General features: G+C 61.7%; 119 protein-coding genes (2 of these 119 cut by a window edge). 63 read left to right on the plus strand and 56 right to left on the minus strand.

The window, feature by feature from the left end:
* Positions 1-132 carry the 5' end (the start) of a scavenger receptor class F, member 2 gene (locus tag ACR0JN_RS13015; protein WP_480886123.1) on the minus strand. The gene continues 501 nt to the left of window position 1, outside the view, so only the first 132 of its 633 coding nucleotides appear in the window; the start codon lies at positions 130-132; its stop codon lies off the left edge, out of view.
* Between the two features lie 73 nt (positions 133-205).
* On the opposite strand from ACR0JN_RS13015, the gene ACR0JN_RS13020 reads away from it, so the two are divergent.
* From ACR0JN_RS13020 to ACR0JN_RS13045, 6 genes are all read left to right on the plus strand, one after another.
* Positions 206-973: a uracil-DNA glycosylase gene (locus ACR0JN_RS13020; protein ID WP_480886440.1), complete on the plus strand. Its 768-nt coding sequence runs from the start codon at positions 206-208 to the stop codon at positions 971-973.
* Positions 970-1,569, plus strand: coding sequence for a metallophosphoesterase family protein (locus tag ACR0JN_RS13025; protein WP_480886125.1), 600 nt, complete (start codon positions 970-972; stop codon positions 1,567-1,569). The genes ACR0JN_RS13020 and ACR0JN_RS13025 overlap by 4 nt, the downstream gene beginning before the upstream one ends.
* Positions 1,566-2,186 (plus strand): LysE family translocator, encoded by a 621-nt coding sequence (locus tag ACR0JN_RS13030; RefSeq protein WP_480886127.1) that lies wholly within the window; start codon positions 1,566-1,568, stop codon positions 2,184-2,186. The genes ACR0JN_RS13025 and ACR0JN_RS13030 overlap by 4 nt, the downstream gene beginning before the upstream one ends.
* Positions 2,187-2,192: 6 nt before the next feature.
* A complete protein-coding gene (gene moaB, locus ACR0JN_RS13035; protein WP_480817701.1) occupies positions 2,193-2,735 on the plus strand; it encodes a molybdenum cofactor biosynthesis protein B in 543 nt (180 codons plus the stop codon).
* Between the two features lie 106 nt (positions 2,736-2,841).
* Positions 2,842-4,296 carry an efflux RND transporter periplasmic adaptor subunit gene (locus ACR0JN_RS13040; protein ID WP_480886128.1) on the plus strand — a complete coding sequence of 485 codons (1,455 nt, stop codon included), beginning with the start codon at positions 2,842-2,844 and terminating at the stop codon, positions 4,294-4,296.
* A gap of 5 nt (positions 4,297-4,301) precedes the next feature.
* Positions 4,302-7,703, plus strand: coding sequence for an efflux RND transporter permease subunit (locus ACR0JN_RS13045; RefSeq protein ID WP_480886129.1), 3,402 nt, complete (start codon positions 4,302-4,304; stop codon positions 7,701-7,703).
* On the opposite strand, the gene ACR0JN_RS13050 is transcribed toward ACR0JN_RS13045, so the two are convergent.
* Both ACR0JN_RS13050 and ACR0JN_RS13055 read right to left on the minus strand, forming a co-directional pair.
* Positions 7,700-8,116, minus strand: coding sequence for an NUDIX hydrolase (locus ACR0JN_RS13050; protein WP_480886130.1), 417 nt, complete (start codon positions 8,114-8,116; stop codon positions 7,700-7,702). The two genes, ACR0JN_RS13045 and ACR0JN_RS13050, sit on opposite strands and share 4 nt — an antisense overlap.
* Positions 8,117-8,120: 4 nt before the next feature.
* Positions 8,121-8,933, minus strand: a complete 813-nt coding sequence (locus ACR0JN_RS13055; protein WP_480886132.1) for a protein-disulfide reductase DsbD domain-containing protein — start codon at positions 8,931-8,933, stop codon at positions 8,121-8,123.
* Between the two features lie 145 nt (positions 8,934-9,078).
* Here ACR0JN_RS13055 and ACR0JN_RS13060 point away from each other — a divergent pair, with 145 nt between their 5' ends.
* Entirely contained in the window at positions 9,079-9,633 is a 555-nt protein-coding gene (locus ACR0JN_RS13060) for a YqgE/AlgH family protein (protein ID WP_480886133.1), read from the plus strand.
* Here ACR0JN_RS13060 and ACR0JN_RS13065 read toward each other — a convergent pair whose 3' ends face one another.
* Complete coding sequence (locus ACR0JN_RS13065; protein WP_480886135.1) at positions 9,634-10,584, minus strand: L-threonylcarbamoyladenylate synthase; 951 nt, start codon at positions 10,582-10,584, stop codon at positions 9,634-9,636.
* A 139-nt stretch (positions 10,585-10,723) separates the two neighbouring features.
* Here ACR0JN_RS13065 and ACR0JN_RS13070 point away from each other — a divergent pair, with 139 nt between their 5' ends.
* The 7 genes from ACR0JN_RS13070 (at position 10,724) to ACR0JN_RS13100 (ending at position 17,224) form a co-directional block, all read left to right on the plus strand.
* Positions 10,724-12,427 (plus strand): acyl-CoA dehydrogenase, encoded by a 1,704-nt coding sequence (locus tag ACR0JN_RS13070; RefSeq protein ID WP_480886137.1) that lies wholly within the window; start codon positions 10,724-10,726, stop codon positions 12,425-12,427.
* Complete coding sequence (locus ACR0JN_RS13075; protein ID WP_480886443.1) at positions 12,427-13,473, plus strand: MBL fold metallo-hydrolase; 1,047 nt, start codon at positions 12,427-12,429, stop codon at positions 13,471-13,473. The genes ACR0JN_RS13070 and ACR0JN_RS13075 overlap by 1 nt, the downstream gene beginning before the upstream one ends.
* Before the next feature lie 4 nt (positions 13,474-13,477).
* Entirely contained in the window at positions 13,478-13,930 is a 453-nt protein-coding gene (locus ACR0JN_RS13080; RefSeq protein WP_480886138.1) for a DUF6173 family protein, read from the plus strand.
* Positions 13,931-13,987: 57 nt separating this feature from the next.
* On the plus strand, positions 13,988-15,826 hold the full coding sequence (locus tag ACR0JN_RS13085; protein WP_480886140.1) for a glycerophosphodiester phosphodiesterase family protein: 1,839 nt from the start codon (positions 13,988-13,990) through the stop codon (positions 15,824-15,826).
* Entirely contained in the window at positions 15,813-16,373 is a 561-nt protein-coding gene (locus ACR0JN_RS13090; RefSeq protein WP_480886141.1) for a hypothetical protein, read from the plus strand. Before ACR0JN_RS13085 ends, ACR0JN_RS13090 begins: the two co-directional genes overlap by 14 nt.
* A gap of 68 nt (positions 16,374-16,441) precedes the next feature.
* A complete protein-coding gene (locus ACR0JN_RS13095; protein WP_480817690.1) occupies positions 16,442-16,576 on the plus strand; it encodes an aa3-type cytochrome c oxidase subunit IV in 135 nt (44 codons plus the stop codon).
* A gap of 18 nt (positions 16,577-16,594) precedes the next feature.
* Positions 16,595-17,224 carry a hypothetical protein gene (locus tag ACR0JN_RS13100; protein WP_480886143.1) on the plus strand — a complete coding sequence of 210 codons (630 nt, stop codon included), beginning with the start codon at positions 16,595-16,597 and terminating at the stop codon, positions 17,222-17,224.
* Here ACR0JN_RS13100 and ACR0JN_RS13105 read toward each other — a convergent pair.
* Positions 17,213-17,545 carry an AzlD domain-containing protein gene (locus ACR0JN_RS13105; protein ID WP_480817688.1) on the minus strand — a complete coding sequence of 111 codons (333 nt, stop codon included), beginning with the start codon at positions 17,543-17,545 and terminating at the stop codon, positions 17,213-17,215. The genes ACR0JN_RS13100 and ACR0JN_RS13105 overlap by 12 nt on opposite strands.
* Positions 17,542-18,252, minus strand: a complete 711-nt coding sequence (locus tag ACR0JN_RS13110; protein ID WP_480886144.1) for an AzlC family ABC transporter permease — start codon at positions 18,250-18,252, stop codon at positions 17,542-17,544. Before ACR0JN_RS13110 ends, ACR0JN_RS13105 begins: the two co-directional genes overlap by 4 nt.
* A gap of 49 nt (positions 18,253-18,301) precedes the next feature.
* Between ACR0JN_RS13110 and ACR0JN_RS13115 the strand changes: the two genes are divergently transcribed.
* From ACR0JN_RS13115 to ACR0JN_RS13140, 6 genes are read left to right on the plus strand one after another with little or no spacing between them, the layout of a single operon-like run.
* Positions 18,302-19,189, plus strand: a complete 888-nt coding sequence (locus tag ACR0JN_RS13115) for a formate dehydrogenase accessory sulfurtransferase FdhD (protein ID WP_480886445.1) — start codon at positions 18,302-18,304, stop codon at positions 19,187-19,189.
* Positions 19,186-19,713, plus strand: coding sequence for a hypothetical protein (locus ACR0JN_RS13120; RefSeq protein ID WP_480886146.1), 528 nt, complete (start codon positions 19,186-19,188; stop codon positions 19,711-19,713). Before ACR0JN_RS13115 ends, ACR0JN_RS13120 begins: the two co-directional genes overlap by 4 nt.
* A 2-nt stretch (positions 19,714-19,715) precedes the next feature.
* Positions 19,716-20,360 carry a molybdenum cofactor guanylyltransferase MobA gene (gene mobA, locus ACR0JN_RS13125; protein ID WP_480886148.1) on the plus strand — a complete coding sequence of 215 codons (645 nt, stop codon included), beginning with the start codon at positions 19,716-19,718 and terminating at the stop codon, positions 20,358-20,360.
* On the plus strand, positions 20,357-20,848 hold the full coding sequence (gene mobB, locus ACR0JN_RS13130; RefSeq protein WP_480886150.1) for a molybdopterin-guanine dinucleotide biosynthesis protein B: 492 nt from the start codon (positions 20,357-20,359) through the stop codon (positions 20,846-20,848). Before mobA ends, mobB begins: the two co-directional genes overlap by 4 nt.
* Positions 20,845-22,110 (plus strand): molybdopterin-binding protein, encoded by a 1,266-nt coding sequence (locus ACR0JN_RS13135; RefSeq protein ID WP_480886152.1) that lies wholly within the window; start codon positions 20,845-20,847, stop codon positions 22,108-22,110. The genes mobB and ACR0JN_RS13135 overlap by 4 nt, the downstream gene beginning before the upstream one ends.
* 8 nt (positions 22,111-22,118) lie before the next feature.
* A complete protein-coding gene (locus ACR0JN_RS13140; RefSeq protein ID WP_480886154.1) occupies positions 22,119-22,700 on the plus strand; it encodes a GNAT family N-acetyltransferase in 582 nt (193 codons plus the stop codon).
* Here ACR0JN_RS13140 and ACR0JN_RS13145 read toward each other — a convergent pair.
* The 3 genes from ACR0JN_RS13145 to ACR0JN_RS13155 all read right to left on the minus strand — a co-directional run bounded on the left by ACR0JN_RS13145 (position 22,697) and on the right by ACR0JN_RS13155 (position 24,791).
* Positions 22,697-23,689: a hypothetical protein gene (locus ACR0JN_RS13145; RefSeq protein ID WP_480886156.1), complete on the minus strand. Its 993-nt coding sequence runs from the start codon at positions 23,687-23,689 to the stop codon at positions 22,697-22,699. The two genes, ACR0JN_RS13140 and ACR0JN_RS13145, sit on opposite strands and share 4 nt — an antisense overlap.
* A gap of 15 nt (positions 23,690-23,704) precedes the next feature.
* The gene (gene greA / locus ACR0JN_RS13150; protein WP_480886158.1) at positions 23,705-24,175 is read right to left on the minus strand and encodes a transcription elongation factor GreA; all 471 of its coding nucleotides are present in this window, start codon (positions 24,173-24,175) and stop codon (positions 23,705-23,707) included.
* 235 nt (positions 24,176-24,410) lie between these two features.
* On the minus strand, positions 24,411-24,791 hold the full coding sequence (locus tag ACR0JN_RS13155; protein WP_480886159.1) for a VOC family protein: 381 nt from the start codon (positions 24,789-24,791) through the stop codon (positions 24,411-24,413).
* Between the two features lie 87 nt (positions 24,792-24,878).
* On the opposite strand from ACR0JN_RS13155, the gene soxR reads away from it, so the two are divergent.
* The 4 genes from soxR (at position 24,879) to ACR0JN_RS13175 (ending at position 29,745) form a co-directional block, all read left to right on the plus strand.
* Positions 24,879-25,334, plus strand: coding sequence for a redox-sensitive transcriptional activator SoxR (gene soxR / locus ACR0JN_RS13160; RefSeq protein ID WP_480886160.1), 456 nt, complete (start codon positions 24,879-24,881; stop codon positions 25,332-25,334).
* Between the two features lie 136 nt (positions 25,335-25,470).
* Positions 25,471-27,117, plus strand: coding sequence for an electron transfer flavoprotein-ubiquinone oxidoreductase (locus ACR0JN_RS13165; protein WP_480886162.1), 1,647 nt, complete (start codon positions 25,471-25,473; stop codon positions 27,115-27,117).
* 104 nt (positions 27,118-27,221) lie between these two features.
* The gene (locus ACR0JN_RS13170; RefSeq protein ID WP_480886163.1) at positions 27,222-28,934 is read left to right on the plus strand and encodes a tetratricopeptide repeat protein; all 1,713 of its coding nucleotides are present in this window, start codon (positions 27,222-27,224) and stop codon (positions 28,932-28,934) included.
* The gene (locus ACR0JN_RS13175; RefSeq protein WP_480817676.1) at positions 28,924-29,745 is read left to right on the plus strand and encodes a 4-(cytidine 5'-diphospho)-2-C-methyl-D-erythritol kinase; all 822 of its coding nucleotides are present in this window, start codon (positions 28,924-28,926) and stop codon (positions 29,743-29,745) included. Before ACR0JN_RS13170 ends, ACR0JN_RS13175 begins: the two co-directional genes overlap by 11 nt.
* On the opposite strand, the gene ACR0JN_RS13180 is transcribed toward ACR0JN_RS13175, so the two are convergent.
* A complete protein-coding gene (locus tag ACR0JN_RS13180; protein WP_480886165.1) occupies positions 29,738-30,736 on the minus strand; it encodes a polyprenyl synthetase family protein in 999 nt (332 codons plus the stop codon). The two genes, ACR0JN_RS13175 and ACR0JN_RS13180, sit on opposite strands and share 8 nt — an antisense overlap.
* A 56-nt stretch (positions 30,737-30,792) precedes the next feature.
* On the opposite strand from ACR0JN_RS13180, the gene ACR0JN_RS13185 reads away from it, so the two are divergent.
* The 3 genes from ACR0JN_RS13185 to ACR0JN_RS13195 all read left to right on the plus strand — a co-directional run bounded on the left by ACR0JN_RS13185 (position 30,793) and on the right by ACR0JN_RS13195 (position 32,064).
* Positions 30,793-31,008 (plus strand): putative signal transducing protein, encoded by a 216-nt coding sequence (locus ACR0JN_RS13185; protein ID WP_037316655.1) that lies wholly within the window; start codon positions 30,793-30,795, stop codon positions 31,006-31,008.
* Positions 31,005-31,769, plus strand: coding sequence for a tRNA1(Val) (adenine(37)-N6)-methyltransferase (locus ACR0JN_RS13190; protein WP_480886166.1), 765 nt, complete (start codon positions 31,005-31,007; stop codon positions 31,767-31,769). The genes ACR0JN_RS13185 and ACR0JN_RS13190 overlap by 4 nt, the downstream gene beginning before the upstream one ends.
* 130 nt (positions 31,770-31,899) lie before the next feature.
* Complete coding sequence (locus ACR0JN_RS13195; protein WP_480614149.1) at positions 31,900-32,064, plus strand: YdcH family protein; 165 nt, start codon at positions 31,900-31,902, stop codon at positions 32,062-32,064.
* Here the strand turns inward: ACR0JN_RS13195 and yddG are convergent.
* The 9 genes from yddG to ACR0JN_RS13240 form a co-directional block, all read right to left on the minus strand.
* Positions 32,061-32,927, minus strand: coding sequence for an aromatic amino acid exporter YddG (gene yddG / locus ACR0JN_RS13200; protein ID WP_480886168.1), 867 nt, complete (start codon positions 32,925-32,927; stop codon positions 32,061-32,063). The genes ACR0JN_RS13195 and yddG overlap by 4 nt on opposite strands.
* Positions 32,928-33,071: 144 nt before the next feature.
* Positions 33,072-33,794, minus strand: a complete 723-nt coding sequence (gene phbB, locus ACR0JN_RS13205) for an acetoacetyl-CoA reductase (RefSeq protein ID WP_480886169.1) — start codon at positions 33,792-33,794, stop codon at positions 33,072-33,074.
* 187 nt (positions 33,795-33,981) lie between these two features.
* On the minus strand, positions 33,982-35,157 hold the full coding sequence (locus ACR0JN_RS13210; protein ID WP_480817672.1) for an acetyl-CoA C-acetyltransferase: 1,176 nt from the start codon (positions 35,155-35,157) through the stop codon (positions 33,982-33,984).
* Between the two features lie 195 nt (positions 35,158-35,352).
* Positions 35,353-36,186: an EAL domain-containing protein gene (locus tag ACR0JN_RS13215; protein WP_480886171.1), complete on the minus strand. Its 834-nt coding sequence runs from the start codon at positions 36,184-36,186 to the stop codon at positions 35,353-35,355.
* Between the two features lie 118 nt (positions 36,187-36,304).
* Positions 36,305-36,481, minus strand: a complete 177-nt coding sequence (locus ACR0JN_RS13220) for a hypothetical protein (RefSeq protein WP_480817670.1) — start codon at positions 36,479-36,481, stop codon at positions 36,305-36,307.
* Positions 36,482-36,573: 92 nt separating this feature from the next.
* A complete protein-coding gene (locus ACR0JN_RS13225; RefSeq protein WP_480886173.1) occupies positions 36,574-37,545 on the minus strand; it encodes a sterol desaturase family protein in 972 nt (323 codons plus the stop codon).
* Positions 37,542-37,928 (minus strand): hypothetical protein, encoded by a 387-nt coding sequence (locus ACR0JN_RS13230; RefSeq protein WP_480886174.1) that lies wholly within the window; start codon positions 37,926-37,928, stop codon positions 37,542-37,544. Before ACR0JN_RS13230 ends, ACR0JN_RS13225 begins: the two co-directional genes overlap by 4 nt.
* Positions 37,929-37,987: 59 nt before the next feature.
* A complete protein-coding gene (locus ACR0JN_RS13235; RefSeq protein WP_480817667.1) occupies positions 37,988-38,317 on the minus strand; it encodes a hypothetical protein in 330 nt (109 codons plus the stop codon).
* Between the two features lie 92 nt (positions 38,318-38,409).
* Complete coding sequence (locus ACR0JN_RS13240) at positions 38,410-38,976, minus strand: TlpA disulfide reductase family protein (RefSeq protein ID WP_480886177.1); 567 nt, start codon at positions 38,974-38,976, stop codon at positions 38,410-38,412.
* Between the two features lie 21 nt (positions 38,977-38,997).
* On the opposite strand from ACR0JN_RS13240, the gene argH reads away from it, so the two are divergent.
* The 5 genes from argH to ACR0JN_RS13265 all read left to right on the plus strand — a co-directional run bounded on the left by argH (position 38,998) and on the right by ACR0JN_RS13265 (position 44,704).
* Positions 38,998-40,386, plus strand: coding sequence for an argininosuccinate lyase (argH, locus tag ACR0JN_RS13245; RefSeq protein ID WP_480886179.1), 1,389 nt, complete (start codon positions 38,998-39,000; stop codon positions 40,384-40,386).
* Positions 40,383-40,568 (plus strand): argininosuccinate lyase, encoded by a 186-nt coding sequence (locus ACR0JN_RS13250; protein WP_480886181.1) that lies wholly within the window; start codon positions 40,383-40,385, stop codon positions 40,566-40,568. Before argH ends, ACR0JN_RS13250 begins: the two co-directional genes overlap by 4 nt.
* A gap of 83 nt (positions 40,569-40,651) precedes the next feature.
* Complete coding sequence (locus tag ACR0JN_RS13255; RefSeq protein WP_480817663.1) at positions 40,652-40,801, plus strand: hypothetical protein; 150 nt, start codon at positions 40,652-40,654, stop codon at positions 40,799-40,801.
* A gap of 65 nt (positions 40,802-40,866) precedes the next feature.
* Positions 40,867-42,132 carry a diaminopimelate decarboxylase gene (gene lysA, locus ACR0JN_RS13260; RefSeq protein ID WP_480886183.1) on the plus strand — a complete coding sequence of 422 codons (1,266 nt, stop codon included), beginning with the start codon at positions 40,867-40,869 and terminating at the stop codon, positions 42,130-42,132.
* Between the two features lie 97 nt (positions 42,133-42,229).
* Positions 42,230-44,704, plus strand: coding sequence for a TIGR02302 family protein (locus ACR0JN_RS13265; RefSeq protein WP_480886447.1), 2,475 nt, complete (start codon positions 42,230-42,232; stop codon positions 44,702-44,704).
* A gap of 15 nt (positions 44,705-44,719) precedes the next feature.
* Here the strand turns inward: ACR0JN_RS13265 and ACR0JN_RS13270 are convergent, their stop codons facing one another.
* The gene (locus ACR0JN_RS13270; RefSeq protein WP_480886185.1) at positions 44,720-45,412 is read right to left on the minus strand and encodes a zinc-ribbon domain-containing protein; all 693 of its coding nucleotides are present in this window, start codon (positions 45,410-45,412) and stop codon (positions 44,720-44,722) included.
* A gap of 190 nt (positions 45,413-45,602) precedes the next feature.
* Between ACR0JN_RS13270 and ACR0JN_RS13275 the strand changes: the two genes are divergently transcribed.
* Genes ACR0JN_RS13275 through ACR0JN_RS13290 form a run of 4 tightly spaced genes read left to right on the plus strand, consistent with a single transcriptional unit; the run spans position 45,603 to position 48,508 of the window.
* Positions 45,603-46,280, plus strand: a complete 678-nt coding sequence (locus ACR0JN_RS13275) for a cell division ATP-binding protein FtsE (RefSeq protein ID WP_480886187.1) — start codon at positions 45,603-45,605, stop codon at positions 46,278-46,280.
* Positions 46,277-47,176: a cell division protein FtsX gene (locus tag ACR0JN_RS13280; protein WP_480886189.1), complete on the plus strand. Its 900-nt coding sequence runs from the start codon at positions 46,277-46,279 to the stop codon at positions 47,174-47,176. The genes ACR0JN_RS13275 and ACR0JN_RS13280 overlap by 4 nt, the downstream gene beginning before the upstream one ends.
* Positions 47,176-47,916 carry a lysophospholipid acyltransferase family protein gene (locus tag ACR0JN_RS13285; protein WP_480886191.1) on the plus strand — a complete coding sequence of 247 codons (741 nt, stop codon included), beginning with the start codon at positions 47,176-47,178 and terminating at the stop codon, positions 47,914-47,916. Before ACR0JN_RS13280 ends, ACR0JN_RS13285 begins: the two co-directional genes overlap by 1 nt.
* On the plus strand, positions 47,903-48,508 hold the full coding sequence (locus ACR0JN_RS13290; protein ID WP_480886193.1) for a pyridoxamine 5'-phosphate oxidase family protein: 606 nt from the start codon (positions 47,903-47,905) through the stop codon (positions 48,506-48,508). Before ACR0JN_RS13285 ends, ACR0JN_RS13290 begins: the two co-directional genes overlap by 14 nt.
* A 150-nt stretch (positions 48,509-48,658) precedes the next feature.
* Here the strand turns inward: ACR0JN_RS13290 and lpdA are convergent, their stop codons facing one another.
* The 11 genes from lpdA to mdh form a co-directional block, all read right to left on the minus strand.
* A complete protein-coding gene (gene lpdA, locus ACR0JN_RS13295) occupies positions 48,659-50,047 on the minus strand; it encodes a dihydrolipoyl dehydrogenase (protein WP_480817656.1) in 1,389 nt (462 codons plus the stop codon).
* Between the two features lie 143 nt (positions 50,048-50,190).
* The gene (locus ACR0JN_RS13300; protein WP_480817655.1) at positions 50,191-50,472 is read right to left on the minus strand and encodes a hypothetical protein; all 282 of its coding nucleotides are present in this window, start codon (positions 50,470-50,472) and stop codon (positions 50,191-50,193) included.
* Between the two features lie 99 nt (positions 50,473-50,571).
* Positions 50,572-50,841 carry a hypothetical protein gene (locus ACR0JN_RS13305; RefSeq protein WP_480817654.1) on the minus strand — a complete coding sequence of 90 codons (270 nt, stop codon included), beginning with the start codon at positions 50,839-50,841 and terminating at the stop codon, positions 50,572-50,574.
* 2 nt (positions 50,842-50,843) lie between these two features.
* The gene (gene odhB, locus ACR0JN_RS13310) at positions 50,844-52,355 is read right to left on the minus strand and encodes a 2-oxoglutarate dehydrogenase complex dihydrolipoyllysine-residue succinyltransferase (RefSeq protein ID WP_480886195.1); all 1,512 of its coding nucleotides are present in this window, start codon (positions 52,353-52,355) and stop codon (positions 50,844-50,846) included.
* Positions 52,356-52,357: 2 nt separating this feature from the next.
* Positions 52,358-55,315: a 2-oxoglutarate dehydrogenase E1 component gene (locus tag ACR0JN_RS13315; protein ID WP_480886197.1), complete on the minus strand. Its 2,958-nt coding sequence runs from the start codon at positions 55,313-55,315 to the stop codon at positions 52,358-52,360.
* A complete protein-coding gene (locus ACR0JN_RS13320) occupies positions 55,312-55,854 on the minus strand; it encodes a DUF805 domain-containing protein (protein WP_480817651.1) in 543 nt (180 codons plus the stop codon). The genes ACR0JN_RS13315 and ACR0JN_RS13320 overlap by 4 nt, the downstream gene beginning before the upstream one ends.
* Positions 55,855-55,863: 9 nt before the next feature.
* A complete protein-coding gene (locus ACR0JN_RS13325) occupies positions 55,864-56,676 on the minus strand; it encodes a hypothetical protein (RefSeq protein ID WP_480886199.1) in 813 nt (270 codons plus the stop codon).
* Positions 56,676-57,557: a succinate--CoA ligase subunit alpha gene (gene sucD, locus ACR0JN_RS13330; RefSeq protein WP_480886201.1), complete on the minus strand. Its 882-nt coding sequence runs from the start codon at positions 57,555-57,557 to the stop codon at positions 56,676-56,678. Before sucD ends, ACR0JN_RS13325 begins: the two co-directional genes overlap by 1 nt.
* A 31-nt stretch (positions 57,558-57,588) precedes the next feature.
* Positions 57,589-58,107 carry a hypothetical protein gene (locus ACR0JN_RS13335; RefSeq protein WP_480886203.1) on the minus strand — a complete coding sequence of 173 codons (519 nt, stop codon included), beginning with the start codon at positions 58,105-58,107 and terminating at the stop codon, positions 57,589-57,591.
* Positions 58,107-59,300 (minus strand): ADP-forming succinate--CoA ligase subunit beta, encoded by a 1,194-nt coding sequence (sucC, locus tag ACR0JN_RS13340; protein WP_480886205.1) that lies wholly within the window; start codon positions 59,298-59,300, stop codon positions 58,107-58,109. Before sucC ends, ACR0JN_RS13335 begins: the two co-directional genes overlap by 1 nt.
* 308 nt (positions 59,301-59,608) lie before the next feature.
* Positions 59,609-60,571, minus strand: coding sequence for a malate dehydrogenase (gene mdh, locus ACR0JN_RS13345; RefSeq protein ID WP_480886206.1), 963 nt, complete (start codon positions 60,569-60,571; stop codon positions 59,609-59,611).
* A gap of 161 nt (positions 60,572-60,732) precedes the next feature.
* Between mdh and ACR0JN_RS13350 the strand changes: the two genes are divergently transcribed.
* Positions 60,733-61,488 carry a sulfite exporter TauE/SafE family protein gene (locus tag ACR0JN_RS13350; RefSeq protein WP_480886209.1) on the plus strand — a complete coding sequence of 252 codons (756 nt, stop codon included), beginning with the start codon at positions 60,733-60,735 and terminating at the stop codon, positions 61,486-61,488.
* Here the strand turns inward: ACR0JN_RS13350 and ACR0JN_RS13355 are convergent.
* Positions 61,485-61,781, minus strand: a complete 297-nt coding sequence (locus ACR0JN_RS13355) for a hypothetical protein (RefSeq protein WP_480886212.1) — start codon at positions 61,779-61,781, stop codon at positions 61,485-61,487. The genes ACR0JN_RS13350 and ACR0JN_RS13355 overlap by 4 nt on opposite strands.
* Positions 61,782-61,951: 170 nt before the next feature.
* Between ACR0JN_RS13355 and ACR0JN_RS13360 the strand changes: the two genes are divergently transcribed.
* The 12 genes from ACR0JN_RS13360 (at position 61,952) to ACR0JN_RS13415 (ending at position 71,210) form a co-directional block, all read left to right on the plus strand.
* Positions 61,952-62,809, plus strand: a complete 858-nt coding sequence (locus tag ACR0JN_RS13360) for an HpcH/HpaI aldolase/citrate lyase family protein (protein ID WP_480886214.1) — start codon at positions 61,952-61,954, stop codon at positions 62,807-62,809.
* Positions 62,810-62,816: 7 nt separating this feature from the next.
* The gene (locus ACR0JN_RS13365; protein ID WP_480886216.1) at positions 62,817-63,371 is read left to right on the plus strand and encodes an NnrU family protein; all 555 of its coding nucleotides are present in this window, start codon (positions 62,817-62,819) and stop codon (positions 63,369-63,371) included.
* Positions 63,372-63,383: 12 nt separating this feature from the next.
* On the plus strand, positions 63,384-63,590 hold the full coding sequence (locus tag ACR0JN_RS13370) for a DUF1737 domain-containing protein (RefSeq protein WP_480886217.1): 207 nt from the start codon (positions 63,384-63,386) through the stop codon (positions 63,588-63,590).
* Positions 63,587-64,615: a MaoC family dehydratase gene (locus ACR0JN_RS13375; RefSeq protein WP_480886448.1), complete on the plus strand. Its 1,029-nt coding sequence runs from the start codon at positions 63,587-63,589 to the stop codon at positions 64,613-64,615. The genes ACR0JN_RS13370 and ACR0JN_RS13375 overlap by 4 nt, the downstream gene beginning before the upstream one ends.
* Before the next feature lie 65 nt (positions 64,616-64,680).
* Complete coding sequence (locus ACR0JN_RS13380) at positions 64,681-65,343, plus strand: DUF1194 domain-containing protein (RefSeq protein ID WP_480886219.1); 663 nt, start codon at positions 64,681-64,683, stop codon at positions 65,341-65,343.
* Positions 65,344-65,557: 214 nt separating this feature from the next.
* A complete protein-coding gene (gene sdhC, locus ACR0JN_RS13385) occupies positions 65,558-65,944 on the plus strand; it encodes a succinate dehydrogenase, cytochrome b556 subunit (RefSeq protein ID WP_480817640.1) in 387 nt (128 codons plus the stop codon).
* Between the two features lie 12 nt (positions 65,945-65,956).
* On the plus strand, positions 65,957-66,328 hold the full coding sequence (gene sdhD / locus ACR0JN_RS13390; protein ID WP_480614225.1) for a succinate dehydrogenase, hydrophobic membrane anchor protein: 372 nt from the start codon (positions 65,957-65,959) through the stop codon (positions 66,326-66,328).
* 18 nt (positions 66,329-66,346) lie between these two features.
* The gene (sdhA, locus tag ACR0JN_RS13395; protein WP_480886221.1) at positions 66,347-68,152 is read left to right on the plus strand and encodes a succinate dehydrogenase flavoprotein subunit; all 1,806 of its coding nucleotides are present in this window, start codon (positions 66,347-66,349) and stop codon (positions 68,150-68,152) included.
* Positions 68,153-68,237: 85 nt separating this feature from the next.
* A complete protein-coding gene (locus ACR0JN_RS13400; protein ID WP_480886223.1) occupies positions 68,238-68,864 on the plus strand; it encodes a sulfotransferase in 627 nt (208 codons plus the stop codon).
* A gap of 13 nt (positions 68,865-68,877) precedes the next feature.
* Positions 68,878-69,657, plus strand: a complete 780-nt coding sequence (locus ACR0JN_RS13405; RefSeq protein WP_480886225.1) for a succinate dehydrogenase iron-sulfur subunit — start codon at positions 68,878-68,880, stop codon at positions 69,655-69,657.
* A gap of 87 nt (positions 69,658-69,744) precedes the next feature.
* The gene (locus ACR0JN_RS13410) at positions 69,745-69,993 is read left to right on the plus strand and encodes a hypothetical protein (RefSeq protein ID WP_480886227.1); all 249 of its coding nucleotides are present in this window, start codon (positions 69,745-69,747) and stop codon (positions 69,991-69,993) included.
* A 353-nt stretch (positions 69,994-70,346) separates the two neighbouring features.
* Complete coding sequence (locus tag ACR0JN_RS13415; protein WP_480886229.1) at positions 70,347-71,210, plus strand: urea carboxylase-associated family protein; 864 nt, start codon at positions 70,347-70,349, stop codon at positions 71,208-71,210.
* Here the strand turns inward: ACR0JN_RS13415 and deoD are convergent, their stop codons facing one another.
* From deoD to ACR0JN_RS13430, 3 genes are all read right to left on the minus strand, one after another.
* A complete protein-coding gene (gene deoD, locus ACR0JN_RS13420) occupies positions 71,211-71,921 on the minus strand; it encodes a purine-nucleoside phosphorylase (RefSeq protein ID WP_480817634.1) in 711 nt (236 codons plus the stop codon).
* A gap of 18 nt (positions 71,922-71,939) precedes the next feature.
* Complete coding sequence (locus ACR0JN_RS13425; RefSeq protein ID WP_480817633.1) at positions 71,940-72,257, minus strand: H-NS histone family protein; 318 nt, start codon at positions 72,255-72,257, stop codon at positions 71,940-71,942.
* A gap of 125 nt (positions 72,258-72,382) precedes the next feature.
* A complete protein-coding gene (locus ACR0JN_RS13430) occupies positions 72,383-74,350 on the minus strand; it encodes a protein meaA (protein WP_480886231.1) in 1,968 nt (655 codons plus the stop codon).
* A gap of 144 nt (positions 74,351-74,494) precedes the next feature.
* Between ACR0JN_RS13430 and ACR0JN_RS13435 the strand changes: the two genes are divergently transcribed.
* The 6 genes from ACR0JN_RS13435 (at position 74,495) to ACR0JN_RS13460 (ending at position 81,411) form a co-directional block, all read left to right on the plus strand.
* Positions 74,495-75,883 (plus strand): 1-acyl-sn-glycerol-3-phosphate acyltransferase, encoded by a 1,389-nt coding sequence (locus ACR0JN_RS13435; protein WP_480886233.1) that lies wholly within the window; start codon positions 74,495-74,497, stop codon positions 75,881-75,883.
* A gap of 117 nt (positions 75,884-76,000) precedes the next feature.
* On the plus strand, positions 76,001-77,284 hold the full coding sequence (gene ccrA / locus ACR0JN_RS13440) for a crotonyl-CoA carboxylase/reductase (protein WP_480817630.1): 1,284 nt from the start codon (positions 76,001-76,003) through the stop codon (positions 77,282-77,284).
* Between the two features lie 366 nt (positions 77,285-77,650).
* Positions 77,651-78,370, plus strand: coding sequence for a helix-turn-helix transcriptional regulator (locus ACR0JN_RS13445; protein WP_480817629.1), 720 nt, complete (start codon positions 77,651-77,653; stop codon positions 78,368-78,370).
* Between the two features lie 83 nt (positions 78,371-78,453).
* Entirely contained in the window at positions 78,454-79,092 is a 639-nt protein-coding gene (locus ACR0JN_RS13450) for an acyl-homoserine-lactone synthase (protein ID WP_480817628.1), read from the plus strand.
* A 61-nt stretch (positions 79,093-79,153) separates the two neighbouring features.
* On the plus strand, positions 79,154-80,686 hold the full coding sequence (locus ACR0JN_RS13455) for an ATP-dependent DNA helicase (protein ID WP_480886235.1): 1,533 nt from the start codon (positions 79,154-79,156) through the stop codon (positions 80,684-80,686).
* Complete coding sequence (locus ACR0JN_RS13460; protein WP_480886237.1) at positions 80,683-81,411, plus strand: SDR family oxidoreductase; 729 nt, start codon at positions 80,683-80,685, stop codon at positions 81,409-81,411. The genes ACR0JN_RS13455 and ACR0JN_RS13460 overlap by 4 nt, the downstream gene beginning before the upstream one ends.
* Before the next feature lie 2 nt (positions 81,412-81,413).
* Here the strand turns inward: ACR0JN_RS13460 and ACR0JN_RS13465 are convergent, their stop codons facing one another.
* The 13 genes from ACR0JN_RS13465 to ACR0JN_RS13525 all read right to left on the minus strand — a co-directional run bounded on the left by ACR0JN_RS13465 (position 81,414) and on the right by ACR0JN_RS13525 (position 92,376).
* On the minus strand, positions 81,414-82,181 hold the full coding sequence (locus tag ACR0JN_RS13465) for a TIGR02186 family protein (protein ID WP_480886239.1): 768 nt from the start codon (positions 82,179-82,181) through the stop codon (positions 81,414-81,416).
* Between the two features lie 2 nt (positions 82,182-82,183).
* A complete protein-coding gene (locus ACR0JN_RS13470; protein WP_480886240.1) occupies positions 82,184-83,104 on the minus strand; it encodes a sulfite exporter TauE/SafE family protein in 921 nt (306 codons plus the stop codon).
* Between the two features lie 248 nt (positions 83,105-83,352).
* Positions 83,353-84,363 (minus strand): ABC transporter permease, encoded by a 1,011-nt coding sequence (locus tag ACR0JN_RS13475; protein WP_480817623.1) that lies wholly within the window; start codon positions 84,361-84,363, stop codon positions 83,353-83,355.
* Positions 84,363-85,457, minus strand: a complete 1,095-nt coding sequence (locus tag ACR0JN_RS13480; protein ID WP_480886241.1) for an ABC transporter permease — start codon at positions 85,455-85,457, stop codon at positions 84,363-84,365. The genes ACR0JN_RS13475 and ACR0JN_RS13480 overlap by 1 nt, the downstream gene beginning before the upstream one ends.
* A 3-nt stretch (positions 85,458-85,460) precedes the next feature.
* Positions 85,461-86,990 (minus strand): ABC transporter ATP-binding protein, encoded by a 1,530-nt coding sequence (locus tag ACR0JN_RS13485; RefSeq protein ID WP_480886244.1) that lies wholly within the window; start codon positions 86,988-86,990, stop codon positions 85,461-85,463.
* Between the two features lie 87 nt (positions 86,991-87,077).
* Positions 87,078-88,076: a BMP family lipoprotein gene (locus tag ACR0JN_RS13490; RefSeq protein WP_480817620.1), complete on the minus strand. Its 999-nt coding sequence runs from the start codon at positions 88,074-88,076 to the stop codon at positions 87,078-87,080.
* A gap of 158 nt (positions 88,077-88,234) precedes the next feature.
* Positions 88,235-88,648: a GNAT family N-acetyltransferase gene (locus ACR0JN_RS13495; RefSeq protein WP_480886245.1), complete on the minus strand. Its 414-nt coding sequence runs from the start codon at positions 88,646-88,648 to the stop codon at positions 88,235-88,237.
* The gene (gene tsaB, locus ACR0JN_RS13500; protein WP_480886247.1) at positions 88,645-89,235 is read right to left on the minus strand and encodes a tRNA (adenosine(37)-N6)-threonylcarbamoyltransferase complex dimerization subunit type 1 TsaB; all 591 of its coding nucleotides are present in this window, start codon (positions 89,233-89,235) and stop codon (positions 88,645-88,647) included. The genes ACR0JN_RS13495 and tsaB overlap by 4 nt, the downstream gene beginning before the upstream one ends.
* Positions 89,225-89,788, minus strand: coding sequence for a NifU family protein (locus tag ACR0JN_RS13505; RefSeq protein WP_480817617.1), 564 nt, complete (start codon positions 89,786-89,788; stop codon positions 89,225-89,227). Before ACR0JN_RS13505 ends, tsaB begins: the two co-directional genes overlap by 11 nt.
* Positions 89,789-89,858: 70 nt before the next feature.
* On the minus strand, positions 89,859-90,452 hold the full coding sequence (locus tag ACR0JN_RS13510; protein WP_480886250.1) for a DsbA family protein: 594 nt from the start codon (positions 90,450-90,452) through the stop codon (positions 89,859-89,861).
* A 9-nt stretch (positions 90,453-90,461) separates the two neighbouring features.
* Positions 90,462-90,917: a universal stress protein gene (locus ACR0JN_RS13515; protein WP_480886252.1), complete on the minus strand. Its 456-nt coding sequence runs from the start codon at positions 90,915-90,917 to the stop codon at positions 90,462-90,464.
* A 75-nt stretch (positions 90,918-90,992) separates the two neighbouring features.
* Positions 90,993-91,856: a branched-chain amino acid aminotransferase gene (locus tag ACR0JN_RS13520; protein ID WP_480886253.1), complete on the minus strand. Its 864-nt coding sequence runs from the start codon at positions 91,854-91,856 to the stop codon at positions 90,993-90,995.
* A 58-nt stretch (positions 91,857-91,914) separates the two neighbouring features.
* On the minus strand, positions 91,915-92,376 hold the full coding sequence (locus tag ACR0JN_RS13525; RefSeq protein ID WP_480817613.1) for an Lrp/AsnC family transcriptional regulator: 462 nt from the start codon (positions 92,374-92,376) through the stop codon (positions 91,915-91,917).
* A 129-nt stretch (positions 92,377-92,505) separates the two neighbouring features.
* Between ACR0JN_RS13525 and ACR0JN_RS13530 the strand changes: the two genes are divergently transcribed.
* Entirely contained in the window at positions 92,506-93,555 is a 1,050-nt protein-coding gene (locus tag ACR0JN_RS13530) for a Glu/Leu/Phe/Val family dehydrogenase (protein ID WP_480886255.1), read from the plus strand.
* 42 nt (positions 93,556-93,597) lie between these two features.
* On the opposite strand, the gene trpS is transcribed toward ACR0JN_RS13530, so the two are convergent.
* Complete coding sequence (trpS, locus tag ACR0JN_RS13535) at positions 93,598-94,626, minus strand: tryptophan--tRNA ligase (protein WP_480886257.1); 1,029 nt, start codon at positions 94,624-94,626, stop codon at positions 93,598-93,600.
* Between the two features lie 86 nt (positions 94,627-94,712).
* Here trpS and ACR0JN_RS13540 point away from each other — a divergent pair, with 86 nt between their 5' ends.
* Positions 94,713-95,399: a rhomboid family intramembrane serine protease gene (locus ACR0JN_RS13540; protein WP_480886259.1), complete on the plus strand. Its 687-nt coding sequence runs from the start codon at positions 94,713-94,715 to the stop codon at positions 95,397-95,399.
* Here ACR0JN_RS13540 and murJ read toward each other — a convergent pair whose 3' ends face one another.
* From murJ to ACR0JN_RS13555, 3 genes are read right to left on the minus strand one after another with little or no spacing between them, the layout of a single operon-like run.
* Positions 95,400-96,941 carry a murein biosynthesis integral membrane protein MurJ gene (murJ, locus tag ACR0JN_RS13545; RefSeq protein WP_480886260.1) on the minus strand — a complete coding sequence of 514 codons (1,542 nt, stop codon included), beginning with the start codon at positions 96,939-96,941 and terminating at the stop codon, positions 95,400-95,402. It lies immediately after the preceding gene.
* Entirely contained in the window at positions 96,938-99,757 is a 2,820-nt protein-coding gene (locus tag ACR0JN_RS13550; RefSeq protein ID WP_480886263.1) for a [protein-PII] uridylyltransferase, read from the minus strand. Before ACR0JN_RS13550 ends, murJ begins: the two co-directional genes overlap by 4 nt.
* Complete coding sequence (locus tag ACR0JN_RS13555) at positions 99,717-100,877, minus strand: penicillin-binding protein activator (protein ID WP_480886264.1); 1,161 nt, start codon at positions 100,875-100,877, stop codon at positions 99,717-99,719. Before ACR0JN_RS13555 ends, ACR0JN_RS13550 begins: the two co-directional genes overlap by 41 nt.
* A gap of 88 nt (positions 100,878-100,965) precedes the next feature.
* Here ACR0JN_RS13555 and rsmI point away from each other — a divergent pair, with 88 nt between their 5' ends.
* Genes rsmI through gshB form a run of 3 tightly spaced genes read left to right on the plus strand, consistent with a single transcriptional unit; the run spans position 100,966 to position 103,189 of the window.
* The gene (gene rsmI / locus ACR0JN_RS13560; protein WP_480886266.1) at positions 100,966-101,823 is read left to right on the plus strand and encodes a 16S rRNA (cytidine(1402)-2'-O)-methyltransferase; all 858 of its coding nucleotides are present in this window, start codon (positions 100,966-100,968) and stop codon (positions 101,821-101,823) included.
* A 1-nt stretch (position 101,824) separates the two neighbouring features.
* Positions 101,825-102,196, plus strand: a complete 372-nt coding sequence (locus ACR0JN_RS13565; protein WP_480886268.1) for a YraN family protein — start codon at positions 101,825-101,827, stop codon at positions 102,194-102,196.
* Between the two features lie 60 nt (positions 102,197-102,256).
* Positions 102,257-103,189 (plus strand): glutathione synthase, encoded by a 933-nt coding sequence (gene gshB, locus ACR0JN_RS13570; protein WP_480886270.1) that lies wholly within the window; start codon positions 102,257-102,259, stop codon positions 103,187-103,189.
* On the opposite strand, the gene ACR0JN_RS13575 is transcribed toward gshB, so the two are convergent.
* Genes ACR0JN_RS13575 through cobU form a run of 4 tightly spaced genes read right to left on the minus strand, consistent with a single transcriptional unit; the run spans position 103,186 to position 106,787 of the window.
* The gene (locus ACR0JN_RS13575; RefSeq protein WP_480886271.1) at positions 103,186-104,700 is read right to left on the minus strand and encodes a YifB family Mg chelatase-like AAA ATPase; all 1,515 of its coding nucleotides are present in this window, start codon (positions 104,698-104,700) and stop codon (positions 103,186-103,188) included. The genes gshB and ACR0JN_RS13575 overlap by 4 nt on opposite strands.
* 47 nt (positions 104,701-104,747) lie before the next feature.
* Positions 104,748-105,632 carry a glutathione S-transferase N-terminal domain-containing protein gene (locus ACR0JN_RS13580; protein WP_480886273.1) on the minus strand — a complete coding sequence of 295 codons (885 nt, stop codon included), beginning with the start codon at positions 105,630-105,632 and terminating at the stop codon, positions 104,748-104,750.
* Positions 105,633-105,690: 58 nt separating this feature from the next.
* Positions 105,691-106,269, minus strand: coding sequence for a histidine phosphatase family protein (locus ACR0JN_RS13585; RefSeq protein WP_480886275.1), 579 nt, complete (start codon positions 106,267-106,269; stop codon positions 105,691-105,693).
* Positions 106,266-106,787: a bifunctional adenosylcobinamide kinase/adenosylcobinamide-phosphate guanylyltransferase gene (gene cobU / locus ACR0JN_RS13590; RefSeq protein WP_480886277.1), complete on the minus strand. Its 522-nt coding sequence runs from the start codon at positions 106,785-106,787 to the stop codon at positions 106,266-106,268. Before cobU ends, ACR0JN_RS13585 begins: the two co-directional genes overlap by 4 nt.
* 101 nt (positions 106,788-106,888) lie before the next feature.
* Between cobU and ACR0JN_RS13595 the strand changes: the two genes are divergently transcribed.
* From ACR0JN_RS13595 to coaBC, 3 genes are all read left to right on the plus strand, one after another.
* Positions 106,889-107,767: an RNA polymerase factor sigma-32 gene (locus ACR0JN_RS13595; protein ID WP_480817599.1), complete on the plus strand. Its 879-nt coding sequence runs from the start codon at positions 106,889-106,891 to the stop codon at positions 107,765-107,767.
* A gap of 65 nt (positions 107,768-107,832) precedes the next feature.
* The gene (locus ACR0JN_RS13600) at positions 107,833-108,582 is read left to right on the plus strand and encodes a ChaN family lipoprotein (RefSeq protein WP_480886278.1); all 750 of its coding nucleotides are present in this window, start codon (positions 107,833-107,835) and stop codon (positions 108,580-108,582) included.
* Between the two features lie 63 nt (positions 108,583-108,645).
* Positions 108,646-108,975, plus strand: the beginning of a protein-coding gene (gene coaBC / locus ACR0JN_RS13605; protein WP_480886280.1) for a bifunctional phosphopantothenoylcysteine decarboxylase/phosphopantothenate--cysteine ligase CoaBC. 867 nt of this gene lie beyond the right edge of the window; the window shows 330 of its 1,197 coding nt (coding positions 1-330); the start codon lies at positions 108,646-108,648; its stop codon lies beyond the right edge, outside the window.

A 108,975-nucleotide genomic window follows, 5' to 3' on the forward strand; every position in this document is an offset into this window, starting at 1 on the left:
GCAGGCGAACTGACCGCCGCGGCACTGGTCGCGTTGGTTGTTAAACTGGGCAAACCCGGGTTGGCCGCTGGTGACGGCAAATAGCAGTCCGATCAGAAGGAATCGCAAGCCTGACAACATGAATGTGCCCATGGTCGGTGCGACCCGGTGCCATGGCAAGGTCTATTCGCTTTCCCTCGGTCAAAAGGTGGTTAGATTGAACGGCATGGAATCGGCTTTGGATTATCATACTGCGCGGGCGCTGCTGGAGTGGCAGATCGAACTGGGCGTCACCGATGCCATCGGCGATGTGCCGGTGGACCGTTACGCGCTGCCCGACACGTCGCCAAAGCCCAAGAAACCGCAGCCTGCGCAGGCGGCGCCGGTGAAGCCGCAGCAGGTCGATCCGGTTGCGGTGGCGCAGCAGGCGGCGCGCGGGGCGGGCTCGCTGGATCAGTTGCGCGCGGCGATGGATGCGTTCGCGCATTGCGAGTTGAAAAAGGGCGCGCGGCAGTTGGTCTTTGCCGACGGCACGCCCGGCGCGCGGGTGATGATCATAGGCGAGGCTCCGGGCCGGGATGAGGACCGCGAGGGCAAGCCCTTTGTGGGCCGTGCCGGGCAGTTGCTGGACCGGATGTTGGCGGCGATTGATCTGGATCGGAGCGAAAACGTGTATATAGCCAATGTTCTGCCGTGGCGGCCACCGCAGAACCGCGACCCCAAACCAGAAGAGATCGGCATGATGAAGCCGTTTCTGGACCGTCATGTGGCGCTGGCCAAGCCCGAGGTTCTGGTGGTGATGGGAAATATCTCGTGCCAGGCGGTGCTGGGCAAACGTGGCATCACGCGGTTGCGCGGGCAGTGGGATCAGGCGCTGGACCTGCCAGTGATCCCGATGTTCCATCCCGCGTACTTGTTGCGCCAACCTCAGATGAAACGACAAGCCTGGGCCGATCTGCTTGAACTGCGGGCACGTCTGGGGGCAAAGGGGTGAAGATTCTGGCCTTCTCCGACCTTCACATGGCGCGCAATCGGGCTGCTGATCTGGTTGCCGCCAGTGCCGAGGCTGATCTGGTGATCGGGGCCGGGGATTACTGCAACATGCGGCAGGGGCTGGACGAAGCGATGGCGATGCTGTCCGGCATCTCGGCCCCGCTGGTGCTGGTGCCGGGCAACGCCGAAAGCGCCGGGGAGCTGGCCGACGCCGCGCCCGAAGGCGTGCATGTGCTGCACGGCACCGGGATGGCCATCGGTGATCTGCGCCTGTTCGGTCTGGGATATGGTGTGCCCGTCACGCCCTTCGGCGATTGGTCCTGTGACCTGACCGAGGCCGAGGCCACCGAAATGCTGGATCGCTGCGACGGTGCCGATATCCTGATCGTTCACTCCCCGCCCAAAGGGCATGGCGATAGCACCTCGCAGGGTCAGTCCGTTGGCTCGGTCGCCGTGCGCGACGCGGTGGAACGGATACAACCTGCGTTCGTGTTTTGCGGCCATATTCATGACAGTTGGGGCTATCGCGGCACGCTGGGGCGCACACAAATTGCCAATCTTGGCCCCAAGGTCCAGTGGTTCGAGGTCCCCTCATGATCGAAACGGTAACGCTGCTGGCCTTTGTGCCAGCCGCAATGGCGCTGAATTTCACCCCCGGCGCGGATATGATGTTCTGTTTCGGGCAAGGCCTGCGGTCCGGCGCGAAACCGGCGCTGGTGGCCAGCGCAGGAGTCTCGGCGGGGTTGATGATCCACGTTCTGCTGGCCGGATTGGGGCTGGGCGCGGCGGTATCCGCGCTGCCATGGCTGTTCGATGTGATCCGTTGGATGGGCGTGGCTTACCTGCTGTATCTGGCCTGGGGCGCGATCCGGAACGGGGCCATGCCCGGCGACGCGCCTGCGAAACCGGCGCGCTTTGCCTTCCGCGACGGGCTGGTGGTCAATCTGACCAACCCCAAGGTGATCCTGTTCGTACTTGCCTTCATCCCGCAATTCGTCGACCCATCCATCGGGCCGATCCTGCCGCAGTTTCTGATCTTCGGCGTGATGATTGCACTGGGCGGGTTTGTCGTGAACGGATTGGTCGGAATATTTGCAGGCGGGGCCGGGCGGGTGCTGATTTCGAACCCCCGCGCCTCGCGGATCATGGGCTGGGTCACGGGGGGCATCTTTGCTGCCCTTGCGATCCGGCTGGCCATTATGGAAAGGGCCTGACGAAAGATGTCGCGCATTGACGAAAACACTGACTTCATTCCGGTTCGGATCGCCGTTCTGACCGTGTCCGACACCCGCTCGCTGGACGAAGACCGCTCGGGCCAGACGCTGGTGGACCGGATCGAACGCGCGGGGCATTCCGTGGCCGACCGCAAGATCATCCGGGACGAACGCGATCAGATCGCAGATCAGCTAAGGGCCTGGATCGCGGACCCCGACATTGACGTGGTAATCTCGACCGGCGGGACCGGGCTGACCGGGCGCGACGTGACGGTCGAGGCCCATCGCGACGTCTATGAAAAGGAAATCGAGGCGTTCGGAACTGTGTTCACCATCCTCTCGATGGAGAAAATCGGCACGTCCGCCGTGCAGTCCCGCGCCACCGGTGGCGTGGCAGGCGGCACCTATCTGTTCGCCCTGCCCGGCAGCCCCGGTGCCTGCAAGGACGCCTGGGACGGGATTTTGGAGAAACAATTCGATTACCGCCACCGTCCCTGCAATTTCGTGGAAATAATGCCCAGATTGGACGAACACCTGCGACGGAAGTAGACTGGTCCTACGTTCAACATCTTATAACCGCTTTGTGGCTTGGCATATTTCACGGTCCGGCTACATTTTGTGGAAGGCAGCCTGTTGCAACCGGGGTTAATGGTTTATGCGATTCTTGCGGCAAAGTCTTGTCGGTGTGTTTCTGGCGTCTCTGACGCTGGCGCTGCTATTTGTTGCGGCGCAGATGATCCTTGGGGCCGTGCAGGATGTGCTGACCCGCGAGGATAAGCCGCCCGCGGCGCGGGAACGGGTTTTTGCCGTCACCGTCAAAGCCGCCGAGTTGGAAACCGTCACCCCCCATCTTGAAGCCTTTGGCGAGGTGCAAAGCCGCCGCCGTTTGGAACTGCGCGCGGCGCTGGGGGGCCGTGTGGTCGCGCTGGCCGATGATTTCGAGGATGGCGGCACGGTCACGGCGGGCGAGGTTCTGGTCGAGCTTGATCCGGCAGACGCGCAATCCGCGTTGGATCGGGCAAAATCCGATCTTCTGGACGCGCAGTTTGAAGAACGCGACGCCGAACGGTCGCTGTTGCTGGCACAGGACGAATTGAAATCCGCCGAGGCGCAGGCCGAACTGCGCCAGCGCGCCCTGCAGCGGCAACGTGATCTGGAATCGCGTGGGGTTGGGGCAACGGCCAGCGTGGAAGAGGCCGAACTGGCCGTTGCGGTCGCCGAACAATCGGTGCTGGCCCGCAGGATTTCTCTGGCGCAGGCGGAATCCCGTGTCGATCAGGCGACGACCCTGTTGGCCCGCGCACGGATTGCACTTGAAGCCGCCGAACGGGACCTTGGGGACATGACCATCATGGCGGGGTTCGGCGGCACGCTGACCGATGTGACTCTGGTCGAAGGGCGGCTGGTTTCGGCGAATGAAAAACTGGCAGAACTGGTGGACCCGGACGCGCTCGAGGTCGCCTTTCGAGTGTCGACCGCGCAGTTCGTGCGGCTTCTGGACTCGGACGGCGCGCTGATCAACGCGCCCGTCACCATCTCGCTCGAGGTCACCGGCACCGACCTGACCGCCACCGGGCGTATCAGCCGCGACAGCGGCTCGGCAGGTGAGGGGCAGACCGGGCGGTTGGTCTATGCCCGTCTCGACAGCGCGCCGGGATTCAAGCCGGGGGATTTCGTGACGGTTACCGTGGAAGAGCAACCTTTGGACGCGGTAGTGCGCCTGCCATCCTCGGTGCTGGATGCCTCGGGCACGGTTCTGGTGCTGGGCGCGGACGACCGGCTTGAGGTTCTGCCCGTGACCCTGATCCGCAGGCAGGGTGACGAGGTTCTGTTGCGCGGCGAAGGGCTGGAAGGGCGCGAGGTCGTGATCGGTCGCACGCCGCTGTTGGGAACAGGCATCCGCGTGCGTCCGCTGCGGACCGAGGCCAATGCCGGTGCTGACCCGGATATGGTCGAACTGTCAGACGAACGCCGCGCCGCGCTGGTGGCGCAGGTCGAGGCCAGCGAGCGGATGCCGCAGGACGTCAAAGCGCGGATGCTGGGACAGTTGGAGGAGGCCAAGGTGCCCGCATCTCTGGTCCGCACCATTGAAAACCGGGCCGGGGGCTAGGCGCCATGATGCGCGAAATCCCCGGCGCGGCGGGCGGCATCCTCAGCTACTTCACCCGGCACCGCACCGTCGCCAACCTGTTGTTGCTGGTAATGCTGGTGCTGGGGGCCGCGGCCATCCCCAACATGCGGGCGCAGTTCTTTCCCGATGTCATTCTGGAAGAGGTCAACATCAACGTTGAATGGGACGGCGCGGGCCCCGAGGATGTCGATAGTGGTGTCGTCCAGTTGCTGGAACCTGCCCTGCTGGCGGTCGAAGGCGTGGCCTATTCCTATGCGACCTCGCGAGAAGGCTCGGCCGAGATCAGCCTGGAATTCGAACCCAACTGGGACATGTCTCGCGCGGTGGAAGACATCCGCACCGCGGTCGATGGCATAACCGACCTTCCCGATGACGTGGAAGAACCGACCATCCGCCGCCGCGCATGGCGCGATCGCGTGACGGATGTGGTGATCGCGGGGCCAGTCGCACCGGACCAGTTGGCCAAGTACACGGACGAGTTGATAAACCGCCTGTTTGACGCCGGCGTCACCCGCACCACGATCCGGGGCGTGGCCGCGCCGCGCGTTGTGGTCGAAGTGCCGACCGCGCAATTGATCGCCAACGATATTGCGCTGTCCGAGATCGCCTCGGCCATTGCTGCCGAAGTGAATGCCAGCCCGGCGGGGGATGTCTCAGGTGCCAATGCCCGCATCCGGACCGGCGCGGAAAAGCGCACCCCGGAAGAGATCGAAGGCATTGCCCTGCGCAACTTTGCCGATGGCTCGAAGCTGTTCATCCGGGATGTCGCGCAGATTCATGTCGAAGGGGTGACCCGCAACCGCAGCTATTTTGTCGGCGACAACCCGGCCATGTCGATCCGGGTTGACCGCTCGAACGGGGGGGATGCCATCGCGATTCAGCGGGCGGTCGAGGATGTGGTGGTCGACATGCAGGCCAGCCTGCCCGAAGGGGTGACGCTGGAACTCATCCGCACCCGTGCGCAGGCAATCACCGACCGACTTAACATCCTGATCGACAACGGGCTGATGGGGCTGGGTCTGGTTGTTTGCCTGCTGTTCCTGTTCCTGAATGCGCGCATCGCGTTCTGGGTGGCCGCCGGGATTCCCGTGGCTATGTCAGCGGCAATTGCCTTCATGTATATTGGCGGATTGTCGATCAACATGGTGTCGCTGTTCGGGCTGATCATCACCCTTGGCATCGTTGTCGATGATGCGATTGTGGTGGGCGAACACGCGGATTTCCGGGCGCGTCGATTGGGCGAACCGCCGGTGGTCGCCGCCGAACGCGCCGCCCGTCGCATGGCGATGCCGGTCTTTGCCGCGACGATCACGACGGTGATCGCCTTCTTTGGCCTGACGCTGGTCGGCGGCCGGTTTGGTGAGTTGATCCGCGACATCCCCTATACCGTGATCGCGGTGCTGATCGCCTCGCTGATCGAGTGTTTCCTGATCCTGCCCAACCACATGGCCCATGCCATCGCGCATTCCGCGAAAGAGCATTGGTATGACTGGCCCAACCGGGTGGTGAACCGGGGCTTCCGTTGGGTGCGCGATCACCTGTTCCGCCCACTCATCGGTTGGGTTGTCTGGGCGCGGTATGTCGTGGTGGCGATGATGGTGGTCATACTGGCCAGTCAGGTCGCGCTGTTTATCCGGGGCGACGTGAACTGGCGGTTCTTCAACGCGCCCGAGCGCGGCTCGGTCACCGGCAATTTCATCATGGTCGAGGGCTCGACCCGCGCCGACACGCTGGACATGATGCGGCAATTGCAGCGCGCGACCGAAGAGCTGGGGCAGATCTACGAAGAGCGCCATGGCCGCAATCCTATCGACTATGTGCTGGCCGAGGTCGGCGGCAGCGCCGGGTTTGGCCTGTCGGCGGCCGATGGCAAGGATTCCGACCTTCTGGGCGGCATTTCCATCGAACTGATCGACGCCGATCTGCGCCCCTATTCCAGTTTCGAATTTGTGGCCGAACTGCAGGAATTCGTGCCGCGCCATCCCAAGGTCGAACTGCTCAGCTTCCGGGGCTGGCGCTCTGGTCCGGGGGGCGACGCCATTGATGTCGAATTTTCCGGCGCGGATGTGAACACGCTGAAAGCCGCGTCCGAGGACCTGCAGGCCGAGTTGCTGAAATACCCCGAGGTGTCGGCGCTGGAAGACAATCTGGCCTATGACAAGGAAGAGTTTACCCTGGACCTGACCGCGCAGGGCGAGGCGCTTGGGTTCCGCATCGAAACGCTGGGCCGGGTGTTGCGCGACCGCCTGAACGGGATTGAGGCCGCAACCTTCCCCGATGGTCCGCGCAGCGCCGAGATTCGCGTGGAACTGCCCGAGGGCGAATTGACCGCCGACTTCCTTGAGCGGACCCTGATGCGCTCACCCGACGGGGTCTATGTGCCATTGGCCGATCTGGTCTCGGTCGAGCGCGAGGCAGGCTTTTCCACCGTTCGCCGCGAAAACGGTCTGCGGGTGATTTCGGTGAATGGCGATATCTCCGAGGACAACCCCGCCCGCGCCGCAGAAATCGAACGCGCCCTGAACGAGGTGATCCTGCCCAACATCGCCGCCGAACGTCAGGTCGAATGGCGCATGTCCGGCCTGAGCGAGCAGGAGGACGAGTTCCTGTCCGAGGCCCGCACCGGCCTGATCCTGTGCCTGACCGGCATCTATCTGGTGCTGGCCTGGGTCTTCGCCAGTTGGAGCCGGCCGCTGGTTGTCATGGCGATCATCCCGTTCGGGCTGGTCGGGGCCATCTGGGGCCACTACATCTGGGAGGTGCCGCTGAGCATGTTCACGGTCGTGGGCCTGTTGGGCATGAGCGGGATCATCATCAACGACTCGATCGTTCTGGTGACAACAATTGACGCCTATCAGAAAGAGCGCGGCCTTGTGCCCTCGATTGTTGAAGGCACCGCGGACAGGTTGCGGCCCGTGATGCTGACCACGCTGACCACGGTGCTGGGCCTGACGCCGCTGCTCTATGAAGGCTCACAGCAGGCGCAGTTCCTGAAACCGACCGTGATCACGCTGGTCTATGGTCTGGGCTTCGGGATGTTGCTGGTCCTGATCCTCGTGCCCGCGCTTCTGGCCATACTCAACGATGTCTCGCGCCCGATGACCGCCATGCGCCGCGCAATGCGGGCGCCGGACCGGGTGGTGCAGGGATCGCTGGCCGCGACGGCGCTGGCGTTGCTGCTGTGGTTCGGGGTGACGATGCTGTGGCCACTGATCACCGGAGCACCGGTTGACGTTCTGTCGGGGTTCTATGCCGAGGAAGACGGTATGGCCGTTTTGCAAATGGGACTGGGTGCGTTCCTTGCGGGCGCGATCCCGATTGTGATTGTCAGCGTGTTTGCATCAGGTCTGCTCTATACCCGCCTTCGGGGCCGCGCGGGGGCTTAATCCGCCAGGGCCCGTTCCAGCAGGTCAGGGACCCGCGCGCTCATCGGCAGGTCCCAGCGCCGGATTTGGTCGATGGGAAACCAGCGGGCATCCAATGCATCATCGCCGGCAACAGGCGCGCCACTTTCATATCGGCAGGCGACCCCCACCAGCAGATAGTGGGAGGTGACCTGACCCGCATCGTCAGATCGCAGCAAATCCAGATTGTCGAGGTAATGCGTGGCAGTCGCCGTGACCGAGGTTTCCTCAAGCAACTCCCGCTGCGCGGCCTGCAGGACAGTCTCGCCCCATTCCACATGGCCACCGGGAAAGCCCCATAGCCCGGCATCGGGCTGTTTGCTGCGCTGCACCAGCAATACCTGACCCCGGTGCAGAACAACGGCCAGGGCGCCAATCTTGGGGGTTTGGCTCATACAGTCAGCCTGCTGTGCAGCCCCGAATATCCACCGCGTGTTCCGATCCCAGCACGGTGATGCGAATCTCGGACCGGTCCAGCGCGAAGGGCGCGCCCGAAGCGCTGATGATCTCGGACCGCGCGATCAGCGTATCGCCGCGCCGTTCCGTTTCAGGTTGCGAGGCCCAGAGCACCGGGTTGCCCGGTTCGATCACCGCAACCTCACGCCCGCCTGCGGATGGCATGGTCACGCGGGCCTCGATCTGCATGCCGTCCTGCGTTGCACTCAGATGGCAACTGGCCTGCCTCACCTGCGCCTCGCGGGCTGAGAAGGGGCGTTGCGCCAGGGCTGCGGCAATGGCCGGGTTGCGTCCGGCCTCGGCGTCCAGCGTGTGATCGAAACCCAGACGCTCGGGAATGCAGACATCCTTGCAGACACCCAGATCCATCTCGCCGCGCAAGCGCACGGGTTTGGCCGGGTTCCTGGGTGTGATCTCGACCGGCAGCACCAGTTGATCCTCGTACCCGATCGATTGCAGGCCGTTCTGGTTGAAGATATCCGGGGCAGGCCAGGTGATCGACACGTCGCCAACATTGCCCGACCCGCTCCAGTCGAATTCGGGCGGGATACCGGCGTCGCCGGGCGCGCGCCAATAGGTTTTCCAGCCGTCTTTCAGGGTCAGCCGAAGCGCCCCCAGATAGGTGCCGTTTGCGGTGCGGCCGCCATCCAGAATGTCCAGTTGCACAACGCCGTCCAGCCCCTGCGCCGACGCGGGTGCGGCAAAAGCGAAACAGGCCGTCAGCGCGGCGGCGGTGGTGTGCAGCAATGTTTTCATATCCCATAAATGCGCGGTCCGGCCCCGGATTCCAAGTCACGTTCCGGTCACTTGAATGAAATCTGCCGAAATATCCGCTGCTCCCTTGCCAATTCCGGTGCCGCAGGGTCATTGTTGAGGGGAGTCTAAGAATGAGATGCCCCCAATGGACCTGACCGGAAAACTGTTGATTGCGATGCCCGGCATGGGCGATCCGCGATTCGATCACTCGGTCGTCTATATCTGCAGCCATGGCGATGACGGGGCGATGGGGCTGATTATCAACAAACCCTCGGATTTGCGGATCAAAACCCTGTTGGGGCAGTTGAACATCGCCTGCCGGATTCCGGTGGTGGGCGAGCGGCTTGTGCATTTCGGCGGCCCGGTCGAGATGTCGCGTGGCTTTGTCCTGCACAGCGCGGATTATGAGGCGAACCTGCATTCGATGCAGATTTCCGACGATTTCAGCATGACCGCTACGCTGGACGTGTTGGAGGATCTGGCTGCAGGGCGCGGGCCGCTGAACTCGATGCTGACGCTGGGCTATTCCGGCTGGGGGCCCGGCCAGTTAGAGGATGAGATCGCGATGAACGGCTGGCTGACCGCCGAGGCAAGCTCGAAGCTGGTGTTCGACGTCCCCGACGATGACAAGTGGGAGGCCGCTTTGGCCACGCTTGGCGTCGATCCCCTGACCCTGTCCGCCAGCGCAGGGCGCGCCTGATCAGCCGTCGCGCGGCGCGGCGGCGCGGCGCAGACGGTCATTGATCGCGGCACCCAAACCATGATCGGGGATCGGTGCCACCGCAATCGGGCGACCCGTTGCGTTCAGGCTGTGCAGGGCCGCGAACAGGTTTGCCGCCGCCTCGGGCAGATCGCCTTCTACTGACAGGTTGAGGTCGCAATCGACCGGGCCAAAGCCCAGCAGAACCTCATCCCCCTGCCGGGTTTCCGCGTTCAGCCGGACGGGCGCGTCGGGGGCGTAATGCGATTGCAACTGCCCCGGTGCCGTCAGCAGGTCCCCCGGCTGATGCGCATGCAGGCGCGCGCCCAGAACGTCTTCGATCTGCTCCAGCGCCACGCCGCCGGGGCGCAGCAAGGCGGGCTCTCCGGCCAATCCGACGATGGTGGATTCCAGCCCGACGCCACAGGGTCCGTCATCCAGAATGGCGGCGATCCGCCCGCCCAACCCAGCGCGGACATGATCAGCTGTGGTGGGGCTGATCTGGCCCGACGGGTTGGCGGAGGGGGCGGCCACCGGGCCGTCAAAATCCGCCAACAGCGCGCGGGCCGTGGGGTGAGCAGGCACCCGAACCGCCAGCGTCTCGAGCCCCGCTGTCACCAGCGAGGACACGCCATGCCCGTCGCGCAAGGGAAGAACCAGCGTCAGGGGGCCGGGCCAGAAGGCCGCCGCCAGCGCCTCGGCTTGATCCGACCATTGCACGAAGCGTTGTGCCGCCTGAACCGAGGCCACATGGGCGATCAGCGGGTTGAAACTGGGCCGCCCCTTGGCCGCGTAAATCCCGGCCACGGCCTGCCCGTTGCGGGCATCGCCGCCCAGCCCGTAGACCGTCTCGGTCGGGAAGGCGACCAGCAGGCCCTGCCGCAGCAGATCGGCCGCGCGGGCAATACCGCCCGGATCGGCAGAGAGGTCGAGAGTACCGGTCAGGTTCATGGATCGTGACGCCGCGTTTTGGTTGCCTGCACCTTGGGGAAGGGTAGGTAATGGTTCCAAGCCCAAGTGCATACCGGTGCTGGCCGACGATTCCAAGCCCGTCTGCGCGACCCAATCAGACCGTCTTTTGAGGGAAGTCATGCCATACCGCGCCCCAATCTCAGACTATGAATTCCTGTTCCGCAACGTGGTGGGCTTCGATCAGATCGCCGCCACCGACAAGTTCGCCGATGCCACCCCGGACGTGGTCAGCGCGATCCTGACCGAGGCTGGAAAGCTGTCGGAAGAGGTTCTGGCCCCCCTGCAGCGCCCCGGCGATCTGGAACCGGCGCGGCTGGAAAACGGTATCTTGCGCACCTCTCCCGGCTATGCCGAGGGGTGGAAGGCCATCGCCGAAGGCGGCTGGATCGGGATCAATGGCGATCCGCAATATGGCGGTATGGGGTTGCCCGTCTCGGTCACGACGGCGGTCAATGAGATGTTTGCCGGTGCCTGCCTGTCGCTGCAACTGGCCCCGTTGATGACCCAAGGGCAGATCGAGGCGCTGGAACATCATGCCAGCGACGCGCTGAAAGAGCTGTATATCCCCAAGATGATGGCGGGCGACTGGTCCGGCACCATGAACCTGACCGAGGCGCAGGCGGGCTCGGATGTCGGCGCGCTGGCCTCGCGGGCCGAACCCAACGGGGATGGCACTTACGCGGTGACGGGGCAGAAGATATTCATTTCGTGGGGCGATAACGATTTCGCCGAAAATGTCTGCCATCTGGTGCTGGCGCGCCTGCCGGATGGCGTGCCGGGAACCAAGGGGATTTCGTTGTTTCTGGTGCCCAAGTTCATCCCGGATGAAAACGGCAATCCCGGTGGTGCAAATGACCTGAAGGTTGTCTCGCTGGAACACAAGATGGGCCTGCACGGCTCTCCGACCTGTGTAATGCAGTATGACGGGGCCAAAGGCTGGCTTGTCGGCGAGGAACATGGCGGCATGGCAGCGATGTTCACGATGATGAACAACGCCCGTCTTGGGGTCGGCGGTCAGGGGGTTGGCGTGGCCGAAGGGGCCTATCAGCACGCGCTGGCCTATGCGACCGAGCGCAAGCAGGGCAAGACCGCATCGGGCACGATCATCGACCATGCGGATGTGCGCCGGATGGTGCTTGAGATGCGCGCCGATACATTTGCGGCCCGCGCGATCCTGATGGCCAACGCGGTGGCCATCGACATGGCACAGGCCACCGGCGATGCCGATTGGGTGGCGCGCGCGGCGCTTCTAACGCCGATCGGAAAGACCTTCGGGTCCGAGACCGGCATTCGTGTCTCCGAGACCGGGATGCAGGTGCATGGCGGCATGGGCTATGTCGAGGAAACCGGGGCCGCGCAATTCTGCCGCGACGTTCGCGTCACTGCGATTTACGAGGGCACCACCGGCATTCAGGCGATGGACCTTGTGGGTCGCAAGATGATGGACGGGGGCGAGGCGGCCTCGCGCCTGTTGGACGAGATCGAAGATCATGCCGAGCAGGCCCGTGCCACCATGCCCGACCTCGCCGGTCCGGTTTGGGAAGCGACCGAGTCGCTGCGCGAGGCGACCGAATGGCTGGTTGCCCGGGACGATCTGAACGACCGCTTTGCCGGTGCGGCGGCCTATCTTCGCGCCTTTGCTCGGGTGTTGGGCGGGCATTACCATCTGGTCTCGGCGCTGGCCGACCCGGACGGTCCGCGCGCAAAACTGGCGCGGTTCTATATCAACGCCCTGCTGCCCGAATATTCCGGTCTGCTGGCACAGGCGCAGACCGGGGCGGGGGACCTTTTTGCACTCAGCCCCGATGAGCTAGTCGCGTGATGGACGGCGTGGAGCCCGCAACGATCCGATATCCGTGGCCCGAAGCACCCTCGGGCGCCGAGGCGGTTGAGGTTGCCAAGGGCGTGCTGTGGATGCGGCTGCCTTTGCCAATGGCGCTGGATCACGTGAACATCTATGCGCTGGATGATGGCGATGGTTGGACGGTGATTGATACCGGCATTTCGACCAAAAAGACCCGAGGTTTGTGGGAACAACTGCTCTCTGGCCCGCTGGCTGGCAAACCGGTGAACCGCGTGGTGATTACCCATCACCATCCGGATCACGTGGGCAATGCCGGGTGGTTTCAGTCCGAACATGGGGCCGAACTGGTGGCTAGCCGCACCGCCTGGCTGTTTGCGCGAATGCTGACGCTGGATGTGCAGGAAAGCTGGCCGCAGGAGACGCTGGATTTCTATTGCGGTGCGGGCATGGACGTTGAGATTCTGGCCAAACGGATGGCCGACCGGCCCTTCAATTTTGCCGATACCGTCTATCCGATGCCGCTGGGCTTTACCCGGATCAAACAGGGTGATGTGATCCGCATGGGCGGGCGTGACTGGGATGTCCATATGGGCAACGGCCACGCGCCCGAACACGCGACCTTCTGGAGCCGCGACGACCATCTGGTGTTGACCGGCGACCAGATCCTCAGCTCAATCAGCCCCAATCTGGGTGTTTATGCGACCGAGCCGCTGGCCGATCCGGTCTCGGGCTGGCTGGAAGCCTGCGAGCGGCTGAAGCTGCTGGCGCGCGACGATCATCTGGTTCTGGGCGGCCACAAACTGCCTTTCACCGGGCTGCCCCTGCGGATGCAGCAACTGATCGACAATCACCACGGGGCGCTGGCGCGCCTGCTGGACGATCTGGACCGTCCCAAAACGGCGTCCGACTGCTTCCTGCCGCTGTTCAAACGCACCATCAGCGAAGGCGAATATGGGCTGGCGCTGGTCGAAGCGGTTGCACACCTGAACCATCTCTACCACATTGGGTCTGTCACCCGGACGCAGCGCGCGGACGGGGCGTGGGAATTTCAGCGCAAAGGGTAACGCGATGCAGGACCAGATCGAAACCTCGGCCGAGGCCGCCGAAGCCGCCGCCCTGCCACGCTGTTACGAGGTTCATGCCAACCCCGACGCGGAATCCGGTGCCAAGAACCTGCCCGGCCCGCTGCAAAAGCCCGTCGAAACCAAAAGCCCGGCCCAATGGGCCTATGAACGCCTGATCCTTTATATCCAGAACTTTGAGAAGACCCTGGATGCCGATCATGAGGTTGCCATGGGCTTCACCGGCGGCGATGCAGGCGTCATGCGGATCGAGGGGATGGGGTATTTCGACCCCGACGTTATCACCTTCTATGGGTCCGACGGGTCCGGTGCACGGACGCAACTGGTGCAACATGTCACCCAGTTGAACGTGATGCTGCGCGCCTTGCCCAAATCGGTCGAGGACAAGCCCGCCAACCGCATCGGCTTTCGTCTGGCCGCGGATCTGGAAGAAAGCTGACTTGCAATTCACGCTTTCGCAGCCTTGAATGAGTGAACCATTCAGGAGGCCGCGCGCGTGACCACTTTCTCAGCCGTTACAACTGCCTATGCCCGCGCCTGGAGACGGCGTTGGGTGTTTGTGCCCATCTACCTCGCCGTGCGCCTGCTGCTGATCGCGCTGATTGCGCCCGGTGTGGCGGCGGCGGTCAATCTGGCGGTGTCGCTGTCGGACCAGACGGCGCTGACGGATCAGGACATCGCGATGTTCATCCTGTCGCCGGTAGGCTTTGTTGCGGCCATCGTGGTGCTCAGCCTGTTTCTGCTGGCCGAGGTCTTTGTCTTCTCGGTCATGGCCGGATCGCTGAGGATGGGCGAATCCGATCCCTGGCGCGCGGGCAGTGCCGCTATCGGTCTGATCCTGTCGCGTCTGCCTGCACTCTTTGGCTTTGCGGCGCGGTTCATCCTGCGGGTGCTTCTGCTGGCGCTGCCGTTTCTGGCGGTTGCGGGGCTGATCGCGTGGTGGACGCTGACCGAATATGACATCAACTATTACCTGACCTTCCACCCGCCCGCCTTCTTGGTCGCGGTTGGCCTGATCGGAGCCGTGGCGCTGGTGATGGCCTGGGTGCTGATCCGCAGGCTCTCGGCTTGGGCGCTGGGTCTGCATCTGGTGCTGTTCGAAACCATCCACCCGGCCCATGCCTTCAACATCAGCGCCCAGCGGATGGAGGGCAAGCGCGGTCGTCTTAAGGTCCAACTGGTTCTGTGGCTGATCCTGCGCTTTGTCATTGCTGCCGCGATCGCGTGGATCGCCGGGCTGCTATTTGCCCTCGTACCGCTGCAGGGGGCCAGCCATCTGCGGCTGGCGCTGATTTACAGCTTGCTGGTTGCGGGCCTGTGGTCTCTGGCCGGGCTGGTTCTGGCGGCTACGGCACTGGGGGCGCTGGCGGTGCTGTTGGACCGGTACTTCGAGATCAGGACGGAAGAGCCTCCGCACCCCGAGCCGGGGCGCTTGGGGGTTCCTTTGGTCGTAGCGGTCGGGCTGGCGCTGGGCGCGCTGGTGATCGGCGGGGTGTTCAGCCATCAATTGCTGGAACGCGTGCAGGCCCCCGACCACGCAGAGGTCATCGGCCATCGCGGCGCGGCGGCTCTGCGGCCGGAAAATACCATGGCCTCGGTCCTGAAAGCCATTGAGGACGGTGCCGACTGGGTCGAGATTGACGTGCAGGAAACGGCGGACGATGTGGTCATCGTCGCCCATGACAGTGATTTCATGAAGCTGGCCGGGGTGAACCTCAAGGTCTGGGACGCCACGATGGAGGATGTGGCCGAGATCGACATCGGCAGTTGGTTCGGCCCGGAATACGCCGACGAACGCACGCCCACATTGCGCGAAGTGCTTGAGGCCGCCAAGGGCCGTGCCAAGGTGATCATCGAACTGAAATACTATGGCCATGATGTCGATCTGGAAAACCGCGTTGCCGCGCTGGTCGAGGAACTGGGCATGCAGGAAGACATTGCCACCATGTCGCTGAAATACCCCGCAGTGCAAAAGATGAAGACGATCCGCCCCGACTGGCGCGCGGGCGTTCTGGCGGCCACCGCCGTGGGCGATCTGTCGGGTCTGGAGGGCGATTTCGTGGCGGTGAACGCCGCAACCGTGTCGCCGGGGTTGATCCGGCAGGTGCATGACGCGGGCAAGGACATTTACGTCTGGACGGTGAACGACCCGCTGCAGATGTCGGCCATGGCCTCGATGGGTGTTGACGGGCTGATCACCGATCGCCCCGCCATGGCCAACGAAGTTCTGCGCGTGCGCGCCCAGATGGGCCCGGCCGAGCGGCTGTTGCTGTGGCTCGCCACCACATTCGGCCTGCAGGTCGATACCGAGGCGATGCGCGATGAAAGCCCCTAGGCTGGCGCTGTTCTTGGTCGCGCTGTCTGCCCCAGCATCGGCGCAGGATCTGATGCGCGGTGTCGAGATGCCCGCCCACCGAGCCCTGATCGCGCAGCGGGGCGAGACCGAACTGACGCCGTTCGAAACCGACGGCTGCTCGGGCGGCCTGTCCGCCAGTTGGCGCTGGGTCGCCGACACTTTCCCGCAGATCAAAGAGCTGTTTCAGGCCCACCCGCCGTGGGAGGGCTGCTGCGTGACCCACGACCGCGCCTATCATAACGCAGGCGGGGCAACTCGCGCGGTTGACAGTTACGATGCCCGCCTGTCCGCCGACGAAACTCTGCGCTCCTGCGTCAGAGCTCATGGGGAAACCCATGCGGATGAATATGCCACCCGCTACGATATGACCCCCGACCAGATTCGCAACGTGCACGCGCTGACGGCCGATGCGCTGTACGGAGCGGTACGGTTCGGCGGCGGCCCCTGCAGCGGTCTGCCCTGGCGGTGGGGGTTCGGTTATCCCGGATGCTCGGTCTTTGGCGAACGCGCCCCTGCGCGCGAATGACGTGGTGACAGGCCCCGGATTTTCCATTATCCAACAGATCAAACACGCGAATTAGGAATCTTCGACTCATGGCTGAACACAAGCACGGCGAAATGGACATCACGGTTCAAACAAAAACCTTCAATGGCTTCGTCAAGGCCACAACATGGTGCGTGGTGGCAATCGCCTTCCTGTGCCTGTTCCTGGCGGTTTTCGCCTCCTAAGCCGAAGCGGGGGCAGCCGTGTTTCGCATCCTGATCGCCTGCCTTCTGGCGGCCACGCTAGCAGGCTGCGCGGGCTCGAACCGTCCGCAGGCGGATCAGTCTGAAATTGTGGCCCGATCTTACCGCGATCCCGGCCCCTCGACCCTGACGCTTTATACGATGATCAACACGCGCACCGGTTCGGGTGCGCACACGTCGTTGATGATCGGCGGCAGCGAGCGGGTGATCTTTGACCCCGCAGGCTCGTTCCAGGCGGATGTTGTGCCGATGAAGGATGACGTCCTCTACGGTATCACCCCGGCGGTCGAGCGTGCCTATCGCAGCGCCCATGCGCGCGAGACGCATTATGCCCGCATCCAGACCATCGAAGTGACACCGCAGCAGGCCGAGATCGCGCTGCAACTGGCGAAACAGTCGGGGCCGGTTGCCGGGGCCTACTGCGCAAACTCCACCGCACGCCTCTTGCAGCAGGTGCCGGGGTTTGAAGAGATCGATGTGACCTTCTACCCGGTCAAACTGTCCGAACAATTCGGCCAGCTTCCCGGCGTGGTGACCGAGGACTACCGCGAGAACGACGATGCGGACCTGCAAAAGGGTTTGGCGGCGAACAACGCGCGGCTCAATCAGCTGGTTGCGTCAGCCCAATAGATACAGCAGCCCGTAAAGCGTGGCGGCCCCGCTGAAGATCGCCGCCAGCACGTTCTTGGTGACATACCCCACTGTCAAAGCCACCGCCGCTGCAGCCATGCGCGGCAGGTCCGGCTGCCCTTCGGTGGCCGAGGGCCAGACGACCAGCGGCGCGATCAGCGCGGGAATGATTGCCACAGCAGTATAGCGCAGATGGCGCAGCAGCCAGGGCGGCATTGGGCGGTCTCCGACCAGACCGATAAAGGTAAACCGCAGGGCGTAGCTGCCAATCGCGAGACCGGCGATGACGATCCACATGGTGGTCGGGTCGATCTTGCTCATATCTTTCGCCGCTCCAGCATCAGTTCAGCCTGTGCACCTGTGACCATGCCTGCTGCGCCTGCGATCAGCAGGCCCAGATTGAACGGCACGCCAACGGTCAACAGCGCGACAAAGATGGCGACCAGAGCCGCTATGACATGGGCCAGCGTCCGCATCATCGGACCGATCATGGACAGAAAGGTGATCGGCAGCGCGAAGTCCAGCGCCCAGCTTTCCGGGATTTGTGTTCCCAGAACGGCCCCCAGATAGGTGGCGATTATCCAAAGTGGTGTGATCGGTGTGACCGCGCCGAAGAAATAGGCCATGCGCTGCGGCACGGTCATGTCAGGCTCTTTTTCGAACCGCACGATGGAGCTGGCGTAAGACTGGTCCACAATCAGATAGGCAGCGCAAGCCCGCTGCCACAGCGGCGCGGCCCCCAGATAAGGTGTCAGCGAGGCCGAATACATCGCCACCCGCAAATTCACCGCCAGCGCCGAGATCAACACGATTACCGTGGGCGTGTTGTCTTGCAAAAGCTGCAAGGCGGTGAATTGCGCGGCCCCGGCAAACACGGTGGCCGAAAACGCCACGGTCTGGACGACGTTCAACCCGGCCTCGGTCGCGAAGACGCCGAACAGCAAGCCAAAGGGGATGGCCACGAAGACAAACGGCGTGCCGTCGCGAAAACCCTTCCAGAAGTATGACTTGGATGTGGCGGAGGCCATGGCTAAATCCTATGGTGATCGCAGCAGCAGTAGCGGTCTTGGGAAAGGGTTGCAATTGGCCACGGAACTGGATGTCTCGGATTACCTCATCGCCCCCGATCCCGGCGCGGCCCGTCTGACCCGCGCGGTGGAAGGCGTGGACCAAAATGGCGAGATCAGCCAGATCTCGGTGGTCGAGGAACGCCCGCTGACGATTTTCCTGAACGCGCAGGAAATCGTGACCGCGATGACCATTGGCGATTACCCTGAATATCTGGCGCTGGGGTTCCTGCGCAATCAGGGCATGTTGCTGGCGGATGATGACATCACGCGCGTCGACTATGACGACGATCTGGAAACCGTGGTCGTGCGCACCGCGCGCGAGACTTCGTACGAGGACAAGCTAAAGAAAAAGACCCGCACCAGCGGCTGCGCTGTGGGCACGGTATTCGGCGACATGATGGAGGGGCTCGAGGATGTACGCCTGCCGCAAACGCAGGTGCGGACCTCGTGGCTCTATGATCTGGCGGCCAAGATCAACCGCACCCCGTCGCTGTACCTTGAGGCCGGGGCGATCCATGGCACAGTGCTCTGCCGTGAAAATCGCCCGCTTGTGTATATGGAAGACGTGGGCCGCCACAATGCCGTCGACAAGATCGCAGGCTGGATGTTGTCCGAGGGGGAAGGGGCAGAGGACAAGATCCTCTATACCACGGGCCGTCTGACATCCGAGATGGTGATCAAAACGGCGATGATGGGCATCCCGGTTCTCGCCTCACGCTCGGGCTTCACCGCATGGGGCGTCGAAATCGCGCGCGAGGTTGGCCTGACCCTGATCGGCCGGATGCGTGGCCAGCGGTTCGTCTGTCTGTCGGGCGAGGATCGGCTGCTGCGCGATATCGACCCGGCGAGCGTGGCGGTTGAGGATAAGAAACATCGGCGGAAGAGCGCGGGATGATTTTGGACACGCTTTACATCCTTACTCTTGTTGTTGTGTTGATAGGCATCTTCCCAACTTACTATTTGTTTGTGCGCGGTTTTGGGCGCAGCAGACGCGCAGTTGTTGAAGGTATGGCTGAATTGGACAACGACGTGCTCAACCAGTTGGGATGGACGCCAAGGGAATATATCGGGGTCTTCGATTTGGGTGCTCCGTTTCGATTGGGCTGGCAAGCGTGGGGTTTGATGACGCAGCAGCAAAATATGGCGCTTCAACGGGTTATTTTGCGCGGGCTGCCCGAGGTTGCAGGTTTATCCGACGAAACTCAAAGAGCAACACGCCGGTATCGGCGCTTTATGTTGGTCATTGGTATTTTTGTTGTGCTCTTCTTTATTCCGTCTTTCATCGGTTTGAGCCGCTCGATCGCAGAAGTCACAGGAACGCCCACAGGACTATGGTACGCTCTGTTTTGTGTCTGCATCCTCATCTGCGCTTTTCTGCCCACTGAGAAATTCCAGAAATGGCCGGAAGTTGAGGTCTAAGGATGACCAAACCTCTCGGCATCATCCTTGCAGGCGGTCTGGCCACCCGGATGGGCGGGGGCGACAAGGGGCTGCTGCAAATCGGCGGTCAAAGCCTGCTGCGCCATGTGATTGACCGCTTGGCTCCGCAGGTTGATGGTCTGGCGCTGAACGCCAATGGCGATCACGCGAGGTTTTCCGATCTGAACTTGCCAGTGATCGCGGATTCGATTGACGGGTTCGCGGGTCCTTTGGCCGGTGTGCTGGCCGGGCTGGACTGGGCGGCTGAACAAGGGGCCGACTGTATCGTCACCGCCGCCGCCGACACGCCGTTCTTTCCGCACGATCTGGTGGCTCGACTGCAGGAGGCCGCCCAAGGACAGACCTATCCGCTGGTGCTGGCGACGACCCCGCGCACTGGGGACGAGGCGCTGAAATCCGGTGGCGGCAAGCGGGTCAACCGGCACCCGACCTTTGGCCTCTGGCCCGTGGCGCTTCGTGATGACTTGCGCGCGGCCTTAGACGATGGGCTGCGCAAGGTGGTGCTGTGGACCGACCGGCATGACGGGCGCGAGGCGCTGTTTCAGGCCCAGCCGTTCGATCCGTTCTTCAACGTCAACACGCCCGCCGATCTGGAACGGGCACAAAGGCTGCTGGAGCAGGCATGAGGGTTTACGGCGTCACCGGCTGGAAAAACGCGGGCAAAACCGGGCTGATGGAACGTCTGGTGACCGAGATCACCGGTCGCGGCCTCTCGGTCTCGACCGTCAAACACGCGCATCATGCGGTCGATGTGGACCAGCCCGGCACCGACAGCTACCGCCACCGCACGGCGGGCGCGTCCGAGGTGCTGCTGGCCTCGGGCCAGCGCGTGGCGCTGATGCAGGAGTTGCGGGGGGCGCCAGAACCGCCATTGGATACGCTGCTGGCGCGGCTGTCTCCGGTCGATCTGGTGCTGATCGAAGGCTTCAAACGCGAAGGCCACCCCAAGGTCGAGGCGTTTCGCGCCGAAGCCGCAAACCCGCTGATTGCGGGTGGTGATGCGACGGTCCGCGCTGTGGCCAGCGACACGCCGCTGGATGTGGACATCCCGGTTTTTGATCTGAACGACACCGCCGCCATTGCGGATTTCATCCTGAAGGAGGTCGGATTATGAGCACACCTGACATTGCCCCGCCACCGCTGCGCAACGATTGTTTCGCTCTGCCCGCGGGGGTGAACTGGACCCCGGTGGATGACGCGCTGGCTCTGCTGCGCGACAGGCTCAGCGTGGTGACGGGTGTTGAGACGGTCGCGTTGTCGCAGGCCACCGGCCGGGTGCTGGCTGCGGATGTGATCGCGAAACGGTCAAACCCGCCGCTGCCCAATAGCGCCGTGGACGGGTACGGTTTTGCCGGGCGCGCGCCTGAAGGCGCGCAGGTGATGCCGCTGGCCGAGGGGCGCGCGGCTGCAGGCGTCCCGTTTGACGGTGAGGTTCCCGCAGGCTTCGCGCTGCGGGTGCTGACTGGCGCGGCGCTGCCTGCCGGGGTGGATACGGTTATTCTCGAAGAAGACGTGACCCTGAAAGACGGGCATATCGCCTTTAACGGGCCGCTGAAACAAGGCGCAAACGCTCGCGATGCCGGGGAAGACGTGGCCGAGGGCGACACCGCGCTGCCCGCCGGGCGGCGTCTGACCCCCGCCGATCTGGCCCTGCTCTCGGCCATTGGTGTGGCAGAGGTTTCGGTGCGCAAACCGTTGCGCGTGGCGGTTCTGTCCACTGGGGACGAGTTGATTGAGCCGGGGGATGTCGCCGGGCCGGGGCAGATTTATGACGCCAACCGGCCCATGCTGTTGTCTCTGGTGGAGCGCATGGGATTTGTTCCGGTCGATATGGGCCGGGTGGCCGATGATCGCGAGGTCCTGCGGGTGCGGCTGGATGCGGCGGCTGAACAAGCGGATGTTGTCCTGACCAGCGGTGGTGCTTCGGCAGGGGATGAGGACCACGTCTCGGCCCTGTTGCGGCAGGCCGGGGCGATGCAGGAATGGCGCATCGCGCTGAAACCGGGCCGTCCCTTAGCGCTTGGCCTGTGGGCGGGTACGCCGGTCTTTGGCCTGCCGGGCAATCCAGTGGCGGCCTTGGTGTGCACTCTTATCTTTGCCCGCCCGGCACTGGGCCTGATGTCGGGCGAAGGCTGGTCGGAACCGCAGGCGTTCGACGTTCCGGCGGCGTTTGAGAAACGCAAAAAGCCGGGGCGGCGGGAATACCTGCGGGCGCGCATCCGCGATGGTCGGGCCGAGGTGTTTCATTCCGAAGGCTCGGGCCGGATCAGCGGCCTCAGCTGGGCCGAGGGGCTGGTGGAAATCGAAGACGGCGCGCGGGATATCAGGCCCGGCGACATGGTGCGGTTTTTGCCCTACGGCAGTTTCGGTCTGTGACGGTCACCGTGTCGCGCGGCTTCAGCCCGGCGGAACTGCCTTTGGCGGCGAGCCTGTTTTGGCAAGCGTTTTCCGCCAAGCTGAACCGGGTGATGGGGCCGGATGAAAAGGGTATCGCCTTCTTTGCGCGCGCCCTGAATCCCGACTTCGCGCTGGTTGCGCGCGATGCGGAAGGCAGGATGCTGGGACTGGCGGGGTTCAAAACCCGCGAGGGCGGGTTGGCCGGAGGCAGCATGTCCGATCTGGCGGGCGTCTACGGCTGGTTTGGCGCGTTATGGCGCGCATTGGTTCTGAGCATTCTGGAGCGTGATCTGCAGCCCGGCGTTTTCCAAATGGACGGCATCTTTGTTGCGGCAGAGGCGCGCGGGCAGGGGGTGGGCACAGCTCTGTTGGCCGCCATCAAGGACGAGGCCCGCCGGTCTGGGGCGACGCAAGTACATCTGGACGTGATCGACAGCAACCCTCGCGCACGTGCGCTCTATGAGCGCGAGGGGTTCCGGGCCATCGGTCAGGAACAGACCGGCCCGTTTCGGCATGTTTTCGGCTTTAGCAGCGCCACCAAGATGAGTTGGACAGTTACGCCGGACTAGTCGAAGGTTCCGGCCACACGCCCCAGCAGCATGAAGGCGCGGGCGGTTCGGGTCTCACCCAGTGCGGTCAGTTCGCTGTCGCTGGCTCCCGGCTCGAACTCGACAATCATGTTGTCGAAGCGGCGCAGAAAGTGATGCGCGGCGTCGCGAAAGATCGGGTCCTGTTTCATCCGCGCCGCCGTCAGCGCCAGTGAAGACCGATCGCGGATACCCCCAAGCGCTGCAATCGACCGGCCCCGCGCGCCTTGGGCGAACTGACGCCAGATCTCGGGCCGGGCCATGTCAGGGCGCAGGTCGTCCATATAGATGCCTTCCTGACTGAGCAGCGTCAGAACATCTTGCGAGGCCTGCACCAGTTGCGCGGCCTTCCGGTCCTTCAACGCCATTCGCAGGGCGTTGAAGCCTTCGGTGTCGTTCTCGGTCTCGGGGAAATTCATCGCCCGGATGAAGATACCGGTGGTCAGCGGCGGCGCGATTTCTTCGGCCGGGGTTCCAAGCTCCAGCGAGGTCTGGTCGTCCGGCGCAGCGGCCCGTGCGCCTGCGGCCACCGGCTCACCACGCTTGGTCGAAAACGTCGCCAGCGCGCTTTCGGTCTTTTTCGTAGCGGCAGCGATTTCGTCCAGCTTTTTGGTCACGGCCGGCTCGGACGTGCTGGCGGCGCGGTGTTGCTGGACGACATAGGCTTGCCGGATCGCATCGATGGCGGTCTGCAGCCGCGCGCTTTCCTCACGCATCACGCGGCTGGCGCGCATGGCGGTGGCGGCGACCCAGATCATCGCTACCGGCATGAAGACGGCCAGAAAGGACACGACGAATCCGCCCTGCCCCTGACCGGGCAAGACCAGAAACACGACCGACACGACCAGCCAGATCACGCTTAGCACCAGCGCCGCGATCTCGATCCCGGTCACGCTGGATTGTTTGGGACGATCATAGATGCCCAATGAGGTTGGCCGTTCGCTTTCCGGGTCTGGGTTGGGCCCCGACATGACAGGCGCTCCGGGTCAGGCGTATTCGATATTCAGAACTTCATAGGACCGTACGCCGCCGGGTGTGCGCACCTCGACACTATCGCCTTCGTCCTTGCCGATCAGGGCGCGGGCCATGGGCGATTTGACGTTCAGCAGGCCGTTTTCGATATTGGCCTCGTATTCGCCGACAATCTGCCAGGTCTTTTCTTCGTCGGTGTCTTCATCGACCAGCGTCACCTTCGCCCCGAACTTGATCGCGCCGGACAGCTTGGAGGGGTCGATCACATCGGCCAGCGACAGGATGCCTTCCAGTTCCTTGATGCGGCCTTCGATAAAGCCCTGCTTTTCCCGGGCCGAGTGATACTCGGCGTTTTCCTTCAAATCACCCAGTTCCCGGGCGGTTGCAATCGCTTCGATGATCGCCGGGCGCTCGACGGATTTGAGGTTCTTCAGCTCCGCCTCGAGCGCGGCATTGCCCGCAGGCGTCATTGGAATTTTTTCCATACTCTTGTCGTCCACGCATAAATTGAGCCGCCCCGCCGCATGGAAAGCGTCGGGGCGAAAGATGGGTTGCTGAATACCTGACCCAAATGGCGTGGGAATTGCAAGAGGCGACAAGACCCCGCCTGTTCAATTCGCGATTTAGCGCCGTCTTGGCGGCGGCGGAGGTCGCCTGTGGCGGTGCCCCATCAGATCACCGCGCCGCCATCTGTGCGCCTCGGTTCCGAGCCAGAGCATCTCAATTATATTGAACCACCTCGAACTCGATGCCGTTGTCATCGTCGAAATAGAACCGCTTGCCCGGTTCATAATCAGCGTGGTTATGCGGCGTGAACCCGGCCTCGCGGACTTTGGTTTCAGTTGCGTCGATATCCTCGACCAGAACGCCCACATGGTTCAGCCCGCCGACGATGTCATAGCTGCTTTCGCCTGCCGGTTTCGGGTTCTCTGGCGCGTAGAGCGCCAGATAGGTATGCGCGCTGCCCACATGCACGGTGTAGCCGCCCGTGATGGCAGGGCCTTCCCAGCGGGTTTTCCAGCCAAAGACCTTCTCCATCCACGCGGCCGAGGCCTTGGGGTCGCGGACCGTGAAATTGGTATGTTCAAGCATCGCCATCATGGGGTCTCCTTTGCGAATTGAGGCTTGTTTCGACTCACCGTAGTTTCTAAACCTAACTTTAGGTCAAGGATTATTTGCGAGGGCGTGATGGCGGTTTCCGACGGGTTGGCGATAGGGGCCTTGGCGCGCCGGACCGGGTTGGCGGTCTCGGCGATCCGGTATTACGAGGCACAGGGCCTGATCGCGCCGTGGCGCAACGCGGGCGGGCAGCGGCGCTATCAGCGGGCCGACATAAGACGGTTGAGCTTTGTCATGATCGCACAGCAGTTCGGCCTGACCCTGCCGGAGATCCGAGAGGTTCTGTCGGGCCTGCCCGGAAACCGCACCCCCACGCCGCAGGATTGGAAGGCGATCAGCGTCAATCTGCGCGCCCGACTGGACCAGCGAATCGATACGCTGATGCAGTTGCGCGACAATCTTGACGGCTGCATCGGCTGCGGTTGTCTCAGCCTGCCGAAATGCAGGCTTTACAACCCCGATGACCGGGCCAAATCCCATGGTAGCGGTCCCAGATACCTGATGGGGAATGCGCCGGAGGACTGATATGTCGAATCGCGCCAATGTTACGCCGTGTTTCGATTGACCAAACTCTTTCCGACCATGTAATCAGCCGTGAAACAAAATTGCGCCGACCGCACGAGAACAGCGCCAATTCGGAAAGTTAGCTAAGGAGCCCGCGATGGCCGAGATTGAACGCGAAGCGATGGAATATGACGTGGTGATCGTGGGTGCTGGCCCTGCGGGCCTGTCTGCGGCCATCCGTTTGAAACAGCTGGATGCCGACCTGAATGTCGTGGTTCTGGAGAAAGGGTCCGAGGTGGGCGCGCATATCCTGTCGGGCGCAGTGCTGGATCCGTGCGGGCTGGACGCGCTGATCCCCGATTGGAAGGACAAGGGCGCGCCGCTGAACGTGCCGGTGCATGATGATAACTTCTATATGCTGGGCGAGGCCGGTCAGATCCGCATCCCCAACTTCCCGATGCCGCCGCTGATGAACAACCACGGCAACTACATCGTCTCGATGGGCAATGTCTGCCGCTGGATGGCCGAACGGGCCGAAGAACTGGGCGTAGAAATCTTCCCCGGCATGGCATGTTCGGAACTGGTCTATGGCGACAATGGCGAGGTCAAAGGCGTCGTGGCCGGTGTCTTTGGTCTCGAAGCGGATGGCTCCTATGGTCCCAACACCGAACCAGGCATGGAACTGCACGGCAAATACGTGTTCCTGTCGGAAGGCGTGCGCGGCTCGCTGTCGAAGGAAGTCATCGCCAAATACGACCTGTCTGCGGGCAAAGAGCCGCAGAAATACGGCGTCGGCATGAAAGAGATTTGGGAGATCGACCCGGCCAAGCACAAAGAAGGCTCGGTCACGCATACGATGGGCTGGCCGCTGGGCAGCAATGCAGGTGGCGGGTCCTTCATCTATCACCTTGAAAACAATCAGGTCTATGTCGGCTTTGTGGTTCACCTGAACTACAAGAACCCGCACCTCTATCCCTACATGGAATTCCAGCGCTTCAAGCATCACCCGATGGTGGCCGAGCTGCTGAAAGGCGGCAAGCGCGTGGCCTATGGTGCCCGTGCCATCACCGAAGGCGGCTATCAGTCGATGCCGAAACTGGTCGCGCCGGGCGTGGCACTGCTGGGCTGCTCGGCGGGCATGGTCAACGTGCCGCGCATCAAGGGTAACCACAACGCCATGCTGTCGGGCAAGGCCGCGGCCGAGGCCGCCTTTGACGCCATCAAGGCCGAGCGGTCTGGCGACGAACTGACCGCCTATGAAACTGACGTGCGCGAAGGCGCCATCGGGTCAGACCTGAAGAAGGTGCGCAACGTCAAGCCGATCTGGTCGAAATGGGGCCTGACCGCATCCCTGATGCTGGGCGGTCTGGACATGTGGACCAACACGCTGGGCTTTTCGCTGTTTGGTACCGTGGGGCATGGCAAGAACGATGCCGAAGCGACCGAGGATGCCAGCAAGCACCAGCCCATCGACTATCCCAAACCCGACGGGGTGCTGTCCTTCGACCGTCTGACCAACGTGTCCTTTGCCGCGACCAACCACGAGGAAAGCCAGCCCTGCCATCTGAAACTGGCCGACCCGGATATCCCGGTCAAAGTGAACCTGCCCAAGTTCGACGAACCGGCACAGCGGTACTGCCCGGCGGGCGTGTATGAGATGGTTGAGGATGAAAGCGGACCGCGATTCGTCATCAACTTCCAGAACTGCGTGCATTGCAAAACCTGCGACATCAAGGATCCCAGCCAGAACATCACCTGGACCACGCCGCAGGGTGGGGACGGTCCGAACTATCCCAACATGTAAGCGAAAATACGGGCTCTGGCAGGGTCGTGAAGGCTCTGCCATTGCCTCTGACCGGCCAAAGCCCTAGCTTGTCGTTCAGATAACGACAGCAAGGCAGGATTTCGGTGGTTTCCCTGGTACGTCGCGCGGCACTGGCCGTGCTGCTCTCTTCTTCGGTTGCAATGCCCGGATTTGCGGATACCGGTGCCGGGTCCTATCTGGCCGGGCGTCAGGCGATCTATGAAAGCGACTATACCGCAGCCGAAAAATACTACGCACAGGCGCTGAGGTTTGACCCGCAGAACGAGAAACTGCTGGAAAGCGTTCTTCTGGCGCGGCTGGCGCTGGGTGAAGTTCAGCGCGCCCTGCCCATCGCACAAACCATCGAAGACGCCGGTTTGAACAGCCAGCCCGCGCGCATGGTGATTGCGGCCAACTTGATCGCGGACGGCAAACTGGATGAGTTGCTGGCCCGTGATCCCGAAACGCAAGGCGTCGGGCCTCTGGTGGACGGGCTGATGATCGCCTGGGCCTATCTGGGCCAGGGCGAAATGACTAAGGCGATGGAACAGTTCGACACTGTTTCCACCCAGGACGGCCTGCGCGAGTTTGCCCTGTACCACAAGGCACTAGCACTGGCCTCAATTGGCGATTTTGAAGGGGCCGAAGCGATTTTCGCCGAAAATGATGCTGCCGTCGCCCAATTCACCCGCCGCGCGGCCCTCGCCCGGTCCGAGGTCCTGTCGCAACTGGATCGCAACGAAGATGCGCTGGCCTTTCTGGACAAGGTGTTTGCGGCTGGCAACGACCCTTCGATTGAAGACTATTCAGCACGGTTGAGCGCGGGCGAAACCCTGCCTTTCACCCATGCCCGTTCGGCGCAGGACGGTATGGCCGAGATATTCTTCTCGGTGGGCGCGGCGTTGAATACCGAAGCCTCGCACGACTACGTTTTGCTTTACACGCGTACGGCCAACTTCCTGCGCCCTGATCACGTGGATGCCATCCTGCTGAGCGCCGAGTTGCTGGACGAACTGAATCAGAGCGATCTGGCGGTTGCGGCCTATCGCAAGGTACCGCCGGGTAGTCTGGATCATCACGTGGCCGAACTGGGCCGCGCCGAAGTTCTGGGCCGGTCCGGTAAAACCGACGCTGCCGTCGAGGTTCTGCAAAATCTGGCGGCGCAACGGCCTGATCTGCCAAGCGTGCATGTCGCGCTGGCCGATCTGCAGCGGCGACAGGAAAACTATGCTGAGGCGGTCACGTCTTATGACACCGCCATCGCGCTGACCGAAGATGGCGCAACCGGCAACTGGTTCCTGCATTATGCGCGCGCGATTTGTCATGAACGGCTCAAGAACTGGGAGCTGGCCGAAGCCGATTTCCGCCGCGCGCTGGAGTTGAACCCGGATCAGCCGCAGGTGCTGAATTATCTGGGCTATTCGCTGGTTGAACGGCAGGAAAAGCTGGATGAGGCGCTGAGCATGATCGAACGCGCCGTCGCCGCGCGCCCTGACAGCGGCTATATCGTCGACAGCCTTGGCTGGGTGCTGTTCCGTCTGGGCCGCTATGACGAAGCGGTCGAGCATATGGAACGCGCGGTCGAACTGATGCCGGTCGATCCGGTGGTGAACGACCACCTGGGCGACGTCTACTGGGCCGTCGGGCGTGGACGCGAGGCGGAATTCCAGTGGAGCCGGGCGCTGTCCTTCATCGACCCCGAGAACACGGATGGCGAGGCCGACCCCGAGCGCATTCGCCGCAAGCTTGAAATCGGACTGGACGCGGTTCTGGCCGAAGAAGGGGCCGACCCGCTGAAGGTCGCCAATGGCAACTGAGGCCTTCGCGCCCGCCAAGATCAACCTGACCCTGCATGTGACCGGCCAGCGCACGGATGGCTATCACCTGCTGGATTCGCTGGTTGTGTTTGCGGATTTGGGGGATCGATTGGAGTTTAAGCCGGGCGATCACCTGTCCATGTCCATCACCGGTGAGCATGCGCAGGGCGTTCCCGACGATCATCGCAATCTGGTCTGGAAAGCGGCTGAGGCGGCGGGGTGGACCGGTCATATCGTTTTGAACAAAGTACTGCCCCATGGCGGCGGGATCGGTGGTGGCTCGTCTGATGCCGCGGCAGCATTGCGTGTGTTCTCAGGTCAGGGTTTTGACCTGCCGACGGACGTTCTGGTGTCTCTGGGCGCGGATGTTCCGGTTTGCAGGGTGGCAGAGGCCGCTCGGATGCAGGGCATTGGTGAGCAGGTTGCGCCTGTGACCTTGCCCGCGCTGCATGCACTGCTGGTCAACCCGGGCGTCGAAGTGCCCACAGGCGCAGTGTTCAAAGCAATGGAATCGCGCGATAACCCGGGGATGCCAGCCGATATTCCGGTTTTTGACGGGCCAGAGGCGTGCGCCCATTGGCTTGCGGACCAACGCAACGATCTGGAACCCGCCGCAAAGGCAGTTGCCCCGGCGATTGCACGGGTTCTGGATGAACTGCAGGGAACGCGGGACGTATTGCTGGCCCGCATGTCCGGGTCAGGTTCGACCTGTTTCGCGCTCTACCCCTCGATGAAGGCGGCGCATTTCGCGGCTTATGAGATCGGCGCAGCGCATCCCGACTGGTGGTGCCGCGCCACGCAGCTTAATTGAGGCGCGAGACCACGTAATCCGCCAGATCGCGCAGCAGGGTCCGGATCTCGTGATCCGGCAGTGCCTCAAGCGCTGATTTGGCCTTGGCCGCCCAGTCTCGGGCATCCGACCGTGTGGCCTCCAGCGTCTTGTACTTGTCCATCAGCGCCAGCGCGTGATCCAGATCGCCCTCCTGCTGACGGCCCTTCTCGATCGTGCGCTCCCAGAAGGCGCGCTCGTCCGGTGTGGCCTGCGCGACCGCTTTGATCACCGGCAGGGTCAGCTTGCGCTCGCGGAAATCGTCGCCCACATTCTTGCCGGTGGCGCTACTGTCACCCTGATAGTCCAGCAAGTCATCGGCAATCTGAAACGCGATCCCCAGCGCATCGCCATAGTCGAACAGGGCCTGGACCTGCGCCTCGGACGCGCCCGCGATCACGCCGCCCACTTCGGTCGCCGCCGAAAACAGCGCCGCCGTCTTGCCGCGTACAACCTGCAGGTACACGCTTTCATCCGTGCGCAGGTCGGTGGCCGCGGTCATCTGCAACACCTCGCCCTCGGCAATCGTAGCCGAGGCATTGGCGAGAATGTCCAGAACGCGCAGCGATCCGGTTTCGACCATCAGCTGGAAGCTGCGCGAAAACAGGTAGTCGCCGACCAGAACGCTGGACTTGTTGTCCCACAGCAGATTTGCCGTGGGCCGCCCGCGCCGCTGGCCACTTTCGTCGACCACGTCGTCGTGCAGCAGGGTCGCGGTATGGATGAACTCGACCGTGGCCGCCAGACGCACATGGTGATCGCCCGCATAGCCAAACAGCCGCGCAGCAGCCAGTGTCAGCATCGGGCGCAGGCGCTTGCCGCCGGCTTCGACCAGATGGGCCGTCACCTCGGGGATGCGGGGCGCGTGTTCCGACGCCATCCGCGTGCGGATCAGCGCATTCACCGCCTCCATTTCGCCGGTCAGAATTTCGGCGAGCCGCTCATGCGGTTTCGAGATCGCGTCGACGTCCATCACACTCCTGATACAAGGCTCGACTTCTGCCTGTCCTTGCCCTTACATCCATCCCCATGAAAGAACTTTTGCGCAGCACCGATCCGACAATCCTGGCCTTTGCATCCGCTCTTCTTGAGGGCGAGGATATAGACTGCTTTCAGATGGACGTAAATATGAGCATCCTCGAAGGCGGCATCGGAATCTTCCCCCGCCGCCTTATGGTGCGGGCCGACGACCTGACCCGAGCCGAACGCGTCATGCGCGACAATGAAATCCCCTTGGGGCGATGAGCCGCTTTCCGGACAGTGATCTGACCTGCAACGACTTTCTGGGCGGGCGGGTTCGGTTGTGGCAACCTGTCACAGGCTATCGCGCGGGGGTAGACCCTGTGTTTCTGGCCGCATCGGTCCCGGCGACATCGGGCCAGTCGGTGCTGGAACTGGGCTGTGGGGCAGGGGCCGCGATTCTGTGCCTTGCCGCGCGCGTTCCGGGCCTGCAGCTATCGGGGGTTGAGTTGCAGCCCGCCTATGCCGATCTGGCGCGGCGGAATGCCGTTGAAAACAAGGTGGAACTTGAAGTTGTCGAGGCTGATCTGACCGCGCTGCCACGCGACCTGAAACAGCGCCAGTTCGACCATGTCATCGCCAACCCGCCCTATTATCGCCCCGGCGCGCACAGCCCGGCCAGTGACACCGGGCGCAGCATTGCCTTAGGCGAACAGACCGCGTTGGAGCATTGGATCGACGTGGCGGCCAAACGCCTTGGGCCGCGGGGATACCTGCATATGATCCAGAAGGCGGATCGCCTGCCGGACATGCTTTCGGCCTGTGACCAAAGGCTGGGATCGGTCGAGATACTGCCCCTGTGCGCCCGCGCGGGCCGCGCGGCAGAGCTGGTGATCCTGCGCGCGCGCAAAGGCGGGCGTGCGGCATTTCGCCTGCATGCGCCGTTGATTTTGCACCAGGGCGATCGGCACGAAAGGGACGGCGACAGCTATACGCCAGAGGTGTCCAAGATACTGCGCGACGGGGCCGCGTTACCCCGGTTTTAACCCTGATCGGCAATGACCAGCCGAAATTGTCGGATTTAGGACAGATTCTGTGCGTCTGCGGCGTGACAGACTGGAAACGATGTGGTCAACTTCTTACGTGACACTCAGACACAACAGAAGGAGGATCGCCATGAGCGTGAGCGCACATCTGACCGAACTGAAGAAAAAGCACGAAAGTCTCGGTCTTGAGGTAGAAGAAGCCCAACGCTCGCCAGGCATCGATGATCTCCATATCGCTCAACTCAAAAAGCAAAAACTGAAGCTGAAAGAAGAAATCGAACGCCTGTCCAGTTAACGAGTCAGGCTGGCGCGCGCCGCAAGGGCAGCCCCGCCGGTTATCAGCAAAGCCGCGATCGCCAGGGTCCACGTTGGTATGGCGATCCCGGCCCAAACCAGAACAAGGGTAGACAATAGCGGTGCCGCATAGGAACTGGTGCCGAGCATCTGGATGTCGCCCTGTTTGACCCCGATATCCCAGACATAAAACGCCAGCCCGACCGGCCCCAACCCCAGCGCAAGCGTTGACGCCCAACTGAGCGGCGTATCGGGCAAGACCGTCTCCTCCAGCGCAAAATGCAGCAGCCATGAGGCGATGGCGGTCAGCACGCAGAACACGGCGACCGAGCTTGTGGGTGTTTCACCCAGCCGTCGGGACAGGACGGAATAGCCCGACCATGTCACCGCGCAAAGCAGCGCCAGGGCATAGCCCGGCAGATGGTCCGCCTGAAACCCGGCGCTGCCGCCGCCGGTGATGATCAGCGCCGCCCCGGCAAAGCCAAGGCTGGCCCCGATCAGATGGCCAGCGCGCAGATGCTCGCCCGGCAGCAGGCCGGAAAACAGCACGATCAACAGCGGCCAGAGATAGGCGATCAGACCGGCCTCGGCAGCGGGGGCCATGCGCAGGGCCGAGAAATAAAGCGCGTGATAGCCGAACAGCCCAACCGTCCCAAAGGCGTAGACTTTCCAACTGACGGCGCGAAGCTGCCCCAACCCTCCGGTTCGCCATGTCCAGATCAGGCCCAGCGTGCCGCCGATGCTGAAACAGATCGCGTTCAGCAACAGCGGTGGGGTCGGGGCTGAACCGACCGTAAACAGGGCCAGTAGTGACCACAGAAGAACGGCGATAAATCCGATGGCGGTGGCGCGGTTTCTGGTCATGCGGGGGAAGGGCCTGCTGCTGGGGTCGGTTCGAATCGAACAGCGGTATACGCCGTCTTTCACGGCCTGTCACAAAACCTGTGGCGCGCATACAAAAAAGGCCGACCCAAATGGACCGGCCCCTTTTTTGGTCTGCCGCAGGGATCAGGAGAAGAACTGTGCCCCGTTGGCCGAAATGGTCGACCCGTTGATGAACTGCGAATCATCCGAAGCCAGGAAGGTCACGCAGCGCGCGATCTCTTCCGCCTCACCCAGACGGCCCGCAGGGATCTGCGCGATGATGGATTCGCGGACCTTTTCCGGCACGGCCATCACCATCTCGGTTCCGATATAGCCGGGGCAGACGGCGTTGGCGGTGATGCCTGCACGCGCGCCTTCCTGCGCCAGCGATTTCACGATGCCCAGATCGCCCGCCTTGGTCGCGGCATAGTTCACCTGCGCGAACTGACCCTTCTGACCGTTGACCGAGCTGATGACGATCACGCGGCCGAACTTACGCTCGCGCATGCCGGGCCAGACCGGGTGGACGGTGTTGAACACGCCGGTCAGGTTGGTGTCGATCACCTGCTGCCACTGTTCCGGGCTCATCTTGTGGAACGGCGCGTCACGGGTGATGCCCGCATTGGCGACCACCACGTCGATCGGGCCAACCTCGGCCTCGACCTTTTCGATGCCGGCTTTGGATTCGGCGTAATCGGCAACGTTCCATTTATAGGTCTTGATGCCGGTCTCTTCGCTGAATTTCGCCGCGGCTTCGTCGTTGCCGGCATAGGTGGCTGCAACATTGTACCCTTCGGCTTTGAGCGCCTTGGAAATTGCTGCGCCGATGCCGCGGGAGCCGCCGGTGACGAGTGCTGTACGTGCCATTTAGGAATCCTCCAAATTTAGTCGGCTTGGTAATTCTGTTACTTGTAGGGGATTGGTTGCGCAATATCGTTTCGCGGATATTTCATCCTCAGCGCCGCAAATATTGTCGCACCCAAAAAGACAGTGGAGTGGTGAGATAAAAAAGGGCGCCGGTCGGGCGCCCTGTTCTATGCGGTCTTCAAGCTGCTTAGTCGCGCTCCACGCAGAGCGCCACGCCCATGCCGCCGCCGATGCACAGGGTCGCCAGACCCTTCTTGGCGTCGCGGCGCTTCATTTCGAACAGCAGCGTGTTCAGAACCCGGCAGCCCGAGGCACCGATGGGGTGACCGATGGCAATCGCGCCGCCGTTGACGTTCACGATCGACGGATCCCAGCCCATGTCCTTGTTCACGGCGCAGGCCTGCGCGGCAAAGGCTTCGTTGGCCTCGACCAGATCCAGATCGTCAACCGACCAGCCCGCTTTTTCCAGCGCCTTGCGCGAGGCGTAGATCGGGCCAACGCCCATGATGGACGGGTCCAGACCGGCAGTGGCGTAAGATGCGATCCGGGCCAGAGGCTCGATCCCGCGCTTCTCGGCGTTCTCGGCCGACATCAGCAGGGTTGCCGCCGCGCCATCATTCAGGCCCGAGGCGTTTGCCGCCGTGACCGAACCGTCCTTGGTGAAGGCCGGGCGCAGTTTGGCCATGGCTTCCATTGTCGCGCCGTGGCGGATGTATTCGTCCTTGTCCATCACGATGTCGCCCTTGCGGGTCTTGATGGTGAAGGGCACGATTTCGTCGGCGAACTTGCCAGCGTTCTGGGCTGCTTCCGCTTTGTTCTGCGATGCAACGGCGAATTCGTCCTGCATGTCGCGGCTGATCTGCCACTTCTCGGCGACGTTTTCGGCGGTCTGGCCCATGTGGTAGCCGTTGAAGGCATCCCACAGACCGTCGCGGATCATGGTGTCGATATATTTCATGTCGCCCATCTTCTGACCGGCACGCAGGGCGGCGGCGTGGGGCGACAGGGTCATGTTTTCCTGGCCACCGGCAGCCACGATATCGGCATCGCCCAGCTGGATGTGCTGCGCGCCCAAGGCAACCGCCCGCAGACCCGAGCCACAAACCTGGTTGATACCCCAGGCTGCGGCTTCCTGCGGCAGACCGGCGTTGATATGCGCCTGACGCGCGGGGTTCTGGCCTTGGGCTGCGGTCAGGACCTGACCCATGATGGTTTCGCTTACCTCGCCCTTGTCGACACCGGCGCGTTCGACGACGGCCTCAAGCACGGCGGTGCCCAGATCATGTGCAGGTGTGTTCGCAAACGAACCGCCAAAGCTGCCGACACCGGTGCGTGCGGCGGATGCGATAACTACATTGGTCATATACTAAGTCCTTTACCGTCATGGTCCTGTGGGAAGTCTTGCGCGCAGTTGGCAGAGACAGCCTTTGCCAACACCAAGAGCGCCTGGCGATCCCCCGCTCCAGCTCTACTTGCCATAGCGTAATGCTGCAGACGCAGCAACGGACAGCTTGTCTCATGACGCAGACGGGCAGAAAGCCGCAACTGGATTCTCTGGCTAAGCCTTTGCCTGAGCGCCCTTTTCAGCCCGCCAGGGTTGAGTGACGGTGGGTGCACCGAACAGGAAACCCTGCAGGCAGTCCACCCCGCTGGCGACAAGGAACTCTGCATCCTGCCGTGTTTCGACCGATTCGGCGGTCACCAGAATCTCGAATTCGCGGGCCACGGCGATCAGGGCGCGGACCAGAGCCTGATTGTCCGGATTGGTGCTGACACCGCGCACGAACTGGCCGTCAATCTTGGCGGCATCGAACAGAAACTCGCGGAAGTGGCGGAAACTGAAATTGCTGGCCCCGAAATCGTCCAACGCAAAAGCGATCCCCCGATCTTGCAGCCGATCCATGAAGTCGACCACAAGTTCGGGTACCTGCATGGCTGAATCTTCGGAAATCTCAAGGATCAGCCGGTCGCCCAGACCGGGGTCTTTTTTCAGAAAGCGGTCCAACACGCGGGACCAGCGGGCGTAGCCGATGGACCGAGCAGACATGTTGATCGACAACCGGATACCGGGGTTCCGGATCAGCGTGCGCAGGCCCAGTTCCAGCGCGACGCAATCCAGTTCGCGCCCGATGGGGGTGTTTTCGACCTGCGGCATGAACTCGCGCGCAGGGATCACCCGACCGGTTTCGTCCAGAACCCGGATGAATCCTTCGTAGAAGGCCACACCATAGGGCTCCTGCGCTTGCATCACCGGCTGAAAGGCCAGTTTGCATTGCTTGTGCTTGACCGCCTCGGTTGCCATTTGCACAACCGACCGGTCCCGGCTGGACAGGGCCGAGTTCAGGGGGTTTTCGGACCCTTCTGGTATGTTTGCGCGTGTCTTGTGCCGCATATTCGCCGGTGTCCGGTCTGTTGCCGATCAAGAGTTCGGCTACAGTTTCACGGCAAATGTATGAATCCGCAGTTAAAGACCGAAAAAAAAATCCGGTTCCCGGTCAGCCCGGCGTCGGTCAGGTGCGAACCAGAGACGCCGCCGCGCCAAAAACCGCTCCGAAAAATCCAAGGATCATCATGGCAAAACCCAGCGCCAGAAAAACAGGGCTGGCGCCGTTGCTCAGGGCTGCGAGCATGGCCATCGCAAGACCTACAAGCCCAATCGCGGTCGAGATTGTCATCACACGGGTCATGTTGGCCTCCGATCACTCGCATAAGAAAATACCTGCTCGATATGGACCGGCCGGGTGTGATTTCAAATTGATACGCGGATTTCCGCCGGATTTCAGGCGCGCTCTGCCTGCGGATTGGGCGCATTTTCGGTGAGATGCTCGAATCCGGGCGTTCCGCGATCTTCTGGATGGCGGGCGAGGTGCTTGGCTTTGATCTGCTGGGAATTGTCCCGGCTGCCATCGTGGCTGTAGCCCGGCGGGGCAAAGCAATAGGCCAGACGTTGGCGCAGGCTCAGCCCCGGCTGCGTTGCATCGCGCCAGATGCCGACCCATTCGTGAAACGCTACGCGCAGCGGGTTGAACGTGCCGATATTGTGGACCAGCCCGTAGTCGACACGGTCATCCTCTTGCTCCGGGACAAAGGTGCCGAACATCTTGTCCCAGATGATGAACACGCCCGCATAGTTGCAATCCAGATACCGCGCGTTGCGCCCGTGATGGGCGCGGTGGTGGCTGGGGGTGTTCATCACCGCCTCGAACCAGCGGGGCATCTTGCCGATCGCCTCGGTGTGAATCCAGAACTGATAGATCAGGTTCAGCCCGCCCACGAACAGCACCATCGCCGGGTGGAACCCCAGCAGGATCAGCGGCGCGCGCACCACCATCATGAAGGTGAACGTATAGGTCCATGTCTGCCGCAGCGCCGTGGTCAGGTTGTAGTGTTGCGAGCTGTGGTGGTTCACATGGCTGGCCCAGACCCAGCGGATACGATGCCCGAACCGGTGCACCCAGTAATAGCGCAGGTCATCCAGCACGAAGCACAGGATGATGACGGGGATCGAGGTACCCAAATTCAGCGGTGTGATCTGCCAAAGCCACATGAAGAACGCCCAGGCGATGAACCCCAACAGAAAGCCCGAGGCGATGTTGCCCGCCCCCATGATCAATGAGGTCACGGCGTCCCGCGTTTCGTACCGGCCGCCTTTGCCTTTGACGGCGATCCAGACGAACTCGGCCAGAATGGCGGCGATGAAGAACGGCACGGCCCATTGCACCGCGTCGGGAAAGGTAATCTGGTCAGTCATTCAGGGTCCATCAGGTTCCGCCAGTGCTGGCGTTCAATGTCATCAAGGCGGATAAGGGCGCGGGGGGTGGCGAAGTCGTGGAACTGAAACTCGAACCCGTCAGGTTGTTCGATCCAGTCGAAATCCAGCAGGTGCCGCGCCACGGTGTCCGCCCCGAAGGACCAGAGCAGACCCGGACCGGAGTCGGTACGAACCAGCGCCGCATGGCCGTCCTGTGAAATGGTGACATCGATCACCACATCCTCGGGAAAATGGCGCTGCCAGTCTGCCCGCGCGGTCTCATGCGTCAGGATGCGCAGTTCGGATTTTCCGGTCAGATGCAGCAGCAGGGTTATTCCGGCAATACCCGCGACCACCAGAATTAACAGTATTTCAAGCGGCATTCCGTCCTCCCCGCGCCAGAGTGCAAAGCGGGCCGGAGGCTGTCAAAGGTGGCGTCGCGTCAAGTGGCGTCGGGACGGTCGAGGATTTCGTGCTGCACCACCCTTTCGACAAACGGCACCAGACCATCTGGCCCCGAAGCCCGGTCTTTCAGGTGCATGCAGATATCGGGGCGGCGCGCGGCAATTATGCCAACCATCTCACCGCGCACGGTATCGTCCAGACCGGCCCCCATGATGGCGCAGGCAATCCGGGGTTCGGCGTCGAGTTGTTTGCGAACCTCATCACTGTCATGCGCGCCGAGCCATTGGATCGGAAGGTGATCGAGTTGTTGCGCCGCATCGCCGATCACGTTTGGCAGCTTTCCGATCAGCAGAACCACCGGTTTCATCGCTGTCTCCCTTCCCGCAGATCAAGAAACGAAAACCGGCCCGTAAGGGCCGGTTCCAGTTTACCACAAAAGTGTAGAAGACGCGCGGGTGGTCAGCTTTCGCCGCCGACAAGCGCCCCGACGATCGCCTTGGCGCTGTCCGAATTCCATTCGGCATCACCAATCAGGCGGGCGATTTCCTGACCTTCGGGGTCCAGAATGACGGTGATCGGCAGGGCGATGACACCGAATTCGCGCGCAGCGGCCGAGCTTGGATCCTGATGGCGGGGCAGGTTTTCGATGCCGTTTTCATCAAAGAACTTCTTGATCCCGGCGGGCGTGTTGCGCCCGGTGGCCAGTGTCAGAACCTGAAACTTGTCGCCTCCGAACTCTTGCTGCAATTCGGCGATCTGCGGCATTTCCTTGCGGCAGGGGGCGCACCATGTGGCCCAGAAGTTCAGCAGCACGTATTTGCCAGCATAATCCTCAAGCGTGCCGGTGCCGCCGTCATCTTCCAGCTGAAATTCGATCACCTTGGCCTCTTTCGGCTCTTTGTGCAGGATCAGCCGTTTCAGCGTGCCGTCGCGCAGGGGCTTCAGCGTTTCGACATCCGCGGCCAACGCCGCGTTTGCACCCAGCGCAAGGGCCATATAAAGGGGGATCAGACGTAACAGGCGCATATCAACTCCGGGTTTTCTTTCATGACCGATCAATCCTCGAACCAGATGTGGGGCGGCCGCTTTGCCGCCGGTCCAGACGCGATCATGGAGGCGATCAATGCCTCGATCGGGTTCGATCAGCGGATGGCAGCCCAGGACATCGCAGGCTCGCGCGCCCATGCCGCCATGTTGGCTGCCACAGGCGTTATTACTGATAATGACGCGCAGGCCATTCGGGAAGGGCTGCTCACAGTCTTGTCAGAAATCCAGAACGGAGATTTTCAGTTCTCGACCGCGCTGGAAGACATCCACATGAATGTCGAAGCGCGTCTGAAAGAGGTGATCGGGGAACCCGCAGGCCGTTTGCACACAGGCCGGTCGCGCAACGATCAGGTCGCGACCGACTTCAAACTCTGGGTCCGTGATCAGTTCGACGCGGCTGAGTCTGGCCTGCTGGCCCTGATCCGCGCGCTTCTGGCGCAGGCCGAGGCCGGGGCCGATTGGGTCATGCCCGGCTTCACCCATCTGCAAACCGCGCAACCGGTGACATGGGGCCATCACATGATGGCCTATGTCGAGATGTTTGGCCGCGACCTCAGCCGCGTCCGCGACGCCCGCGCCCGGATGAACGAATCCCCGCTGGGGGCCGCTGCGCTGGCAGGCACGTCCTTCCCCATCGACCGTGCTATGACAGCTGAGGCGCTGGGCTTTGACCGCCCCGCCGCCAACTCGCTGGACGCGGTCAGCGACCGTGACTTCGCGCTGGAATTCCTCTCGACCGCTTCAATCTGCGCCGTCCACCTGTCGCGCTTTGCCGAAGAACTGGTGATCTGGTCCTCGGCGCAGTTCCGGTTCGTGACACTGTCGGATCGGTTCTCGACCGGTTCGTCGATCATGCCGCAGAAGAAAAACCCCGACGCGGCCGAGCTGATCCGCGCCAAGGTGGGCCGCATCTACGGCGCAAACACCGCGCTGATGATGGTCATGAAAGGCCTGCCGCTGGCCTATTCCAAGGACATGCAGGAAGACAAGGAACAGGTCTTTGACGCCGCCGACAACTGGATGCTGGCGTTGGCCGCGATGGAAGGCATGGTCAAGGACATGACCGCCAACCGCGACAGTCTGGCCGCCGCTGCAGGGTCGGGTTTCTCGACCGCGACCGATCTGGCCGACTGGCTGGTGCGGGTGCTGGGCCTGCCGTTCCGCGATGCGCACCATGTCACCGGATCGCTGGTTGCGATGGCCGAATCCAAGGGCTGCGACCTGCCCGATCTGACGCTAGAGGATATGCAAACGGTCCATGCCGATATCACCGATGACGTCTATTCTGTCCTTACGGTCGAAAACTCGGTAAACTCGCGCCAGTCTTACGGCGGCACGGCACCTGATCAGGTGCGGGCCCAGATCAAGCGATGGAAGGCGAAGATATGAAAGCTGCTCTGCGTGTGATCCTGCTCCTGTCCGCAGGCCTCGTGCTGGCGAGTTGCGGCGCGGATGGCGAGCCGGTTCAGCCAACCGCCAGCGCAAATGTGGCTGTCGGCAGCAGCGGCACCTATGTGGGCGGCGGCGTTGGCTTTCGGCGCGGCGGTCTGGGCATCTATCTGGGCGTGTAACAAAGCGATTGCATTCCGATGCAGTCACGACCATGTGAAGGACAGACCGGCCCTGCGCCGAAGTTAACGAAAAGACGAACACAATGAGATTACTAGGTCTGATCCTGTCCCTCGGCCTGCTTGCGGCCTGCGAGCCAACCAGCAGCCCCCGCCCGGACCCCGCGCCCCAAGCCAGTGGCACGGGCGTTTCGATCTCGGGCTATGGCCGGGTTGGCGTATCCACCAGAAAGTGATCTCGGGGCCCGGCTTGCGCCGAATCCATTGATCCACAGGGCGTTTTTGGTCTAAGCGCGCAGGCATGGATCACTTTCTCTACCGCGACGGCGCGCTTTACGCCGAGGATGTCCCGATTTCCGAAATCGCTGCCGCGGTCGGAACCCCGTTCTATGTCTATTCGACGGCGACCCTGCTGCGCCATTTCAAGCTGTTCGATGACGCGCTTGAGGGCACGGATCACCTTGTCTGCTATGCGATGAAGGCGGCCAGCAATCAGGCGATCTTGAAGACGCTGGCGCAGGCGGGCGCGGGGATGGATGTGGTCTCGGGCGGGGAATACCTTCGCGCCAAGGCGGCAGGCGTACCCGGAGACAAGATCGTGTTCTCGGGCGTCGGCAAGACGGCGGATGAGATTCGCACCGCGCTGACCGGCGGCATCCGCCAGTTCAACGTGGAATCCGAGCCCGAGATGGAGGTGATCAACGCCACAGCTCTGGACCTGGGCGTGGTCGCGCCGATCACCGTGCGGGTGAACCCGGATGTGGATGCCAAGACCCACGCCAAGATTGCCACTGGCAAGTCCGAGAACAAGTTCGGCATCCCCATCGCCCGCGCGTCCGAGGTCTATGCACACGCCGCCAGCCTGCCGGGGTTGGAGGTGATCGGCATCGACGTCCATATCGGCTCGCAACTGACCGAGTTGGAACCTTTCAATCTGGCCTACACCAAGGTCGCGGAACTGACCGAGCAGTTGCGGGCCGAGGGGCATGATATCCGCCGCCTCGATCTGGGCGGAGGGTTGGGCATTCCATATACCCGCGCCAATGATGCCCCGCCGCTGCCGGTGGAATATGGCGCGCTGATCCAGAAAGCACTGGGCTATCTGGACTGTGAGATTGAAATCGAGCCGGGTCGTTTGATTGCGGGAAATGCGGGCCTGATGGTTTCCAAGGTGATCTATGTGAAATCCGGTGAAGGCCGCGATTTCCTGATCCTCGACGGGGCCATGAACGACCTGATCCGCCCCGCGATGTATGAGGCGCATCACGATATCGTTCCCGTACAGGAACCCGCGCCGGGGGTGGAACAGCAGCCCTATGACATCGTGGGGCCGGTCTGCGAATCCGGCGATACCTTTGCGAAAGAGCGCAACATGCCGCCGCTTGGTGCTGGTGATCTGGTCGCCTTCCGCAGCGCCGGGGCCTATGGCGCTGTAATGTCCAGCGAATACAACACCCGCCCCCTGATCCCCGAGGTTCTGGTGCATGGTGATCAATTTGCAGTCATTCGTGAACGGCCAAGCTTTGACGAAATCATAAACCGCGATACCATACCCTCGTGGCTCTGACGCGATAGGCGCGCAGGCCCGATCCCGGAGGCCCGCCTTGCGCGACAAATCGAACCTGCCGATCCCGAGACTATCCCTGTGGTTGACCCATGGGGGCATGCTGGCCGAGCAGGTTTTGCGTGCCTTCTGGCCGTTTTTCTCGATTTTGATGGTGCTTTTGGCCGCTTTGATGATGGGCCTGCATGATCACATCGCCGTTGAGATGGTCTGGGGCATTGGTGTCGCCGCGATAGTCGCGCTGAGTGTCGCGGCTGTTGTCGGGGTCAGGCGATTCCATTTCCCGTCCCGGATGGCGGCGCTGGCGCGGCTGGATGAAACGCTTCCCGGCAGGCCGATTCAGGCGCTGATGGACGATCAGGCCATTGGTGCGACGGATGCCGAATCTGTGGCGCTCTGGCAGGCACATAAGCGCCGCATGGCGCAGCGCGCGGCGGGGGCCGGTGCGGTCAAGCCCGATCTTCGCCTGGCCTCGCGCGATCCTTACGCTTTGCGCTATGCGGCGCTTTTGGCGCTGGTTGTTGCGGTTCTGTTCGGGTCCTTCTGGCGGATCGGTTCGGTGGCTGAAATGACGCCGGGATCAGCAATCGCCGGGCAGGGGCCGACCTGGGAAGGCTGGGTGGAACCACCCCGTTATACCGGTTTGCCAACGCTTTATCTGGCGGATCAGTCCGACCCGGACCTGTCGATTCCTAAGGGCAGCCGCATCACGCTGCGGTTTTATGGTGAGGTCGGCGCGCATAACCTGACCGAGACGACCTCGGCCACCGGGGCCGAGGCGGCGACGGAGCCGGAACAGGATTTCGTGGCGGACCGGTCTGGTCAGTTGCGCATCGAAGGACCCGCAGGCCGGGACTGGGCGCTGAATATCATCGACGATGCGTCGCCCCGGATCGCGGTCGATGGTCGGGCCGAGGCCGAGGCAGGCGGTCAGATGAAATTGCCCTTTGCTGCCAGCGACGATTATGCGGTGGTCTCGGGCGCGGCGCGGATCGAACTGGATTTGCCAGCGGTCGATCGCCGTTATGGTCTGACAGCCGACCCTGAACCCCGAGAAACGATCGAGGTTCAGTTGCCGATGCCGATCACCGGGGATCGGGCGGATTTCACCGAGGATCTGATTGAGGACTTCTCGGAACACCCTTGGGCGCATCTGCCGGTCAGGATCACGCTGATGGCGCGGGACGCCGCTGATCAGGTCTCGGAATCCGAGGCTTATGCCACCGCTTTGCCCGCACGCCGGTTCTTTGACCCGCTGGCAGCGGCGGTGATCGAACAGCGGCGCGATCTGCTCTGGTCCCGCACCAACGCACCGCGCGTATCGCAGGTGCTGCGGGCGGTCTCCCATCGCCCCGAAGACGTGTTCCGCTCGGATACGGCCTATCTTCGCCTGCGCGTCACCCTGCGCCGGTTGGAGACGTTCACCGAGTTTGGCCTGAAATCCGAACAGCAGGAAGAGATCGCGCAGGCGCTGTGGGATCTGGCCGTGCTGATCGAAGAAGGCACGCTGGCTGACGCGCTGGAACGTATGCGCCGGGCGCAGGAACGTCTGACCGAGGCGATGCAGAACGGGGCCAGCGATGAAGAGATCGCCGAACTGATGCAGGAGCTGCGGGAAGCCACGCAGGACTACCTGCAGCAGTTGCAACGTCTGGCGCAGGAAAACGGCGAAGGCCAGCAGAACCAGCAGGGCCAGAATGGCGAGAGCATGCAGATGACGCAGGATGACCTGCAGCGCATGATGGATCGCATTCAGGAACTGATGGAACAGGGCCGTATGGCCGAGGCGCAGCAGGCGCTGGAAGAGTTCCAGCAGATGATGGAGAATATGCGTGTCACCCAGGGCCAGGGTCAGGGCGGCCAGTCCGAAGGCCAGCAGGCCATGGAAGGGCTGGCGGAAACGCTGCGCGAACAACAAGGCCTCAGCGATCAGGCGTTCCGGGACCTGCAGGAGCAGTTCAATCCCGGCGCGCAGGCGGGCGACAGTCAGGGCAATGAAGGCCGCAGTGGCGGTCAGGGCCGTGGGCAGAGCCACGATGGTCAGGGGCAGGGCTCGGACGAGCCAGGGGATGGGCAGACCGGCCAACCCTCACTGGCGGACCGACAGCAGGCCTTGCGGGACGAGTTGAACCGGCAGCAACAGGGCTTGCCAGGCGGCGGCACGCCGGAAGGCGAAGCCGCGCGCGAGGCACTGGACCGCGCCGGTCGCGCGATGGAGGGCGCCGAGGAGGCGCTGCGCGGCGACGATCTGGCCGAAGCGATCGACCGCCAATCCGAGGCGATGGAGGCCCTGCGCGAAGGCATGCGATCCCTTGGCGAAGCGATGGCCCAGAACCAGCAGAACCAGCCGGGACAGGGTACGCAGGAAGGTGACATGCAGGCCAATAACCGCGACCCGCTGGGGCGGAATCCGGGGGCGACCGGGTCGATCTCGACCGATGAGAACCTGCTGCAGGGCGAAGACGTTTATCGCCGCGCGCGCGAGTTGTTGGATGAAATCCGCCGCCGTACTGGTGAATCCGACCGGCCCAGAATCGAATTGGAATACCTCAAGCGGTTGCTGGAGCGGTTCTGATCCCAGAGATCGGGTTTATTGGGATCCGGCCTGCGCCTCCAGCCAGAGCCGCGCTTGATCCACCAGTGACACGTAGGAATTCAGCACCGGATCGGCTTGCGGCACGGCCTCACTGATCTGCTGGGCATTGCCGTAGATTAGGTACAGAACCACGCCGATGATCAGGATCAGCGCAAACCCGCGCAGGAACCCGCCGGATTTGCGGGCGGGTTGGTCCACCGCCGCATCGCCGTCATCGCTGAGCAGGCTGGAATTGATCGCCTCGACATCCGGCAGCGCATCTTTCTGACCGGCATCCTCGGCGGTCTCGGACAAGGCCGGGCGTTTGGGTTCAACCTTTGGCTCGGGCGGTGTTTCCAGCGCCAGATCGGGCTGGGTTTCCAGCGGCGCGCCTTCCTGCGCGCGCAGGTCAGCCTCGCGCGCGGCTTCTTCCTGCAGGATGTTGGCGACAGCCGGATCGACATTGCCGTTTGAAGCGGCTGCAGGCTTTTCCGGCTTTGCAGGCGCGGCTTCTGCCGCCTCATCAACCTTCGGCTCTTCGGCTTCGGTCTGGGGTGCGTCTTCCGTTACGGGTGTCGGTTCGGTCGGATGCTTGGCCTGAAACCAGGTCTGATCGCAATTAGAACACTGAACGTCGCGGCCTTCTTCCGGGATGACCTCGTCCGGAACCTCATATTGGGCACTGCAATTCGGACATGTTAAACGCATGCTGCCTCCCCGGCCGAACGAAATAGTCGGCGCGATAGTTGTTTTTTCAGGAATGATATTCCGTTAAGACCCAACAGCAAAGGGCGTTTTCGGTTTCACGGGCCAACTGTCACCAATTCGACCCGGTGCAGGCATTGAAACCACCACCGCGCTCGGGCAAGAAGAGCGGCAAAAGAACCTGGGGGCACCTGTGATCGAGCTGGAAAATGTCAGCTACACCTATGGCGGTGGCGAATTGCTGAGCGATGTCTCGGTGCATTTGCAGCCCGGATCGTTCCATTTTCTGACCGGGCCGTCGGGGGCGGGCAAAACGACGCTGCTGAAACTGTGCTACGGCGCATTGTTGCCGACCTCGGGGCGGCTGAGTGCGTTTGATCAGGATATCTCGGCTTTGGATCGGGATCAGATGGCGCTGCTGCGCCGCCGGATCGGTGTCGTGCATCAGGATTGCCAGTTTCTGGATCACATGACGCTGGCAGAAAACGTGTCCCTGCCGCTGATGGTGTCCGGCCGTGCCGAATCCGCCGAACAGGACAACCTGACCGAATTGCTGAACTGGGTCGGACTTGGCGCCCGGCTGGAGGCCCGCCCGCCGGAACTGTCAGGCGGTGAACGTCAACGTGCCGCACTGGCGCGGGCGGTGATCCTGTCGCCCGATGTGGTGCTGGCGGATGAGCCTACCGGCAATGTGGATTGGGAGATGTCCCAACGTCTGCTGCGCCTGCTGATCGAGCTGAACCGGATGGGCAAGACGGTTCTGATCGCCACCCATGACCTGAGCCTGATCCGGGCCGCCAAAAGTCAGGTTCAGGCCCGCGTCCTGCGCATCTCGCAGCGACGGCTGCAACTGGCGGGAGCGGACCTATGAGCAAGGGTGACATCCGCAACCTGCTGCATCGCGACAAACGCGCTGATCGGGTAGTACCGCCGACGGGCTACACGGCGCATCTGACCCTGTTTGTGTCCGGCGCGATGGCGTTTCTGGCGGTTTTTGCGCTTGCTTTGTCGCTGGCGTCGGGCCGAATTGCAGACCGCTGGGCGACGGAACTGGCCGGGGCGGCGACCTTGCGGATCAATGCCCCGGCCGAACAGCTTGCCGCCCAGACCGAGGCCGCGCTGACCGTGTTGGGTCAGACCCCCGGCGTTGCATCCGCCCGCGCCCTGACAGCCGACGAACAGGCCGAACTGCTGTCGCCGTGGTTCGGGCCGGACCTGCCGCTGGACACGCTGCCCATCCCGCAACTGATCCAGATTGTCGAAGGCGATCCGGGTCTGGACGCCGCCGGTCTACGCCTGCGTCTGGGGGCCGAGGTGCCGGGCGCGGTTCTGGACGACCACACACGCTGGCGCGAACCCTTGGTCGAGGCCGCCATGTCGCTGCGTCGGTTGGGCTGGATTTCGATCCTGCTGATCGGCGGCGCGACGGCGGCGATGATCACACTGGCCGCCAATGCCTCGCTTGCCGCCAACGCCCAGATCATCGAAGTGCTGCGTCAGGTCGGCGCGCGTGACCGGTTCATAGCCGGAGCCTTTGTCCGGCGCTTCACCTACCGGGCGCTGTTTGGGGCCGCCGTGGGCACACTGCTGGGCATGACGGGTGTTCTGCTGCTGCCCGAGGCCTCGGACGCGGGCGGTTTTCTGTCGGGCGTCGGCTTTCAGGGCGGTGACTGGGCCTTGCCGGTCTTCATCCCCCTGCTGGGTTCATTAGTGGCGTTTTTTGCCACATGGAACGCCGCACGCCGGAAACTAAAGGAGCTTTCGTGATGCTTATGGCGGTTCAATGGGTGCGCTCGCTGATCTTCATGATCACGATCTATGTCTGGATGCTGATCCTTGGCATCCTGTTCCTGCCCTATGCGGTGTTTTCTAAACGCGGCGCGTCGAGTGCCTGCATGACCTACGCCCGCACGACGCTGTGGCTGACCCGCTGGATGGTTGGTATCCGCAGCGAGGTGCGCGGAACACCCCCGACGGGCGAAGTGGTGATTGCGGCCAAACACCAATCGTTTCTCGACATCATCATGATCTTCAGTGCCATTCCCCACGGAAAGTTCATCATGAAGAGGGAACTGCTATGGACGCCGGTCATCGGCATGTATGCGCGACGTCTGGGCTGTATCCCGGTCAATCGCGGCAAAAAGGGTGCGGCGGTGGCCAAGATGGTCAAGGACGTGGCCAAGGAATTCGCCGAGCCCGGGCAATTGGTCATCTACCCGCAAGGCACACGGGTCGCGCCGGGGGCGCAGAAACCCTATAAGGTCGGCACCGCCGTCCTGTACGAGGGCCTCGGGTTTCCCTGTGTGCCCGTCGCCACTAATGCGGGCGTGTTCTGGCCGCGTACTGGTGTCCTGCGCAAGCCGGGACTGGCGATTGTCGATTTCCTCGACCCGATCGAGCCGGGCGTGGGGCGGGATGCGTTCCTCGGGCGACTGGAGACGGTTATCGAAACACGCTCGAACGAATTGATGCGCGAAGTGGGGTTTGATCCGGATGGAGTTCATTGAAGATATCGCAACGCTTGAGGGTTTGTATGGTACGCCCGGCGCGCGGTCTTTGCGCAAGGTGGCCCATCGGCTGACGCCGCTCTATCGCAAATGGATCATGACCGCGCGGCTTTGTATGCTTAGCACCGTCGGGCCAGAAGGCGTCGATGGCAGCCCGCGCGGCGATGAGGGCCCTGTTGTGCTGGAACTGGACCCAGGTACGCTGGCGCTGCCCGACTGGCGCGGAAACAACCGCCTGGACAGCCTGCGCAACATCGTGCGCGACCCGCGCGTGTCGCTGATGTTCCTTGTGCCCGGCTCGAACAACGTCGTGCGCGTGAACGGCGCGGCGCGCCTGACGGCGGACGAAACCCTGCGCACCCGGTTCGAAAAACTCGGCAAACAACCCGCAACCGTCATCGTTATCGAAATTGCCGAGATTTACACCCAATGCGCCCGCGCGCTGATGCGCGCGCAGACATGGGCAGGTGGTGATGATGCTGAGGGCTTGCCAAGTGTCGGAGAGATTCTGGCCGAAATGACCGCCGGAGAAGAAGGTGGCGCACGCTATGACCAGGAATGGGGAGCGCGCGCCGCCAAGACGATGTGGTAGAAAAGGGGGCTCTGCCCCCGCCGCGGCAAGCCGCGACTCCCCCGGGATATTTAGAGCCAGATGAAGCAGGGGATCCGTTCTTCATCTGGCTAAAAATATCCCGGAGCGCGAGGCAGAGCCTCGCATCCCGAGCTTTCAACCCTTACAGGTTCACGAGTGGATTGGACCGTCGCCACAAGCCAGCGCCGCCTCGCGCACGGCTTCCGAATAGGTCGGATGCGCGTGGCAGGTCAGGGCCAGATCTTCGGCAGAGGCACCGAATTCCATCGCAACGCAGACCTCGTGGATCAGATCGCCCGCGGCTGGGCCGATGATGTGTGCGCCCAGAATGCGGTCGGTGTCCTTGTCGGCAAGGATTTTGACAAACCCGTCAGCGGCGAAATTTGCCTTGGCGCGGCCGTTGCCCATGAACATGAACTTGCCGACCTTATAGGCACGGCCCTGTTCTTTTAGCGTCGCTTCGGTTTCGCCGACATTGGCGACCTCGGGCCAGGTGTAGATCACGCCCGGAATGACGCCATAGTTCACATGGCCATGCTTGCCAGCGACCTGCTCGGCGGCGGCCATGCCCTCGTCTTCGGCCTTATGGGCCAGCATCGGGCCTTCGGTCACGTCGCCGATGGCGTAGATGCCCGGCACGTTGGTTTGCCAGTCAGCACCCACCTTGATCTGACCGCGCGGTGTCATCTCGACGCCCAGAGCCTCCAGCCCCAGGCCATCCGAGAACGGCTTGCGACCCGTGGCGACCAGCACGGTGTCGGCGTCAATCACATGCTCGCTGTCATCTTTCAGCAACTTGTAGGTCACTTTGGCCTTGGTCTTGGTGGCCTCGGTCTTTTGCACCGCCGCGCCCATGACGAAGGTCAGGCCCTGTTTCTTGAGGATACGCTGGAAGGTCTTCTGCACCTCGGGGTCCATGCCCGGCGTGATTTCCTTGAGGAACTCGATCACCGTCACCTCGGCCCCAAGACGGCTGTAGACCGAGCCCAGTTCCAGTCCGATCACACCGGCACCGATCACCACCATCTTCTTTGGGATCTTGCCCAGAGACAGCGCTCCGGTCGAGGTGACAACGACCTTTTCATCCACGTAGACACCCGGCAGCGCCGATGGCTCGGACCCCGAGGCGATGATGATGTTCTTGGCTTCGTGCACCTCGTCACCGACCTTGACCTGACCAGCGGCGGGGATCGAGCCCCAGCCTTTCAGCCAGTCGATCTTGTTCTTCTTGAACAGGAACTCGATGCCCTTGGTGTTGCCCTCGATCACCTCGTCCTTATAGGCCTGCATTTGCTTCCAATCGACCGACGGTGATTTGCCCTTCAGGCCCATCTTGGCAAAGTTATGCTCGGCCTCATGCAGTTGGTGGCTGGCATGCAGCAGCGCCTTGGACGGGATGCAGCCGACGTTCAGACAGGTGCCGCCCAGCGTCTCGCGCCCTTCGACCACGGCGGTTTTCAACCCCAGTTGGGCGCAGCGGATGGCGCAGACATAGCCGCCGGGGCCGGCTCCGATTACGATGACGTCATATTGAGACATGGGTTACTTTCCTTCCGAAAACCGACTCTGTTCCCAAGTCAGTGTTATTAAGTTTACCGCTTATTTTCCTGAGCGTGGCAAGGCTTATATGGCCGTTTAGCTTGCCATTCTTTCGGAACGAGCGTCTTGCAATTTTCATAGAGTTAGCCATCGAAAACGTCTCGGTACCAAGATTCCAGCTGCGAGTAGATAACACTGCAAATTTCTTCTTTAACATCGATCTCAGCCAGGTTCATATTCCTGTTTGATGCTTGCTCTTGAAACTCTTCGCAGTATTCCACCGCTTTTATGACCTCTGTTGTGCGCTGAAGCACGCGCATGTCTGATTCGGCTATCCACTGGTACATTGGGAATAATGCTGCAGTCGCGACAAAAATAATCACGATCTTCTCAATTATACCTATTAGATTTGAGAACTTTTCCATGAGAAGCAAACTCTAGCCAGCTACGTCGTCAGTCTAAGAGCACAAGGTTCCCGGGCATTAAGTGGTCACGTCGCCCTGATCGGGGCGACGTGGTTTGGCTCAGACCGGCTCGAGCAACTTGATCGAGATATGGGCGATGCCGCCGCGTTCGTGGTGCATCGCCAATTCCTCGGACCCAAAAAAGGCCCGGGCCTTGTCCAGATTCGTAACCTCGAACATGGCAATCGCATGGTCGCGCTGATCAGGGTCGCGCCAGACGTGCAGGTCGCGGATGCCCGCGGCCTTGCGCATCGGCTTATCCTCACGAAACACTTTCAGCCAGGCGTCGAAATCGGCCACATCGGCCTGCCAGAGTACATGCGTTGCCATGATTACAGATCCATCAGCAGGCGGCGCGGGTCTTCCAGCGCCTCTTTCACGCGAACAAGGAAGGTCACGGCTCCTTTGCCATCGACGATCCGGTGGTCATAGGACAGGGCCAGATACATCATCGGGCGGATCTTGATCTCACCATTGATAACCATCGGGCGGTCCTGGATCTTGTGCATGCCCAGAATGCCCGATTGCGGTGGGTTCAGAATGGGCGAAGACATCAGCGAGCCATAGACACCGCCGTTCGAGATGGTGAAGGTCCCGCCCTGCATCTCGGCCATCGACAGCTTGCCGTCACGGGCGCGCTTGCCCTTTTCGGCGATGGCTTTTTCGATCGCTGCGAAGGACATCGAATCCGCGTCGCGGATCACCGGAACCACCAGACCCTGAGGCGTACCGGCGGCCACGCCCATATGGACAAAGTTCTTATAGACGATGTCGGTGCCGTCGATCTCGGCATTCACCTCGGGCACTTCTTTCAGCGCGTGACAGCAGGCCTTGGTGAAGAAGGACATAAAGCCCAGACGTACGCCGTGCTTCTTCTCGAACTGGTCCTTGTATTGGTTGCGCAGGGCCATCACCTCGGTCATGTCCACCTCGTTATAGGTGGTCAGAATCGCGGCGGTGTTCTGCGCGTCCTTCAGGCGCTTGGCGATGGTCTGGCGCAGACGGGTCATGCGCACGCGTTCCTCGCGTGAGGCATCCTCGGCGGCGACAGGCGCGCGCGGGGCCTGGGCAGCGGGGGCGGGCACAGCCGCCGCAGGCGCTGGGGCCGAGGCCGCTGCTGCAACGGCATTTGCCACGTCTTCTTTCATGATGCGGCCATCGCGGCCCGTGCCGGTGACCTGATCGGCAGAGAGACCGGCCTCGGCCATGGCTTTCTCGGCAGACGGCGCGTTTGCGACGTCCTTGCCACTTGCCGCTGCTGCGGGAGCCGCCGCAGGTGCCGCCGGGGCTGCCGCTGCACTCGCCGCCGCGCCGGAAATCACCGCCAGCTTGGCTGTGGCATCCACGGTTGCGCCTTCGGGGGCCACGATCTCGGCCAGAACGCCCGCCGCCGGGGACGGAACCTCGACCGAGACCTTGTCGGTTTCCAGCTCACACAGCATCTCATCCTGCGCGACGCTGTCGCCGACCTGCTTGAACCATGTGGAAACGGTCGCCTCGGTTACGGATTCGCCCAGAGTGGGCACCATCACGTCAACGCTGCCACCCGATGCCGCTGGAGCCGCCGCAGGGGCAGGGGCCGCTGCGGGCGCGGGGGCTGCGCCTTCGCCTGCCGCGATGGTCGCAAGCAGCGCGTCGACGCCAACCGTTTCACCTTCGGCGGCGACAATCTCACCCATGACGCCAGCCGCCGGAGAGGGGACCTCGACTGTCACCTTGTCAGTCTCCAACTCGCACAGCATTTCATCCACCGCCACGGCGTCGCCGGGTTTCTTGAACCAGGTTGCAACCGTGGCTTCGGTGACGGATTCGCCCAGCGTGGGAACACGAACTTCAATGGACATCATTACTTTCCTTCAATGCTCAGCGCTTCGTTCACCAGCGCTTCTTGTTGGGCTTTGTGTTGGCTGGCCAGACCCGTCGCGGGCGAAGCGGATGTGGCGCGGCCCACATAGCGTGGCCGTGTGTGTTTGGCCTTAATGCGGGTCAGGACCCATTCGATATTGGGTTCGATAAAGGTCCAGGCCCCCTGGTTCTTGGGCTCTTCCTGACACCAGACAATCTCGGCCCCTTTGAAGCGCTCAAGCTCGTTGATCAGCGAATGCGCCGGGAAGGGGTAGTATTGTTCGATTCGCATCAGGTAGACGTCGTCGATGCCGCGCGCGTCGCGCTCTTCCAGCAGGTCATAGTAAACCTTGCCGGAACACAGAACGACCCGTTTGATCTTGTCGTCTTTGACCAGTTTAGTGTCCGAATTCCCGTGCTGCGCATCATCCCACAGCACCCGGTGGAAGCTGGAGCCGGTGGTGAACTGATCCGCCGTACTGACCGCCAGCTTGTGCCGCAGCAGCGATTTCGGCGTCACCAGGATCAGCGGTTTGCGGAAGGTGCGGTGCAGCTGACGGCGCAGGATGTGGAAATAGTTCGCAGGCGTGGTGCAGTTCGCCACGATCCAGTTGTCCTGACCGCACATCTGCAGGAACCGCTCCAACCGCGCCGAGCTGTGTTCGGGGCCCTGCCCCTCGAACCCGTGCGGCAACAGGCAGACGAGACCTGACATCCGCAGCCATTTGCTTTCGCCCGAGCTGATGAACTGGTCGAACATGATCTGCGCACCATTGGCAAAATCGCCAAACTGCGCCTCCCACAGGGTCAGCGCGTTTGGTTCCGCCAGCGAGTAGCCGTATTCGAACCCCAGCACCGCATATTCCGACAGCATCGAGTCGATCACTTCGTATTTCGACTGACCCTTGCGGATGTTGTTCAGCGGGTAATACCGATCCTCAGTGTCCTGATGTATGAACCCCGAGTGGCGCTGCGAGAATGTCCCGCGCGTGGCGTCCTGACCGGACAGGCGCACCGGATACCCCTCGGTCAGCAGCGAGCCAAAGGCCAATGCCTCACCCGTCGCCCAGTCGAAGCCTTTGCCAGAGTCGAACATCTGCTTCTTGTGGTCCAGCAGGCGGGCCACTGTCTTGTGCACGGCGATATCGTCCGGTGCATGGGTCAGGGCCTTGCCGACCTCGGCCATCGTGTCCGGAGCAATGGCGGTTTCGCCGCGCACATATTCCTCTTTGCTTTTGTCCATATGCGACCAGCGCCCGTCCAGCCAGTCGGCCTTGTTGGGCTTGAAGTCTTTCCCGGCCTCGAACTCATCATTCAGATGGGCCTGGAAGGCGGCCTTCATATCCTCGATCTCGCCTTCGGGGATCAGCCCGTCCTTGACCAGCCGCTCAGTGTAGAGGCTCAGCGTGGTTTTATGGGTCTTGATCTTCTTGTACATGATCGGGTTGGTGAACATGGGCTCGTCGCCCTCGTTATGGCCAAACCTGCGATAGCAGAAGATGTCGATCACCACGTCCTTGTGGAACTTCTGGCGGAACTCGGTGGCTACCTTAGCGGCGTGAACAACTGCTTCGGGGTCGTCACCGTTCACGTGGAAGATCGGCGCTTCGACCATCAGCGCGATATCGGTGGGATAGGGGCTGGAGCGGCTGAAATGCGGCGCAGTTGTAAAGCCGATCTGGTTGTTCACCACGATATGCATGGTGCCGCCGGTCTTGTGCCCGCGCAGGCCGCTCAGGCCGAAGCCTTCGGCCACAACGCCCTGACCAGCAAACGCCGCGTCGCCATGCAGCAGGATGCCCATAACCGCCGTCCGGTCGGTATCCTTCAACTGATCCTGCTTGGCGCGGACCTTGCCCAACACAACCGGGTTCACCGCCTCAAGGTGCGAGGGGTTGGCGGTCAGTGACAGGTGGACCGAGTTCCCATCGAACTCGCGATCACTCGACGCGCCGAGGTGATATTTCACGTCGCCCGAGCCATCTACGTCTTCGGGCTTGAAGCTGCCGCCCTGAAATTCGTTGAAAATGGCGCGGTATGGCTTACGCATCACATTGGCGAGGATGTTCAGACGCCCGCGGTGCGGCATGCCGATCACGATATCCCTGATCCCCAAGGCACCGCCGCGCTTGATGATCTGCTCCATCGCCGGGATCAGGCTTTCGCCACCGTCCAGACCGAAGCGCTTGGTGCCCATGTACTTGACGTGCAGGAATTTCTCGAACCCTTCGGCCTCGACCATCTTGTTCAGGATCGCTTTGCGGCCTTCCTTGGTAAAGGCGATTTCCTTGCCATAGCCCTCGATCCGTTCCTTCAGCCAGGCGGCCTGTTCCGGGTCCGAGATATGCATGTATTGCAGCGCGAAGGTGCCGCAATAGGTCCGTTTCACGATCTCGACGATCTGCCGCATGCTGGCCACCTGCAGCCCCAGCACGTTGTCGATGAAGATCGGGCGATCCATGTCGGCATCGGTGAACCCGTAGGTTCTTGGGTCCAGCTCGGGGCTGGTGCTGGCCGCGCGCATGCCCAGCGGGTCCAGATTGGCGGCCAGATGGCCCCGGATGCGATAGGCCCGGATCAACATCAGCGCCCGCAAGCTGTCCAGCACCGCGCGCTTGATCTGGTCCTCGCTGACCTTCACGCCGGTATCGGCAGCCTTTTCCTTGATCTTCTTGCCCGCCGCCTTGGCGTCAATCTCGGCCCATTCGCCGGTCAGCGCACCGGTCAGATCATCGGCAGGCATCGGAGGCCAGTCGGTGCGCGCCCAGGATGGCCCGTCGGCCTCGCGCTGGATATCCGGCACGGCGTCGCCCATGGCCCGGAAGAACTCACCCCAGGCGGCATCGACCGCACCGGGATCCCGTGTGTATTGGGCATAAAGCTGTTCCAGATATTCGGCATTATGCCCCTGCATGAAGCTTGAGGCATGAAAGGCAGAGTTGGGCGAGTGTTCGGTCATTGGGCTACCTCATATGGGTTGGGACCGTATTGGTTGGTGCCTGGCTGGCTGGGGCGGGCCAGCCACCACAGAACCAGGAGAGGCGACACAAACAAGACAAGCAGTGTCGGAATAACGATCAGCAGAGTGGCACGGGTGAACAGAATGTCCAAATTGCCGCCATGCTGGAAACTGGACGCAAGGCCGATGCCAAAGATTAGAACGGCGAAGGCCCCGAGGGTCAGAAGGATCGGCAGCAGCGCATAAAGCCCGCTGCGTCCGGTATCATGCATCCGCCGCCACGCGACGGCCAGATGCGGGATGAAAACGATCAGTGTCACGATGCTTTGCACCGGCGCCGAGGACGTGGCGGTAACGGCCTTAACCTCATCGGTTTGCGTTTCGGTGACCTGAGTAAAGAACTGCGCATCGATGATCCCGGCGATGATGTTCCAGATCACGATGAACAGGAAAAAGAACCAGTATTCGGGCCGCGTGGCACGACCTGAGAAGGTGAAGAACTTGGCGAAACAGGTGCGGATGGCGTCAGAGAAGGTCATTGGGCTACCTCACTGAAGCTTAGTGGGGGAGATACTGATGACTGCCGGTGGCAGAGCATCGAAGATTTGCGGATCGAATGTTCTTCTGGATTCGGGGAGCTCGATTGTCGTCGATGAATAGAGCGTTCTGAGTGCCGGTTCGTCCAGATTGGCGGCAAAGATATTTGCGTTGCCCGCCGTTCCAAACAAGGCTGTCACGCCGTCCCGGTTGCTTTTTGGCATGTCCTCGGGCCACTTCTCCGCAAAACTGTCGAGCTGTGTTGCGGCATCAAGGATGCTGCTGGGTCCCGCCATGATGCAATAACCTTTACCGAGGCTTACGCCGAGAACTGCCAGTCGGTACTCGCCTTTGCTATATGCGGGCTGGTTCGGAGGCAGCGCAGAGTTGCCCAGAATTGAGGCGGCCATGAAGTCAGCATTGACAATCAAATACCCAAGCTGCGTGCCAAAGTCGTTGCTATTTGCCATCAGTTCGAGGGCTTCGTCGCCAAAGACCGCGAAGTCCCGCGCAAACAATGACCAGAACAGCACGTTCAAACTCGTTTGCTGGGTGTCGGCGGCCTGCCAGCCGAGCTTATTCAACTCGCCATCAACGGCGGCAACGTCGTTTCCGAGGTCTGAACACAGGCTCAGTGCCTCGCGGAAGGTTTCCGTTTCACCGGATGCATGTGAGGGGCCGCACAGAACGCTCAGGGCGGCGAATAATGCACCCGCCCGGCGGCAACGCCGGGCAGCGCCCGACCCTCCCCCCGGGAGGGCGCTTGCAGCACCCACCCAGGATCGGGCGCTGCCCTCAGCGCCTTTGGAGAGTCGGTTTGCCATCAGCCAATCGCTTCCAGCACAGCCTCACCCAGCGTCGCGGGGCTTTCGGCCACGACGATACCGGCGCTGCGCATGGCTTCGATCTTGTCCTCGGCTCCACCCTTGCCACCGGCGACAATCGCGCCCGCGTGGCCCATGCGGCGGCCCGGAGGCGCCGTGCGGCCAGCGATGAAACCAGCGGTGGGTTTCGAACGGCCCTTCTTGGCCTCATCCGCCAGGAACTGCGCGGCTTCTTCCTCGGCCGAGCCACCGATCTCACCGATCATGATGATTGAGTGGGTTTCGTCATCGGCCAGGAACCATTCCAGCACGTCGATATGCTCGGTGCCTTTGATCGGGTCGCCGCCGATGCCCACACAGGTGGACTGGCCCAGACCCACATCGGTGGTCTGCTTGACGGCCTCATAAGTCAGCGTACCCGAACGTGACACAACACCAACCGAGCCGCGCTTGTGGATATGGCCGGGCATAATGCCGATCTTGCAGGCGTCGGGCGTGATAACGCCGGGACAGTTCGGCCCGATCAGGCGCGAGTTCGAGCCTTCCAACGCGCGCTTCACCTTCATCATGTCCAGAACCGGGATGCCTTCGGTGATGCAGACGATCACCTCCATCTCGGCATCAATCGCCTCAAGGATCGAGTCAGCCGCAAAGGGCGGCGGCACATAGATCACCGATGCGTTCGCTTCGGTAACATGCTTGGCCTCGTGGACCGAGTTGAACACGGGCAGGTCAAGATGCGTCATCCCGCCTTTGCCGGGGGTCACACCGCCGACCATCTTGGTGCCATAGGCGATGGCTTGTTCGCTGTGGAATGTGCCCTGCGAGCCGGTAAAGCCCTGACAGATCACTTTGGTATTTTCGTCGATGAGGACTGCCATTTTTAGGAGTCTCCTGATTTCTGAGGTACGGTTAGCGTGTGGACATGGTCAGCTTGGCGAAATCACCAGAAGACTGTTTAAAAAAAACATCCACTTTGATCGCGCGCTGCCCCTTCACCCACTTGGTTGAGTTTCCGCGCCGAGGAGCAGAATCCTGCGTATATCCCGCCGCTTTGAGTTCAGATACAATGATCTCTTGGGCGTCCTTGACGTCCATGCCGTAGAAGCCCTCCAACTGGCAAAGCCACGTAAAGCCAGAGCGACCTTCCAAGCTTCGGCTGTATTCCAAGGTGGAAACAAACGGCGTGTTGAAAGAAACGACTTTGTTTCGCCTTTTGTAGTCGAGCTTTTTTGAGTTAGCCCTCGTAACTTTGTAGCCAAATTCCGTAAGATCCAGCGTGTCGACTGTCCCAGTTACGGCCAGTAAACATGCTTTTGTGATTGAAGACAGCTCTGCACGTGATGGCAGCACTTTCTCGCTTGCAAAAGCGACAGAGGAGAACGTGAACAGACCTGTGGCAATTGCAAAGATGGTGAGCTTTTTACCCATCAACCCTTAACCGCCTTAACGATCTTCTCGGCGCCGTCTTTCAGGTTGTCCGCGGCGATCACGTCCAGGCCAGAGCTGTTGATGATCTCTTTGCCTTTCTCGACATTCGTGCCTTCCAGACGCACGACCAGCGGAACCTGCAGGCCGACCTCTTTCACCGCAGCAACAACGCCCTCGGCGATGACGTCGCAGCGCATGATGCCGCCGAAGATGTTGACCAGAATGCCTTTGACCTGCGGGTCCGAGGTGATGATCTTGAACGCTTCGGTCACTTTCTCTTTGGTCGCACCACCGCCCACGTCGAGGAAGTTGGCAGGCTCGGCCCCATAGAGCTTGATGATGTCCATCGTGGCCATCGCCAGACCGGCACCGTTGACCATGCACCCGATCTCACCATCCAGCGCAATGTAGTTCAGGTCATATTTCGAGGCTTCCAATTCCTTGGGGTCTTCCTCGGTCGTGTCGCGCAGCTCGGCAATATCCGGGTGGCGATAGACCGCGTTGCCGTCGAAACCGACCTTGGCGTCCAGCACTTTCAGGTCGCCCTTGTCCGAGACGATCAGCGGGTTGATCTCCAGCATCTCCATATCCTTCTCGACGAAGGCGTTATAGAGCTGGTTCATCAGCTTGACGCATTGCTTGACCTGCGCGCCTTCCAAACCCAGCGAGAACGCGATGCGGCGGCCGTGATAGGGTTGATAACCAGTGGCAGGGTCCACCGAGAAGGACAGGATCTTTTCAGGCGTGGCAGCCGCCACCTCTTCGATATCCATGCCGCCTTCGGTCGAGCAGACAAAGGAAATCCGGCTGGTCTGGCGATCCACCAGCAGGGCCAGATACAGTTCCCGCTCAATGCCCGAACCGGCCTCGATATAGATGCGGTTGACCTGCTTGCCCGCGGGGCCAGTCTGATGCGTGACCAGCGTGCGGCCCAGCATCTTCTTGGCTTCCTCGGCGGCTTCCTCCACCGATTTGGTCAGACGCACACCGCCCTTTTCACCGGCGTCGGCCTCTTTGAACGAGCCCTTGCCGCGCCCGCCCGCATGGATCTGCGCCTTGACGACCCACAGGGGCCCATCCAGTTCACCGGCTGCGGTTTTGGCTTCCTCGGCGCGCAGAACCGCGCGACCGTCGGAGACCGGAGCGCCATAGCTGCGAAGAAGCGCTTTGGCCTGATATTCGTGAATGTTCATCGAAATTGTCCCGTCTGACTACGATTACACCGTTATTGGCGTGTCTAAGGGTCAAGTTTAAAGGCTTTTTTGACAGAGGAGAAGATTTTCACGAAGATTTTCCATATTTGTGATCACAGGTTTTTGGGGTGTGATCACAAAGAAAAAAGCAATGCTTGGGATGATTCGTCGTCTGGCCAGCTCCGCCGGAAAACACATTCAAAAAAGGCGTTTGCGACGTTTGCGCCAACATTCTGGGCCGGATGCGGTAGCCGCAAATGAAAACCGGCCCAGATGAGGGCCGGTTTCAAAATCGTCTGGCGGTTGCCTTAGGCCAGCGAGTTATCAATGCCCTTACAGGCCTCAATCAAACCCTTAACCGCGTTCACCGAGTTGTCGAAACCGGCCTGTTCTTCGTCGTTCAGCTTGATGTTGACCACCCGCTCGATGCCGCCGGCACCGATGACGGTCGGGACGCCCACATACATGCCCTTGACGCCCAGCTCGCCATCGCAATAGGCGGCGCAGGGCAGGACGCGTTTCTGGTCTTTCAGATAGGCCTCGGCCATTTCGATTGCCGAGGTGGCAGGCGCATAGAAGGCCGAGCCGGTTTTCAGCAGACCCACGATTTCGGCACCGCCGTCACGGGTGCGCTGCACGATGGCGTCCAGCTTGTCCTGCGTGGTCCAACCCATCTCGACCAGATCGGGGAGGGGGATACCGGCGACGGTGGAATAGCGCACCGACGGCACCATGGTGTCGCCGTGGCCGCCCAGAACGAACGCGGTGACGTCGCGCATCGAGACGTTGAACTCTTCCGACAGGAAATGCGCGAAACGACCCGAATCCAGAACGCCCGCCATACCGCAGACCTTGTTATGCGGCAGGCCCGAGAATTCACGCAGCGCCCAGACCATCGCGTCCAGCGGGTTGGTGATGCAGATGACGAACGCATCCGGCGCGTTGGCGGCGATGCCTTCGCCGACCGACTTCATGACCTTCAGGTTGATGCCCAGCAGGTCGTCGCGGCTCATGCCCGGTTTGCGGGGGACGCCGGCGGTGACGATGCAGACGTCCGCGCCTGCGATGTCCGCGTAGGACTGGGTGCCCTTCAGCTTGGCGTCGAACCCTTCCGAGGGGCCGGATTCCGCGATGTCCAGGGCCTTGCCTTCGGGGGTGCCTTCGGCGATGTCGAACAGGACGACGTCGCCCAGTTCTTTCATTGCTGCGAGGTGGGCGAGCGTGCCGCCGATCTGACCTGCGCCGATCAGCGCGATCTTGGGTCTGGCCATTTGGAATATCTCCGATGGGTTTTGAAATCGCGGATGTGCTAGTCGCAAATCGGGCGCTGCGCAAGCCTGTCGCAGCGTGGCATACAACCGCATACCGTTTGCGCTGCCCCTGCCGGTTGCGCTAAACCGCCTGCAACACATGCCTATTCGCGGGATGCCGGATGTTCGAGATGAACCTGATGTTTTTTGCCGTGGCAATCCCGGCGGTGATCTTCGCCGGGATATCCAAAGGCGGGTTTGGCTCGGGGGTGGCCTTTGCGTCTTCGTCGATTCTGGCGCTGATCCTGACGCCCGGGCAGGCGCTGGCGCTGATGCTGCCGATCCTGATGGTGATCGATGTGGCCACGCTGAAACCCTATTGGAAGCGCTGGAGCTGGCCGGATTCCCGCCTGCTGATCCTGGGCGCGGTGCCCGGCGTGGCGCTGGGCGCGTGGCTCTATCGCGCGACCGATGACGATCTGCTGCGTCTGCTGATCGGAGGCATTTCGGTCGGCTTCGTGATCTGGCACGTGGCCCAGTCCAAAGGCTGGATCAGGGGTTTTGCCAACCGCCTGCCGCCCCCGGCTGGCCTGTTCGCGGGGCTGGTTGCCGGGTTCACCAGCTTTGTCAGCCACGCAGGCGGCCCGCCCGCCGCCGTCTATCTGCTGTCGCAACGCCTGACAAAGACCGAGTTTCAGGCCTCGACCGTGCTGGTCTTCTGGGTGATCAACGCGGTGAAATTCGTGCCCTTCGCCTATCTGGGCCTGTTCACATGGCACACCGCGTTGGCGGATCTGCTGTTGACCCCCTTCGCCATCCTTGGTGCATGGCTGGGCGTCCGGGCGCATTTCATGCTGTCCGAACGCCTGTTTTTCGGCATCGCTTACGTGCTGCTGACCCTGACCGGCAGCAAGCTGATCTGGGACGCCCTCGCTTAAGCGTTGGGGGGCAGCGCTTCGGCCAGCGCCTCGAAGGACTGGCCGGTGGCGATCAGGCAGGTCACCCCATCCGGCAAGGTCACGGTAATGGTCCAGCTTCCCGTCCGGTCCGAGGCAAAGACCTCCATCATCGCGCCCTGCCGCGCGATGCCGATGGCGCGGCGCGTCTCGCCATAGGTCTCGGCCAGCCGCCCGATTACATCCGCCCGCGGCGCGCAAGTCTGCGCCCGGACCTGTTGCGCGGCCAGCACCATGATCCCCAGCCCCATCGTCATCTTGATCAGCGTTTTCATCCGCAACCCCTTTCGATTCCCTTTCGCCATCAGGGTGCGCGCCACAGACCGAAATCCGGTTAACCCAACGCGCGTTGCACCGCATATGCTGCAACGCGGCGATTTTCCTCTTGAACTTTCCGCCAAAAAATGCCCCATTTCGCGCAACTTTATTTCAAAGGGAGAGGCCCGTGGACCCTCGTCAACGCCCCTATCGTTCCGTTCTCTATATCCCTGGCTCGCGCAACCGAGCGCTGGACAAGGCGCGCAGCCTGCCGGTGGACGCGATCATTTTCGACCTCGAAGATGCGGTTGCCGCCGATGAAAAGGAAAACGCACGTGCCACGCTGGGGGCCGCGCTGGCCGCCGGAGGCTATGGCGCGCGGGTCAAGATCGTGCGGATCAACGGGCTGGATACAGAATGGGGGGCCGCCGATGCCGCCACTGTGCGCGACATGGGCGCGGATGTGGTCCTTTTGCCCAAGGTGGAATCGCCCGATCATGTGGATGCGCTGGCGGCGATCACCGGCGATCTGCCCGTTTGGGCGATGATGGAAACCCCGCGCGGGATGCTGAACGCCGCCCAGATCGCGGCCCATCCGCTGATGGCGGGGTTTGTCATGGGCACCAACGATCTGGCCAAGGACCTGCGGACCCGGTTCCGCCCCGACCGCCTGCCGATGATGACGGCGCTGGGCCTGTGTCTGCTGGCCGCCCGGGCCGAGGGGCTGGTTATCGTCGACGGGGTCTATAATGCCTTCAAGGATACCGAAGGTCTGGCTGCCGAATGTGAACAGGGCCGCGACATGGGCTTTGACGGCAAGACGCTGATCCACCCCGCGCAGGTCGATATCGCCAACGCCGCCTTCGCGCCGTCCGCGGACGAAGTCGATCTGGCCCGCCGCCAGATTGCCGCCTTTGACGATGCTCAGGCACAGGGGCAGGGGGTTGCGGTGGTCGATGGCAGGATCGTTGAAAATCTGCACGTTGTAACTGCCCGCGAAACTCTGGCAAAAGCAGAGGCGATAACAGCTTTGCAAGCGGGGTAGGCCAGCGATGGGTTTTGTTCTTCTGATCCTTGGTGTGGCGCTGTGGTGGGCCGCACATCTGTTCAAACGCGTGATGCCCGAACGGCGCGCGGCGATGGGCGACGCGGGCAAGGGCGCGGTGGCGCTGGCGCTGGTCGCGGCGGTGCTGCTGATGATCTTCGGCTATCGCATGACCGACACCGTCTTTGTCTGGGCCCCGCCCAGTTTCATGGTGCATATCAACAACCTGCTGGTGCTGATCGCGATCTGGATGATGAGCCCCGCAGGCCAGAAAGGCCGCCTGCTGCACCGGATGCGTCACCCGCAACTGGCCGGGTTCCGCGCCTGGGCCTTTGCGCATCTGCTGGTCAATGGCGATCTGGCTTCAATCATCCTGTTCGGCGGATTGTTCCTGTGGGCCATGGCCGAGGTGGTGGTGATCAACCGCGCCCAGCCCAATTGGGACCCGGGCGAACCCGGCACCTATGGCAAGGACGCGATGTTCTTTGTCGCCTCGATCGTGTTGTTCGTCATCATCGGCTATATCCACGGGCTTGTCGGCCCCTCGCCCTTCCCCTCGTAAGGAGCTGACATCATGGCGAAACTCTATCGCTTGCTGACCGAGGAAGACACGTCCGCCTTCTGCCACAAGGTCTCGGACGCGCTGGCCAAGGGGTGGTCGCTGTATGGTGATCCCTCTTATGCCTTTGATGCGGCCAACAACGTCATGCGCTGCGCGCAGGCTGTAACCAAAGAGGTTGCCGCCGACTACTCCCCCGACATGAAACTGGGACAGCAATAATGAAAACCAATCCGGGCCGTTTTTTCGAGGATTACACAGTCGGACAGGTGCTGCATCACGCAATACCCCGCACCGTGACGGATGGCGAGCGCGCTTTGTATCACGCGCTCTACCCCGCGCGCCACGCGCTCTATTCCTCGGATGAATTCGCCCGGAATTGTGGCCTGCCGCAAAGCCCGATCGATGATCTGGCGGCGTTTCACGTGGTCTTTGGCAAAACGGTTCCCGATATCTCGCTGAATGCGGTCGCCAATCTGGGCTATGCCGAGGGGCGCTGGCTGCAGCCGGTCTATCCCGGCGATACCCTGCGCGCCGAATCTCAGGTGATCGGGTTGAAACAGAACTCGAACGGCAAGACCGGCGTGGTCTGGGTCCGCACTCGCGGTCTGAACCAGCGCGACGAGGTGGTGATCGAATATGTGCGCTGGGTGATGGTGCGCAAATCGAACCTCGACGCCCCCGCGCCGGAAACGGTGGTGCCCGATCTGAAACCGGCGCTTGCGGTGGATGATCTGGTGGTGCCGCAGGGCCTCGATTTTTCGGCCTATGACTTCGCTCAAGCGGGTGAGGCGCATCGCTGGGGCGATTACGAAATCGGCGAAACCATCGACCATGTGGACGGCGTCACCGTGGAAGAGGCCGAGCACATGCTGGCCACCCGCCTCTGGCAGAACACCGCCAAGGTGCATTTCGACCTGACTTTCCGCCCCGAAGGCAGGCTGATTTACGGGGGGCATGTTATTTCAATGGCCCGGACCCTGTCGTTCAATGGTCTGGCAAACGCGCAGATGATCGCAGGCCTGAACGGCGGAGCCCATGCCAACCCCTGTTTCGCGGGCGATACGATCAAAGCGTGGTCTGAGGTTCTGGACAGGGCCGAAACCGGCGTTCCGGGCGTGGGTGCATTGCGCCTGCGTCTGGTGGCGACCAAGGGTGGCACGCCGTTTGAACTGCGGGGTGCCGATGGCAAGTACCTGCCGGACGTGCTGCTGGACCTCGACTACTGGGCGCTGATGCCGATCTGATCCCGTCGCGCGTGTCACGAGATTCTGAGGAAGGCAGGGCGTTTCATCCGTGCTAACCTTGGGTCATGGTCCTGCTTCGCTCTCTTGCTGCTTGCGTTTTCTTAGCCCCATCCGCTTGGGCCTGTGAACTTGCGTTGGCGCTGGCCGTGGACGTGTCGGGTTCGGTCGACAGCAAGGAATACCGCATTCAGATGGATGGCCTGGCCACCGGTCTGCGCGATCCGGCGGTGTCCGAGGCGCTGGTGCGGGGACAGGCGCAATTGATGCTGGTTCAGTGGACCGGTGCCTCGCGCCAAAGGACCACGATCCCCTGGACCCGGATCGACAGTTTTGAGGCACTGGACAGCTTCGCAGATCAGGTGGCCGCCGACCCAAGGGTCTGGCGCAACTTCTCGACGGCCATAGGCGAGGCGCTTGAATCCACGATGGCCAGCTTCGATGCCGTGTCAGATTGCAAACGTCTGCTGATTGATATCTCGGGCGACGGTATATCGAACGAAGGGGTCGAGCCGACACAGGTTCACAGTCTTCTGCGCAGCCGGGGCGTGACGGTGAATGCCATCGCCATCGAAGAAAGCGAACCCGACCTGACGGCGTATTTCTTTGAAAATGTGATCGTCGGCGAAGGGGCCTTTGTGGTCTCGGCCGCTGGATTTGACGATTACCCCGAGCGAATAAGAAAAAAGCTTCTGCGCGAAGTGACGCAGCAAACGGCGGCCTTGAAATAAGGCGGCGCAGATTCGTGATCACATTGCTTTGGCCTTGAAATCGCTAACATTGAAAGGACGGAATGAGTTTTGTGATCACGAGTTTATTTTGTGTGATCACATAGCGCGACATTCTGCCGTTTTGCGGCGAAATTACCCTTTTCTGCACCTGCAGCACGTGACAGACGTGGAAAAAACAGTAAAACCTTCGGAAGCCAACCGAAAAGGAGCCGCCATGGCCGATGTTAATCGGGGCAACCGCCCGTTATCGCCTCATCTGTCGATCTACCGTCCACAGCTGACGTCGGTCACATCCATCCTGACGCGCATCACCGGAAACGCCCTGATCGTCGCGGGGCTGTTGATTGTCTGGTGGTTCCTCGCTGCGGCGACCTCGCCCGAGGCTTTTGCTGTTGCGAATGGCGTGATCACCTCGGTTCTCGGCGATCTGGTTATGGCGCTGTCGGTCTGGGGCATCTGGTATCACGCACTGGCGGGCATTCGTCATCTGATCTGGGACAGCGCCGTTGGTCTGGATCTGCCCACAGCGACCAAGCTGGGCTGGGCGGTTGTCATCGGCTCGGTCGTGCTGACCCTTCTCACCCTGCTGATCGTCGCGTAAAGGAGGCCTGATATGCGTTATCTGACAGACCGCAAGCGCGCGATGGGCCTGGGATCGGCCAAGGCGGGGACGGCTCATTTCTGGCGGATGAAGGTCAGCTCGGTGGCTTTGCTGATCCTTGTCCCGCTGTTCATCTTCACATTCGGCCCGGTTCTGGGTCAGCCCTATGACGTGGTGCTGGATTACTATTCGCGCCCCTTCCCGGCGATTGTCGCGGCGCTGACCTTGGGGGTCGGGTTCAAACACTTTGCCGAAGGCGCGCAGGTGATGCTTGAGGACTATGTCCACGGCACCATGGAGAAGGTGCTGATCATCCTGACTACCTGCCTGTCCTACGGCGCGGCTGCGGCTGGCATCTTCGCCATCGCGCGCATCGCCCTTTAATTCCCGGAGCTGAAAGAAATGGCTGCATACGAATACGAAACGCATGAATATGACGTGGTTGTGGTCGGTGCCGGTGGCGCCGGGCTGCGGGCGACGTTGGGTATGGCGGAACAGGGGTTGCGCACCGCTTGTGTGACCAAGGTGTTCCCGACCCGCTCGCACACCGTTGCCGCGCAGGGCGGCATCGCGGCGTCGCTGTCGAACATGGGCCCCGACCACTGGCAGTGGCATATGTATGACACCGTCAAAGGTTCGGACTGGTTGGGTGATACCGACGCGATGGAATACTTGGCGCGTGAGGCCCCCAAAGCGGTGTATGAGCTGGAACATTACGGCGTGCCGTTCAGCCGCACAGAAGAGGGCAAGATCTATCAGCGTCCCTTTGGCGGCCATACCACCGAGTTCGGCGAAGGCCCCGCGGTGCAGCGGACCTGTGCCGCCGCCGACCGGACTGGGCATGCGATCCTGCACACGCTGTATGGGCAGTCGCTGAAAAACAACGCTGAATTCTATATCGAATACTTTGCCATCGACCTGATCATGTCCGATGACGGGCAGTGTCAGGGCGTCGTCTGCTGGAAGCTGGACGATGGCACGATGCATGTGTTCAACGCCAAGATGGTGGTGCTTGCGACCGGTGGTTATGGCCGGGCTTATTTCAGCGCAACCTCGGCCCATACCTGCACCGGCGACGGCGGCGGCATGGTGGCTCGTGCGGGTCTGGCCCTGCAGGATATGGAATTCGTGCAGTTCCACCCGACCGGCATCTACGGCTCGGGCTGCCTGATCACCGAAGGGGCCCGGGGCGAGGGCGGATACCTGACCAACTCGGAAGGTGAGCGGTTCATGGAGCGTTACGCGCCCCAATACAAGGACCTTGCGCCGCGCGATTATGTCAGCCGCTCCATGACCATGGAAATCCGCGAAGGGCGCGGCCACGGCGATGACGGCGACCATATCCACCTGAACCTGAGCCACCTGCCCGCCGAGGCGTTGGCCGAACGCCTGCCGGGCATCTCGGAATCCGCCCGCGTATTTGCCGGTGTGGATGTCACCAAGGAACCGATCCCGGTTCTGCCGACCGTGCATTACAACATGGGCGGCATTCCGACCAACTATTGGGGCGAGGTTCTGAACCCCACCGCCGACAACCCGACCGCCGTGGTCCCCGGCCTGATGGCCGTGGGTGAGGCCGGATGTGCCTCGGTCCACGGAGCAAATCGGTTGGGGTCAAACTCACTGATCGATCTTGTGGTGTTTGGCCGCGCGGCGGCGATCCGGGCGGGCAAGGTGGTTGATGCCGCCGCGCCGAACCCGGTGCTGAACCAGGCCTCGGTCGACAAAGCCTTTGACCGGTTCGACGCCGTGCGCAACGCGAGTGGCGCGGTTCCGACCGCCGATCTGCGCCTTGAGATGCAGAAGACCATGCAGCAGGACGCGGCCGTGTTCCGCACCGCCAAGACCATGGCGGAAGGGGTCGAGAAGATGACCGCGATTGCCGCCAAGATGGATGATCTGCAGGTTTCGGACCGCTCGCTGGTCTGGAACAGCGATCTGATGGAATCGCTGGAACTGACCAACCTGATGCCAAGCGCGCTCGCTACCATCGTCGGTGCCGAAGCGCGCAAGGAATCCCGTGGTGCCCATGCGCATGAGGATTTCACCGAACGCGATGACGAGAACTGGCGCGTCCACACCGTAAGCCGGGTTGAGGGCAACACCGTTGAACTCAGCTATCGCCCGGTCATTGTAGATCCGCTGACCACCGAGGATGAAGGCGGCATCAGCCTCAAGAAAATCGCGCCCAAGGCGCGGACGTTCTAAGGGGCGAAGCAGTGGTGCGCAGGCGTCATAGACAAGCAGGTACAGCGCACGGACCTCGTGCGCTGTGCCTTGCCGGGTGCGCCTCATGACCGTTGAAGTCCTGCAGCCCACCGGAAGCGATCCCAAAATCCTGCTGATCGGTCTGAACCGCTGTGCGACGACCTCGTTCCACAAGCTGTTTCAGGCCAGTGGGATTCCGTCGGTGCATTGGGTGGACGACCTGGGCGACAATCTTGCGCAGCGGATGATGACGAATATCGCCATGGGCCGCAAACCGCTGGACGGGTTCGGCGCAACTCGCGCCTTTGCCGATCTGGCCTTTGTCAACGGGCGCTTCATGCTGGACGGCACGCGGTTCTTTCGCGAATTGCATGCGGCCTACCCGGATGCCTATTTCCTGCTGAACACGCGCAACCGCGATGACTGGATAGCCTCGCGCGCGCGGCATTCGAATGGCGGATATCTCGAACGCTGCCGCAAGGCCAATGGCCAGACAGCGGATGAGGTAAAAAGGGGATGGGCGCGCATGTATGACGTGCACCATGCTGAGGTTGAGACCTATTTCGACGGCAATCCCCGGTTCCTGCGCTTTGACATTGATGAGGACGCGCCGCAGGCAATCGCGGACTGGCTCTCATCCGATTTTGATGTGAACATTGCCCATTGGGGGCACTATAATCGCGGCGCGTCCAGACGCGCCCGGACAGGCTGAATGGAGAATTGAGATGGTTCAACTGACCCTGCCCAAGAATTCCCGGATCACCACCGGTAAGTCCTGGCCCAAGCCGGAAGGTGCCACCAATGTGCGCAAGTTCCAGATTTACCGCTGGAACCCGGATGATGGGCAGAACCCGCGCGTGGATACCTATTTCGTCGATATGGACACCTGCGGCCCGATGGTTCTGGACGCGCTGATCAAGATCAAGAACGAGATCGACCCCACCCTGACCTTCCGCCGCTCCTGCCGCGAGGGCATCTGCGGCTCCTGCGCGATGAATATCGACGGGATCAACACGCTGGCCTGTATCTATGGCATGGATGAGATCAAGGGCGACGTGAAAATCTATCCGCTGCCGCATATGCCGGTGGTCAAGGACCTGATCCCTGACCTGACCCATTTCTATGCCCAGCATGCCTCGATAATGCCGTGGCTGGAGACCAAGACCAACCGTCCGGCGAAGGAGTGGAAGCAGTCCATCGAGGATCGCCGTAAGCTGGATGGGCTTTATGAATGTGTGATGTGCGCCAGCTGTTCGACCTCGTGCCCAAGCTACTGGTGGAACGGCGACCGCTACCTTGGCCCCGCCGCCTTGCTACACGCCTATCGCTGGATCATCGACAGCCGCGATGAAGCAACGGGTGAACGTCTGGATGAGCTTGAGGACCCGTTCAAACTCTATCGCTGCCACACGATCATGAACTGCGCCAAGACCTGTCCCAAAGGGCTGAACCCGGCCAAGGCGATTGCCGAGATCAAGAAGATGATGGTGGAACGCGCCGTCTGATCACAGCCAAAGAAATTATGCGAACCCGGGATGGAAACTTCCCGGTTTTTTCGTGTTATGCGGGCATTGAAATATCGGAGAATATCAATGACTCAAACACTACTGAAGGCTCTGTCCGTTGCTGCAATCGCCGTTCTTTCGGCGTGCGGTAGTTCGGGCAGTGATCGGGCGGATCTTGTTTTCAAGCAGGTGGAATGCGCCAGCCAAGCTGGAATTGAAGGTTCATTCACGACCCAATACACCCTTCAGGACGGCAAACAAACCGAGGTCTTTGTTCCAGGCAATGGCATCACCGAAGCGCAGGCCGCCAAAGCGAACGCTTGTATGGCGGCGTAGCCCGCAGCGATATTCAAGGTCGGCAGCCATGCCGGCCTTAACTCCGACAACACCAAAGCGGCCTGATCAAAGGATTGCGCACTTGATTTCCCGAAGGTGATCGGCAAAGCAGAGATATGCCTGTCCTTTTGCTTTTGCTGGCCGCCGGTGTCTTTGCCTATTTCTTGTGGCGATCCCGCACGTCCTCGTTGACGCGCGATTGCCGCTGGCGCGAGCACCGGAAAGAAGGCCAGTGGCGTTGCAGCTTTTGCGGCGCAGTGTCGCAATCCGATTCCGAACCGACCAAATGCCTGAAAGGGCAGGGGTAGCGGAGGGGCTTTTCCGGCGGCGCGAACTGGGCCAGTGTTGGCGCCATGACCGAATCTCAGAACCCAGCCCAACCGCCGAAAGACGCCGCAGCCCGCCGTGCCGTCGCGCCTGTGATCTGCTATCCTAGCGACGATCTGCCTCCGCCGGATCTGACGCTGTACCAAACCGCACGCAGCACAGCGCAAAAGACGGGCGAGGTGCTGATCCCGCCGCGAGAGGCGCGCTGTTTCGAAGTGCCCGCCGGGTATTTCTTTCGCATCACCTCGGTCGAGGGGCCACAGGTAGGCGATCTGAACCTGTGGAACCTGAACGACCTGTCCGAACGGTTCTATTCCGGCAAAACCCGCGCGCTGCACGGCACCCACCTGACGACCGGCGAGCGGATGTGGTCCAGCTTTCCGCATATGCGTCCGATGGCGACGATCACCGCGGATACGCTGGGGTGGTATGGCATTGATGAGTATGGCGGTTCGGTCCATGACGTGATCGGCACCCGATGCGATCCTTATACGGGCAACCTGCTATCTGGAACGCAGTACCACCATTGTTGCCATTCAAACCTGACCCGCGCGCTGGCCGATCATCAGGGCATCCCCCTGGCGCAGGCGGAACCGGCGGTGCATGATGTGCTGAACGTGTTCATGTGCACCGGCTTTACGCGCGATACCGGGCAGTATTTCATGAAAGCCTCACCCGTGCGCCCGGGCGATTACCTTGAGTTCTTCGCCGAGATCGACCTGTTGGGCAATCTCAGCGCCTGTCCAGGTGGCGATTGCTCGTCCGAGCATTCCTCGGACACCGCCCCCTGCCACCCCCTGCTGGTCGAGGTCTTTGCCCCCGCCGAGGGTGCCTTGCAGGGATGGAGCAGCCCTGCGCGCAACGCCTATGATCGCACGCATGGGCTTTGATCAACTGGCGGGGAAGGCCGCCCCAAGCGCGATCTCGACCATGTCGCCAAAGCTGCGCTCGCGTTCGGATGCGGGCAGCGCCTCGCCGGTCAGCAGGTGGTCGGACACTGTCAGCACCGCCAGCGCCCGGCATTTGTGGCGCGCGGCGAGGATGTAAAGCTCGGCCGCTTCCATCTCGACACCTAAGATGCCGTGGCGCACCATCTGTTCGTTCAGGTCCGGGCGTTCATCATAGAACACGTCCGAGGAATATATGCCGCCCACATGGGTTGGCGTGCCCTTGGCTGCAGCCGCTTGTGCGGCGGCCTGCAGCAGACCCCAATCGGCGCAGGGGGCAAAGTTCATCTCTTTCATGATGCCGCGCGACGGGGTGCTGAGCGTGGTCGAGGTCATCGCCAGAATGACATCCCGCACATTGACACTGTCCTGCATTCCGCCGCAGGACCCGATGCGGATCAGCGTCTTTGCCCCGTAATCACGGATCAGTTCATTTACGTAGATCGACAGCGAGGGCATCCCCATGCCGCTGCCCTGAATGGTGACAGTATTTCCATTCCACGTACCGGTGAATCCCAGCATTCCGCGCACGTTATTGACTTGCTTAACGTCTTGCAAAAACGTCTCGGCCGCCCATTTCGCCCGATAAGGATCACCGGGCAAAAGAACGGTTTCCGCAATTTCGCCTTTTTCAGCGCCTATATGAATTGTCATTCTGAGACAAATCCTGTTTTAGATTTCCAACTCGGAAATATCTGCACCCGATTTCAATGCATCATGAACCCATTGCGGTTTGCGACCCCGACCGGTCCAGGTCTGGTCCGGCGCGGCGGGGTTGCGATATTTTGCCTTTGCTTTTGACCCCTTAGCGCTGCGCGGTGCGTCGTCCGACAATTCGGACAGAGAAAATCCGAATTCAGCGGCGGCCTTTTCAGCGGCTTTCCGTGCTTCCTGGCGTTCGCGTTTTTCGGCGCTTACCAGTGCTTTTTCAACGTTGTCGCGTAAACTTAGAAGCTCTTTTCGCGACATGCTTTCAAGATTGATCCCCATCATTCTTCTCCATACCTGTATTGAATCACGGCAAACATACCTGTCCGTATGAATTGCAAATGCCGGTATATTCCATTCCCGTTTAATCGGAAATAGGTATTCAGAGAATTAGGGTAAAGTGCTCGTTATTCCGCCGCGATGGATTGCGGGTCGACCAGAGTGACGATGTCCCCCATGATGGAATTCAACTCGAAATTCTTGGGCGTATAGATCTTCGCAACGCCCATCGATTTCAACTTTTCCGCGTCTTCATCGGGAATAATGCCGCCAACGATCACCGGAATATGCGCCAGCCCCGCGTCTTTCAGGCGGGTCATGACGTCCTGAACCAAAGGCAAATGACTGCCCGACAGGATTGACAGACCGATCACGTGGGCGTCGTCCTCGATCGCGGCGGTGACGATTTCCTCGGGCGTAAGGCGAATGCCCTCATAGCTGATGTCCATGCCGCAATCGCGGGCGCGGAAGGCGATCTGTTCGGCTCCGTTGGAATGCCCGTCCAGCCCCGGCTTGCCGACCAGGAATTTCAGGCGGCGGCCCAGCCGGTCGCTGGCTGCATCGACGGCGGCGCGCAGGTCATCCAGCCCTTCGGTCTTGTTCGAGACCGACCCCGACACGCCCGTTGGGCCGCGATAGGTGCCGTGTACTTTGCGCATCTCCTCGGCCCATTCGCCGGTGGTGGCCCCTGCCTTGGCGGCGGCAATGGACGGCTCCATCACGTTCGCCCCGGTTTGCGCCGCCTCGCGCAGCGCTGCCAGAGCCGCCGTGACCGCCGCGTCGTCGCGTTCGGCGCGCCACTCGTTCAAGCGGTTGATCTGATCCTGCTCGACCGCCGGATCGACCACCATGATGCCGCCGTCTTCGGTCTGCAGGGGCGACGGTTCGCCCTCGACCCATTTGTTGACGCCGACCACAACCGTTTCATTGCGCTCGATCCGGTTCAGGCGCTCGGCGTTTGAATCCACCAGACGGGATTTCATGTATTCGATCGACGCAACCGCGCCGCCCATCGAGTCCAGATTGGCCAGTTCGGCGCGCGCGCCTTCTTTCAGTTCCTCAACCTTGGCGTCCACGGCGGGGTTGCCGTCGAACAGGTCGCCATATTCCAGCAGGTCGGTCTCATAGGCCAGAATCTGCTGCATGCGCATCGACCATTGCTGATCCCACGGGCGCGGCAGGCCCAACGCCTCGTTCCACGCAGGCAGTTGCACCGCACGGGCGCGGGCTTTCTTGGATAGGGTCACGGCCAGCATTTCGATCAGGATGCGATAGACGTTGTTTTCCGGCTGCTGTTCGGTCAGCCCCAGCGAGTTCACCTGAACGCCATAGCGGAATCGGCGGAATTTGGGATCCTCGACGCCATAGCGTTGTTGCAGAATCTCATCCCAAAGATCGACAAAGGCGCGCATTTTGCACATTTCGGTGACAAAGCGAATGCCTGCATTCACGAAGAAGGAAATCCGACCGCACAGCGCGGGGAAATCCTCGGCAGGCACTCGGGGCCGCAGTTCGTCCAGCACAGCGATGGCGGTGGCCAGCGCATAGGCCAGTTCCTGTTCGGGCGTCGCGCCAGCCTCTTGCAGGTGATAGGAACACACGTTCATCGGGTTCCATTTCGGCACGTTGGTATAGCAATACTCGGCCACATCCGCGATCATCTTCAGCGAGGGCTTTGGCGGGCAGACATAGGTGCCCCGGCTCAGATATTCCTTGATCAGATCGTTCTGAACCGTGCCTTGCAGTTTGGACACATCCGCGCCCTGTTCTTCGGCCACCGCGATATACAACGCCAGCAGCCACGGCGCTGTCGCGTTGATCGTCATCGAGGTGTTCATCTGCTCCAACGGAATCTGATCGAACAGCACCCGCATGTCGCCCAGATGGCAAATCGGCACGCCCACCTTGCCGACCTCACCCCGCGCCAGCGTATGATCGCTGTCATATCCGGTTTGCGTCGGCAGATCGAAGGCCACGGACAGGCCGGTCTGACCTTTGGCCAGATTGCCGCGATACAGTTCGTTCGACGCCTTGGCGGTAGAATGACCGGCATAGGTTCGGATGAGCCAGGGGCGATCTTTCTGCGTCTGCGTCATAAAGGGCCTCGTTTTTCAGATGAGCAACAAAATTACGTACAAGGCCTCTAAAGCGCAATTTTCGGGACATGTCAATTCGCTGCGTTGCGGCATTCCCAGATTGTTCAGATTGTGAGCGTTCGCGATTGATGGCAGTGTGCAGTCATGACGCAGACCGTGGAACTTCCGCTTTGGCTTTTCGTGCTGATCGTGATCTTTGCCGCGGTCACGTTCGCGTCGCATTTCCTGTTTCCGTCGGTGCGCTGGTTCTTTCGGCGTCGTCTGGAACGGGCGGTTTCGCGGCTGAACAAAAGGCTGCAACGGCCGATCCAGCCATTCAAACTGGCACGCCGTCACGACATGATCCAGCGGCTGATCTATGATCCGCAGGTGGGTCAGGCGGTGCAGCAACATGCGCTGGAAGAAGGCATCCCCGAAGGCGTCGCCTCGGAAAAGGCGCGCCGCTATGCGCGCGAGATTGTGCCGTCTTTCTCGGCCTTTGCCTATTTCAGCTTCGCCATCCGTCTGGCGCGCCTGCTGAGCAACACCTTCTATGACGTGCGCCTGAGCTACGAAGACGAAGCGGCGGTGAAAGACATCGACCCGGACGCTACGGTTGTCTTTGTCATGAACCACCGCAGCAATATGGATTACGTGCTGGTGACTTATCTGGCGGCACAGCAATCGGCGCTGTCTTATGCGGTGGGTGAATGGGCGCGGGTCTGGCCGCTAAGCCGCCTGATAAGGGCGATGGGGGCTTATTTTATCCGCCGCAAGTCCGGCAACGAGCTTTATCGTCAAGTGCTGGCCAGCTATGTGCGCCACGCGACCGAGGCCGGCGTGACGCAAGCCATGTTTCCCGAAGGCGGCCTGAGCCTGACCGGGGCGTTGGGTCGCCCGAAGCTTGGATTGCTTAAATACATCATGGACGGAACCTCGCCCGATGGGCGGGACGTGGTGTTTGTGCCGGTGGCGCTGAATTACGACCGGGTGCTGGAGGATACCATTCTGACCCGCGCGGCGCTCGGGTCCGAGCGGCGGTTCCGGGCCCGGATCGGGGTCATCACCGGTTGGATACTGAAGCAGATCTGGCGCAGGCTGATTGGGCGGTACAAGCGGTTCGGGGTGGCCTCGGTCCGCTATGGCATGCCGATCTCGTTGCGGGAGTTTCGCGCGGGCAATGGCGAGGATGTGATGACTGACCTTGCGCGCGAACTGATGCGCCGTCTCGGCCGGGCCATCCCGGTGGTTCCCGTGCCTGCGGCCTGCGCGTTGCTGCGGGATAACCAGACCATGTCGGTGTCTGATGCACAGGCCCAGATCGAAGCCATGCTTGATCAGGACAACACCCAACCGGCAGCTTATGCTGAGGCGGTCTCTGCCGCGCTCGACATCCTGGTTGAACGCCGGATTCTGCTCCGGCAGGGGGACGTTCTGTCGCTGTCCGGTCAGCGCACGGACCTGCTGGAATACTATGCTGCATCGGTCCCGGACCGGTTGAAATTGGCTGACGCCGCACCTGCAAAAGAAAATTCTGCACCTGCTGGGTCATAAAATTACAATTTAGCGCCGAAAACGGTTGCATTATTGCGCAACGGCCAATATCCCATCATATGAAGCCTGCGATTCTGCGTCGCGGCAAAAGCAATGAGAAAGAAAGAGGAGGCCAGCATGGCTTTGGACACCGAAAGCGGTATCGCGTCGTACGAGGCACCCGAGAAAGACCTCTATGAAATGGGGGAAATCCCTCCGATGGGGTTTGTGCCCAAACAGATGTACGCATGGGCCATCCGCAAGGAACGCCATGGCGAGCCGATCACGGCCATGCAGCAGGAAGTTGTCGATGTTCCGGCACTGGACAGCAACGAGGTGCTGGTTCTGGTGATGGCCGCTGGCGTCAACTATAACGGCGTCTGGGCCGCGCTGGGCCAGCCGATCAGCCCGTTTGACGGCCACAGAGCGCCTTATCACATTGCCGGTTCGGATGCCTCGGGCATCGTCTGGGCCGTGGGCGACAAGGTGAAGCGCTGGAAGGTAGGCGATGAGGTTGTCATTCATTGCAACCAGGACGATGGCGATGACGAGGAATGCAACGGCGGCGATCCGATGTATTCCACCAGCCAGCGTATCTGGGGCTACGAGACGCCGGATGGCTCATTCAGCCAGTTTACCCGCGTGCAGGCCCAGCAGCTTATGCCGCGTCCCAAGCACCTGACATGGGAAGAGGCTGCTTGCTACACCCTGACCCTCGCCACAGCATACCGTATGCTGTTCGGGCATGAGCCGCATGATCTGAAACCCGGCCAGAATGTTCTGGTTTGGGGCGCGTCGGGCGGGCTGGGCTCGTATGCGATCCAGTTGATCAACACGGCAGGTGCGAATGCGATTGGCGTGATCTCGGACGAAAGCAAGCGTGACTTTGTTATGGGGCTGGGGGCCAAGGGCGTTCTGAACCGTCGGGACTTTAACTGCTGGGGACAACTGCCCACCGTGAACACCCCGGAATATGCCGAGTGGTTCAAAGAGGCGCGCAAGTTCGGCAAGGCGATCTGGGACATCACCGGCAAGGGCAACAATGTCGATATGGTGTTCGAGCACCCTGGCGAAAGCACCTTCCCCGTTTCGACCTTTGTGGTCAAAAAGGGCGGCATGGTTGTGATCTGTGCCGGAACTTCGGGGTTCAACTGTACGTTCGACGTCCGCTACATGTGGATGCATCAGAAACGCCTGCAGGGCTCGCATTTCGCGCATCTGAAACAGGCCTCGGCCGCGAACAAACTGATGGTCGAGCGTCGTCTGGACCCCTGCATGTCCGAAGTTTTCACATGGAACGACCTGCCCGAGGCGCATATGAAGATGATGCGCAACGAGCATAAGCCGGGCAACATGTCGGTGCTGGTGCAATCGCCCCGGACCGGGCTGCGCACGCTTGAAGAAGTTCTGGACGCGGGCTGACACACGCGTCAGTTGTTGACCCTGACACCCGCAGACCGCGACGCTGGTTTGCGGGTGTTTTGCGCTTGATTTGGGTCCTGCCCGTTTTCAAGGCCTTACAAAAATCTGCCCCGCTGTTTTTGGGGAGTAGAAACCAGCGAATATGCCAATAAACATGGCACATGTTATGGTTGTGTTAACCCTTCGTTAACTAATTCAGTGAGACCCTGATGGCGCAAAATGATTGGATATTGGACGTTTTGTCGGACCTTAACGCTTTCGCCGTTGCGAATGGGTTAACGACGCTTGCGGAACAGCTTGATGACACAAAGCTGATCGCAGCGGCCGAGATCGCGTCCATGAAGGATGAGGCACAGACGCCCGCGCATGGGAACAGAACTCGATTTGAGTCAAATCCTGCAGGATTTGGAAAACACCAACACGCTTGATGAACTCACTGGCGTTGCTGTTCGACTACGGGACCGGCTGAAGGTCGAACATCTGACATATCACTGGGTGGATGGCGCCGGGGACCAATACGGCTGCACCACCTATTCCGATGCCTGGGAGGACCGGTATCGGGACAAGAATTACCACAGAATTGACCCCGTAATCTTGGGCTGTTTCCAGCGGTTTCATCCGGTTGACTGGAAGTCGTTGGATTGGTCGGGAAAGGTTGCCAAGGCTTTTTTGCAGGATGCGCGCAGCCATGGGGTCGGCAATCAGGGTTATTCGATCCCGATCCGCGGCCCCAATGGCCAATTCGCGCTGTTCACCGTCAATCATTCCTGCAGCGATCAGGTCTGGGCCGATTTCATCGCCACCTATGGGCGCGAACTGATCCTGGTGGCGCACTACATTAACCGCAAGGCGCTGGAATTCGAGGTGGACAGGCAACCCGACGCCCCGCGCAGCCTGTCGCCCCGCGAAATTGACGCGATGACGCTGCTGGCGCTGGGCTACAGCCGGGCGCAGGTGGCCCATTCCCTGTCGATTTCCGAGCATACATTGCGGGTTTATATCGAAAGCGCGCGCTCGAAGCTGGGCGCGCAAAATACCACTCATGCCATCGCAACGGCCCTCAGCCGGGGATTAATAGTCGTTTAACGGGCGTACGCCCTTCGAACGGGAAATTAACCACGCGCTTGTACCCCCTTCGTTCCTTCACAGGACGACAAGGGGAACAAGACATGTTGCGCTATCTCTATGCTGATGAGTTGCACAAATTTCCGGTATTGGCCGAGGGGATGTTCAGGGACCGGGCGGATCAGTTCAAAACCCGCTTGGGGTGGGATGTCCAGGTCAATGACAAGGGGGAAGAGCGGGATCAGTACGATGACCTCAACCCGCTTTACGTCATTTGGGAAGAAGCGGACGGCAGCCATGGCGGCTCGATGCGGGTTCTGCCGACGACCGGGCCGGTTATGGTTAATGAGGTCTTTGGCCACCTGACCGGCGGCAAACCGATCCACAGCCCTCTGATCTGGGAGGTGACGCGCTTCTGCCTGTCTCGCACCGCCAGTCCGCACACCGCCGGGGCCATCATGCTGAGCGGTGGCGAGATGATGGAAGGCTTCGGCCTGACCCACATCGCCGGCGTCTTCGACGCGCGCATGATCCGCATATATCGCCTGATCGGCTCTTCGCCCAAGGTTCTGGGCACCGAAGGCACCGGGCGTGATCAGATATCAGTGGGCCTGTGGCCCTATTCCGCCGACGATTGCAACCGCGTGGCCGAGCGTGCGGGCATCCCGCGCGAGCTGTCGCACCTGTGGTTCAACACCGCATTTGGCGCGGGTCGGCAACACCGGTTTGCGCTGTCTGCGTGAACGGCCGGATTTCGCAAATCCGCATCTGGTGAAGGCTGGCGCGGCCCTGTAGGGTCGCGCCATGTCCTTGCCAAATGTGACTTTCTCTGACGATCAGGCCGCCGCTTTTGACAGCATTGCCGAGATGCTGCGCGCTGCCGGTGTTGACCTGGAAGATGACGCCCTGCTGAAGCTGCCGGGAGGCGGAAAATCGGGCACAATGGCGGTGATCGGCAAGGCCGGTTCGGGCAAGACGCTGTTGCTGGCCGAGCTTTACAAGGCGTTGGCTGAGACGGGCGTTCAGATCGTCTCAGGCGATTTTGAAAGCCGGAAATCGCGGGATAAGCGCAGCCTTGCGATTTTGGCCCCGACCAACAAGGCCGCCAGCGTGTTGCGGTTGCGCGGCGTGCCTGCCACGACTATTCACCGCATTCTCTATACTCCGGTTTATGACCCGGAATATGAACGCATCGCTGAATGGCTGGCCGGCAATGACGACCGGCCCGAGATCGAAGGCCTGACCGATGAAGCGCTGGACCGGGCCGCTGCCTTTTACGCGAACAACAAGTCCATTCCGGGCGCTCTGGCCGCTGCCGGTCTGCGCGGATCGGACTTTATCACCGGCTGGAAACGCCGGGATGAGCCGCTGGATATCGGCTTTGTCGATGAGGCCTCGATGCTGGACGACCGGCAGTTCGAGGATCTGCAGGAAATCTTTCCCACCCTGCTGCTGTTCGGCGATCCGGCGCAGTTGGCCCCGGTCAATCAGTCCGGGTCGATGGTGTTTGAGGGCTTGCCCGATCCCCGCAAGCTGACCCTGCACCGGGTGCACCGGCAGGATGCGGACAACCCTATCCTCGATTTGGCGCACGCGCTGGCCGATCCGGCGATGGGGTTCGAGGATTTCGAACGTCTGGTCGAAGACACCGACCGCCGCGATGATCGCGTGGTCTGGGGCCAGCGGGTCGAGGTTGACCTGATGGCCCGCAGCCCGGTTCTGGTCTGGCGCAATGCAACGCGCATTCGGTTGATCCAGGCCTTCCGTCAGGTGCACGGTGCGCCGGATACCGAGTTGCTGGAGGGCGAGCCACTGATCTGCGACGGCATCGAACTGCCGCTGAAGCACCGCAAGAAACGCCTCGACCTTGAGGCGCGGGGGCTGATCAAAGGCGCTCAGGTCATCTATCTGGGGCCGGGTCGCAAGCCTGGGTTCTCGCGGCTGCACGTGATGGGGGCCGAGGACCCGCAGGTCAGCGCCGCCTCGATCGTGAAGATCGAAAAACCGGATGAGGAAGAGCCGTTCATTCCCTACGCGGCCCGCATGGGGGCCACGTTCCTGCACGGCGCGGCGGTGACCATTCACAAGGCGCAGGGCTCGCAATGGGACACGGTGCAGGTCTTTGCGCCCGATATTTACGCCGCCGCCCGCATGGGCCGGACCGAGGCGGGCCAACCCTTGTGGAAACGGCTGGCCTATGTCGCCATCACCCGCGCGCAGGAACGCCTGATCTGGGTGGTGCGCAACCGGTTGGCGAAACCCACGCATCCGCTGCTGGTGGATGATCTGCGTGCAGTCCCGGCGGCGTCACTGACATTGGAGGCGGAAGAGACATGAAAACCATCATCGTAACCGGCGCAAGTTCCGGTATCGGGCGCGCCACGGCCGAGCTTTTTCTGGCCGAAGGTTGGACAGTTGGCCTGCTGGCGCGAAGCGAAGACAAGCTGACGGAAATAGCCGAGGCGCATTCGAACGCAATCCCTCTGGTCGCGGATGTGACCGACCCGGTTGCGGTTGCGCGGGCGTTCCGGTCCTTCTCGAACCGGGCCGACAGGCTGGACGTTCTGTTCAACAATGCGGGCATCTTCGCACCAGGCGGCAAGATCGACGAGATCGCGCTGGACGATTGGTATCAAAGCGTCAACGTCAACCTTAACGGCATGTTCCTGAGCGCGCGTGAGGCGTTTCGGATCATGCGCAACCAGAGCCCTCAAGGTGGGCGCATCATCAATAACGGGTCCATCGCCGCCCACGTGCCGCGCCCCAATTCGGTGCATTATTCGGCCACTAAACATGCGATCACCGGGCTGACCCGCAGCTTGTCGCTGGATGGGCGCGAGTTGAACATCGCCTGTGGTCAGATCGACATCGGCAATGCCCGCACGCCAATGGTTCAGGATCTGGTCGATACAGCAATTGCCGAGGGCAGAACGCCGGACCCTACGATGGCGGTCGAAGACGCGGCGCGCTCCGTTCTGCACATGGCCAATCTGCCGACTGAGTCCAACGTTCAGTTCATGACGGTGATGGCGACGACCATGCCCTATATCGGTCGGGGCTAGCGCTACTTCTCGCGCAGCAAGCGGAATGCGGTCGAGGCCCCCCAACCGGCAGCTATGGCGATGACCAGAGACATCAGACCGTACCAAACCGGTTGCTGGCGGGACATGTTGTAAAGGAACCGCTCCAACCCGACCTTGCGGACGTCGATGGTGGTTTCGTATTGCGACACAACCTCACCGCCACGGGTCAGGAAGATACGCGCCTTGTAATCGCCTTCGGTCAGGTCGGCGGGCATGTCGATGGAGGTGCGGAACAGGGTTTGTTCATCGACGGCAACGGTGTTTTCGCGGATCGAATACAGGTGTTCATGTTCTCGGATGCGCACCACCGCCTCGGCAAAGTCCTGCGCCTCGCGAATATGCATGGCTGCGCCGACCGAACGGATGGCGCGTTCGATGGATATCCGATAGCGCAGGTCTTCGGTATCGGTGAGGATCTCTTTGAACGGACCGCTGGTCGCGACGGCATAAAAACTGGGGGCCGAGTCGACCAGAACACTGTCGGCATTGACCCATATCCCCAGCTTGCGTTCCTTGCGCCGCACCATCACCGGTTCGGAAGGGCCAGCGACGGCCACGATGACCTCAAGCGGGGGGCCGGACGGGATCGGCGCCTCGCGTTTGATGGCGCCGAAGATCAGGATTTCTGAACCGTCGAAATTTGCGGTGATGGCCACACGGTCCTGGCTCAGGCCCAGAACAACCTGTTCGTCCACCGCAAGGGCCGGTTGGCCCAGCAGCCACAAAAGGGCAATGAGCGCGCGCAGCATCCTCAGTGCCCTCCCTCGGACCCAAGCGAGAACAGCTCGGACGGTTCAAGCAGCAAATCCAGCGCCAGTTTTCCGCAGACGACCAGAACCAGCGCCGCCAGCAGCACGCGCAGTTGCTCGGCCGGCATGCGCGAGCCGATCACGGTGCCGAACTGCGCCCCTACGACGCCACCGATCAGCAGCAGAACCGCCAGAACCACATCCACCGTGTAGTTCGTGGTGGCGTGCAGCATGGTCGTAAAAGCGGTCACGAAGATGATCTGAAACAGCGAGGTGCCGACAACCACTTTGGTCGGCATGCCCAGCAGATAGATCATCGCAGGCACCATGATGAAGCCGCCGCCCACACCCATGATGGCCGACAGGACACCGACGCACAGACCGACCAGAACCGGCGGGATGACCGAGATATACAGCCCCGATGTGCGAAACCGCATCTTGAACGGCATCGCGTGGACCCAGCCCCGCTGCCGCCGCTTTGGCGGTGCGCCGCCGCCCTTCTTGGCCTTGCGCAGCGCGCGCAGGCTTTCGATGAACATCAGGCTGCCGATGACCCCAAGGAAGACGACGTAGCACAGCGTGACCAGCAGATCGACCTGACCCAGGCTTTTGAGGTAGTTGAACACAACCACCCCCAAGGCGGCCCCGATCAGCCCCCCGATCAGCAGGACCGTTCCCATCCTGAAATCCACGGTTCTTCGTCGGAAATGCGCCAGCACACCCGAGAAGGACGAGGCCACAATCTGGTTGGCCTCGGTCGCAACGGCGACGGCGGGGGGGATGCCGATGAAGAACAAAAGCGGCGTCATCAGAAAACCGCCGCCGACCCCGAACATGCCCGACAGGATGCCCACCATACCGCCGAGACCCAGCAGCAAAAAGGCGTTCACAGAGACTTCGGCGATCGGGAGGTAAATCTGCATAGTGTCTCTTAACCAAGCCCTGAACCGGCGGGGGGCGCGGCAAAGCTGAATCTAAAATTGTTACAGGCGGCATGCACATAGCGCCGCGGTTCGGGGGGTGCGCAACCCGCCTTACCCAGATGCTTTTTGAACCGGAATGGCAAAGGGGACACACGCATACCCCTTTAGAACGGTTGCGACATGCAAAATCAACACTGCATGCCGCTCTGCAGCGAACAGGACCGAATTTTGGTTCGGAACTGGACTTATCACCGTTCTTTTACGTAGGGCTCCCCGCCCGCGCGCGGCGGGATGGCCTTGCCCACGAAGCCTGCCAGAATCACCACGGTCAGGATGTAGGGCAGGGCGTCCATGACCTGCACCGGAATGATCACGCCGCCCAGGTCGATATTCTGGAATCGCAGCGCCACCGCCTGCAGCAGCCCGAACAACAGGCAAGCCCCCATGGCATGCCATGGCCGCCATTTCGCGAAGATCAACGCCGCCAGCGCGATAAAGCCTCGGCCTGCGGTCATTTCTTTGACGAAACCGGCTTGCAGGGCGGTTGCCAGGTACGCCCCGGCGATACCGCATAGCACCCCGCAAATGGCGACGGCGGCATAGCGCAGGCCGACCACCGACACACCGGCGGTATCCACCGCTGCTGGGTTTTCGCCCACGGCGCGCAACCGCAGGCCGAACCGGGTGCGGAACAGGATCCACCAGGTGAGCGGCACCATCAGGAAGGCGGCATAAACAAGAATCGAGTGCCCGGACAGCAGTTCGGAATAGATCAATTGGAGCGGGTTCGCCTCGGACATCAGGTCCGAGACCGAACGTCCGCTCAGTTCCGCGTCCTCGGGGCCAATCGCATAGGGAAACTCGGCGGATTCGAAGCGCCCGCCGCCGAACAGCGATGGAGTACGGCCCCCCTGCTGAAACCAGCTTTGGGCAATCAACACCGTCAGGCCAGAGGCAAGGAAGTTGATCGCCACGCCCGAGATTAATTGATTGCCCCGGAACGTGATCGAGGCGAACCCGTGCAGCGCCGACAAAACCAGCGAGGCCGCGATGCCTGCCAGAAGCCCCAGCCAGACCGATCCGGTCACGGCGGCCACGGCGGCAGAGAAGAAAGCCGACATCAGCATCTTGCCCTCAAGCCCGATGTCGAAAATGCCTGCGCGTTCGGAATAGAGCCCCGCCAGACAGGCCAGCAGCAGCGGTGTGGCCAGACGGATGGTCGAATCGAGGATCTGGATGAGTGTTAAAAAAAACTCCATCACTCTGCCCCTTTCCGCAGGCTCAGAAACAACTTCTCAAGTGGCATGCGCACCATATTGTCCAGCGCTCCGGTGAACAGGATCACCAACGCCTGAATGACCACGATCAGCTCGCGCGGGATCGAGGTCCAAAGCGCCAGTTCCGCGCCGCCCTGATACAGGAAGCCGAACAGCAGCGCCGCCAGAAACACGCCAAAGGGATGCGATCGCCCCATCAACGCCACGGCAATTCCGATAAAGCCCGCCCCTTCGGTCGAGTTCAGGACCAGCCGCTCTGCCTCACCCATCACGTTGTTGATCGCCATCAGACCGGCCAGCGCGCCCGATATCAGCATGGCGATGATGGTGATCCGAACCGGTGAGATGCCCGCATAGACCGCGCCGGTTTCCGAATGGCCATAGGCGCGGATTTCATAGCCCAGCCGGGTGCGCCAGATCAGCGCCCAGACGACGAAACAGGCCAGGATCGCCACAAAGAACGAGATATTCGCAGGCGCGCCCCGGAACATCACGTTTTCCGCGGTCGAGAACATTGACTGGAAGGTCGGCAGATGCACAGCCTCGGGGAACCGCGCGGTAGCGGGGTCTTGCGAGCCCTGCGGGCGCATCACGTTGACCAGCATGTAGTTCAGGAAGGCCGCAGCGATAAAGTTGAACATGATCGTGGTGATCACGATATGGCTGCCGCGCTTGGCCTGCAGATAGGCGGGGATCGCCGCCCATGCTGCGCCAAAGATCATCGACCCGACGCAGGCGGCCAGCAGGGCGATGCTCCAATGCGGCCACGGGATGTACAGGCAGACCATCGCGACGCCCAGTCCGCCCAGCATCGCCTGACCCTCGCCGCCGATGTTGAACAGCCGGGCGTGAAAGGCCACGGCAACCGCCAGCCCGGTGAACATGAAGTTGGTGGCGTAATACAGCGTGTAGCCCCATCCATAGGTCGACCCCAACGCGCCGGTGACCATCAGGTTCACAGCCTCGACCGGGTTTTCACCGATGGCGAGGATCACCAGAGCTGAAAGGATGGCGGCCAGGATCAGACTGATCAGCGGGATCAGAACCACATCGGCCCATTTTGGCATCTTGTCCATATCTTACGCGGCCTCACCCGCAACACCGGCCATCAGCAGGCCCAGTTCTTTCTCATCCGTCTCGGCGGGCAGGCGCTCGCCCATGATATGCCCGTCAAACATCACTGCGATCCGGTCGGACAGCGAGAAGATTTCCTCCAGTTCCACCGAGACCAGCAGGATCGCCTTGCCCTGGTCGCGCAGGGCGACGATCTGTTTGTGAATGAACTCAATCGCACCGATATCCACGCCGCGCGTCGGTTGGCCGACCAGCAGCAGGTCGGGGTTGCGCTCGATCTCGCGCGCCACGACGATCTTCTGCTGGTTGCCGCCTGAAAAGCTCTTGGCCGCCAGCCAGCCATTCGGGGGGCGGACGTCGAATTTCTCGATCTTGGCGTCTGTGTCGGCGCGCAGGGCGGCGTTATCCATGAAAATGCCGCGCTTGTAAGTGGGGTCGCGGTGATAGCCAAAGGCGACGTTTTCCCAGGCGTGAAAGTCCATGATCAGGCCTTCACGTTGGCGATCCTCGGGCACATGGGCAATGCCCTGCGCCCGCCGCGCCTGCCCGTCTGATCCCTGCCCGCTGAGGGCCAGCGGCGCACCGTTCAACCGGATTGTGCCCTGACCGGGGCGCATGCCACCCAGAACTTCCAGCAGTTCCGACTGACCGTTTCCGGCGACCCCGGCAATGCCCACGATTTCACCGGCGCGGACGGTCAGGTCGATGCCTTTGACCCGCTCAACCCCAGCTGTATCGAACACGCGCAGGTTTTCGACCTCCAGAACCGGCTTGCCCGGTTGCGCGGGCACCTTGTCGACCTGCAGCAGAACCTTGCGGCCCACCATCAGTTCTGCCAGTTCCTCGGGGCTGGTCTCTGACGTTTTGACCGTCGCCGTCATCTCACCCCGGCGCATCACCGATACGGTGTCGGTGTTCTCCATGATCTCGCGCAGTTTATGCGTGATCACTATGATGGTTTTCCCTTCTGAACGCAGCCGGTCGAGGATGCGGAATAACTGATCCGCCTCAGCCGGGGTCAACACGCCGGTGGGCTCATCAAGGATCAGAATCTCGGCCTTGCGGTACAGCGCCTTCAGGATTTCGACCCGCTGCTGCATCCCCACGCCGATCTCGTCGATGCGCTTGTCGGGGTCGACGAAAAGCTCGTATTCTTCCTCAAGTTCCTTGAGTTCTTTTCGGGCCTTGGCCAGCGACGGGCCCAGCAGCCCGCCATCCTCGGCCCCCAGAACGATGTTTTCCAGAACGGTGAAGTTTTCCACCAGTTTGAAATGCTGGAACACCATCCCGATACCCGCAGCAATCGCCGCCTGGCTGTCGGGGATCTCTGTCCGGGTCCCGTTGATCCAGATCTCACCCTTGTCGGCCTTGTAGAAGCCGTAAAGGATACTCATCAGCGTGGATTTGCCCGCGCCATTCTCACCGATGATCCCGTGGATCGTACCCGGGGCGACGCTGATCGAGATGTCTTTGTTGGCCTGAACCGGCCCAAAGGCTTTGGAAATCCCTTTGAGCTCAATGGCGGGGACGGTCATGTCTTGTCCTCAGTTGCCGAAAGGGCCGCGCCGATCGCGGCTGAGTGGAAGGCAGGGTGGAGGCCGAAGCCCCCGCCCCGCATGAGATCAGAACTGCAGTGCCGGGCAGCTGTCGTTCTCGTAGTAGCTGACGACGGAAATGTCGCCATCGATGATGCCCTTGCGCGCGGCATCAACCGCATCGCTCATCTGAACCGTGACAAGCTCTTTGTTGTTGTCGTCCATGGCGACGCCAACGCCATCTTCGGCCAGACCCATGGTGAACACGCCGGTTTCAACACTGTCACCTGCCTTCATGGCCTCGTAAACGGCAACGTCCACGCGTTTCAGCATCGAGGTCAGGACCTTGCCGGGGTGCAGGTGGTTCTGGTTGCTGTCCACGCCGATCGACAGGATGCCTTCGTCGGCGGCGGTCTGCAGAACGCCCACGCCGGTGCCGCCTGCGGCTGCATAGATCACGTCAGCGCCTTGGCTGATCTGCGCCTTGGTCAGTTCAGACCCCTTCACCGGGTCATTCCAAGCAGCCGGGGTGGTACCGGTCATATTGGCGACCACGTTGATATCCGGATTAACCGCCTTGGCGCCTTGCGCGTAGCCGCAGCCGAAATGGCGGATCAGCGGAACGTCCATACCGCCGATGAAGCCGACGGTGCCGGATTTTGACGCCATCGCGGCCATCATGCCAACCAGGTACGAACCCTCATGCTCGGCAAAGCCCACCTGGCGCACGTTCGGCGCGTCCAGCCATGTCACATCGACCACAACAAAAGTGGTGTCAGGGTAGTCTGGGGCGACGGCGCCGAGCGGATCAGCCATGCCAAAACCCATGGTGATGATCGGGTTCGATCCCGCTTCGGCGAAACGGCGCAGGGCCTGTTCACGCTGGGCTTCGGATTGCATTTCGATCTCGCGGTAGGTGCCGCCGGTCTCATCCGCCCAACGCTTCGCGCCATTATAGGCGGCTTCGTTAAACGACTTGTCGAACTTTCCGCCCAGGTCAAAAATCAGGGCCGGTTCGGCCAAAGCTGCGCCAGCCGTCATAGCAACCGCAGCGGCCGCGCCCATCAAAGATTTCATCAGGGTCATTTGATACTCCCGTTGGTTTTTGTCGGTTCCGGGCCAAGATAGCCCCGTTTACCCACTCAGAGCGAGCATAACCGTTGTGATGGCGGGAATTAAGGACGTTTGCAACAGGAAGGGTCAAATGGTTTTTGACCAGATGGTCGAAAAACATGAATTTGCTGTCAGGGTAGGTTGCGTTCCATGACGATGGCATCGCAGTTTTCGCCGGTTTTGCGGGCGTAGTAGCCTTTGCGCAGGCCGCAGGGGCTATAATTGCAGCGTTTATACAGTGCGATGGCGGCAGAATTGTCTGCCGCTACGTCAAGAAACGCGCGGCGCGCGCCCAGCTCTGCAGCACGCGCATGCCAGGTTTCCATGCAGCGTCGTGCCAAACCTTGCCGCTGATGGGCGGGGTGAGTCGCGATGGTCAGCAACTCGGCCTCATCCGCGATGACCTGGAACAGGGCGAAGGCGTGTGAGTCGCCCACTGCATGAGTGAAACGGTTGGCCAGAAGTTCGGTGAATTCCTCAGCCGTCCACGGGCGCGCCTGCGTAAAGGCGGCGGCGTGGATCAGGGCCATCTCCTGCGGGGTCATCCGTCCAGAAGCGCCGGAGGCACGTCGCTGGACGGCGCGGCATCGGCGGGGCGCACATAGAGCGGGGCCGGAGGGGTTTGCGTGTCAGAGCAGCGCTGTGCGGCGATCCGGGCGACGGCCTCCGCCTGTCGGGTCGGGTCGTTGTTGAAATAGAGGGTTCCCAATAATTCCGCGTCGGCCTTCGGTAGCAGGCACGGCGCAGTCTCGGGCATTTGCACATAGACCTGATCGCGCGGTGCGGAAATGGCGGCAAGTTGCCCTTGTGGGGCAAGCTCGGTGAGGGCGTCGAACCCAGAAACGCCAACAGCCGGGACGCCCAGCCCAAGGGCAAGCCCGCGGGCCGCTGATACTGAGATGCGGATACCGGTGAAGTTGCCGGGGCCAATGCCGACGCCGATTGCGTTCAGATCCCGCCATGTGCAGCCTGCCTCGGCCAACACCTCTTCCAGCAGGGGCATCAGCCGCTCCGCCTGCCCGCGCGACATTGCCTCGGCGCGGGAGATCACGATGTCACCTCCCCGCAACAAAGCGGCCGCGCAATGCGCGGCCGATGTGTCGAAAGCCAAAATCGTTGCGTCAGACGGCAACGGGGCGCACCTCGGTCACTTCGGGGATGTAGTGGCGCAGCAGGTTCTCGATGCCCATTTTCAGCGTCAGGGTCGAAGACGGGCAGCCCGCGCAAGCCCCCTGCATGTGCAGATAGACCACGCCGCGATCAAACCCGTGGAAGGTGATGTCGCCGCCGTCCTGAGCCACCGCCGGACGCACGCGACTGTCCAGTAGGTCTTTGATCTGGTTGACGATTTCAACATCCTCGCCGGTGTGCTCTGCATGGCCCGAGGCGGTTTCAGCACCGGCACCCATGACCGGCTGACCGGACTGGTAGTGCTCCATCACGGCCCCAAGGATCGCGGGTTTGATATGGTCCCAATCCACGCCATCAGCTTTGGTCACGGTGACGAAATCATTGCCGAAAAACACGCCGGTGACGCCGTTGACCGAAAAGATGCGCTTGGCGAGCGGGGATTTTTCCCCGGCCTCGGCGGTTGGAAAGTCCGCAGTTCCGGCCTCAAGCACCGTTTGGCCGGGCAAAAACTTCAGGGTCGCCGGGTTCGGGGTGGATTCGGTCTGAATGAACATGGGGACAGCTCCTTCTAAGGTGCCCCTGATATGCGGGCATGCGCTTGGGAAGTCAAGATTTGGAACGGTTCTAAAGTGATGCGGCGTGATTTATTGCGCTCTCAAGCCGGTCATCGCCCCAGAACAGCTCGCCGCCGACCAGAAAGCTGGGTGCGCCGAACAGGTCGTTTTCCTTGGCGCGCGTGGTCTGATCAAACAAGGCGGCTTTGATCACCGGGTCCTTTGCACGCTCCATCAGGTCCAAAGGCAAACCCGCTGTGCCCAGGCAATCGCCAAGCACATCGACATCCGAGATGATCCGGCCTTGTCCAAACTCCGCCGCGTAAACCGCCCGCACAAACGCTGCGCGTTGGTCGGCATGGTCAATCGCCAGGGTCAGGCGCGCCGCGTGCAGGCCGTTTTGCGGAAAGGGATCGGGCTGTTGGAACGGCAACCCCCGTTCGGCGCATAAGCGTTCCATGTCGCGCCACATATAACGCCCCTTGGCGGGGTAGATATTGAACGGAGAGTTATTCCACCCCTGTTCGGCAAAGATCGGCCCCAGCAAGAACGGTTGCCAGTCGATGGAAACATCCTTGTCCGCCGCAAGCTGCTCGATGCGCATCGCGCTCAGATAGGAATAGGTCGAGGCAAATTCGAACCAGAACTGAACAGTTGCGCCCATCGCCAGACCTCAGGTGATTTCTTCCAGCTTTTCCTTACTCAGATCACCGGGCACGATGGTGATCGGAATCGGTAGGCTGCCCGAGTTTCGCGTCAACTGCGTGACCAGAGGACCGGGGCCTTTCTTGTCGGTGCCGGCCCCCAGAACCAGAACGCCGATTTCCGGGTCGGACTGGACGTGTTCGATGATCTGCGGAACCGGATCGCCCTCGCGAATGGCCAGTTCGGGTTCTACGCTCTGCTTGTCGCGCATCCATTTCGCGAAAACCTCGAAATGGGCGTGGATACGTTCGCGCGCTTCTTCGCGCATGACCTCGGCGACGCCAATCCAGTGATTGAACTCATCCGGCGGGATGACCGACAGGATGGTCACGCCGCCGCCGGTATGGGCCGCGCGCATCGCGGCAAAGCGCATGGCGTTCAGGCATTCGCGGCTGTCGTCCAGAATTACTAGGAACTTGCGCATAGGTGTCCTCTGATCTTTCGGGGATCATGCCCGACCGCGTGCGGGCTGGCAACTCGGGCGATCCCGCCGCTCGTGCTAGCGTTCGCTGGCCGCCCAATCCCAATAAAGCGCGCGGGCGCGGCGGGCGATAGGGCCAATCTGGAATTGAGTGTCGTCCAACGCCGTGACCGGGGTGATCTTGTTCATGTTTCCGGACATGAACACCTCATCGGCTTTGTGGAAATCGTCGAAGCTGAGGATCTTTTCGTGCACCGTCACGCCATCGGAGCGCAGGTTTTCGATGTGGCGCGCACGGGTGATCCCGGCCAAGAAGGTGCCGTTGGGGACCGGGGTGAAAACTTCGCCATCGCGTACCATGAAGATGTTGGCGGTTGCGGTTTCAGCCACATGCCCCATCGCATCGGCAACCAAAGCGTTGTTGAACCCTTTGGACCGCGCCTCAGTCAGCATCCGCGCGTTGTTGGGGTAGAGGCACCCGGCCTTGGCGTTCACAACGGCGTTTTCCAGAACCGGTCGCCGGAACCGCGTGGTCGTCAAAGTGGCAGACGCGGTTTCCGGTGCCATTGGGATCTCTTCAAGGCAGATCGCAAACCCGGTGCTGTTTTCCTGCGGGACGATGGCCGTAAGGTCGCCATCGATGCCCCAGTACATCGGGCGGATATAGACCGCCGAATCGGGCGCGTAACCCTGTAACCCCTCGCGGACCAGATCGACCATTTGTTCTGCCGTCACGGTGGGGGTCAGCATCAGCGCCTCGGCCGACCGATTCACACGGGCGCAGTGGGCCAGCAGGTCGGGGGCCAGGCCTTCGAAAAACCGGGCGCCGTCGAACACCGAGGACCCCAGCCATGCCCCGTGATCCGCCGCACGCATGATCAGGGCATCCCCGTCATGCCAATGGCCTTCGAAATATGTCCGGATATTTTTGCCTACTGCCATGATCCCCTCCGCCTATTCTGGCGAAACCTAGGAGCGCGCGGCTGAGAGGTCCAGAGGATTATCCAACCGGCAGCGGAAGGGCCTCGCGTTTTACCATGGTGCGCAGGGCAAAGTTTGAGCGCAGGTTGCGTATGCCCCGTATCTGCATCAGCCGCTGTTCCAGAAACGCATCAAAGGCTTTCAGGTCCCGGGCCACGACCCGCAGCAGGATGTCCCGCGACCCGGTCATGAGGTAGCATTCCATCACCTCATCGCAGCGGCGGATGGCCTTTTCGAACGAGTCGATGGCGGATCGGTCCTGCTTTTCCAGTTCAACCGAGATGAAGATCGTGACCCCGTAGCCCAGCAATTCGGGATCGACCTGCGCTGCATAGCCCGTAATCAACCCGTCGCGCTGCAACCGGTCCAGCCGTCTGGCGCAGGGGGTCGGGGACAGGCCGACGTGATCGGCCAGATCAATGACGGTCATGCGACCGTCTTTCTGCAATGCGCGTACTATTTTTCTGTCAATCGTATCCATAGAGAAATTCTCCAACTAATCCTGCCAATGTAGAGTAATTCTCTAAACCCGGTCAACACGAAGGCGTGCATTGGCGAAATCCGTTCTGAATTTCATGGCAGACTCGGCCCAAATCCTCGGAGGAGAGCTATGGAAATCACCCGAATCGACGCGCCGGGACATGAGCGTGTGGTGGAATTCAAAGATGCGGCGTGCGGGCTGTTGGGCTATGTCGCAATTCACTCGACCCAGTTGGGCCCGGCTGCGGGTGGCGTTCGGATGCGCCCCTATGGACACCCCGCCGAGGCGCGGAATGACGCCCTGCGCCTGTCGCGGGGCATGACCTTCAAGAACGCGGCGGCGGACCTGCCGTTGGGGGGTGGCAAAGCGGTGATCATCGGCGATCCGGCCTTGGACAAATCTCCGCAACTGCTGCGGGCCTTCGGGCGCGCGGTTCAGCATCTGGACGGCCAGTACTGGACTGCCGAGGATATGGGCATGACCCCCGCCGACATGGCAGAGATTGGGTCCGAAACCAAATTCGTCGCCGGGCTGTCCGAGGGTGATTTTGCCAGCGGTGACCCGTCGCCGATCACGGCGCGAGGCATCTTCAACGCGATCCGTATCGCGGCGGCGCATCGGTTCGGTTCAGCTGATCTGACGGGGCATACGATCTCGGTTCAGGGGCTGGGCAATGTCGGCTGGCATCTGTGCAGCCTGCTGCATGACAGCGGCGCGCACCTGATTGTCACCGATATCGACCCGCAGCAGATGGCGCGCGCCAAAGAGCGCTTTGGGGCGACATTGGTGGAAACGCATGAGATCTATGGTGTGGAGGCCGATGTCTTCGCGCCCTGCGCGATCGGCGGCATTCTGAACGACTCCAGCATCCCCCTGCTTCAGGTCGGGGCCGTTGCAGGCGGCGCGAACAACCAACTGGCCACCGATGCGGATGCAGACCGGCTGCACGCGCGGGGCATCCTCTATGCGCCGGACTTCGTGGCCAATGGCGGCGGGATCGTGAATGTCGCCACCGAAATCCTGCAAGTCGCCGAGCGTGAGGTCTGGGTGAATCGCAGGCTGCAGGCGCTTGAGCAGACGATGGACCGCATCCTGACCCGTGCCCGGGCGGAAACGGTCAGCCCCCACGTGGTGGCGGAATCCATTGTTGAAGAGGTTCTGCGCCCGCAGGCCGCCTAAGCAAAAACGCCGCCCGTTGGGGCGGCGTTTTCTTTGTAGGGGTCAGGCCTTACCCGCGCCGACCATTCCAACGATGTCGTAGGTTTGCTGCAAGATCGGGGCGGCAATCGCACGGGCTTTTTCGGCCCCGCGTGCCAGAATCCGATCGATTTCGGCCTCTTCCCCCATCAAGCGCGCCATCTCTGACGAGATCGGGGACAGTTTCGACACCGCCAGATCGGCCAACATAGGCTTGAACTCGCCGAACTGCTTGCCGCCGACCTCGGCCAGAACCTGCTCGGCAGTCTGATCGCTGAGGGCGGCGTAGATGTTCACCATATTGCGCGCCTCGGGGCGTTCGGACAGACCGTCGATTTCCGAGGGCAGGGCCTCGGGGTCGGTCTTGGCCTTACGGATTTTCTTGGCGATGGTGTCGGCGTCATCGGTCATGTTCAATCGACTCATATCCGACGGATCGGATTTGGACATTTTCTTTGACCCGTCGCGCAGGCTCATGACACGCGTCGCAGCGCCTTCAATGACCGGTTCGGTCAGGGGAAAGAAATCGACACCAAAATCATGGTTGAACTTTGTTGCGATGTCGCGGGTCAGTTCCAGATGCTGTTTCTGGTCATCGCCCACGGGGACATGGGTCGCGTGATACACCAGAATATCCGCCGCCATCAGCGCCGGATAAGCAAACAAGCCCAACGAGGCGTTCTGTGCATTCTTGCCCGCCTTGTCCTTGAACTGCGTCATCCGCTGCATCCAACCCATCCGGGCGACACAGTTGAATATCCAGGCCAGTTGTGCGTGTTCGGGCACTTGGCTTTGGTTGAACAGAATCGACTTTTCGGGATTCAGGCCAGAGGCAATGTAACCCGCGCACAGCTCACGCGTTGCGTGGCGCAACTCGGCGGGGTCCTGCCAGACGGTGATCGCATGCAGATCGACCATGCAATAGATGGTCTCATACTCTTCGCTCTGCATCCGCACCCAGTTCCGAAGCGCACCCAGATAGTTGCCAAGATGCAGATTGCCCGAAGGCTGCGCACCGGAAAACACGCGCGGCGTGAATTGGGTTTCGGTCATCGAAGGGAACTCCCGTCTGGAAAAATCAGCCCCCGTCGCTTACCCATGAGGCCAAGGGACGTCAACAGCCGCGAAAGGCCAGCCCAATGAGCAGTGAGCATTATACGCCGCCCGTGAACCCTCTGCCGCCCGTTGTCGTGGCGCTGACATTGTTCATCATGGGGATCGAGGTGATCCTGTATCTGGGCTCGCGCGGCATCGTAGGCGGGCCGTCAGCGGTGGGCTGGCGGCTGGACGCACTGCAGCAATACACGTTTTCACCCGATATCTTCGACTGGATGGTGCAGAACGGGCGCTGGCCGTTCGAGCATGTGATCCGCTTTGTCACATATCCCTTCGTTTCGGCCAATTTCACGCAGGCGATCTTTGTCTGCGTCTTTGTCCTGGCGATGGGCAAGATGGTGGCCGAGGTGTTTGGCAGCATCGCCATGCTGATCATCTTTGTGCTGTCCGGAGTGGGCGGTGCGCTGGCCTATGCGCTGCTGCTGGACCCGGCCTATCCGCTGGTCGGAGGGTTCCCGCCTGTCTACGGGCTGATCGGCGCGTTTACATGGCTGCTCTGGCGCAAGCTGTCGCTGGTGGGTGAGAACCAATCCCGCGCGTTCAGCCTGATTGCGATGTTGATGGGGATTCAACTGGTGTTTGGCCTGATCTTCGGCGGCACTTTGGACTGGGTGGCCGATCTGGGCGGGTTCGCCACCGGGTTCGGCCTGTCGTTCTTTCTGGCTCCGGGCGGATGGGCGCGGATCAGGGGCGGTATCCGGCGCGATTGATCACGACCGGCGCAGGCTCTGTTTGAACTCGGACAGTTTGAACGCCCCCAAAAGGTGGCCGAGGATGAAATAGGCGGCGGCGGCGATGATGATCAGCACCAGCAGCGCCAGATAACGCCAGCCCGGCATCGCAAGCGTCCAGCCGAACAGGTGGATCGCCGCAAAAAGCACGACACCCATCCCGATTGAGGCCCCAACGATCCGCCCCGCGCGCTGCCGGAACCGATCGTCAAAGCGCGCTTCTTCCCCCATCCGGCGCGCGCCAATGGCCAGAAGCGCGACCATGGCCCAGCCAGCGGCGGACGCGGCGATGGCGGGGGCGATCCAACCCACGATCGGGTAGAGGCCAAAGGCCAAAGCCGCGTTGACGACCATCGCGACAACGGCGTAGCGGAACGGCGACTTTGTATCCTCGCGCGCGAAGAACAGGGGCTGCAACAGCTTTTGCAGCATGAAGGCGGGCAGGCCGATACCATAGATCGCAACGGCCAGAGCGGTGGCAGCGGTATCCTCGGCGCTGAACTGACCGCGCTGGAACAGGACCGAGACCAACGGGTTGGGGATGATCAGGAACGCCACGGTTGACGGGAGGGTCAGCAGCAGAGTGAACTCTCCGGCGCGGGAAAAGGCGTTGCGGGCCCCGTCCTTGTCCCCGGCGCGCAGACGGCGCGAGAGGTCGGGCAGCAGGACGATCCCCACGGCGATCCCGACCACGCCCAGCGGCAATTGATACAGTCGGTCGGCGGCGAACAGCCAACTGACGGCCTTTTCGGTCTTTGACGCCACCAGTTGTCCCACGACCAGATTGACCTGCGTTACCCCCATCGCCAGCGCAGCAGGAACAGCAATGCGCACCATACGGCGCATTTCGGGCGTCAGGCGGGGCAAGCCTGGGCGAATGCGAATGCCAGCGCGCTCGGTGGCGACCCAGACCAGCGCCAGCTGCGCGATCCCTGCGATGGGGATGACGGTGATCAGCCAGCGGATGACCTCGCCCCCCGAGATGGCTCCGGCGATCAGGGCGGTACAGGCGAAGATGTTCAGCAGGACCGGGGCCGCCGCTGCTGCCGCGAACCGGCCTGTTGCGTTCAGGACGCCGGAAAACAGCGCCGCCAGAGACATGAACAGGATGTAGGGAAAAACCACGTAGCTATAATCGACCGCCAGATCGAAACGTTCGTCGCCATAGAACCCCTCGGCCGTCAGCCAGACGAGGCCGGGCATGAACACCATGGCCAGACCGACCAGCCCCAGCACGGCCACGGCCAGCAGGTTGAAGGCGTCCTGCGCGAAGCCCTGCGCGTTTTCCTCTCCTTCCAACCGTTTGGAGAACATCGGCACAAAAGCCGCGTTGAACGCGCCTTCGGCGAAGAAGCGGCGGAACATGTTGGGCAGGCGGAAGGCGGCTACAAAGGCGTCCATCACCGGGCCGGGGCCGATATAGGCGGTCAGCAGAATTTCCCGCAGGAATCCCAGTATCCGGCTGGCTAGAGTCCAGAACCCGACCGTAAACAGGCCCGAAAACAGCCGGATTTGCTTCATGACGCGGCGCGCTCCGCGCCTTCGGTGATGGCTTTACGCAGCTTGGCCTCAAGCCCGCTTTGCTTGCTTTCCGAATGGTATTTCAGGCCGAACATGTCCTTGACGTAGAACGTATCGACCACCTGCTCGCCATAAGTCGCGATCACCGCGTTGGCGATATAGACATTGGCCGCGGCCAGCGTGCGTGTCAGGTCATAAAGCAGGCCGGGCCGGTCGCGGGTATCGACCTCGATGATCGTGTAGATCTCGGAGCCGTCATTGTCGAATGTAATATGGGTCGGCACGTTGAAGGCGCGTTCGCGTTTCTTGATCTTGTCACGCGATTTCAGCGCGTCGCGGGCCACCACCTCACCCTTGAGGGTTTTGTGGATCATCTGGGTCAGGCGGGGCAGGCGGCTGGATTCGAACGGGTGGCCCTCGGCATCCTGAATCCAGAACGCATCGGTGACATAGCCGTCTTTGGTGGTGTAGCTGCGCGCATCGACCACATTCGCGCCGACCAGGGCCAGAGCGCCCGCGATCCGGGCAAAGATACCGGGGTGGTCGGCCATTGCGAAGCAGGCGCGGGTGGCGTCGCGATCTTCATCCGGGTGCAGGCGGATTTCCATCGCGCCCGGATCGCCGCTATTCTCCAAAGCCAGCAGCATTTCGGCAAATTCCAGATGGGTCGACAGGTTCAGACCCTGCCAATAAGGCGCATAATGCCGACCGGTTTCCGCCTTGAGGTCCGCCTTGGACCAAGACTCAAGTTCCGCGCGCAGGGCTTTCTTGGCCTCGGCCCCGCGATTGGCACGGTTAAGGTCCTCCATACCCGTCTCAAGCGCGCGTTTGGTTTCCGCGTGCAGGGCGCGCAGCAGCGTGGCTTTCCAGTTGTTCCAGGTGTTCGGGCCAACGCCGCGAATATCGCAGACCGTCAGCACCGTCAGCAGGTCCAGCCGCTTGACCGTTTTCACCGCCTTGGCGAAATCGCGCACGGTGCGCGGGTCCGAGATATCACGCTTTTGCGCCATATCCGACATCAGCAGGTGATAGCGCACCAGCCACTCCACCGTCTCGGAGTCCGATTTGTTCAGACCCAGTCGGGGGGCCACCTTGCGCGCGATCTGCGCCCCCAGAATCGAGTGATCCTCGGGCCGCCCTTTGGCGATGTCATGCAGCAGCAAAGCGACATAAAGCACCTTGCGGTTCACGCCACTTTTCAGGATCGACGATGCCAGCGGCAGCGATTCCACCAACTCACCGCGTTCGATCTGGGCCAGGTTGACGATGCACTGGATCGTATGCTCGTCGACCGTGTAGCTGTGATACATGTTGAACTGCATCATCGCCACGATGTGTTCGAACTCGGGTAGAAAAGCCGATAGCACGCCCAACTCGTTCATGCGCCGCAGGGCCCGTTCCGGGTTGCCGTGTTTCAGCATCAGGTCCAGGAAAATCCGCTGCGCCTCTTTGTCGTTGCGCATGTCCTTGTCGATCAGCGACAGGTTGGCCGTTACCAGACGCATGGCATCGGGGTGGATCAGCATGCCGGTCCGTAGCCCTTCTTCAAACAGGCGCAGCAGGTTCATCTTGTCGGACAGAAAGGTGTCAGGGTCGGCTACATCCAACCGGCCATGCACCACCTTGTAGCCCGGTTTGACCCGGGGACGGCGGCGGAAGATGCGTTCCAGCAAGGGTGCGGTCTTGATGTGTTGCGCTTCAAGCTTGGTCAGGAAAATCCGTGTCAGTTCCCCCACGCGGGTCGCTTCGCGGAAATAGCGCTGCATGAAGATCTCGACCGCGCGCCGACCGGCCATATCGTGGTATCCCATGCGATCGGCCACTTCGACCTGCAGGTCAAATGTCAGTTGCTCGGTCGCTCGCCCGGTCACCAGATGCAGATGAGAGCGGACGGCCCACAGAAAATCCTCGGCCCGGACAAAGGTCTGAAACTCATCCGGCGTAAACAGGCCCAGCGGCACCAGTTCCGCCACATCGTGCACGCCATAGACATATTTCGCGATCCAGTAGAGCGATTGCAGATCGCGCAGGCCGCCTTTGCCCTCTTTCACATTGGGTTCGACCATATAGCGCTCACCCTGTTTCAGGTGGCGCGCCTCGCGTTCCTGCAGCTTGGCTTCGATGAACTCGCGCTCGGTGCCTTTGAACAGGTCGGATTTGAGCTGCGCCTCTAGCGACTCGGCCAGCGGTTTGTCGCCCGCAAGGTAGCGCTGTTCCAGCATCGCGGTGCGGATGGTGAAATCATCGGCCCCCAAACGCAGACAGTCCTTGATGGTGCGCGAGGAATGACCGACCTTCAGCCGCAGATCCCAGAGGATATACAGCATCGATTCAATTACGCTCTCAGCCCAGGCGGTGATCTTGTAGGGCGTCAGGAACAGCAGATCGACATCTGACGATGGGGCCATCTCGCCCCGCCCGTAACCGCCCACGGCCAGCACGGCGATCTTTTCACCTTGCGTGGGTGTGGCCAGCGGGTGCAGCCGCTGGCTTGAGATGCGCATGGCCGTGCAGACCAGCTGGTCGGTCAGATAGGTGTAAGACCGCGTCAGCGGGCGGGCGCTGAAGGGATGGGCGGCAAAGGCATCGGCAATCGCCTTGCGGCCTGTCTTTTGGGCCTCACGCAGGATGCGCACGGTTTCGGACCGCATTGCGGCATTGTCCGCGCAGGTTTCGAGCGCTTCGGCCAGTTGCGCCTCAACCCCGGGGCTGTCGAAAATGTCTTCGGCTGAACAGATCAGCGTGCCGTCTGGCGGCGTGATCACGTCGGGCCGGTCAGAAACCGGCGCCAGAGAAGCTTTGTGGGGCAGGGTCAATCACAACCACCTGTTTATTCTGGATCGTGGCAACAGCCAGACCGCGTTCGTTGGTGCCGTTCGGGCGCAGGCGGAAGATGCCGCCGACGCCCTGAAATCCGGCGTTCTGTGTCAGGGCCGAGGCGGTCAGCGCATCGGATTTGCCCTGGCTCACCAGTGCGCCGATGGCGGCGATACCGTCATAGGCCAGCCCGCTGATCGGGTGCGGGGCCAAGCCGTAGGTATTGTTGTAGCGCTGGCGATACGCCTGTGCCTTGGCCGGATCGGGAAGCGCGAACCAGCCGCCCTGTACGCCGGGCAGTTCCAGCGTCTGGGGCGGGATGTCCCAGCGGGTCAGGCCGATGAATTGCGTGGTCGATGGCGACACACCGGCTTCGGGCAGCAGTTGCGAATAAAGTGGTAGCGCACCTGCGGTGGTCGCGGTCAGGAAGATGGAATCGGCTCCGGTTGAATCGACGGTGGCCTTGATCGCGGGTACCGAGTTGATCACCCCTTGCTGCGAGCGGTCATATCCAACGGTCCCGGCGTTGTTGACCCGGCTGCTGGCCAACGCACTGGCAATCGCGGCCTGTCCCAATTGTCCGGCGGCGTCGTTGCTGTGCACGATCACCGTGCCGGTCTTGCCTTGGCTGCCCGCATAGCTGACCAGTCGGTTGGCCGTATTGTCGAAGGTCGGACCCAGAACAAACACATTGCCCCCGGCGATGCTGGTGTTGTTCGAGAAGGACAGCACGTTGACATTGTTGCTCAGCACCGCAAGGCCTGCGGCATTGGCGGCCTGCGCGTAGACCGGCCCGAGGATGATCTTCGCCCCGTCCGCCACGGCCTGCTGCGCCACGGCGGTTGCGGTGCTCGGGTTGCCCGCCGTGTCATAGACGCGCAGGTCGATCTGAACATTCGGCAGGTCGGACATCGCCATCCGGGCCGCGTTTTCAAGGCTCTGCGCCAGTGCGGCATCGTCGGATTGCGGAACCAGCAGCGCGACGGGAACCGGATCGGACGTGTTGATCGACGGCCCGCCGCCTAAGCCCCCCGGCTCACAGGCGGCCAGGAATACAGCGGTGGTCAGGGCAGCAGCGGCCTTCGCCAGCTTGCTTACGGGCTTGCAAACGGTAAACATCTAAATGAAAACTCCCTGATCCGGCGGCGCGGGGCGCTGCTGTTCTATCGAGCCGCGATAATAAACGTCACGCTGTGAGGGTCCAGCTTTGAATTTCCAAAAGATCAGTTTGGCTGCGGGCCTGTATTTTGTTGCCACTCCGATCGGGACCGCGCGCGACATTACGCTCAGGGCGCTGGATGTGCTGGCCTCAGCCGACATGATCGCCGCCGAAGACACCCGCAGCCTGCGGCGGCTTTTGGAAATCCACGGTGTTCCCCTGGAGGGGCGGCGCATTCAGGCCTATCACGACCACAGCGGCGCAGGCGCGCGGGGTAAAATCCTCGAAGCGCTGGAACAGGGTCTGTCCGTAGCCTATGCCTCCGAGGCTGGAATGCCGCTGATCGCCGACCCCGGCTACGATCTGGGACGGCAGGCGGCAGAGGCCGGGCACACCGTGACCTGCGCCCCCGGCCCGTCCGCTGCGTTGGCGGCGCTGACCCTGGCGGGTCTGCCAACGGATGCGTTCTTTTTCGCCGGTTTTCTACCAAATGCCTCCGGGGCCCGTCGCAGCCGCATCGAGGCTCTACGCGATATCCCCGGAACGCTGGTGTTTTACGAATCCCCCAAACGCGTGGCCAATAGCCTGTCCGATCTGGCAGAGGTTTTGGGCGCGGACCGGCAGGCCGCGCTGTGCCGCGAGTTGACCAAGAAATTCGAAGAGGTCCGACGCGGATCATTGGGTGATCTGGCCGAAGAGTATCGCGACAAAACCGTCAAGGGCGAGGTCGTCCTGCTGGTGGATCGCAACCATTCGCAAAGTGTTAAGGATTCTGACGTAGAAGAAGCCTTGGTAAGAGCCCTGGAAACCCATTCGGTTCGGGATGCGGCGGATCTTGTGTCGGAAATGTACGATCTGCCGCGCCGACCGATTTATCAGAAGGCTCTGAAATTGGGAAAAGGGTAACATGGTCAAGAGCTCACATCGCGGTTCGGTTTCTTATCATGCGGGACAAGCTGCGGAGTTGCGGGTGGCAACCGACTATGAACGGCGCGGATTTTCCATCGCCCACCACCGTTGGCGCGGCGCGGGGGGCGAGATTGATCTGATCGCTCGGGACGGCGACGATCTGGTTTTCATTGAAGTTAAGGCAAGTTCCAGTTTCGATATGGCCGCTGCCCGGATCAACCCGCGCCAGATCAAGCGCATTTATACCTCTGCGGCGCAGTTTCTGGAAAATGAGCCGGGCGGGCAGTTGACGAATGTGCGGTTTGACGCGGCTTTGGTGGACGGAACCGGCGCTGTGCAGATCATCGAAAACGCCTTCGGGCACGCCTGACCCATTGAACCCTTTGGCTGCCTGCGCCATGTATCTGGCACCAAGCTAAAGGGACGCGCCATGAAAATCGCCTTTCAGATGGACCCGATCGGGGCCGTGGATATCAATGCCGACAGTTCTTTCCGTCTGGCGGAAGAGGCGCAGGCCCGCGGGCATCAGCTGTTTTTCTACGGACCGGATCAACTGGCCTACCAGGAAGGGCGGATTACCGCGCGCGGACAGGACATGACGGTGCAGCGCGTGCCGGGCAACCCGGCTGTTCTGGGCGATGAGCGAGAGGTCGATCTGGCGGAGTTCGACGTGATCTGGCTGCGTCAGGACCCTCCGTTTGATATGCATTACATCACCTCGACCCATCTGCTGGATCGGCTCAAGGGGCAGGCGCTGGTGGTCAATGATCCGTTCTGGGTGCGCAACTATCCCGAAAAACTGCTGGTGCTGGATTTTCCGGACCTGACCCCTCCGACTACGATTGCCCGCGATTTGAAAACGATCAAGGCGTTCAAGGAAAAGCACAGCGACGTTATACTGAAACCGCTTTACGGCAATGGCGGCGCGGGCGTGTTCCGTTTGGACGCAAACGATCGCAACCTGTCTTCGCTGCACGAGTTGTTCACCGGCTTCTCACGAGAACCGCTGATTGTGCAGAAATTCCTGCCCGATGTGCGCAATGGCGACAAGCGCGTGATGCTGGTGGATGGAGAGCCTGTCGGCGCGATCAACCGGGTCCCTGCCGAGGGTGAGACCCGGTCGAACATGCATGTCGGCGGACGCCCGGAAAAGATCGGTCTTTCGGATCGCGACCTCGAAATCTGCGCTGCCCTTGGCCCCCTGCTGCGCGAGAAGGGGCAGATCTTTGTCGGGATCGACGTCATTGGCGATTACCTGACCGAGATCAACGTGACCTCGCCGACCGGCATTCAGGAACTGGAACGATTCAACGGCGAGAATATCGCCGAAAAAATCTGGCAGGCCATCGAGGCGAAGCTTTAAGCCATCACGCGCGTGCTGATGCGAAAGCTCAGCGCCTCGGCGATATGAGGCCTGCGCACGTCTGGTGCCCCTTCAAGATCTGCGATGGTGCGCGCGACTCGCAGGATGCGGTGAAAGGCGCGGGCGGAGAGGCCGAATTTGTCGGCGGCTTTCAGTAACAAGTCTTTGCCTTCCGCATCCGGCGCTGCGATCTCTTCCAGCAATTTGCCCTCGATATCCGCGTTTTGACGGGCTGAGGGCGTCCCGCTGAAACGCGCGGCCTGAATGGCGCGCGCCCTTTCAACCCGTGCGGCGACCATGGCGGAGCTGTCGCCCGAGGGGGGCAGGTCAAGGTCTGTGAACCCCACCGGTGGTACTTCGATCCGCAGGTCGAACCGGTCCATCAGGGGGCCGGAGATGCGGTTCAGATAATCCTCACCACATCCCGGTGCGCGGGAACAGGCGCGCGAAGGATCGGTCAGATATCCGCATTTGCAGGGGTTGGCCGCAGCCACCAGCATAAAGCGGCAGGGGTATTTCACGTGGGCATTGGCGCGGGCGACCATGACTTCGCCGGTCTCAATCGGCTGGCGGAGGGTCTCCAGTACCGTGCGGGGGAATTCGGGGAACTCGTCCATGAAGAGAACGCCATTATGGGCCAGCGAAATCTCACCGGGCTTGGCACCCTTGCCACCGCCGACAATTGCGGCCATCGACGCGGTATGATGCGGTTCGCGAAAGGGGCGGGCGCGGCTGATGCCGCCTTCGTCGAGCAACCCACACAGCGACTGGATCATCGACGTTTCCAACGCCTCGACCGGGGTGAGGGGCGGCAGAATGCCCGGCAGGCGCGCGGCCAACATGGATTTGCCGGAACCGGGCGTGCCGATCATGATCAGGTGGTGCCTTCCCGCAGCGGCAATCTCCAGCGCCCGCTTGGCCCGTTCCTGTCCCTTAACGTCGCGCAGATCACGAGCGCTGGGGGCCAGATTGACCTCACCGGGCTGCGCTGCGGGCAACGGCGACTGCCCCGAGAAATGGCGAACCACATCGCCCAAGGACCCGGCTCCGATCACTTGAGTGGCATCGACCCAGGCCGCCTCGGCGCTTGAGGCACGCGGGCAAAGCAGGGCGCGATCCTCGGCGGCTGCGGTCATCGCGGCGGGCAGGGCACCGACGACGGGCACTAGCGATCCGTCCAGTGACAACTCGCCCAGAGCAACTGTTCTTTCGGCGGCGTCCGAGGGGATGATGTCGAGTGCTGATAACAGCGCCACCGCAATGGGCAGGTCGAAATGGCTGCCCTCTTTCGGCAAATCGGCTGGCGCCAGGTTGATGGTGATCCGTTTGGATGGCAGCGCGATGGCCATCGAACTGAGCGCGCTGCGCACTCGATCGCGGGCTTCAGAGACGGCTTTGTCGGGAAGCCCCACGATTGAAAAGGCAGGCAGGCCGGGGGAGACGGCGCATTGCACCTCGACCGGGCGGGCATCGACCCCCTGAAAGGCTACGGTGTGGGCGCGGGCGACCATGGCAATCCTGTTCTTAGTTAACAGGGTGTTGCTGCCATGCCGGCGGTTTAGGAATCGTTAACGGCGTCGCGCATTGCGGTGAATTTGGGCCAGGCCTCCGGGTCGGCCACGGTTTTGTCGCGGCAGAACGGGTTGCAGAAGCCCCAGCGCTGCCCGTCGAGCTTCAGAAAATCCGTGACGGGTTTGCCGGAATAGGGGCAGGCAAGGTTGATCGATGGCCCCTCGGTGACGGCTTGGGCCGAGGGCTCTCCGCCGATGGGCCACGGCTTGGACGGTAAATTCAGGGGATAGGGAAACGGATCGTATTGCACCGTCATACCCATAGCGCGCCATTGCCGGACGGATGTATCCGACAGCAAGTGCAGGCAGTAGTCGCGACTGGCGGACGACACCGTCAGGCCATAGCCGATGATCCGCGCCGCCACCGGCGTATAAAACACATCCGCCAGCGAATACGCGCCAAAAAGCGGACCGGTTTCGGCCCCAGAGACCTGTCGGGCGTGGGTCCAAAGCGTCTCGATTCGCTGCAAATCGGCCAGCGTTTCCTTTGACGGAGTAAACCCTTGCCAGACATGTCGTAATTGCATCGAGCATTCGCCGCGCAGGGCGCTGAACCCGGCCACCATCTCGGCGCAGAGCCAGCGGGCGGTTGCGCGCGCGGCGGGGTCTTGGGGCCACAGGCCTGCGTCGGGGTGGCGTTCGGCCAGCGTCTCGGCCATGGCCAGGCTTTCGCCGACCACGGTGCCGTCGGGCAAGCGCAGGGCGGGTACCAGGCGGGCGGGTGCCAGCGGTTTCATATCCTCGGCCATCGTGCCCGAATAGAGCCCGATCATGTGGCTGCGATAGGGCAGGCCGAACTTTTCCAGCATCAGCCAGCCGCGCAGGGACCAGCTTGAAAACAGGCGGTCGCCGATAAAGAGGTCATAGGTCATGACCCAACGATGGCGCAGGCCCGCGCATCCGTAAATCGGAGTTTTGTGCGTGGCTGCATCACGGAAGGTGATTGATTACCCCGGCAGACCATGCGCGCCCGTCAAACATGACCTCGGTGACCGAAAGGTTGTCGATCCGGTGCGAAAACGCCTGTTGCGCGTTCAGATTCAGGGCGCGCTGGACCTGAGTCAAGATCACGCCGAAATGTGCCACAATCACCAGATCGGACCCGGTATGGGTTGCGATCAATCCGTCGATCACCCCATCCACCCGTGCGCGCACCTGATTCCAGCTTTCGCCCTGCGGCGGTCGTACCTCGCCGGGGGCGTCCCAATAGGCGAAGGCCAGTTCGGGGTCCTCGGCTTCGATCTCGGCGAATTTGCGCAATTCCCATGTGCCGAAATTGATCTCGCGCAGGTCGGGGTGGTGTGGCAGACGGCGGCGGGTGCCCTGGATCGCCGTGGCCGTATCAACCGCTCGGGACAGGTCAGAAGAAACAACCAAAGCATCAGGCGGAAGATGGTCGTGCAACCGGGTCAGTGCGGCCCTGTCGCTCAGGTCAGCAGGGATGTCGGACCAACCGACCATGGTTTTGGCGTGGGTCGGCCCGTGACGGACAAGGTGCAGCCGCGTCACGGCAACTGTCCCTTCAGCACCAGCGGCAGGCCCGCTGTGACCTGAACCACCAGATCGGCCTGCGCCGCCAGCGCGATGTTCAGCCGCCCCTGCGCGTCGCGGAATTGGCGGGCCAGAGCGTTTTCGGGGACGATCCCGTGGCCAACCTCGTTCGAGACGATGACGATTGGCGCAGCGCAGTCTCGCAGCGCCTTTAGCAATGCGGTTTGGGCCTGTTCCAGATCGTTTTCGGCCAGCAAATGGTTGGTCAGCCACATCGTGGCGCAGTCGATCAGGCAGGCCTGATCCGACGTCAGATTGGCCAGAACCGGGGCAAGGTCAAAAGGGGCCTCGACCGTGTCCCATCCATCGCCGCGCTGGGCCAGATGGCGCTGAACCTTCTGTTGCATCTCATCATCAAACACTTGTGATGTGGCAAGATAGACGCGGCTTTTCCCTGATGAAACAACAAGTTGTTCGGCAAAAACAGACTTCCCCGACGCGGCCCCACCCAGCACAAAGGTTAAATTGGGATACACAATTCTTACCTTCCAAGTGATCCACGTGGTTTTGCTCTGCGTATCGACCCTAGGTCGGCAAGGCAAGCCCGGCCTGCGCCAGCGAAAAAGGGGAGAGTTTCATGGCACTGGACAACGCGACCGATTTTTCGATGTCCCGGCAGGCGATGAAGGCCGAGTTGCTGGATGCAGAGACCGAATTGCAACTGGCCTATGCCTGGCGCGATCAGCGGGATGAGAAGGCGTTGCACCGCCTGATCACCGCTTACATGAGACTAGCTATTTCGATGGCCGCGAAGTTCAAGCGTTACGGCGCGCCGATGAACGATCTGATTCAAGAGGCTGGTCTGGGCCTGATGAAAGCGGCCGACAAGTTCGACCCGGATCGCGGCGTGCGGTTTTCGACCTATGCGGTGTGGTGGATCAAGGCCAGCATTCAGGATTATGTGATGCGCAACTGGTCGATGGTGCGGACCGGATCGACCTCCTCCCAGAAATCGCTGTTTTTCAACATGCGCCGCGTGCAGGCGCGGTTAGAGCGTGAAGCGGCAACCGAGGGGATGCGGCTGGACCGGCATCAGTTGCACCAGATGATCGCGACCGAGATTGGCGTGCCTCTGCGCGATGTGGAAATGATGGAGGGTCGGCTGTCCGGCTCGGATTTCTCGCTGAACGCGGTGCAATCGGCGGATGAAGATGGGCGCGAGTGGATCGACGCACTGGAAGATGAACGCGAACAGGCCGCCGAGGCGGTCGAGCACAGCCATGACACGCGGCAACTGCGCGAATGGTTGCTGACGGCGATGCAGTCGCTGAATGATCGCGAGCGGTTTATTGTGCGTGAACGCAAGCTGCGCGAACCGGCGCGGACGCTGGAAAGCCTGGGCAATGAGCTGGGTCTGTCGAAAGAACGCGTGCGCCAGCTCGAGGCCGCGGCCTTTGTGAAAATGCGCAAGAACCTTGAAGCGCAATCGCGCGAGGTGCAACACTTCATCGCATGATACACTTTGCGATTCTGCTGTGTGCTCTGACGCTTGTCGTGTCGCGTCCGGGCTTGGCTGCGGGCATGATACCGGAGGAGGTGGCCGCGTCGATGCAGGCGGCGGATGTGATCCTTCTTGGCGAAATCCACGACAATCCCCGACATCATAAAGTGCAGGCCGAGGCGATTGAGGTCATAGAACCCTCTGCCGTGGTCTGGGAGATGATTACCGAAGAAGGCGCGCAACGGCTGGCACAAAAGGCCGTTTCCAACCCCCAGGAACTGGATCGCATTTTGAAATGGGCCGAGACGGGATGGCCGCCGCTCAGCATGTATTATCCGATCTTTCAGGCGTCGAACGCACCGGTTTACGGGGCGATGGTCCCCCGCAGCGCCGCCCGCGCGGCAATGGAACGTGGTGCTGCGACCGCACTGGGCGCGGATGCAGCCCGGTATGGGCTGACAGTTCCGCTGCCGCCCGAAGATCAGGCCGCGCGCGAGGCCGATCAGTTGGCCGCCCATTGCGACGCCCTGCCGGTCGAGGCTTTGCCTCAGATGGTTGCCATCCAGAGGTTGCGCGATGCGGTTCTGACGCGGGCTGTTTTGCAGGCCATCGAAGATACCGGCGGGCCAGTGGCCGTGATCACCGGCAATGGACACGCCCGCAAGGATCGCGGCATCCCGACCTTTCTGTCGCGCCTGCGTCCGGGGCTGAAGGTCTATGTCCTGGGGCAATCCGAGGATGGTGCTATTGCCGGTGAATTCGATGCGGTGATCGACAGCCCCACTGTCGAACGCGAAGACCCCTGCAAGGCTTTTGAGACCCAGAATTAACCGCTGGAACTACCTGTTGGCCTTGCCTAATGTCAGGATCGACCGGAACGGGAAGGGCGAAACATGCTGGCATCCAAGCGCATTCTGCTGATCATCGGCGGCGGCATCGCGGCCTACAAGTCGCTGGACCTGATCCGACGGGTGAAAGAACGTGGCGCTGCGGTGACCCCAGTTCTGACCCGCGCCGCTGAGGAATTCGTGACGCCGCTGTCAGTGTCGGCACTGGCGGGCGAAAAGGTTTTTCGCGACCTGTTCGACCTGACGGATGAGGCCGAGATGGGCCATATCCAGCTGTCCCGTTCCGCCGATCTGATCGTTGTGGCCCCGGCGACGGCGGACATGATGGGCAAGATGGCGTCCGGGTTAGCCAATGATCTGGCTTCGACCCTCTTG

The sequence above is a fragment of the Ruegeria sp. G12 genome (assembly GCF_056533565.1).

Excerpts from the sequence above, each read along its gene's own strand:
- ACR0JN_RS13280 (WP_480886189.1), top strand. The coding sequence starts at position 46,277 with ATGAGCAAGGGTGACATCCGCAACCTGCTGCATCGCGACAAACGCGCT.
- ACR0JN_RS13410 (WP_480886227.1), top strand. The coding sequence starts at position 69,745 with ATGACTCAAACACTACTGAAGGCTCTGTCCGTTGCTGCAATCGCCGTT.
- ACR0JN_RS13250 (WP_480886181.1), top strand. The coding sequence starts at position 40,383 with ATGAAAGCTGCTCTGCGTGTGATCCTGCTCCTGTCCGCAGGCCTCGTG.
- ACR0JN_RS13135 (WP_480886152.1), top strand. The coding sequence starts at position 20,845 with ATGAGCACACCTGACATTGCCCCGCCACCGCTGCGCAACGATTGTTTC.
- ACR0JN_RS13210 (WP_480817672.1), bottom strand. The coding sequence starts at position 35,157 with ATGACCAATGTAGTTATCGCATCCGCCGCACGCACCGGTGTCGGCAGC.
- sucC (WP_480886205.1), bottom strand. The coding sequence starts at position 59,300 with ATGAACATTCACGAATATCAGGCCAAAGCGCTTCTTCGCAGCTATGGC.
- lpdA (WP_480817656.1), bottom strand. The coding sequence starts at position 50,047 with ATGTCTCAATATGACGTCATCGTAATCGGAGCCGGCCCCGGCGGCTAT.
- ACR0JN_RS13315 (WP_480886197.1), bottom strand. The coding sequence starts at position 55,315 with ATGACCGAACACTCGCCCAACTCTGCCTTTCATGCCTCAAGCTTCATG.
- ACR0JN_RS13155 (WP_480886159.1), bottom strand. The coding sequence starts at position 24,791 with ATGATGGCGATGCTTGAACATACCAATTTCACGGTCCGCGACCCCAAG.
- ACR0JN_RS13470 (WP_480886240.1), bottom strand. The coding sequence starts at position 83,104 with ATGCAGATTTACCTCCCGATCGCCGAAGTCTCTGTGAACGCCTTTTTG.
- ACR0JN_RS13265 (WP_480886447.1), top strand. The coding sequence starts at position 42,230 with ATGCTGGCCGAGCAGGTTTTGCGTGCCTTCTGGCCGTTTTTCTCGATT.
- ACR0JN_RS13400 (WP_480886223.1), top strand. The coding sequence starts at position 68,238 with ATGACCGTTGAAGTCCTGCAGCCCACCGGAAGCGATCCCAAAATCCTG.
- ACR0JN_RS13145 (WP_480886156.1), bottom strand. The coding sequence starts at position 23,689 with ATGTCGGGGCCCAACCCAGACCCGGAAAGCGAACGGCCAACCTCATTG.
- ACR0JN_RS13445 (WP_480817629.1), top strand. The coding sequence starts at position 77,651 with ATGGGAACAGAACTCGATTTGAGTCAAATCCTGCAGGATTTGGAAAAC.
- ACR0JN_RS13215 (WP_480886171.1), bottom strand. The coding sequence starts at position 36,186 with ATGCGGCACAAGACACGCGCAAACATACCAGAAGGGTCCGAAAACCCC.
- mdh (WP_480886206.1), bottom strand. The coding sequence starts at position 60,571 with ATGGCCAGACCCAAGATCGCGCTGATCGGCGCAGGTCAGATCGGCGGC.
- murJ (WP_480886260.1), bottom strand. The coding sequence starts at position 96,941 with ATGAAGCAAATCCGGCTGTTTTCGGGCCTGTTTACGGTCGGGTTCTGG.
- ACR0JN_RS13255 (WP_480817663.1), top strand. The coding sequence starts at position 40,652 with ATGAGATTACTAGGTCTGATCCTGTCCCTCGGCCTGCTTGCGGCCTGC.
- ACR0JN_RS13020 (WP_480886440.1), top strand. The coding sequence starts at position 206 with ATGGAATCGGCTTTGGATTATCATACTGCGCGGGCGCTGCTGGAGTGG.
- ACR0JN_RS13555 (WP_480886264.1), bottom strand. The coding sequence starts at position 100,877 with ATGTTTACCGTTTGCAAGCCCGTAAGCAAGCTGGCGAAGGCCGCTGCT.
- phbB (WP_480886169.1), bottom strand. The coding sequence starts at position 33,794 with ATGGCACGTACAGCACTCGTCACCGGCGGCTCCCGCGGCATCGGCGCA.
- ACR0JN_RS13430 (WP_480886231.1), bottom strand. The coding sequence starts at position 74,350 with ATGACGCAGACGCAGAAAGATCGCCCCTGGCTCATCCGAACCTATGCC.
- ACR0JN_RS13180 (WP_480886165.1), bottom strand. The coding sequence starts at position 30,736 with ATGGACGTCGACGCGATCTCGAAACCGCATGAGCGGCTCGCCGAAATT.
- trpS (WP_480886257.1), bottom strand. The coding sequence starts at position 94,626 with ATGACCGAAACCCAATTCACGCCGCGCGTGTTTTCCGGTGCGCAGCCT.
- ACR0JN_RS13530 (WP_480886255.1), top strand. The coding sequence starts at position 92,506 with ATGGAAATCACCCGAATCGACGCGCCGGGACATGAGCGTGTGGTGGAA.
- ACR0JN_RS13075 (WP_480886443.1), top strand. The coding sequence starts at position 12,427 with ATGGACGGCGTGGAGCCCGCAACGATCCGATATCCGTGGCCCGAAGCA.
- sdhC (WP_480817640.1), top strand. The coding sequence starts at position 65,558 with ATGGCCGATGTTAATCGGGGCAACCGCCCGTTATCGCCTCATCTGTCG.
- ACR0JN_RS13285 (WP_480886191.1), top strand. The coding sequence starts at position 47,176 with ATGCTTATGGCGGTTCAATGGGTGCGCTCGCTGATCTTCATGATCACG.
- ACR0JN_RS13495 (WP_480886245.1), bottom strand. The coding sequence starts at position 88,648 with ATGACCCCGCAGGAGATGGCCCTGATCCACGCCGCCGCCTTTACGCAG.
- ACR0JN_RS13300 (WP_480817655.1), bottom strand. The coding sequence starts at position 50,472 with ATGGAAAAGTTCTCAAATCTAATAGGTATAATTGAGAAGATCGTGATT.
- ACR0JN_RS13565 (WP_480886268.1), top strand. The coding sequence starts at position 101,825 with ATGGTCAAGAGCTCACATCGCGGTTCGGTTTCTTATCATGCGGGACAA.
- ACR0JN_RS13110 (WP_480886144.1), bottom strand. The coding sequence starts at position 18,252 with ATGGCCTCCGCCACATCCAAGTCATACTTCTGGAAGGGTTTTCGCGAC.
- ACR0JN_RS13190 (WP_480886166.1), top strand. The coding sequence starts at position 31,005 with ATGAGCCGCTTTCCGGACAGTGATCTGACCTGCAACGACTTTCTGGGC.
- ACR0JN_RS13290 (WP_480886193.1), top strand. The coding sequence starts at position 47,903 with ATGGAGTTCATTGAAGATATCGCAACGCTTGAGGGTTTGTATGGTACG.
- ACR0JN_RS13460 (WP_480886237.1), top strand. The coding sequence starts at position 80,683 with ATGAAAACCATCATCGTAACCGGCGCAAGTTCCGGTATCGGGCGCGCC.
- ACR0JN_RS13525 (WP_480817613.1), bottom strand. The coding sequence starts at position 92,376 with ATGGATACGATTGACAGAAAAATAGTACGCGCATTGCAGAAAGACGGT.
- ACR0JN_RS13480 (WP_480886241.1), bottom strand. The coding sequence starts at position 85,457 with ATGGACAAGATGCCAAAATGGGCCGATGTGGTTCTGATCCCGCTGATC.
- ACR0JN_RS13050 (WP_480886130.1), bottom strand. The coding sequence starts at position 8,116 with ATGAGCCAAACCCCCAAGATTGGCGCCCTGGCCGTTGTTCTGCACCGG.
- ACR0JN_RS13380 (WP_480886219.1), top strand. The coding sequence starts at position 64,681 with ATGGTCCTGCTTCGCTCTCTTGCTGCTTGCGTTTTCTTAGCCCCATCC.
- ACR0JN_RS13600 (WP_480886278.1), top strand. The coding sequence starts at position 107,833 with ATGATACCGGAGGAGGTGGCCGCGTCGATGCAGGCGGCGGATGTGATC.
- ACR0JN_RS13370 (WP_480886217.1), top strand. The coding sequence starts at position 63,384 with ATGGCGAAACTCTATCGCTTGCTGACCGAGGAAGACACGTCCGCCTTC.
- mobA (WP_480886148.1), top strand. The coding sequence starts at position 19,716 with ATGACCAAACCTCTCGGCATCATCCTTGCAGGCGGTCTGGCCACCCGG.
- ccrA (WP_480817630.1), top strand. The coding sequence starts at position 76,001 with ATGGCTTTGGACACCGAAAGCGGTATCGCGTCGTACGAGGCACCCGAG.
- ACR0JN_RS13335 (WP_480886203.1), bottom strand. The coding sequence starts at position 58,107 with ATGGGTAAAAAGCTCACCATCTTTGCAATTGCCACAGGTCTGTTCACG.
- soxR (WP_480886160.1), top strand. The coding sequence starts at position 24,879 with ATGGCGGTTTCCGACGGGTTGGCGATAGGGGCCTTGGCGCGCCGGACC.
- ACR0JN_RS13540 (WP_480886259.1), top strand. The coding sequence starts at position 94,713 with ATGAGCAGTGAGCATTATACGCCGCCCGTGAACCCTCTGCCGCCCGTT.
- ACR0JN_RS13120 (WP_480886146.1), top strand. The coding sequence starts at position 19,186 with ATGATTTTGGACACGCTTTACATCCTTACTCTTGTTGTTGTGTTGATA.
- ACR0JN_RS13240 (WP_480886177.1), bottom strand. The coding sequence starts at position 38,976 with ATGCGCCTGTTACGTCTGATCCCCCTTTATATGGCCCTTGCGCTGGGT.
- ACR0JN_RS13490 (WP_480817620.1), bottom strand. The coding sequence starts at position 88,076 with ATGACCCTGATGAAATCTTTGATGGGCGCGGCCGCTGCGGTTGCTATG.
- ACR0JN_RS13080 (WP_480886138.1), top strand. The coding sequence starts at position 13,478 with ATGCAGGACCAGATCGAAACCTCGGCCGAGGCCGCCGAAGCCGCCGCC.
- ACR0JN_RS13095 (WP_480817690.1), top strand. The coding sequence starts at position 16,442 with ATGGCTGAACACAAGCACGGCGAAATGGACATCACGGTTCAAACAAAA.
- ACR0JN_RS13305 (WP_480817654.1), bottom strand. The coding sequence starts at position 50,841 with ATGGCAACGCATGTACTCTGGCAGGCCGATGTGGCCGATTTCGACGCC.
- sucD (WP_480886201.1), bottom strand. The coding sequence starts at position 57,557 with ATGGCAGTCCTCATCGACGAAAATACCAAAGTGATCTGTCAGGGCTTT.
- ACR0JN_RS13350 (WP_480886209.1), top strand. The coding sequence starts at position 60,733 with ATGTTCGAGATGAACCTGATGTTTTTTGCCGTGGCAATCCCGGCGGTG.
- ACR0JN_RS13270 (WP_480886185.1), bottom strand. The coding sequence starts at position 45,412 with ATGCGTTTAACATGTCCGAATTGCAGTGCCCAATATGAGGTTCCGGAC.
- ACR0JN_RS13090 (WP_480886141.1), top strand. The coding sequence starts at position 15,813 with ATGAAAGCCCCTAGGCTGGCGCTGTTCTTGGTCGCGCTGTCTGCCCCA.
- ACR0JN_RS13415 (WP_480886229.1), top strand. The coding sequence starts at position 70,347 with ATGACCGAATCTCAGAACCCAGCCCAACCGCCGAAAGACGCCGCAGCC.
- ACR0JN_RS13165 (WP_480886162.1), top strand. The coding sequence starts at position 25,471 with ATGGCCGAGATTGAACGCGAAGCGATGGAATATGACGTGGTGATCGTG.
- ACR0JN_RS13070 (WP_480886137.1), top strand. The coding sequence starts at position 10,724 with ATGCCATACCGCGCCCCAATCTCAGACTATGAATTCCTGTTCCGCAAC.
- ACR0JN_RS13475 (WP_480817623.1), bottom strand. The coding sequence starts at position 84,363 with ATGGAGTTTTTTTTAACACTCATCCAGATCCTCGATTCGACCATCCGT.
- ACR0JN_RS13230 (WP_480886174.1), bottom strand. The coding sequence starts at position 37,928 with ATGCCGCTTGAAATACTGTTAATTCTGGTGGTCGCGGGTATTGCCGGA.
- ACR0JN_RS13450 (WP_480817628.1), top strand. The coding sequence starts at position 78,454 with ATGTTGCGCTATCTCTATGCTGATGAGTTGCACAAATTTCCGGTATTG.
- odhB (WP_480886195.1), bottom strand. The coding sequence starts at position 52,355 with ATGTCCATTGAAGTTCGTGTTCCCACGCTGGGCGAATCCGTCACCGAA.
- ACR0JN_RS13325 (WP_480886199.1), bottom strand. The coding sequence starts at position 56,676 with ATGGCAAACCGACTCTCCAAAGGCGCTGAGGGCAGCGCCCGATCCTGG.
- ACR0JN_RS13485 (WP_480886244.1), bottom strand. The coding sequence starts at position 86,990 with ATGACCGTCCCCGCCATTGAGCTCAAAGGGATTTCCAAAGCCTTTGGG.
- ACR0JN_RS13320 (WP_480817651.1), bottom strand. The coding sequence starts at position 55,854 with ATGACCTTCTCTGACGCCATCCGCACCTGTTTCGCCAAGTTCTTCACC.
- ACR0JN_RS13365 (WP_480886216.1), top strand. The coding sequence starts at position 62,817 with ATGGGTTTTGTTCTTCTGATCCTTGGTGTGGCGCTGTGGTGGGCCGCA.
- ACR0JN_RS13510 (WP_480886250.1), bottom strand. The coding sequence starts at position 90,452 with ATGGGCGCAACTGTTCAGTTCTGGTTCGAATTTGCCTCGACCTATTCC.
- ACR0JN_RS13595 (WP_480817599.1), top strand. The coding sequence starts at position 106,889 with ATGGCACTGGACAACGCGACCGATTTTTCGATGTCCCGGCAGGCGATG.
- sdhA (WP_480886221.1), top strand. The coding sequence starts at position 66,347 with ATGGCTGCATACGAATACGAAACGCATGAATATGACGTGGTTGTGGTC.
- ACR0JN_RS13425 (WP_480817633.1), bottom strand. The coding sequence starts at position 72,257 with ATGGGGATCAATCTTGAAAGCATGTCGCGAAAAGAGCTTCTAAGTTTA.
- ACR0JN_RS13435 (WP_480886233.1), top strand. The coding sequence starts at position 74,495 with ATGACGCAGACCGTGGAACTTCCGCTTTGGCTTTTCGTGCTGATCGTG.
- lysA (WP_480886183.1), top strand. The coding sequence starts at position 40,867 with ATGGATCACTTTCTCTACCGCGACGGCGCGCTTTACGCCGAGGATGTC.
- ACR0JN_RS13520 (WP_480886253.1), bottom strand. The coding sequence starts at position 91,856 with ATGGCAGTAGGCAAAAATATCCGGACATATTTCGAAGGCCATTGGCAT.
- gshB (WP_480886270.1), top strand. The coding sequence starts at position 102,257 with ATGAAAATCGCCTTTCAGATGGACCCGATCGGGGCCGTGGATATCAAT.
- ACR0JN_RS13030 (WP_480886127.1), top strand. The coding sequence starts at position 1,566 with ATGATCGAAACGGTAACGCTGCTGGCCTTTGTGCCAGCCGCAATGGCG.
- ACR0JN_RS13505 (WP_480817617.1), bottom strand. The coding sequence starts at position 89,788 with ATGTTCATTCAGACCGAATCCACCCCGAACCCGGCGACCCTGAAGTTT.
- ACR0JN_RS13065 (WP_480886135.1), bottom strand. The coding sequence starts at position 10,584 with ATGAACCTGACCGGTACTCTCGACCTCTCTGCCGATCCGGGCGGTATT.
- moaB (WP_480817701.1), top strand. The coding sequence starts at position 2,193 with ATGTCGCGCATTGACGAAAACACTGACTTCATTCCGGTTCGGATCGCC.
- sdhD (WP_480614225.1), top strand. The coding sequence starts at position 65,957 with ATGCGTTATCTGACAGACCGCAAGCGCGCGATGGGCCTGGGATCGGCC.
- ACR0JN_RS13355 (WP_480886212.1), bottom strand. The coding sequence starts at position 61,781 with ATGAAAACGCTGATCAAGATGACGATGGGGCTGGGGATCATGGTGCTG.
- ACR0JN_RS13175 (WP_480817676.1), top strand. The coding sequence starts at position 28,924 with ATGGCAACTGAGGCCTTCGCGCCCGCCAAGATCAACCTGACCCTGCAT.
- yddG (WP_480886168.1), bottom strand. The coding sequence starts at position 32,927 with ATGACCAGAAACCGCGCCACCGCCATCGGATTTATCGCCGTTCTTCTG.
- greA (WP_480886158.1), bottom strand. The coding sequence starts at position 24,175 with ATGGAAAAAATTCCAATGACGCCTGCGGGCAATGCCGCGCTCGAGGCG.
- ACR0JN_RS13235 (WP_480817667.1), bottom strand. The coding sequence starts at position 38,317 with ATGAAACCGGTGGTTCTGCTGATCGGAAAGCTGCCAAACGTGATCGGC.
- ACR0JN_RS13465 (WP_480886239.1), bottom strand. The coding sequence starts at position 82,181 with ATGCTGCGCGCGCTCATTGCCCTTTTGTGGCTGCTGGGCCAACCGGCC.
- ACR0JN_RS13515 (WP_480886252.1), bottom strand. The coding sequence starts at position 90,917 with ATGCGCAAGTTCCTAGTAATTCTGGACGACAGCCGCGAATGCCTGAAC.
- mobB (WP_480886150.1), top strand. The coding sequence starts at position 20,357 with ATGAGGGTTTACGGCGTCACCGGCTGGAAAAACGCGGGCAAAACCGGG.
- ACR0JN_RS13055 (WP_480886132.1), bottom strand. The coding sequence starts at position 8,933 with ATGAAAACATTGCTGCACACCACCGCCGCCGCGCTGACGGCCTGTTTC.
- ACR0JN_RS13195 (WP_480614149.1), top strand. The coding sequence starts at position 31,900 with ATGAGCGTGAGCGCACATCTGACCGAACTGAAGAAAAAGCACGAAAGT.
- ACR0JN_RS13185 (WP_037316655.1), top strand. The coding sequence starts at position 30,793 with ATGAAAGAACTTTTGCGCAGCACCGATCCGACAATCCTGGCCTTTGCA.
- ACR0JN_RS13580 (WP_480886273.1), bottom strand. The coding sequence starts at position 105,632 with ATGACCTATGACCTCTTTATCGGCGACCGCCTGTTTTCAAGCTGGTCC.
- ACR0JN_RS13045 (WP_480886129.1), top strand. The coding sequence starts at position 4,302 with ATGATGCGCGAAATCCCCGGCGCGGCGGGCGGCATCCTCAGCTACTTC.
- ACR0JN_RS13455 (WP_480886235.1), top strand. The coding sequence starts at position 79,154 with ATGTCCTTGCCAAATGTGACTTTCTCTGACGATCAGGCCGCCGCTTTT.
- ACR0JN_RS13225 (WP_480886173.1), bottom strand. The coding sequence starts at position 37,545 with ATGACTGACCAGATTACCTTTCCCGACGCGGTGCAATGGGCCGTGCCG.
- deoD (WP_480817634.1), bottom strand. The coding sequence starts at position 71,921 with ATGACAATTCATATAGGCGCTGAAAAAGGCGAAATTGCGGAAACCGTT.
- ACR0JN_RS13105 (WP_480817688.1), bottom strand. The coding sequence starts at position 17,545 with ATGAGCAAGATCGACCCGACCACCATGTGGATCGTCATCGCCGGTCTC.
- ACR0JN_RS13220 (WP_480817670.1), bottom strand. The coding sequence starts at position 36,481 with ATGACCCGTGTGATGACAATCTCGACCGCGATTGGGCTTGTAGGTCTT.
- ACR0JN_RS13405 (WP_480886225.1), top strand. The coding sequence starts at position 68,878 with ATGGTTCAACTGACCCTGCCCAAGAATTCCCGGATCACCACCGGTAAG.
- ACR0JN_RS13575 (WP_480886271.1), bottom strand. The coding sequence starts at position 104,700 with ATGGTCGCCCGCGCCCACACCGTAGCCTTTCAGGGGGTCGATGCCCGC.
- argH (WP_480886179.1), top strand. The coding sequence starts at position 38,998 with ATGACCGATCAATCCTCGAACCAGATGTGGGGCGGCCGCTTTGCCGCC.
- ACR0JN_RS13040 (WP_480886128.1), top strand. The coding sequence starts at position 2,842 with ATGCGATTCTTGCGGCAAAGTCTTGTCGGTGTGTTTCTGGCGTCTCTG.
- ACR0JN_RS13060 (WP_480886133.1), top strand. The coding sequence starts at position 9,079 with ATGGACCTGACCGGAAAACTGTTGATTGCGATGCCCGGCATGGGCGAT.